This is a genomic window from Endozoicomonas sp. Z74 (genome assembly GCF_057680865.1).
Genome location: NZ_JBLYZI010000007.1, coordinates 1 through 98887, shown reverse-complemented (window position 1 = coordinate 98887; position 98887 = coordinate 1). Strand labels below are relative to the sequence as shown.

The following is a 98887-nucleotide window of genomic DNA, read 5'->3' as shown; positions in this document are numbered from 1 at the left end:
ATCATCTTCTGGATGACGGCCTCTTTCATTTCTTTGGAGTAGCGAGCCATAACTGCCTCTTTTAATCATCTCTCCATTGAAGAGAGTCATGAGTCAAAAGAGGCGACATCTATCCTGACACAGGGGGGGGTCAAAAAAACCTATAGTGGAGCCTATAGTAAATCGCGGGCACAAAAAAGCCCGAAGTGTTTACTAACGCTTCGGGCTTTGTCCTGTATGGTGCCGGCACCAAGAGTCGAACTCGGGACCCACTGATTACAAGACGACTTTTTCCGAACGTTCATACCGGTTCAGAAGAACCCATGAGAGTTTATTAACCCGTTGAATTTGATGGAAAAAATCATACTTGTTAGGTTTTTTATAGTTCAGGTTGATTCATTTTGAATCACTAAAATCCTGCACTCTGCCGAGACAATTGCCAAGACAAAATTCGACGAATAAAAAGGTGAACGCTATGGGAAACACGATCAAAGATAAGGATATGGAAGCGCTGTTTACTTCGAAAAATCCAGAGAAAAAAACGCGCAGTGAAGAGCTCGGGCACCGGGGTGCCGGTCGACTGATTGCGAAATGGTTGGCTCCCGGTTCGGTGGACTTTCGATTCAAGTATTACCGGGCTCGACAGCAGCCGGTTGAGATTGCTATCGGTCGGTTTCAGCCGAAGCGTTCGAAAACCAAGGTGGGAATCACCCTTGCTGAAGCTCGCAGACAGGCGCACGAATACAGCCAGCAACTGCAACGGGGCATTGATCCGAAAGAGTACATCGCCCGGCAAGAATCTCAGGCGAAAGAGGAGCAGCGCAAGCGGGATGTGGAAGCCCGTCAGGGCACGTTTGGGCAGCTGCTTGAGGTGTACGTCAACACCCTGAAGAAAGAAGGCAAATCCAGCTGGAAAAACACCCTGGACGATCTCAATCGGTATGTGGTCAAACCGTTCCCGATGCTGTTGGAAAAGAAAGCGCGGGAGATTGAACCGGAAGACATCACCGACATTCTCGTCGCCATGGCAAAGAAGGGGCTGACCACCAGTTTGAACCGGGTACGGGCCTACCTGCATCGGGCTTTCAAGGTGGGCTGTCAGGCGTATCTTGATCCGCTGCTTCAGGCTGAACAGACCATCAACTTCCATCTCAAGCACAATCCCGTATCGCTGGTGCCGCGTCAGACGGCCTATGAGCGAGCCCTGGACCGACATCTCTCAGAGGCGGAAGTACATCAATTCTGGATGAACATGAACCCCTACATGGCCGGACATACCGAGCGGCTGTTCAAACTGCTGTTTGCCCTGGGTGGGCAGCGACCGAAAGAGATCAGCCGTACCACTTGGGAACACTACGATTTTGACGAAAAATTGCTGATCCTTCCGAAGGCACTCACCAAAAACAAGCGGGAACACGTTGTCCCCCTCAACGACCTGGCGATTGAAATTCTTCAGGAGCAGCGGCTCTATACCGGTCACTGCGTGCACCCGTTCCCGCTGATGCGTGGCTCTGGCTATGTGGTTGACCGACACATTCGCCTGGACTCCCTGAATACGTCGATCCGGCGGTGTGTTCAGGGGGAAGGGATGACGCATTTCACGCCGAGGGATATCCGCCGCACCTGCAAAACCCTGATGGGTAAGGCCGGGCTGAGCAAAGACATTCGCGACCGGCTGCAAAACCACGCCCTGAACGATGTTTCCTCAGTCCATTACGACCGCTACGACTACGTACGGGAGAAGCGCGAAGCCCTAGACCAGTGGTGTACGGCCTTGCGGGTGATGGTGGAGCCGGGGAACAAGGTGGTGCTGATGCCGTTGCGGGCGGGCTAGTGCAGCCAAAAGCTAAAGCCCATACACCGTTCGCACTGAGCCAGCCTGTCGAAGTGCGTAGACTCAACCCTTAGAAAAGCTCAGGATGAATGGGGTGTATGCATATCAACGCTTGATGGCACTAGTCACTTTGTCCACATGAGCAGGAAGACCTTGCGAAGGTCAAACCTGCCTTATCTATAGCAGTTCAGACAAATAACTCTTTGTTTAACTGGGAAAATTCCTACCTTGGATTACCCAGTCACTTTTGCACCACTTTGGTGTAAGCCGACAATTCAGTAACAGACAACACAATCATCATACTGATTTTTGATGATTTTCCCTGTCCGCTAACCAACCATGCTAAGGTCATCAAGAAACTCAGATTCAGGATCAACACTAGTGACTAACAGATAATCCCGGGCCCGTGTGCACGCCACATAAAGCAAATGTCGTTCAGTAATATAAACCTCGTCCAGATCAGCCTCATCCTCAACACTCTCGATGCGTTCTTGCAAGGGGATGATTTCATCATCACAGGCCATGACAACCACCGCTTTAAACTCCAGTCCCTTGGCAAGATGCATGGTACTGACTGAGACCTGACCGGTAATCGTAGCGACCTTATTGTCTAACACCCGGAACGGTATGCCACCTTCATCCAGTGCAGATAAAGCCCGGTCAACTTCATTGTCTGAACGAACAAATACACCCACCTCATGGGGCTCAATGCCTTTTTTTAATGAGGCTTTAATCCAACTGGTAACCGTCTTCGCTTCCTCTTCCTCAGAGTCAAGGATACGAATATCCGGAGAGGGACCATTGAAAACAGAGATCGTACCCGTACGCTTCTCGGAATTACCATCACCATCAGAAATCTCCTCGTCAAGCAGAAGGTCCGCCTGCGCTCGAATCTGGTGGGACGTTCGGTAATTGATATTCAAGGTTTTCGATCGACCGCGAATATCAACCCCCATGGACTTCCACGAGAAAGGCTGCTGAAAAATTCGCTGTCCAAGATCACCGGCAAAGAACAGCCCATCTTTTCGAGTAGCCGTCAGGGCTGCGAGAAAGCCCAGCTGAGCCATGCTCAGATCCTGCGCCTCATCGACAACCGCGTAATCAAAAATCGGGTGCTTACGGCTTGCCAGTGCCTGAGTGAGGCGGTTATACATCATCGCTGGTGTGATTAAACCGGCCTCGTTGATTCGCTCAAGAACCTTACCAAAAACAGACCAAATCTCACGGCGCTTCTTTTCCGTCAGGCGAACCTTGCGTCCGAGCCGCTTCGCGCCAAGGTAAGCCTGTTCACTAGTGACCTGTTGCGCATCAACCACATCCCGCCACTCACTGAGCAAAAATCGTTCAGAGACACTGCGCTCAGCTGAGTCATTTGCTGCTTCTTTTACGAATTGTTTGATCTGGTCTGCCGTTGCGATAACGGGCTTGTCAATGTGGCTACGGTACAGTCGCTTACCGATCGCCTCCATAGACAAAACCTCAATTCGTTCCGCAAGCCTCGGCTGCTTATGCACCAACAGGCGAAGTTTCACCAACAGCGCATTGGCAAGGATGTCGGAGAAGGTCGTCAACAGAATACGTGCATCGGGGCAGGCATTAGCCAGATGAACCGCCCGGTGAAGGGCGACAATGGTTTTACCGGTCCCGGCGGAGCCAGAGACCCTGGCAGGCCCGTTGTATTCACGCTCGACCATTTGCCGTTGGGACGGATGCAGAAAAATCGCCCACTTTTCCCAGGGGGCTTCCAGTGCACGCTCCAACTCCTCGGCATCGGTCATCACCCGGAAGCGACGCATAGCATCAGGGTGATTAAACGGATTATCGACCTGGAAGCCAAGCACAGGTTTCGGAGTGCCGCCGGTCGCGATTTCCAACAACGCCTCTGCCGCCTCAGAGGGAAGGTGGTCAGCCAGATCAAGCAGCGTATCTTCATTGGCCTGTTTGACGTCGTTCAGCCAGTCCACCGGAACGCCGTAACTTAACAGTTGATCATCGGAATACGGTTTAAACAGGAGCGGCTTGAGCGTTTCAGAAGATGGAACGTAAACCGGAACAGCAATGGTTTTAACGGTCTCCCGAACCTCAACGAGCTGGGCCGCACCGGTCTTCGGGTGGGTCTCCAGTTTTCGTTTGGCTGCCCACTGATACGCTTTATCGTGATGATCTACATAGCAGAGCAACAGGCTGTTATTTGACTTGTGAACAATGATGCGAATATCCATATTCACGCTGACCGAAAAGAAATTCGGATCACGCATCTTTTCCAGACGATGAAAACGAAGCCCGGCTTTGGCCGGGTCCATTTGCAAGTCGAATGCCGTCTGTTTAGTGTTTTTCTGTTCCTGACCGGTCAGCCTGGCCAAACTGTCCGTAAAGGTGTCGGCAATCCGAAACTCCATGCAACGTTACTCCTTAACTGAAAATACCTTCATCACTTCATCACCCAGGTGGTTGATCACCTTCACCGCAATTCGACCGGACAGGGGCTTATCGAAAGGTCGCGACAAATCGCTGTTCAGGCTGTCCCAGGCTTCCTGATTAATTTCATTTTTCAGGGTGGTTTTCAGGGACTTGTACGGGTCGTTAGCCCCGAGAAAGTAGGCATGACGAACAAAGAAACTCTCTTCGTTGTAGTCGGTGTCCACAAACCAGCAGGCGATGTCCTTCGCTTCATCGGTACGAATTTCACCGGTGCTGGGGTCAAACACATCCACACCGTGAATCTGCACCTGAATCTGGTCGTTATCGGCGTCGAGAATTTCAATATCCGGCTCGCCGAAGATCACAAACAGGTTGCCCTTGCCGGTGTTCTTCAAATCCTTCGACATATGCAAGTCGGCGTTCATCCGAGCCTTGAGTACCTGTATACGGCCCAGTTTGGCGAACTCTGAGGCGTGCCCTTCGTAACTGAAGGCGCAGGCTATCAATACATCAAAATCCGCGTCACCGGCTTCCCTGGCCGCCGAGACCAGATCAGCACGACCGACCGTACCAAACTCAGGGCCGATAAAGATGGCGGCACGTTTCTCTTCACCGTCTTCCCCCCCTTCCTGATAACGACCTTCAGCACAGATCAAATGACCGGGCCAGGGCTTCAGTGAGGTAAAGTCAATTTTGTCGCTCTTGTTGGCCTGCTGAACACCGGCGGTTTGTAGGTTGTCCAACACCATCTGGGCAAAATCTTTACCTTCTGCTTCTTTCTGTGTCCGTTGCAACGGGTCAATCAGTTCGTCGTTCTCATCCAACCCCAGGGAGCGGTGAGGCGACAAACTCTCGACGGTAAACGGCCCCGCCACCCGCACCTTTTTCGGGTCCACATAGGGCTTGTCGTAGAGGTACTCCTGGTCGGCCTTAGCGGCGATGGAGGCATCGATATCCTTTTGTCGGGCAATCCGCTGCTCCCACCACTGCTGATGGAGCTGAATTGCTTGCTCGTCGGTCCAGAGGTCGATGGGCTGTTCCGGCAGGTTTTTAAGGGTATAGCTTCGGCCTTGCTGCCGGTTCAGTTTTAACAGGGCGGTCTGTTTGGCCTTGTTGGATTTTGCCTTGTGGACTTTTTCCAATAACTTTGCATCGACTTCCGGCCACGGTGAGCCCGGCTCACGGGGGATTTGCCACTCTTCCCAGTTCGCACCGGTGGCCTGGTTGAGTTGTTCTCTCAGGGGTTCCAAGTGTTCCTGAAATTTGTCCCAGATCACGTCGATTTCGGTATTGTTGGCGATAGATTTTAGAGTAATTCGAGGAACTCGTTCATAGACAAATCCATGGCGCACGTTATTAAATGTAGCCGCTGCTGAAGGTGAAGATCTTGTAATTTCAGACTCTTTTAACTGCCCTTCAGGACTATCTGAAAGAAAGTAAAAGGGGTACTTGGCTCCCATTATTCGGGCACGTGCAAGTGCTAACGAAACCCGCGATGTATCAGCAGTTATCCATCGTCGTCCAATTTGCTCGGCAACATAAGCAGTTGTTCCAGAACCACAGGTTGGATCTAGAACTAAATCACCAGGTGAAGTTGCCATCAGTAAGCAACGCTCAACTAAAGACTTCCCCGTTTGCACAACATATATTTTGGGGTCAGTTCTACTCTGAACGCTTCCGCCAATATCTGTCCATATGTTTGTTTTTTGAGTTACTGCCGAATCTTCGAAGTAGCGCACATAACCGAGCTTACCTTTTGAACTAACAGAGATTCGATTTGCTTTTGCTAGTCGAGGCATCCCCGTACTTGGATTTGTCTTCCAATGGCTATTACTACCACAATTAAAAACCTTATGCTGAAAACCAAATTCTCTAATGGTGTTGGCCGAACTACCCTGTGAAATGATATTATCAATCCGAAATATACGGTCCCCTGAGTCAGGGCTCTCGATTTCTCTGAGAGAACAGCGTAAACCATCTGCAAGCTCTATCTGATCGTATTTCGATTTTGGATCTGTCAAAGGCGAGTTTTTAGGGTGATAAAGGCTATTACACTTTAATAAATCAATGTTTTTTGAATACCAAAGAAGGTAGTCACCGGCTCGACTTAAAGTGCCGGAAGCAAGGCCTCCAGTAGTTACATATGTTATCTGTGAAATGAAATTTTTATCCCCAAACACTTCATCCATCACCATTCTTAGCCGGTGAATATTCTCCTCACTTATCTGGACAAAAACAGATCCTGAGTCAGCCAATAAATCGCGCGCGATAACAAGCCTGTCACGCATATACGACAAATAAGAGTGAACACCGTCCTTCCAAGTGTCCCGAAACGCTTTCACCTGCTCTGGCTCGCGGGTGATGTGCTCAGCCTTGTCTTTCACATCCCGACTGGTGGTTGACCACTGAAAGTTGGAATTAAACTTAATCCCATAGGGTGGATCAAAATAGATGCACTGCACCTTGCCTCGAAGCCCTTCCCGCTCCGCCAGAGACGCCATCACCTGTAGGCTGTCTCCCAGAATCATCCGGTTCGACCAGTGCTGATCGTGCTGATAGAACTCGGTTTTTGCGTCTTCATCGGGCAGGCCGTTAAAGTCGGAGAACAGGTCCGGGTGTTCATCGTCCGGCTCCTCCCCCACCTCGGTACGGCGCTTCAGGTCGTCGATCAGCACCTTGGGGTGCACCTTTTCCTGAATGTAGAGCGGCGGTGCATTGACCACCAGATCGGACTCATCCTGCTCATCTTTGCCACGCCAGACCAGCTGGGGGTCCAGGTCTCGGTTGCGGCGTTCGTAGGCGACCCGGACGGACGCCTGCTGCTCTTTATCCATCACTGACTGGTGTTCCGCTGTCGGTATGTTTTTGCGTGCTGCCTCTTCGTGGGTCAGCGTTTCGACAGTCAGTTTAGGCTTTTTCTGGGCCATAATGGCTGTTCCTTTATTGCAACATCGTTCAGGCTTTGCCTGAAGCGAGGGCTTCCGTAATCATGGTGTTGAAGGCTTCCCGAACTTTCTGTTCAAAGTCGGACTGCATGGTAAAGACATCGGTCAGTTCAACGAAGGCCCAGCGACCGAACTGACCGGTATGGTTAACACCGGGCACCCAGTAGGTGTCCATGGTCTCTTTTTTGATTTCGGCATCAATGCCCCGGTAGCCCTTGATCTCGACCACCAGATTTAACAGGTCATCTTCTCCACGACCATCGTCAACCCGAACAATGTAATCGGGCCGGTACATTCGGGAGGTGGAGCCCTGCTTGTAAGGCACTTCAAAGCCCAGGCTGTGGTTTTTCACATAGCTTTTGACCTTGGGGTGTTGCTCCGCGATGCGGCAGAACTCCGCCTCCCAGCTGCTGTCGAGGATCGCCCAATTGATATGGCACCGGCGGGAGTCGGTCTCCCAGCGGTCGGTCTTTGATGTGGTGAAGCTAACGTGTGTGGTGCTGCCGGCAGGGTTGTAGCTGTCGAGCACGGCCTTAACCGGGTTTGTGCCTTGGTGTTTTTTGGTGATCGCCGCCGTAATCCGCTCACAGGCCATCTCTGCCAGTTCCATATACATCAGCTGTGCTGGATAGGTGCCCCCTTCACAGATCAGGTGATTATCGACCCACTGACGTACGATGCGCTTTAGCTGGCCGAACAGGTGCAACTTGGGTTCACCGCCCTCATCCCGCCATTTGGAGTACAACAGGTGTTTGGTCAGATGCATCAGCAGCGTGGACTTACGCCGGTGTTTCATATGCTCAAGAGTCAAGTTGTTGTCTTCACCGATAATGCCCCGGTTGGTGTTCTCTGTTGGGCCAACCAGAGCCGGGGTCAGCACCAGAGTCGAGTCACTGGTAAAGATTGCCGCCAGTTTTTCATCGGGTAGCTCAACCCGGTAACCCTCAACCCGGGGAAAGGTGATTTCCAGATGACTACGCTCGGGGTTCACTGCTTTTACATGCACGGTTTCACGGGGTGGCTTGGGCTTGGAAACCACAGGCTTGGCGGTAAAGTCGAAGGGTATGCCCAGGACATCGGCGTACTCTGTGTTGAACAGCCCGTCCTCATTCAAGTCATAGGAGAGCCTGCGCAAGGCTCGACCCACCACCTGCTCACAGAGCAGCTGTGTACCGAAGGTGCGGACACCCAAAACATGGGTCACGTTGTTGGCATCCCACCCTTCAGTCAGCATCGACACGGAGACCACACAGCGAACAGAGCCACCGAGTTTCCCGGCCTTGCCGACAGTGTTCATCACCTCCCGCAACAAATCCTGTTCCGAGATTTTTTCGGCCTGCTGTCGGTCGCCGGTGCGCTGAATAATCTCACGACGGAACTGCTCAATCTCCTGGGCCGCCATCTGCCGGAAGTTTTTATCCAGGGCTTCGCCCGATTCAAGCTGTTCACTGTCGATCAACAAAGTACGGGGGCGTGCGTAGGGCTCTCCGTTCTCGTCGTAATTTCTGAACAGGTCAAACCGGCCATTGACCAGTTGAGAGGTGCCGTCTGCGTTTTCTCTATGAAAGCCGGAGATGAAGTCGTATACCAGTTTCGAAGTTGCGGTGTTATTGCAGACGAAAATGAAACAGGGCGGGACTTTTGCCCCGCTCTCCTGCCAGAGATTAAATGTTTTGGCATAATGACCGTAGAGTGCTTCCATGGCCGTATTAAGCATGGTGGGCAATGACAGAGGGTCCAGTTTTGTACTGGCGCCACGCCCCTTTTTCGGCATGCTGGCTTTGATATGTTCCCAAAGTTCCCGGTATACGGGCATTTCCCCCTCATTGATGTTGTCTGCCACGGGCACACGGGGGAGTTTAACAATACCGCACTCAATGGCGTCCATGAGCGAGAAGTCGCTCATGGTCCACGGAAACAAAGTACCCTCGGCATAACCTGATCCAGCCAGAAAAAAAGGAGTTGCGGACAGGTCAACCACACGGGAGATTCCCATCTTTCGGTTCACCATTTCCAGGCCGGAAATCCATAACCGTGCCGCTTCACTGTTTCTTTGTGCCTCTGTCTTCGCCTCACCGGTCAAGTCAGCGTCATCGGCTTCAGGGGGCTTCTCACGGTAACAATGGTGGGCCTCATCGTTGATGACCATGATGTTTTTCATGCTCATCAGGTCACCCATCACCCGTTGAATCATCTGACCTTCTGTTTCCAGAGTATCTATCCCTGTGCCGGTACGCCCTTTGATCAGAGCACGACCACCGGAGGAAATATCCATACGCTCACGGAGTTTAAATGCGTGATAGTTGGTGATGACAATTTTGGCCCGTTCAAGGTCCGCCAGCATATCCTGTGGAACTAACTCACGGGTGGAGTAGTAGTTATCCAGATCGTTGGGGAGCAACACTCTTAGCCGGTCTCGTATCGTCAGGCCGGGAGCCACAACTAGAAAACCTCGGGTGTACTTCTTGCTGCTGGGTCGTCGAACCGAGTTCACCGTCTGCCAGGCAATGATCATTGCCATGACCGTGGTTTTTCCGGCCCCGGTCGCCAGTTTTAAAGCCAACCGCATTAACCCAGGGTTGGAATCTTTATTGGCACTGTCGAGATGATCAAGAAACTGCTTGCCTTTGGCTCCCATCTTCGGGGCCACTTCGGTCAACCATATGATGGTTTCAACCGCTTCTACCTGACAGAAGAACGGTCGAATGCTACTGAACGAGTGGTTTCGCCAGTATTGAAGCAGTCGTGCTGTGTCCGGTGTGACATTCCAGTTATTTGGGTTCGGTATCTTACGCCAGTCATCAACATGCTTTCTCATCTCATTGATGATCGAGCGCAAATCATAGGTCTGATTACCGGACGATATACTGGTATTACTGAGAGCTAGAGAGCCCTGCTGCTTAGGCGATTTTCGGCGCTTTGGTTTCGGTATAGGGGTGATGAAATCTGCTTTACGACGGTGCTCGGTTATTTTTTGCGTAGGCTGGCCGCTATCATCCAACTCCCAATGTCGGGACGGATAGTCGTAGGGCGAATTGAGAATGGGTTGATCAAAAAATGGGTTAGTCATCGCGCAAGAGATTTCCGTATCCAGAGAAAGCCCACGATTCACACCCCTTTAAGGGAAGGTCTTGTGGGCTATCTCAGACCGGCATGAATCTATATGGAGATTACAGAATAAATCAGAGCTAGCTTACTCCAATTTGTTGCCGTTGTATCCATCCAGATGTTACGTACTAAGACGACGAATGACCGTTACGCAGGGAAAGGCTGGGAGGGTATATGCAGGGATCAGGTTCAGTCGCTACCCTCCAGCATCGCCGAAAAATCCTGCCTGCCCAACACCCGCACGATCAAGACACCTTGATTGGATTCAGTGAAGTAGACGGCATGGGCGCGAAGCACACTGCGACGGAAGCCTGCTTTGATGTGGTGGATGGCCGGGTAATGATTCGGGTGGGCAGCGATCTTTTCAAGGTGGCTGTTCAGGCCATCCAGATAGGCACAGGCCTGATCGATTCCGAATTGATCCAGCCCGTAATCAAACAGCCGGTCGATGTCTTTGGCCGCCTGTTCCGTAAGCCGGTAGTTAGCCACGACGTGCCCTCCGCTTGAGCACTTCCTGTTTGATGTCGTCAATGGTGCGGTCGCTGAGTCCGCTGGCCTCTCCTTCTATCAGCGCGTCAGCCAGAGCGTCAATGGCGCCCTGCCGCTTACGGGCTTGGCGGATCAGGTCGTTCACCGCCTCGCTTTTGCTGGCGTACTCCCGGCTCTCAACCTGAGCCTGCAACCATTGGTCGTTGGGTTCGCTGAGGGTGATGCTTTGACGGGTCATGGTGCCTCTCCACGGTGGTGCATAATTACACCACATTAGCATTTGTACAGACAGCGTGCGTCACTATCTGCGCTGTTATTGTCTTGACCAAAGGAGGCCGACTGGGTATGCACCTGATGGACACGCGTATTTTTCGGCTCTAATCATGGAACGGTTTAGGCCAAAGCCGATCGAAAACGTGGCGATTTGCGGCAGAATGAACTCAGAAATGAAAGGCTTATGACGCATACATGGTGTCGAGATTATCCCTACTCCAGATGCACCAGGTCTCAATTTGATAACTAACAGCTATCTAAACCAATAAAACAATAGAAAACTTTCATATCATTTAAATTCAATGAGTTAACTCTACCGCACTCTTTTTCCGAGACTTGGAAAAAAACTTATTAACAAAAAACTTACCCCCTCGCATTGATAAGATCACCACACATAATGCCCTTCATTTTTTTCTTTTTTTCAAGGACGACCACTCTTCCCCCCTTGCCTGAGTATCAAAAGTGACCCGCAAGAACGCTTGTGGGCACTTATCAACGCAAAAGGAATGCATCGATGAAGGCTATTGAAAAAAACGCCAACCACACGCTTGAACGCCTCCTTCGGCTGCCGGAAGTGGAAGTGTTGTGTGGAATCAAGCGCAGCACCATTCGCCGCCTGGAGTTGGCAGGGCGGTTTCCCCGTCGGGTGAACATTGGTCTGCGCAGCGTTGGCTGGAAGGAGTCGGAAATTAAAAGCTGGCTAGAAGCTCTGAATCAGAAGGCCTAAGCCATGACTGTAAAAAAGGACATGAAACCCCCGTCAGCGGCCACTGACGGGGGGGCATCGGAAGTCACCACCTCACACTCTAAGGAAGTCCCTATGGATCACGACACTGGACGTTTTGATGCTTCCATGATCAGTGTATCGGAAGCACAGCAATTCCTCGACCTGCTCGGCCAGGGCAGCGGGGAGTTTACTTTTCAAACCATTCCGACCCACAAAGCCGCAGGCCGCTCAGCCAGGGTGTATAACGGCTCGTTTGAAAGCCACCTTGATAATCTTATCGCCGCCAACCTTGCCGGTGATGGTGTGTTTGTTACGGTCAACCAGACCGATGGTCAGGGCCGTAAAGCGGACAACATCATTCAGGTTCGGGCGCTGTTTGTCGACCTTGACGCTACCCCTCTCGACGTTCTGCTTAAGGCTGAGGTGTTGCCGAATATGGTCGTTGAATCCAGCCCTGGCAAAGGTCATGCGTACTGGCTGGTAGCCGACTGCCTTCTGACTGATTTCAACCGCTATCAGAAAGTGCTGGCTGAACGATTCAGTGGCGACCCGGTGGTGTGCGACCTGCCCCGTGTGATGCGCCTGCCGGGGTTCCTGCATTTGAAGGGAGCGCCCTTTGTTAGCCGCATTGACCGGATTCATTGTGAATCGCCTTACACCCTTGAGTCGCTGACGCCACTGCTCGAAGAAGCACCTGTGGGTGCGGCCTCTGGCCAGTACCTTCCGGGACTTGATAAGGTTTTTGTGGCCAGCCTGAACAAGAGCTATGGCGACGGTGAACGAACTCGCGCCTTGGTCTACCTGGCAGGGAAGCTGATTGCCCAGGGGGAGTCGGACGATGAGGCAATCCAGACCCTTTTGAACTGGAATGCAAACAACACCCCCCCGCTGGCTGCCTTAAAGATTGTCGAGACGGTACACAACATTCGTAAAACCCATGAACGGAATCACCCTCAGAGTCGATCAGCTGAGGGCTCGATTATGGATAAAATGAATGAGGTCTACGCCGTCGCCCTGTTCGGATCAAAAACCGTGGTCATCTATGAAAACGACCACAAAACGCTGTTCATGCCGCCTACCGATTTTTTCATCTACGCCGGTAATATCAAGACTGAAGATGGAAAGTCTGCCGCAAAAGCCTGGATGGCGTATGAACACAGGCGCACCTATTCAGCTATCGCCTTTGACCCATCCGGTAAAAGCTCACCGGATACTTACAATCAATGGAAAGGCTTTGCCATTCAGCCAGAGAAAGGCGACTGTCGCCTTTTTCTCAACCATCTTCAGGAGGTGATTTGTAACGGGGATGACACCCTTTACGAATACTTGCTGGACTGGATGGCGGACATCATTCAGAACCCGGCGAAGTTGCTCGGCGTTGCTATTGTATTGATGGGCGGCCAGGGAACCGGTAAAGGGGTGTTTGTTGAATATTTTGGTCAGTTGTTCGGCGGTCACTTCCAGCGAGTCACCAATCCTGAGCATATTGTCGGACGCTTCAGCAGCAATCTGTCCAAGGCGCTGCTGGCCTTCGCCGACGAAGCGTTTTGCAGTCAGGACCGCTCAAAGGTCGCACTGCTCAAAACCTTGATTACCGAACCTATCCGGATGGTTGAAGCGAAATTCAAGGATGCACTCGAAGTACGCAATTATGTTCGTCTGATCATGGCTAGTAACGATGACTGGGTTGTCCCTGCTGAGTTTGACGAGCGTCGGTTCTGTGTTCTGAAAGTGAGCGAGGCAAAGAAGGGCGATACCGGCTACTTCAAAAAAATCGTCAATGAACGGGATAAGGGTGGCAAAGAGGCCTTGCTTCACTTGTTGATGAATCGAGACCTGACGGGGAAGAACCTCCGTGCGTTCCCTGCTAGCTCTGCCCTGATTGATCAAAAACTGAAAAGTCTCGCCACCCATGAACAGTGGCTGTACGACATGTTGTGCATGGCCGAGATCGACGGAAAACCGATCGAGACCAGCCTGCCGAAAACGAGGCTTCATAACCACTATGTTGAGTACTGCACCCGGATGAAAAAACGGAGCATCATCGACTCGGGTACGTTCTTCAAGTGGTTGTACCAGCTGATTCCCGGCACTCTTAGCAACCGACCCCGTGTCGCAGGATCGCAACACCGGCACGTTCAACTGCCCGCTCTGGCCGTATGCCGCTCTGCATTTGAAGACTGGATCGGAGGCAACATTGACTGGCCCGAATAGCTTGTGGGCCTGAATCTGTCTTAAAACAATGCCAGGGCTTGCCCTGGCTTTTTTTCGTCTGCTGCCTTTAATTTTTTGCCTGATCCCTGTATACACCGACATATGCCCTTAAGACCGACACCTGATCACCCTGAGCCACGGTCATTCAAGATTTTATTTATGAAGTAGGGACGGGATATTTTGCTATTTCTGGACGATTAGGGTGGATCACTTGGATCATCTGAATCACTTTTTACTTTGAATGAAAATGATGGTCAGACCTGTTTTTTGAAATTTGAAAAAATTCTCGTGAGGTCGGAAAGTGGAAATTCACGGGACTCCAACCGTCGAAGCGACCCCTGCCCCCCCCCTGGCAGGCCGCTCAACAATCGCAGACCTGAACGAAATCACTCAGGCACTTCAAAAATGGTCGGCTCAAAAAGCTTGGCACGTTCCATCAACGCCTTACGACCCCTGACCCTGAATACCCCAGATCGAAACACTGGTTTTTCGCTGAAAAAAATCACCGCCCCGGAAGGTTCAACCGTATAAAATCGAGCCCATTCAGGCCTGTTCGCCATAATGGCCGCTTTGACTTCATCGGTGAATGTCGGAGGAATCAGACCTGAAGAGCGGTCCAACGTTCGACCCTTCACCCGGTCATCCTGCTCAGACTTGGGCACAACGCACTCAGCACCCCCGACATACACATCCTGACAGCGCGGCACGGGTGTAGAACGATATCGACTCCGACCGGATCGATGTGGATTCAAGCGATGGGGATAACTGATGGAAAAGCAACGAGGGCAACCACAGGCCGGGTTGTGCACCATTCCAAAGATCTCACTGACGTATTTTTATCGATAGGGCTACACGCCAGGGTGGAAGATATCGGTACGCAGCGAGTGAAGCGTTGATTTAAGGCAGGAAGTTAGCCGGACAGGAACAGAGACAAAAACGAGGGGGCGAGGAACTTGCCGAGACAAGTGCCGAGACAATCGACAGAAAAAGAAAAGGCCCGTAGTGTATACTTACGCTACAGGCCTTGTGCAATATGGTGCCGGCACCAAGAGTCGAACTCGGGACCCACTGATTACAAGCTGAGCCAGATCAGCCGTTAAGTCATTGTATTATATAGAATCCTGATTTTCATTTTCGTCCCGTGACACCTTTGTGACACTTTTGGAGAGTTTCGCGGCAGCATCAGCCGCGTTTTTCTGTTGTACCTTTCTTCCGTCCAGGTAAAGCATGGTGGTGTTGATGCTGTCATGGTCTGCCAACTGTTGCACAGAATACGGGTCGGCACCATTAAGTAACATCTGGGTGATCATGGTAGCACGCATTCCCCAGTGGAACGGTTTCAACTTTGGCAGTCCGGCTTTTTTGCAGGCGTCGGTGGCTTTGGCGGAAACGTCACTGGTGTCAGTGTACCACTGGCGACCGTCCCCTTTATCCAGCCAGTACTTCTCATCTTCTCCCCGCTCTGCCAAATCCTTTTTCAAGAACTCATACAGCACATCGTTGATGGGCTTGTCTGGCCACTTGTCTTTCTTGTTTTCCCAGCCCAGAGCTTCATTGTCGCGGATGCGGATAATCCGCCGTTTCATATCAATACAGTCCAGGGGAAGCTGCCAGATTGCACCGAGTCTCAATAGCGACTGGGTAGCCACCATATAGGCCCGCAGCAAATTACGCATATCCCGGATCAACCTTTCATTGTCTGACTTCTCCCGTCGGGTCATCTCCTTGGATCGGTTGGCTATGCCCCGGTCGTATTCACTGATGATGAATCGCCGCAGCTTTTCCAGCTCATCCATTTCCAGGGTGACCATATCCTTCTTTTTCGCCTTGGGCGCATTGACGATGGGCTTATGTTTGAGTATCCGCTGATCGTAGAAACACCACCGAAGGAACACCCTTAGTTGCCTGGCATGCACGTTCTGACTGGTGACCGCCATTGGTCTGCCACTTTTCCCGGGGAGAGTTTTCAGGTGCTGCAGGAACTTAACTTCATGCTCTTTATCGTAATCACGGATGCGATGATTCTGATTAGCCTGGATGTAATACTTGATCGTATTCCGGTAAGACTTCACGGTCTCTTCAGACCGGTGAATCTTCACCTCTTCCAACCAAATCTTGCTAGCCAGTGAGACTGTCCAATTGTTTTTCGCCTGCTGCTTTTTCTGGCGTTCCTGCTTTTCCAGTTCATTCTTCCGCTGAATATCCCGTCCAGCGGTTTGGTATAGCTCCATCAGTTTCAACTGTTTATCCATATCGGATAAATGGCTTAAAGACTCCACAGAACATAATGTCCGACGGACTCCACGGCGGCCCTTCTGCCAACCGTCCTCCGGGGGGAACTCACCCACCCACTTATCGCCTCTAATGGTAAACAGCTTTCTACTCATCCCCTGCTTCCTACCCAGACAGGCATGCCGATGATTTCAACTTGATCTCTACCAACTTCGTACTCTGGCCAGTTAGAATTTGCAGGTTTTATATGCAGCGTATTAGAGAGCGGGGTTGATTGCGTATAACGCAGAAAGAACTGGTCATTGTTGTTAAATCGAATGACATTAACTCCATCTCTATATTTGCGAGATGTATCAATGACTAAATAAGAGTCTTTCATAACCAACACCTCCATAGCGTCACTGGTTTCGTGATACATCACTGCCTTATCCACAGGCACCCCCAGAACATTCACCAGGTAATTACGCTCAAACAAAAACGGCTGCTTTCCTTCCCAGCCAACAAAGGGCAGAGCAACATACCCGGAAGCATTCTGCAGCCCACCAGAATCCGCTTCCCCTTCACCGGTTGCCAGCCAGTTCAGAGACACCCCCGCAGCCTGGGCGATGGACATCACCTGTTGCAAGCCAGGGCTCTTGATCTCATTCCTGATCAGCCGCGACTGCTGGGACGCACTGATCCCGGTTAGCTGCTGAAGAACGGTTGATCCCCCCAACTTCCGCTGAATGAAATGTATACGCTCCCCAAGGGTTTCCATCTGCATAGCGATCAGGCTCCCGAATCGCAAATATGCACAAATGTTGCAAATAAGGGTTGACATCCCCGCTGACAACGGTATTGTCCCTATATGCAAATTTAAAACATATTTGCGAAATTTGTTGAATTTTAGCAAAAATTTAACCGACGCGAGATTTTTTAGCAGCAAAGGGATGCCAATGCAATGAATAAGAATGACCTTTCCGAACTGCTCACAACATTGCTGCAGCGGTTGACCCAGGGGGATGGAGTCGATATCCGCCATGACCGGATGCTCAGTTGCAAGGATGTGATGACTGCCCTGGGTGTCTCCAAGCCCACATTAATGAAAGCGGTACGGGCTGGTGAGTTCCCGGAACCCATCCAGATTGCCGGGCAGGACCGCTGGCCCACATCGGTCATCAACGACCACATCCGGCAGAACAACCCCCAGTTGCAAGCCCAGGAAGAGCTCCGGCAACAGGCCGCCAAAGCCCTGGAGGCCGCACAGCTATGAGTGAGTCAAACCAGCAACAGTCTTCCCGCCCCCACTTCATGGCCTGGCGGGTCACGACCTGGAAAGGGGAACTGGTGGACGAGCCCATCGCCAGCAGTCACCACATGGCCAGGCTGATGGCCTTTGATAACTACGGGCACCGGTTCCCGGACGTACAAACCCCGGTGGATCTGAAGGTCGAGCTGATCGGGGAGGAACAGTAATGGCCTACGACAGGGACGCCGAGATTCTGGACGCGCTGATCAACGACCAGAGTTTCAACTTCAACCAGAAGAACTCCAAGGTGTTGAACCAGGGCATCTGCCCCCAGTGCAAACGGAAATCCGTATGGATCAAGCGGGACAAGCCGGGCCGGGTTCGCTGTGATCACCAGACCAGCTGCGGTTACACCGAAACCACCAAAGAACTGTATTCAGAGTTGTTCGAAAACTACGCGGAAAAACACCCGGCCACCGAAGAGGACCCCAGGGCCACTGCCCGCATCTACCTGTCAGACCGGGGCTTCAACACCGGCATCATTGCCGAATGGTACGACCAGGGCTATTTCCCCCTGAAGGGAGGCACCATGGCCCCCACCGTGCGCATCGAACTGTGGGACGGGTTCTACTGGGAACGGCTGATTGATAAAAAGCACGTCCTCAAGGCCAAGCGGAAAAACAACTACAAAAAAGGCATTCAGTACGCAGGCAAACACTGGCAGCCGCCGGGCTTCATCCTGGAAGACGACGACGAATGCATCATCACTGAAGGCATCTTTAACGCCTGGGTCTTTCTGCACCTGGAACGCAAGGCGGTGGCATCCCTCAGTTCTGGCAACTTTCCGGCACAACTGCTGGAGAACAACCGCCGCCGGGGCATCACCTGGATACTGGCCTACGACAACGACACCGCAGGCCGCACCCATATGAAAGAGTACATCGAGAAGCTGGACAAGATGGGCGAGCAGTGGAAGGTCATGCTGACCCGAACCAGCAAGGCGGACTGGAACGACGAATTCCAGGACGGGAAGGTGGATGACAAATACCTGAACAGTGCCTTATGGCGGGGCTGCCTGACCATGGCCAAAAGTGCCAGGGAAAAGGCATTCTGGCTCTGGGCGAACCGGCCACAAAGTCGGCTGAAAGTAGAGTTCAAACACTCCCTCTACAGCTTCAAAGCCGATGAAAAAGCGACGGGAGAAGTCTACGAAATACTGGGCATCGATGGCTCAGCACTGGACACCCTCTGGATGGATGAAGACCAGGGTGACGTCAGCAACGCCCAGGCGGCCTTTTATGGAAAACTCACCGGAGGCCGTATCAGCAACTGCCTGCCCCGGTTCCTCTACATCGAGCGTGACCCCCTCACCGATGAGCAGGATTATTTCTTTGATGTAACCTTTCGCAACAGCAACCCCCGGCGACTGATCGCCCTGGACGGTTCCAGCCTGGAGTCTGCCAGTAGCCTGAACAAAGCCCTGCTGGGTAAAACATCCGGGGGCACCTTCGACGGTGACGCCTACGACATCAAATCCCTGAAGGAGGAGTGGTTCGACCACCGCACCACCGAAATCACCCGCCTGCGTTTTGTGGGTTACGACAAAGCCAGCCAGGCCTGGGTCTATCCCGAGTTCGGTTTCCATGGGGGCCGGTTCATTGCCCTGAACGATATGGGCTACCTGGCCACCGGATCCAGCAAGGTCAAAACCAAAGTCAGCCACAGCCAGGTGAAAATGATCCACCGGGAGCACCACGACGAAAGCTGGATCAACCTGTTTGAAAAAACCTTTGGCCCCACGGGGCTGATCGTTATGGCCTGGTGGCTCTGCACCCTGTTCGCCGAAATCATCCGGGACAAATACCAGGACTGGCCCTTTCTGGAACTCACCGGCGAACCGGGCACCGGCAAAACCACCCTGCTGAAATTCCTGTGGCGCTGTGTGGGGCGCATCGATGGCTACGAAGGGTTCGACCCGGCCAAGTCTTCCGTCGCCGGTCGATCCAGAACCCTGGAGCGTTACAGCGCCCTGCCCACCGTGGTCATCGAGGCAGACCGGGCCGACAAACCCGGTGCCAAAAAGAGCTTCGACTTCAACGAGTTTAAAGACTTTTTTAATGGCGGGATCATCCGCACCACCGGTGTAAAAAACGGTGGCAACGAAACCGTAGAGCCGCCCTACCGGGGTGGGGTTCTCATTGCCCAGAACGCCAGTGTAGACAGTGACGACGACGCAGTGATGGAGAGGATCGTCCATTGCCACTCCACCAAGGCACACCATACCGCCCATTCAAAAAAGCACGCCCGGCAGATGGCTGCCATGAAAACCGAAGACCTGGCCGGGTGGCTCCACAAGGCTTTGACCAGTGAACGGTCGTTTCTGGAGACCTTCGAACACCGGCTTCAACAAATCCAGGCCAGCTATCAGCAGCGCAAAGAAGTGGTGCGGGAGCGGATCATCGAGAACCACGCCAAGATTGCTGCCGGGGTCTGGTGCCTGAAGATTCTATTCCCAAAGCATATGACCGACGACAAATGCCGCCAGCTGGAAAACACCCTCTGGGACATGGCCGTCATCCGGGAGCGGCGCATCAAGTCCGACAGTCCACTGGTGGAGCAGTTCTGGGAATACTTCGAAGAACTCAACTGGAAGGAGTATGAAGACCCCAACACCGAAGAGACCGTCACCGCAGAGCGGCTGAACCATCACCGGGACCGGGATCTGATCGCCATCAGCCTGGTGGAGTTTGAAGAGCTGGTGAACAAGCGGGGCTTGCAGCGGTTACCCCTGCACGACCTGAAAAAGCAGCTCCCTAACTGCCAGTCCCGCCCATTTGTGAAACGAATGAACGTCAATAGTCAGATAACCAGTAAAAGCAAAAGCTGCTGGGTCTTCCGCAGGGAGGGCTCCCAATGATCCGGCAGCACTTATCTATTACGCGCACGCACGCGCACACGTTAAGGGGCGTCGCTTCCACAGACCCGACAGAGGATCGGAGAAAGCGAATAAAGCGAACCTTTACCGCAGAAGGTGTTATCAGGCCTTTAAAAACAAGGGGATACATAAAAATAGAAAAGCGAATAAAAAGCGAACCTCAAGAGAATAAGTTAGCTAACCGGAAAAATCATAAAAGCGAATATCTGGAAAACAGAAAATCTAATGAAATCAATGATGTGCCTTTTCAGGTTCGCTCAGATTCGCTTTTAACGCGAACCTCTGAAACTCAATTAAAACAACAGGTTAAGGACGATTTAACCCGGCCATTCGCAAGGTTCGCTTTCTGCGATAAACCGTCATCCATTCTGCGACCAGGGAGAGCACCGATGACTGCCCACAGCACCACATACAACATCACCAGAGAACAGCGCCCAGGGGTGGAAGAGGACCGCCGCAACAGCCTGGCCCGTTACCTGATCCACTGCACCCCGGTGCGGCAGAAGGAGTACCTGAAAAACCTGAAGAATGACGAATTGCGCCAGGACATCCTGGAGCGAATGCGTGCCGAGCTGGCCCGGGAAATCGCCCTGATGGACGACAACATGCGCAAGCTGCGACTGGCCCGGATGTTCCAGCGTTGCCAGCGCAACGCCTTTGATCGGGATTTCTTCAAAGACATCACGGCCCGGGTGAATGCCCATCTGGAAGCCCGGAAAACCGGAGCCTGCCATGGATGACAACACCCTGAACCGGCTGGCCCGACGCTACCCGACCCTGGATCTGCAAAGCCTGCGGATTCTGGCCCTGGTGGCGGACTGGCAGGGCGCCTCCATGGCCGAAATCGCCGAAGAGCTGGGCACCTGTCATCAGCATGTGCAGTTCCATGTGGCCATGATGGCCGGGGGCAAAAAAGGCAGGGAGCACAACAGCATGAATCTGTTACTGGTGGAGCCGGATCTGTTCGACCGGCGACGCAAGAACCTGAAACTCACCCTGGCGGGGGAGCGGGTAATCAAGGCCATCAGGCCATTACTTAAATGAGGGAAGAAAAATGAAAACAACAACACAACAACAATGCCAAAAACAACGCCACCCCTGGATCAATGATTTTATTACCGCCTTTGGTTGTCAGGGCATTTTGGTACTGGGCTTTTATATCGGGTCCCTGTTCGCCCGGGAGATCCGGGAGAAGGAGCAGAGCTGGCCGTTTCTGGAACTGGTGGGCGAAAGCGGATCGGGCAAAACCACCCTGCTGGCCTTTCTCTCCAAACTGCTGGGGCGAACCTCTGTCAGTACCGATCCGGTGATGACCACATTGGCAGGGCTCCGGCGGCTGGTCATAGCCAACGGTAATGCCCCTTTCAGCCTGGTGAACCAGGGGGATGAATACAACTTTGACCGGTTCAGAGACTTCTTCAACGGTCATACATTTACCCTTTCTGTACCAGGCAGCACCGAAACCCAGTCTCCGGCCTTTGAAGGTGGTTTGATTATTGAATCAGAAAAGCCTCTGGCATGCAGCGAAGCCCTGGCATCCAGAATGGTGACGGTAGAATTATCAAAAGAAAATCACACGCCGGAATCAACCGCAGCATTACGACGGTTGCAGCAACTAAGAGCCAGTGATTTAAAACCCTTTTTAGAAGAGGTAATGGCGGATAAAGCCTCCATTCTTGAAACCTATCTTTTTGGTAACCATGAGATAGAACAACACTTTAAAGAGTGCCTGACCGAAGAGAACCCGAGGCTATCAACGAATTACGCTCAGGTGTATTCCATCACAGAATTGTTTCTGACCTGGACGCTGGCTAAATCCATTCATCCAGAGTTGAAACCTGTGAAAGATAAAATTCTTCAGGCCATGAAAGGACAGGCAAGAGAAATGGCCCAATGGGCGAAAGAACAGAGCAGAACAACCCAAGAGCCAGAAGCCGACCAACCCAGCCCCGCAGCCCTGGCCGCCATTGCTGCGGAACTTCAATCCCCCGGGCGCACACGGGAAGAATACGCCGAAGCGGTCCAAGTGCTGTATCAGCTGGCGGAAAAGGACACCTCCAGCGGTCGCACCGCTGCCCAGCTGTTACTCAGTGGCTACAACGGCAGCAACTGGCAGCTGGATGTAACGGACCTCTGCCACCTGGATCGGCAGCACCTTCAACAGGCCCTGATGTATCTGGAGTGTCGGGCCAGCCTGCGGATAGAACCCCACGACGTACTGCCTAACGGCAATGATCGGTTTATGGCCATGCAGGATCGCTGGCACCGGTTGCGTGTGGATAACCGCTGGCGTCGTAACTGCGGGGAATGCCACGGAGCCGGAGAGGTTTTCAAATACCCCGAGGACGAATGGAACGAAGAAACCACCACCTGCCCGGACTGCAAGGGCAGCGGTATGGAAACGCCTGCACTGCCCAGAGAAGAGGGGTGGTTCTGATGGTCGCCCGGCACCTTAATGAAACGGCCTTCAACGAAGGCAGTCACGCCCCGGCCACCCGGACACCGGCCAGTCGGCAGGCGGAGCGGGAAGCCCTCTGGCAACAGATGAACGCCTTTGTGGAAGGTGGGGGCGTGGTTCAGTGGGTACCGGCGGGGGTGATGAAGGGAGCGCCACAGCCCGTGGCCAAACCCAAGGCGCCAGCCAGAAAAGAGACAGCCAGGGTGGCGGCCCTGGCTGAGATACCCACCATCATCTCTCAAAGGGACTAACCATGAGCGACTTTCAAGAAACGGTGTTCCTGAACAACCAGCGGAAGTATCGCCTTCAGCATAACAGAAAACGGCGGTTTCGGGTTTTGTTCGGTCAGCGCAAACCACAGGCCCAGCGGAGGACTTGCCATGACCGTTAAACAGAACACCGAGCGGATGCTGGTCGAAGTGATCCAGCTGCATCTGACCCAGTATGGCACCGAAGCCACGGTGCAAGCCCTGGCGGATCGGCTGGCGGGCATCGTTCAGGCCAGCGGCCACACCCATGTGGTACGCCACGGCCCCAACGGTCTGGTGCGGGTGATTGCCCAAACCAAACCCTCGGCCAGTGCAGAGCTGATCCGGGCCTTACTCCCCACCCGGCATTAGCGGGTGGGATGTTCAGCCTGAGTAACGTATTTCTGAATTGAAGGAACATAACAATGAAAAACAAACTGACCGATTTAAATAACCACCTGTTTGCTCAACTGGAACGCCTCAGTGATGAAACCAAAAAAGGTGACGCGTTGATTGAAGAGATTGAGCGCTCCAAAGCGGTGACCTCTATCTCCCGTGAGATCGTCAGCAGTTCCACCCTGCAACTGCGGGCCATTGAATTGAAGGCGGAGTATTTCGGCCTGGGCAAGGGAGATTTGCCGGTAACTATGGCCATCGAGGGGGATAAATGATGGCCAGAAAAGTGGTTCAGTACAGCCCGGAAGAGCTGGCTTTTATCCAGGCACATTGCCAACTGCCCCGCCGGGAATTGTTAAAACGGCTTCAGAAAGTATTCTGCCGCCCGGATGTGACTTATGAAAACCTGAAGGATCTATGCACCCGAAAGGGGTGGCGTACCGGGCGAACCGGCCGCTTTGAAAAAGGTCATATTCCCAGCCCCGATTCAGGAGCTAAAGGCCCCACGAAAACGTCCTTCAAAAAGGGAAACCGCCCCCATAACTGGATGCCTGTTGGCAGTACCCGGGTATCCACCATTGGCTATCTGGAAACCAAAATAGCCGAGCCCAATATCTGGAAACAGCAACACATCCTGTTATGGGAAGCCAACCATGGGCCTGTGCCCAACGGCCATATTCTGGTGTTTATCGACGGTGATAAAAACAATGTGGTTCTTGATAACCTGGAGTGCATCACCCGACGCGAACACGTTCGAATCAACAAGCTGCGCTGTTATTCCCATCCGAAGGAAGTTCAGCCCACGATTCGATTAATCGGGAAGTTAAAAGCCCGGATCGGTGAGCTGGAAGCGGCGGAACAAGAATCAAATGACCACCAATGAGCAGGCGCTGCTGGAATTGAACCTGGAACTGGAGGCCTTGCGCCAGCAGCGCCCCAGCACCCCGGAACAGCACCGCAGGCTGGCAGCGCGTATTCACTGGATCGGGGTATTGATTCAATTAATTCACCATGTGGAGAAAGAGTGATGGATATCAAACAAAAACTGATTGCAGAAATAGCTTCAGAACAGGGGGACGCTGTTTTTTGTAATAGCAACATCGAGCGCCCTTTCTGGAGTTATTGTTTTCTCGTGGAACTGGAGGGTTGGTGGTATCAAGTGGCCGAAGATTATGAAACTTTCGAGCGTTTACCGGCCTTTGTGAGATCCAGAGGTGAAGCCGGATCATTCATCCGGGCTGCGAATCAATGGTTTATTAAAGGACAGAAAGCCGGTATGGAGGATGCCAAAAGAGAATTTAAGAGCTGGTTTAAGTGATCAACAAGGTTCCCACGCTGGAGCGTGGGAACCATAAACGGGAGATACACATGATTAATGACTTTAAACAGCCTGCACAGTATTGGATTGCTGACATCCTTCAAAATTTTGGAAAGCAGCTTTCGCAAGGAGAAGACCCTAGCGTGACAATCCAATTTAGGGAGGCTGAATTTGAAATAAGGTTGAATAAGCTTGAAGGTTTTTTTGAGCGCAAAGAGTTCTCTATCAATATTCCATCAGAAAATGATGGATGAATATAACAACTTGAATAAAAGGAAAATCAAATGGGAAACGATTACATATTGGATACAGAAACCACCGGGTTGTCTGAATCCTCTGAAATTGTAGAAATCGCCATCATCCGCCTTGATGATGGAAAAGTGATATTCAATAGCCTGGTCAGCCCGACCACACCCATTCCCGCAGAGGTGACGGACATTCACGGTATCACCGATGCCATGGTAGAGGATGCCCCCGCCTGGATCGAGATTCACAGCGAGGTCTGTTCAATCCTTGAAAAGGCGGATCGGGTGTATATCTATAACGCCGACTTCGACCGTCGTCTACTGCACCAGACAGCACAGAGCTATGGGCTCTCTATTCCTGACTTTACTGCAACCTGTGTTATGAACTGGAATACCCGGATAAATGAACTTGATCCGTATCGTTTTCGGGAAAAGCTGGTCAAGGTTGCCAGCCGCTACGGTTTCCCCTTTGAAGAAGGCAAAGCCCACAGGGCCTTATACGACTGCCAGATGACCCGGTTTATTATTCCGCACCTGTCCGCCAGGCAGGAACACCATGACCGGTTGAAAGAGAAAGCCAGAAAAGAGCAGCTATACCGTGATCGGGTTCGTGCCAGAAAAATGGCCCTGGTGCCCACAGGGGTTCACATTGTTGCAGGAAGACCCCGCCGGGTCATTGATGCCCAGGGAAATGAATATGGTTACGGCGTGCCCTCGGGAAAAGAATACGTCACCCTTTCCAATCTGCGATTGAAAGACCTGCACCGGGCCGAGTTTGCCGGGATCTGTGTCAGCACATACGGGGATAAGGGTTACTTCTTCAGATTAAAAGAAGATCTTTCTGAATAGTGGATAGTTCCCACGTTTCGGCGTGGGAATTAATGGAGGTTATGCGTGCAAACAATCGATGATATCTTCGAAGTGGTTGAGGATCTGGCATTCAGAAGGTTTTCAGATGCTAGCCATATCGAAAACTCTGCAACTAAGTATCAGGAAAACGGTAATCACAATAAAGCCAAACACCTGAGAATGGTCTCAAGGGCCCACTCGAAGGCGGGTGATGATTTGATGCGGTTGAGGGACCAGCTTGTTAATCATGCCAGTGATCATTATCGCGAAAAGTTTATTCCTTACTGAATAAGTCGAGCCTGAAAAAACAAAACCGGCAAAATCGCCAGTATAACGGTTAAACATAATTCGGAATTTCACGGATAGAAGCGGTTAATTTTTAGTGATTAACTGGCGCGGCATACTAATAACGCGCTATGGAGTACTCCGTGAAAGCCGAAGTAAATGCTCAGTCTTTAGCCGCTCTCGCCCAACCACTGAATCAGCCCGGCACCGCTCTGGTGATGAACCGGGTTGACCAGTCCATGCACCGTGTGTGTGTTCCCTGCTTTGATCCGATTCTGGATCTGGACGCGCCACAGGCCCGAACCAATGAAGCGGTGGAATTGCTTTCCCTGCTGCTGGCACTCACCGAAACCTGTCGATCCGTAGAGGTCACCGACCCGGCCATTCAGGGGGCGGGCAGTCTGCTGCGCCGCTGCATCAACCTGATCAGTACCGATATTCAACCGGTGGATCATTCGCCAGACTCCCCGGAGGATTTCAGCGCCCGCACCTCCTGACGCAGGCTCCTCAGTTCGTTCAGCACCTCTTCCATCAGTTGATCCTTCTGGAAAGAGGCTTCCAGCCGGTGCAGGTATTCCGCATTCTGCGACCGCTTGTTTTCCCGGGCCGACCGGGAAATCCGCTCTTTCAGCTCTTCAGGCAGTCGCAGGTTAAATACTGGGAATTCTCGGCTCACGGCAGCTATAACACGCAGTAATAAAGCTCGCATTGTATGCCCCATTGGGTTCTGTTCTGTAGTTTCACCGTGACACTACGGTATACAGCACACAAAAATAGCGGGTTTGGCCAGGAGGGGAAGGGCAGGCAAAAAAAACGGCCTGCTAAGAAGTGGAGAGGGTAGAAAACAGTTCCTGTTGCTGCTGGTGATTCATGGTTGAGAGCTTCTCCCGAACGTCTTTCGGGAGCATCAGGGCAGAGGGGGACAGAATATGACTGAACTCAACCGTCAATACAAACCCCAGACCACAACTGGGGTTGTTACAGGTGCAATACAGTTTTTTCAGTTTTGAGGATTCCACAACACTGTCTTGAATAGTGGCAATCTCGTTACAGATTTCGCAGCGAACCCTGACACTCATACTCTTATTATCCTGAAAGACCAACTGACCTTGTGACACTATTTATTATGACAGTCAGGCATCCGCTCTTCCAGCTTCAGCGGATGCACGGTGTTAAGTGGCCTCAAAACGCACCTGTCCCCCCGGTGGCAGCCAGTCATTAATATCCAGCAACTGCTCCCGGATCGGCAGGATTTCATTCTTTTCATACACCGCATCCACCTTGGTGATGTCCCCGAAGTTGCTGTTACCACTGGGCAGGACACTGGCCATGGCGGCGGGAATTCGGTGGGCGGCAATGATATCGTCCCGGCTGATGTTCTTGATGTTCTCCAGTTCATCCTTGGTGCTGAAGTCGCCAACCGGCAAAATCTGGATGTCTTTCTCCCGCCCCCCGGGCAGGTGTAAAAACATATTTCGGAAATTGCCCACGCCCTTGCTGGATTTGATCGCTTTTTTAATGGCTTCCTGATCCTCTTCCCCCAGGCCGCTGGAGCTGGAGTAGAAGATGTACCCCATATGGGCACCGTTCAAATAGTATTTTCTTCTGAACAGGGTGGCGTCTTCATTGAGCAACATGGACTGGATCGCCCCCAGGTACCAGGGCACCCCGTAGATGTTCTGGACCACGTCGTAATTCTTGATATGCACCACTTCCCCCAGGCGGAATTTCACCATCCGCCCGTCGTTGGTGATCAGGCCGTAGCGCCCCGGCTCTTTTAACCGGCGCATATTAATGGCGGGCAGGTGTCGGGTGGCCACGGTCTCCCCGGCCACATCCCGAATGCGTTGTATGTAGCCGTTTTTGAACACCATATAGTCCGTGACAAAGGCATACATCACCTTGCGGGACAGCACCTGCGAAGGTTTGAAGCCTCGCATCACCATATTGATGATGAATTCGATAATGGGGCCGTGGAAGGCATTGGCCCGGAGCAACCGCGCCAGGCCATTGAGGGAGACCGGGGGCATATAGTAGTCACCGTTATCGGAAAGCTGACTGCCCACATAATCATTGATCTGCCCTGCCAGTACCGTTTCCGGGTCACCAAATGAAAACGCCATGGCGCTTTGATGCTGTTCAGCAGGCGCTGAAAATGATGGTTTTTTGCCCGGGTTTGTCCTTTGTTTCGCCATCCGTTTCGCCATCCGTTTAGCTTTCCGTGTACTCATCGTCCGTTTGCTCATCGGGCCTCTCCATTATTCGTTGCGTTTATGCTGAATCAGCCAAAATCAGCCAAAGGCCAGAACGCTGTTGTTCTGCTGACTGGTGTCCAGGGGTTCATGGATCAATGCGTGCATCGTGGCCCAGGCCACATCCGCATGACCTGTGGTGTTGGTGCGCCCGGCGCTGTAAGTCATGCCACCGCTGCTGGTGCTGGTCTGGCGAATGGTGAGAAAGGCGTGGGCAAAGTCGGTCCAGTCTTGTGGGTATTCAATGCGCCCCTCTTCAAACACGCTTTTGCCTTTTTGAACCAGCAGGTTTTTAGTGTTCGGGCTGTAATGAATGGCCTGGGCCAGGGGGAAAAATCCTTTGATAATATCGAACACACCCAGCCCAGGGCCGGTGGTATCGACGCCGATATGCTGAAAGTTGAATTGCCGGGTTAGCTGCCGTATTTGATCCGCCTGCCAGGTGAAGCTTTTATCTTTCCAGTGCAGTTTTTGCAGAGCCCGGAATTTGCCCCCGGGTTGCAGCGGGGGGGCCAGAATCACAAAGGAGGCGTCGTCCCGATGTCGGCTGGGATCGTACCCGCCGTAGACCGGAACATTCCCCAGGGGCCGGAGGGCATCGGGATTAAAGTCTTGCCAGGTGTCCGGATCGACGGCGCACGCCTGCAACGAGGCCAGCTGGAATACGCCCAGGGTGTCATCAATAAACACACACATAAAGAGCTGCTTAAACCGGTCCGGGTCGTATTCCAGTTGCAGCTCTCTCTTGTCGATCCGGTCAAAGCCCCCATTAATGGCGTCGTCCAGGGTGATGATTTTGCGCCAGTGGTTATCCGGGCAGAGCACCCCGCTTTGCAGTTGCCTGAATCCTGGAAACTCCACCCGTTTGCGCTTGAACCGTTTGTTGTAAATATCCCCGGTCCACCGTGGGTAGGCTTCATGGTTGACGGCACTGGGCGTACTGAACACCGTGCGGGTAAACTGCTTATGGGTTGCCATGGCCGTGGCGACGTTATACAGCTCATCAAAGTTCCGTATCCAGAACGCTTCATCAATGTACACATGGCCGCTTTCGGACTGGGCCGACATGGAATTGTTACTTAAAAAGTGCAGCCCGCATTTCCCCTTCTGGGAATTGATCATCAGGGGGTTGCCCTTCAGTTCAATATCAAAATCTTCCGCAACCAGCTTGGTGATGTATTTACGAAAGACTTCCGCCTGGCGGCGGGTAGCGGATAGAAAGATATGGTCCTCCCCGGTCAGTACCGCACGCATTAACGCTTCCTGGGAAAAATACCAGGTGGCTCCAATCTGGCGGCTTTTGAGAATAAACCGGTTGCGCTGGTCCCGGGCGTCGTACAACTCCTTTTGCCCTTTATACCACCGCTTGAACCACTTCTGCTTAAAATCCTTTTCCGTCAGAAAGGACAAATCATTTTTGATTTTCTGTTTTTTATTACGCACCACCGCCGGAGCGCCAGAAACCTTTTTTTGAACCGCCTGCACGGCTTCTGAGCTGGCGGGTTCTATTTGAAGTTTGGCATTGCTGATTTCCACCTGGCGAAACTTGCCTAAAGCATTCAACTGTTTAATCAGCCGATCCATTTCATTTAAATGCGTTTCGGTTTTGTCTTCTTTTTCTGCCAGCAGGGTCAGCCGCCGCTGAATGGCGTCTTCCACGGATTCATGGCGCAGGAACGCCTGCCAGTCGTACGCCCCCTGCCAGTAATAGAGGGTACGCCGGGGCACATTGAGTTCTTCCGCAATTTCTGGAATGGTGTACTTCCGGAGATAGAGCGACCGGGCTGCTATCCTGATTTCTTCCGGATAGTGTTTTTTTCCGCTTTTACTGGCATTGGCTGTCATACCCGAATAATAAAACCCATTCTCTCCCCGCTGCGTTTTTTAAAATCGAATACCGTCAAAATCCGATTTAATTGAATGGCCGCTTTGGTGTTGTCTGATTAGGATTCGGGTATCAGTTAACGAATTTATTCATTCATAACACGAGCCGGGATTATGTAATGCCAAAACTGGTCACCGATTGGGTCAAGGTTGCCGAGAGCGGCAAAACCATCGACGGGCGAACCATTGAGGCGTCCTGGTTGCTGGATGCCGCTGAACTCTATTCCAAAGAAAAATACACCGCCATTATCACCCTGGAACACTTCTCCCCGGACTGGGCCGGAAACTACGGCACAGTGGAAGCCCTGAAAGCGGAACAGGACGGAGAGACCGTCAGCCTGTTCGCCAAACTCTGCCCCTCTGATGAACTGCGCTGGATCAACAAACAGGGCCAGAAACTCTTTACATCCATTGCCCTGGTGCCCAATTTTCAGGATACCGGCCGGATGTACCTGAACCAGCTGGGGGTCACCGATGTGCCCGCTTCCGTGGGTACCCAGCAGTTGGAGTTTCGGATAAAAGACGACCGGCAGCTGGTTCAGGGTGTTGAATTACCGCCCCTGACCTTTGCCCGTGAATCGGAAGAACTCACCCCTGCGGAACACTCCCTGTTCAAGAAATTCAAGGCGCTGGTCTTCAGCGCTCCAAACCCCACTGGCTCCACATCCGAGACTGAAGACGAGGACCTCCCCATGACTCCGGAAGAGATGAAAACCGCCATCGCCACAGCGGTGGCCGAAGCCTTTGCCGCCCAGAAGCCTGAAGCACCTGCACCGGTCGTTGAAGGCGACAGCAACGTGCACGAACTGGTTTCTGCCGAAGCCTTTAACGCCCTGAAGGCCGAGTCCGAGCAGCACAAGGCGGATCTTCAGGCCGTGACAGAAAAATTCAATGCCCTGGAGGGTCGCCTGAAAGAGGTGGTGCCTCCTACCGAGATCGACAACCCCGGGGAATCCGGCGACCAGAACCCCGGCTTTTAAGGTCGGCGATTAAGGACAAACGCAGCCTTTTAGGGCCTCCAAGGAGAATTGCCGTGAAACAGAAAACCCGCAAACAATTTAACGCCTACCTGGATGGGCTCGCCAACGTCAATGGCGTGGAGGATACCACCGTCAAGTTCAATGTGGTGCCCGCTGCCGTCCAGGGCCTGCAGGACAAGATTGTGGAGCAGTCCACTTTCCTGCCCAAGATCAATGTGGTCACCGTGGCGGAACAGGATGGCGAGAACATCAAGACCAGTATTTCCGGTCCTGCCTCCGGTCGCACCAACACCCCTTCAAACCGCCGTGAGCCCAAAGACGCCCTGGCCATGGAAAAGTACGGTTACAAGCTGGTGCAGGTGAACACCGATGTGGCCCTGAGTTACAGCAAGCTGGATGCCTGGGCGCACCTGGGCAACCTCAATGACCTGATCCGCCGTTATACCAGTGCCCAGATTGCCAACGACCGGGAAATCGTCGGCTGGTACGGAGAGACCGCCGCCGCCGATTCCGATATCGGTGCCAACCCCATGCTTCAGGACGTGAACAAGGGCTGGATGCAGTACATGCGGGACAAAAAGGCCGCCAACATCCTTACCGAAGGAGGCACCAGCGGGCAGATCCGTTTCGGGGCCGGGGGCGATTTCGAGGGGCTGGATCATGCCATCTCTGACCTGGTGTCCGGTATTCCCGTTTTCCTGCGCCGCAACCTGGTGGCCCTGATCGGTGATGAACTGGTGATGATGGAGAAGCAGCGCCTTTACCAGGCCATCTCCCTGGCACCCACAGAAAAGACCCTGGCCACCCAGGCGCTGATGCAGTTCGGTGGCGTCAGCGAGTGGGAAACACCGTCCAACTTCCCGGGCCGGGGGCTGGTGATCACCACCTACCAGAACCTCTCCATCTATCTGCAGGAAGACACCTGGAGACGGAACCTGAAGGAAGAGACCGAGTACGACCGCTACGTGGACTACAACAGCCGCAACGAAGGCTGTGTGGTGGAAACCCCGGAGCAGTTCGTGGGCTTCGAATTCAAAAACGTAGTGCTTCCCGACGGTCAGGGCGGCTGGGCGTAACCGGGCAGCGTTTAAAAGACAGGCGGTTCGCCGCCTTCTTTTTAAAGGTCTCTTTGATAGGGATATTGGAGTGACCTTTAAAAAGGAATCCATTGCAAATACAGGGTGAGACCATGCAATCAATCATGCAGCAATTTCAGGCCCGGATGGCCAAACAGGAACAACAACCGTCGCAACCGGGCAGCCCGACTCCGGCCACAGCGACGGTGCCTGCGGTCAACGTCAACAGCTCCATGCAGCAGCAGCAGAACGGCCAGCTGATGGCCTCCGCCATGGAAGAAGACCTGAAGACCCTGAAGAACATCAAAAGCACCGAACGCAAGGAACAGCTGAAAAAAGAGCAGCTGGTGCCCAAATACCGCGCCTTTATCGAAGCCCTGGTACAGGCCGGTAAAACCCACCCGATTCTCACCCAGTTTCTGGTGTGGCTGTTTGATATTGGTGAGATAGCCCGGGCCGTGGCCCTGGGCAATTACTGTCTGGCCCATAACCTGGCATTGCCGGAGCGGTTCAAGCGGGAGCTGTACGTCTATCTGGCTGACGAGATTCTTAAATTCTCCCTGGGGGAATTTAAAGCAGGCCGAAGCCCGGAGCCGTTTTTCTCCGATCAGTTTGACCAAGTGCGTTCCGGGGATTGGGACATGCCTGATGCCGTCACCGCCAAATATTTCCGCCTGGCCGGTGAGATGGCCCTGGCACGGGAAGACATTGCATCCGCTGTACAACTACTGGAGCGAGCCATGGATCTGGGGGAAAAAGTGAAAACGCCTCTGGACAAGGCCCGGAATAAGTTGGCAAGGCTGGAAGAGCAGGCAGCACACAACGAAAACGGGCAGGAACCCGAATAGGCTCCTCACCCCACCCGCCCCGGGCGCTGACGGTGCGAACAGTTACCCAGGTAACCGCCAAGCCATCAGTGGGTTAGCCCGGGAACTATTTAGTAGAGAGTCAACCGGTAGTCAACGGGTAATAGAAAAGGCAGACGACAACGTGAGTTTTTCCGGCAAACAGAACACAGTAGAAAGCAAGCTGATCCAGAATCAGCCGTTCTGGCCTGCACTGGATCTGGCGGAGTTGATCAACCAGTACCGCACACCTTCTGACCTGCCATCGGATACCGTGGAAGCCACCCTGATGTTGTCCATGGCATCGGTCAACAGTCGTTTGAACAGCTATCGCCAGCAGCAACAGGACGAGGGCGTGGATGATCTGGATCAGGTACCTGCCGAAACCATCGGCGGGCAATCCATCCAGATCCTGCTCTATAAGCGGGCGGTGTTCTGCCAGGCAAAAGCCACCATTTTGCGGGACTGGCCCAGCATCGACCGACGCTCCGAAGCGGAGAATCAGGCCCGGGCCAGTGAAGAGACCGAAGACCGTTACCTGCAATTTATGGATGAAGCCATTGCCAGGTTTCTGAATCGCAGTGCCGTCAATGTGGAGGCGTTATGAGCCAGATGCTTCAGAGCCTCACCAGCCACCTGATCAACGCCCGCCAGTGTCGCCGGGAAGACATCGACAGCTGGATTGACAAATGCACTCTGCGACCGGAAGCCCGTTTTGAAGGCCAGTATCTCCAGCTGCACATTGAGCACAATGTCTGCACGGTGTTGATTGAGGATTTTTCCGGCAATGCGGATCAGCTCAAGGCCATGGTCACCAGCTGGTTGCAGGACAACGACGACATCAACCAGCGCCAGCGTGACGAGCTGCCAGACCCCACCTTTGATATTGAAATGCTGGATAAATCCGGCAAGCGGTGGGACGTGGATATCTCCATTGAGTTCCTAGAACCGTTACTGGTGACGGAAGACGAGAATGGCTCTATTCACTGGCAAGGCTCCCGCTGGTCCGTGATTGATGAACCGATCATCGACACCGCCACCGAAGAAGACGGCGTGCAGCCCCGGGAGGAGAACCCATGACCCTCTCCATCTCCGTGGATGAAAAACAGCGTCTGGGTATTCAGCACACCCTGGATCTGATGATGCTCACTTCCGCCCGGCGCAAGCGGGTACTGAGAAAAACCGGCCAGGCCGTGCGCAAAAAAAGCCGACAGAACCTGCGCCAGCAGAAAACCGTGGACGGCACCCCCATGCGCAAGCGCCAGACAGGCAAGGGCAAAATGCTGAAACACCTGGGACGGAAGATGACCACGGTCACCCGTGACAAGGGGGTGACCGTTACCTGGAAAAACCGGATGACCGGGCAGATTGCCTACCGCCATCACCACGGCGTTCCGGAAACCTTCAACAAGGCCAAGATGGACCGGCGCTATGGTCTGCCTGACTACGAAGCCCCGGCTACCCGCAAGCAGGCCAAAGCCCTGATCGCGGCCGGTTACCGGCTCTACGCTGGCAAGAAAAAGGGGAAGACCCAGACAAAACGCCCCAGCCAGCGGTGGATTATGGAGAACATGACCATCGGGCACGCCGGTTATCTGATCCGTACCCTGCGGGGGGAACGCAGCACACCAAGCTGGACGGTACAGACCCCGGCCCGGCCATTTTTAGGGGTGACAGAAGCAGAAGGCACCCGGATTCTGGCAAAAGAGATCACCGCCGAGTGGGAACGCCAGGCCAATTAATCACCGTTACTCAATGAGGGAACCGCCATGAGTTTGGGATCAGTCACCGTTAACAACCTGAATCTGATGCAGGGATCGCCCACCGCCATCGAGGGGCTCTACCTGTTTGTGGGTGAAATCGCCGACGGCCAGCAGGACAGCAACCGGGGTAAGGTCCACGCCATCAACAGCCAGACCGATCTGGATGCCCTGATCGGAACCGGCGACAGTGCCCTGAAAACCACTGTGACCGCCGCCATTCCGAACGGTGGCCAGAACTGGTTTGCCTATGTGCTGCCCCTGGACGGCAACGCCGACAAGCTGGAAGCCGTAGACGCTGCCGTGGGTGAAGTCTCCGTGGAAGGCGTGGTGATGTGTGATCCGGTCGGCCAGAAAAGCGACTTTGAGAACATGCACGCCAAGGCCATGAGCATGATCGCCAAGTACCAGCGCCGCACCCACTTTCTGGCCTGTTATCCTGCCATTGATAACACACCCGGCAGTGGCCAGAGCTGGAGCGAATACGCCGCTGCCGCCAATGCCGCCACGGACGGTGTGGCTGCAGACCGGGTCTGCGCGGTGGCGCTGCTTTATCCGGCGTTCCTGGGAGCCCTGGCAGGCCGACTGGCCAACAAGTCAGTTACTGTTGCTGACTCCCCCATGCGTACCGCCACCGGTGCCCTGGTGGGGAGTTTTGCCGAACGTCCCAGGGATAAGGACGACCAGCCCCTCACCAAGGCGGTACTGCTGCAACTCCACGACAACGGTCGTTACTGCGTGCCCACCTGGTACGAAGATTACGACGGCACCTATACCAGCGACGCCACCATGCTGGCTCCGGTCACCAGTGACTACAACGTGATCGAGAACCTGCGTCTGGCGGACAAGGCGGCCCGACGTATCTACCTCCTGCTGGTTGCCAAGGTGGCGGACCGGAAGCTGAACAGCACTCCCAAGAGCACCGCCTACCATGTGACCTATTTTGGCAAGCCCCTGCGGGAGATGAGCCACAGCACCACCATCGGCGGTATTACCTTTCCCGGTGAGATCAAGCCCCCGGTGGAGGGCGATATCGTGATCAGCTGGCCAACACGAACCAAGGTGCAGGTGTTCTTCAAGCTGCGCCCCTATGAGATCCCGAAAGAGCTGGAGGGCAATATCCTGCTGGACCTCTCCAACCCTGCGGATCAGGTATAACCGGGGACGACCCACAGGGATGTGGGAAGTCCCGTAGAGCGTCAGGAACGCGAACGGGAGCGACAAATCATGAGACTTTCCGGAAAAAGCTTTGATGTAAACATTGGCAGCAGCCTGGTCCATGTAGATGCCATGAGCGCCACCATTGAAGACAACCGCACCACGGTAAAAGACCGGGGCGTGCCCAACGGTTATGTGGATGGCGACTGCGCCTGTTCCGGTGAGATCGAGCTGGACTGGGACAACTTCCTGTTACTGCTGGAAGAGGCCCGCAGCGCAGGCAGTTGGAAGGGGCTGAAAACATTCGACATCGTCGTATATGGCAACACCGGCGAAACGGAAGCCAAAGTGGAGATGTTCGATTGCCTGGTGAAGATCTCCGACATTTTGGACATCGACCCCAGCGGCACAGAAAAGAGCAAGGTCAAGCTGCCCTTTGAAGTAACCGGCAAAGACTTTGTGCGCCTCAGTGGCGTGCCATACCTGAGCCCCGAAGAAACCGAAGACCTGCGCTGATGGATCTATTTGACCGAGCCCAGCAGCTGGAAGAACGGGAACGCCAGGCAGTCCTGGCCAATCGCCCCACTTGCAGCAACGCCCCCAGCCTCAGCCATTGTGCGGATTGTGGGGAGGCCATCCCGGAACGTCGCAGGCAACTGGGTGGTGTGCGGTTCTGTATTGAATGCCAGCGTTTTTTTGAGCAGAGGAATAGGCGATGAAGATTGGAATGCTGTTTGCCCGGTTTGTGCAGGCGATTCTGGAGAATTACCGCCTGCCCGCCAGCCCTGCAGCAGTGCAGTTACTGACCATGATTGCCGCCCATGAATCCGGTGGCTTTCGCTACGTGCAGCAAATGGGGAATGGCCCGGCCAAAGGGCTTTTGCAAATGGAACCCATCGGCTTGAAAGAGGTGCGCCGCTATATGGTGCAACGCCCGGGGAAGTTTGAGGAAGTCCCCAACCCCTACGCAGTGACGGTTTATCACCTGGTGTTCGATACCGAGCTGGCCATCTGTTACGCCCGGGTGTTCTGTATGGCTAAACCGGAACCCCTGCCCGCCGTGGATGATATTGAAGGACTGGCCCGGTACGCCAAACAGCACTGGAACACCGATGCAGGCAAGGCCACCTGGGAAGATTACGCAGAAGCGTATCGGAGGTATTGCAGATGAAGTGGTTATCTTCACTGTTTACCAAAGCCACCGCAGAACCCATCGAAGCCGTGGGCAATGTGATCGACAACCTGTTTACCAGTGATGAAGAGCGGCTGGACAAGCAGGCGGTGCTGGAACGCATCCGCCAGCAGCCCTCCCTGGTGCAAGCGGAAATCAACAAGGTAGAAGCTGGGCATCGTTCGGTCTTTGTGGCCGGGTGGCGTCCCTTTATCGGTTGGGTGTGCGGTACTGGCCTGGCCTTTGTGTTTGTTATCAACCCGGTGTTGCAGTGGTGGACGGGCAAGCCAGGCCCTGTGATGGCCATGGACTCACTGCTGGAACTGGTTCTGGCGTTGCTGGGCCTGGGAGCCTTGCGCACCGTTGAGAAGCGAATGGGTACCAGTAAATAACGCCCATAAAGGAGGGAGCCGCTGTTATGGCTGACCGCACTGCGCCTGGATGGCACTTTGACCGCACCGTTAACCTGGCGAACATTCTGGCCATCATCACCATTGTGGTGCTGGGCTTTGGCTGGAAGTCAGCCATAGAGCAAAAAGTCAGCGATAACTCCAAGGATATTCAGCAGTTGCAGGCCAAATCGGAACGGGACTGGGAGCTGAACAAAGAAGCCCGGGAAGAGATCAAGGCCGACCTGAAAGAGATCAAAACCATGCTGACCCAGCTGTTACGGGAACAGCGACGATAAGCCACCAAGGGGGGAATGATGAGCGACACAAAAAAAACCGGCAAAACCGTGGAAGTGATGATGGGTGACACCACCCTCAAATTTCAGATCGGCCTCGCTGAATACAACGACTGCATCAACAAGATGCAGCCCAAAAACAAGGTGCAGCCCGCCCATAACTTCCTGCAGCGCTGCGCTGCGGATGAGGACACCAAAGCCGCCGTGAAACAGTGCTATGAAGACGCCCTGACCATGGACCTGTTCGGGGAGGTGCTGGAAGGCTACAAGCCTGCGGTTGAATTTGCGGTAAAAAAATAGAGGAACGGGCACAGGCCATTAAGGAAAACGGGGTCGAGCAGCTTTACTGCTATGCGCAGAAATGGCTGCCTCACCAGGAACCTGATGATGAAACCCTGGCCCGTGCCCTGTTCCTGGAACTGGACGACAGAGAAAATCGGGTGCATGCCGTTACCACCGGTACGGTGAAAGCCTGGAAAGGGTGACCCCCAGGGATGGGGGAAGTCCCGGAGAGTTCCGGGAGAATGAACGGGGAAAAAGCAATGGCAAGAGGACTGGAAAAGCTGATGTTCACCATCGGCCTGATCGACAAGATCAGCGGGCCGGTGGGGAAGATCCAGAACAGTATGGAGGGTCTGGCCAACAAGGCCCGCTCCGGTTTTGCCGCCATTGCCATCGGTACCGCAGGACTGGTGGGTGCCGGGTATGCCCTGCAGGCCGGGCTGGCTCCCGCTATTGAAATGCAGCGGAGCCTGGGGGAAGTGCGCAGCCTGGATGTCCAGGCCGATGCCCTGGACCATCTGAAAACCAAAGCCCTGGAATTCTCCACCCAGTACGGAGAAAGCGCCACGGATTTTGTCTCCGCCTCCTACGACATTCAATCTGCCATTGCCGGGCTGAAAGGCTCCGAGCTGGCATCGTTTACCGAAGCCTCCGGCGTACTGGCCAAAGCCACCAAGGCCGATACCGGCACCATCACCAGTTACATGGGTACCATGTACGGCATCTTTAAAAACCAGGCCGCTGCCATGGGCAACGACAACTGGGTCAAGGTGGTGGCCGGGCAGACGGCCAGTGCCGTGCAGATGTTCAAAACCACCGGTGCGGAAATGTCCTCAGCCTTCACCAGCCTGGGAGCCAACGCCACCTCCGTGGGGGTGGCCATGAACGAACAGATGGCGATTCTGGGCACCCTGCAGGCCACCATGAGCGGGTCGGAATCCGGCACCAAATACCGGGCCTTCCTGGCCGGGATCGGCAAGGCCCAGCAAGCCCTGGGCATGTCGTTTACCGATGCCAGCGGCAATGTACTGCCCATGATGGATATCCTGGACAAACTCCGGGGCAAGTACGGCGATACCCTCTCCGTGGCGGAAGGAGACCAGCTGGCCAAAGCCTTTGGCACCCAGGAAGCGGTCAGCATGATCAAGCTGCTGATGGCCGATACCGATGGCCTGGCCGCCAATATCGACAAACTGGGCCAGGTAAAGGGTATGGAAACCGCAGCCCGGATGGCGAAAGAGATGGTGGACCCCTGGCAACGAATGGGAGCCGGGGTGAATGCCATTAAAATCGGCATCGGTTCCGCCCTGTTGCCTGTGCTGAATCCACTCATCACAAGGCTTTCCGATGGAGCCAAAGAGCTGACCCTCTGGACCCAGGAGTTCCCCAACCTTACCCGGTTTATCGGTATGGGAGCAGTCTCCATTCTGGGCATCGCCGCGGCCCTGGCTTCCCTGAATATCGTTACCGGCATTGCCACCCTGGTATCCACAGGTTTTGCTATCGCTGCCAAGGCCGCCGGATCGGCGCTGATCTTTGCTACCAGTCCGGTCACGTTAATCATAGCGGCCATTGGCTTGCTGGTCGGTGCCGTAGCCGCTCTTATCTATTACTGGGATGCCATCAAGGCCAGCCTGATGGACACCGGCTGGGGCCAGGTGGTCGTCTTTGCCCTGGAATCCATCGGCGGCCTGATTCAGAAACTCTGGGGGCTGTTTATGGCCATCGGCGGGGTAATGCTGACGGCCCTGAAACCAGTGCTCTGGATTCTGGAAATGATCGGCCATGTGGTGGGCAATGTGTTAATGGTCGGCTTTGCCGCCCTGAAAGTGCTGATTGTTGGCGTATTTACGGTGATCGCCGCTGTAGTGGGGGGCTTTGCCAGAATTCTGGAAGGGGTGGTCTGGGGCATAACCAAGCTGTTTGAAGGCATCAGCTGGGTGCAGGACAAGGTGATCGATTTCGTTAACCTGATTCCCGGCATCAATATTGGTGGCCAGAACGAAGAGGCCGCCACCGCCCCTAAAGTCAGCAGCTTGCAAGCCAGCCGCCAGGGCACAGTTCCTGCCGGTGGTGTGGGCAAAACCATCACCAATGCCATTAACAACAACAGCAGCCGGAAGGTTGAGTTCAGCGGTGACATTATCACCAGCCAACCTCTGGAAAGCCTGGAATACGGCCTTTTGATGAATGGTGGGTAAATGACTGACATCACCGATATCCTGATCACTGACCGCGACCTCACCCTGGACGTAGCGGGCATTCCAGAAAACACCCATGAGCGCAACGTGATTGCCCAGGACCTGAAACACGCCATTATGGACTCCGGCATTCTGGTAGAACTGGTCGCAGAGCGTTCACCACTGAAGTGGGCGCAGAACATGACCCGACTCTCCCTGCTGGCCGAAGAAGACCCGCGCATTATCCCCGGCACTGTGATTGTGGAGCGGGACACCGTCAACCCGGGCAGACTGTTTATTTTTGCGGATACCACCCTCGGGCAGATCACCCTGAGCGGCACCACGGACGACGATCTGGAAACGGTGAACCCATGAACCATAAAGAAGATTTTGAACAAATCGTCAAAGACGCAGGCATTCCCACCACGGAATCGGAGATGCAGCAACAGTGGGACCAGATCAACACCGAACAGGGTTCGTTGATTAAAAACGATTCCAAATGGTCGTCTTTCTGGAAGCTGATTTCTGCACTGGTGACCACACCGGCTTTGTGGATTGTGCAGTTCCTGATTAACAACCTGCTGCCCAACAGTTTTATTAAAACCGCTGGCGGTCAGTTTCTGGATATTCTCGCCTGGGCGCTGGGGCTGGAGCGTAAAGCCGCTGTGTCTGCCCGGGGGATGATTACGTTCACCCGGGATCAGGTGGGCAATGCTCTGGTGGTGCCTGCGGGTACGGTGATCAACACACCCCCCATCAATGGTGTGGTGTATTCCCTGGTCACCCTGACCGATACCCAGTTTCCTGATGGTCAACTGACCGTTGATATTGAATGCGAGGCCACCGGATCGGGAGCCGCTTATAACCTGGCGCCGGGTTATTACTCCATTTTGCCGGAGCCGATCAGTGGGGTTTTGTCCATTCGGAACAACGATGACTGGATCACCCGGGCCGGGGCCGATGCCGAGAGTGACGACGAGCTGCGCCTGCGCTGCCGAAACCAGTTCACCGCTGTTGGGCAGTTTCACCACGACGCCGCCTATAAAGCGATTATTTCCGAGTTTGCCGGGCTGCGGATTGATTACATCTGGTTTCAGCACGGAGCCCCCAGAGGCCCGGGCAGTGCCAATACCTATTTGATGATTGATAGCGGCGCACCCGATCAACCATTTGTGGACACGGTAAACGACCACATTATCAACCAGGGCTTCCATGGCCACGGGGATGATATGCAGTGTTTCCCGATGCCGGTGACGGTGCATAACCTGGCCCCTGCCGCCTACATTGATCCGAACCTCTCCCCGGAGGATCAAACCGCCCTGATGACCGGCATCGAAAATATGATTCGCTGCGCCTTCCGGGAGAACCAGTCGTTCACGGTGACCAAGACCTGGCCCCACAGCCGGTTCAGCTTCTCGAAGCTGGGGGAAGAACTGCACAGCCAGTTTCCGGATTTGATCAGTATTGAGTTCGGTATGGCGGATATCACCAGTGCCATGAATATTCCCACCATTGGTACGTTGACCATTACCAAGCACCTGGGGGTTGTGGCGTGAAGCTGAAGCTGGAACTCAAATGGTGGCTGGGCGGCCCGGAGCTGACCAAATTAAAGAACGCCGCCGAAATCTGGTTTAACCGGGTGGCAGACTGGGCCAACTGGCCATTACAGCAACTGGACCCGGAAACCTGTTCCCTGGGACTGCTGAAGCTGATCAGCTGGCAACGGGGGATTGATCAGTTTGCCGGGGAGCCTGAGCGCCAATACCGCCTGCGCACCAAATACGCCTATGCCAATGCCGCCGACGCCGGGAGCGTGATCGGGTTTGAACGGATCTTTGCCCGAATGGAGCTGGGCGCGGTGACCATCCGGGAACATTTTGACGACCCGGACCGCTGGCATGTGATCACCCTGCAAGTGACCGACACCGTGGTGGCCAACAATGCCGACTATCTGAACTGGCTGATCCAGACCTATGGCCGCACCTGCCGGATTTATGAGTGGGAGATTCAGACCCCCATACCCGTGGCGGTGCGGTCGGCATCATTCAGTTGTGATTATGGAACCTATTACTGCCAGTAGAAGGAGCGCGCAATGGCGGAACGATTAACAACAGTGGGCCGCAGTCTGCTGGCCCAGCACCAGGGGAGCGGCACCCATCTGGCCGTGGATAAGTTTGTGCTGGCCTATATTCCCGGACAAGACCCCAGCGCCACCATCGACCCGGATCGGGGGCTGCCACCGGCCAACCAGATCGTCCATGAACCCGCCGTAACCAAAAGCGGCTATATGTCACCGGATATGGTGAATTACTCCCTTTATATGGACGACACAGTAGGACCATTTACGTTCAATACGCTGTACACCGTGGCCACCGGTGAAAGCAATGCGGTGATCCAGATCATCACCGTGCCGGACACCCCGAAAATCGCCACGGATACCGGCAACAGTATTCGCGGCCAGCCCATGGTGCGTAATGCGGTGCTGGTTTATGACGATGCAGCGGCCATTACCAATATCACCGTGGAGGCTGCCGCCTGGCAGTTTGCCTATGAGAAGGCGACAACGGATGTATACGGCATCACCCGGGAGGCCACCAAAGACCAGACCCTGGCGGGATTGCTGAAAGGGTTGTTTGTATCCCCGTTTGGGCTGGAGCAGTGGTGGAAAGAAAAAAAGAAAGAGGTTGAGCCAACACCTGGGGAACTGGCGTTTTTTTCCACTGACACACCGCCACCGGGGTATTTTGCCCTGGACAATTCAACGATCCCTAACGGGGTGAATGACTATCAACGTCTGGCCAGCTCAGGGAGCAGGTTTATTACCGTTGTTGGTAACGACATTATTTTGAAAGATGCACCGGATTTTTTACGGGGGCAGGGTTCAAGTAATCGTTCTGTTGGGGATTTCCAGTCAGATGCGATCCGGAATATCACAGGCTCCACAGGACTCAAGGCTCACTCATATTTAAACGGGTTTAGCTCATCTAAAAGCAGCGGTGCCCTGGCTGCATCGGGAGGACTGGCGGGCGGAAACAGGACTATTGGAGAAACAGTCGTATCGACGACAGATTCAGAGCAATATTTGATTTTTGATGCTTCCAGCGTTGTCCCCACCATTCCTGCCGATGATCACTCTGGTTCGCGCCCCAATTCTCTAACCACACTGATCTGCATCTATCACGGAGTGATCTAATGCACGTCTTTAAATACAACACCGAAAACGGCGAATACCTGAACCCTGTGCTCTGCCAACCGAACCCGGCACGCCCTGGGGAGTACCTGTCTCCACCCCCTAACACTCTGCCCGTGGAACCACCGGAGCCTGTAGATCATCGGGCCGTTGTCGTGAATGCCACTCTGGATGGCTGGGAGCAGGTGGCGGATTACCGGGGGCATCAATACTACCTGCCCGATGGCAGCGCCCATACCATCGACCAGCTGGGGATTGAACCGCCTGAAGATGCTCTGGACGCCCCGCCACCACCCACAGAAGAAGAACTGGCAGCCCAGGAACGGGAAAAATGGAAAGCCGAACGCCAGGCGGCGGTGGATGCCATCACCGTGGAGATTGACGGTATGGTGTTTGATGGGGATGAACCCAGCCAGGTGCGCATGACCCGGGCCTGGGTGCTGGCGGATACTCCCGACGAAACCGCCACCTGGGTGTTGGCGGATAACACTGTGGCCACGGTCACTGCTGACCAGTTGCGCCGGGCCGCAAAAGTAGCCGGACGGGTTCAGGAGTCCATCTGGATTCCCGAGGACCAGCAGCCATGATGCAGTTGAATGGTCAGAACGTCCCCGGCCATCAAATGGTGGTGCGCTGCAATTTCCGCCTGGAAGACAAAGACCTCAGTGGACAAAGCAGCGCCAGCGACACCGCCGAAGCGGGTATCAAACCCCAGACGTTGTCGGTGTCTTTAACCATCAACCAGGACCGGGCCAGCGACTTGACCCGACTGATTGCCATGGCCCGGGCTCTGGATAACGCAGGCAAACGGCAGGTGTATGACATCGTCAACCCCACGGCCCAGGCGGGGAATATTCGCCAGGTACGGTTTACGGAGAATTTCACCTACACGGAAAACGACTCCCGGCGCCTGTGGCAGGTCAATTTTTCCCTCCGTGAAGTATTGAGCGTGCCGGAGAAGATCGAAGCCCGGCAGGAGCAACCCGCTGCTACAGAGCAGGCCGCAGAGGGGGAAACCGTCGCCAGTGTGACCACCCCACCCATTGAACCGGTGAAGGGCCCCATCTGGGAAATGCTGAAAAAATTCGATGAGGCTCTGGGCTGATGCGATTGATCAAACGGCTACTGGTCAACGGTGAAGAGTACCGGCTGATTGACGACGATATCAGGCTATCCATCAAAAGCCCGGGGCGCGCCACTCTGCAGGTGAAATCACACAAGCCACTTTCTGGTGTGGTGGAAGTACTGGCGGGCTGGCAAACCGCAGAAGGCGATAAACCGGTTCGCTATTTCTGGGGCTATATTGACCGTTCCCCCACCGTTGGCAGCAATGAACAGCTGCTGTTCTGCCGTGAGCTGGCCGCAGTGTTGAACCGTGACCTGCCCATGGGGCTGCGCAGGGTGAGCGCCACCGATGTATTGACCCGAATCAGCAAGGCCACCGACCTGCAGTTTGTCACCAATAATCAGGAACACTTCAACCGGATCTCGCCCTATTTCCACCATGTGGGAGGTGGGTATATGGCCATGGACGCCATTGGCGACGTGTACCAGATTCCGAACTACATCTGGCAGCAGCAGGGGGATGGCAAGGTCTATGTGGGCAGCTGGGACAATAGCCGGTGGGCAAAACGACCGATTACGATTCCTGATAACTGGTTTACGGGGCACATGGCCCACAACAGCGCCAGCCTGACCATGATTCCCACACTGCGCCCGGGTGTGAAGTTTAACCGGGGCATCATCACAGCAGTGCAACTGAAACAGGAAAAAATGGTGATCACATGGAAGAAGCCATCAAACGCATTTTATTGAGGCTCTTTCCTGAGCTGAAAAACGGTTATCACAAACCGATGCTGGGCAGGGTGGTGCGCATTGCCAATCCACCCAAAGCCGGGGGCACGTCAACCCATGATGAGCCACTGCACGCCGTGGACATTCAACCCCTGGACGAGCACTTCCGGGAAAAAGGCGAACTGCTGCGGGATGTGGCCGTGGCCGTTCCCTATGCGGGCCAGCACCGGGGCTTTTATGCCCTGCCCGACCCGGGCGCCATTATTGAATTCTGCTTTTCCTACGCACTGCCCCACCTGATTCATATTCGCGGGGTGATTCCCTGGGGGCTGGAACTGCCTGCCGTGGATGCTGGGGAGGCTAAGTGGCAACACTCCCAGGAATGTTATCAGGGCTATGACAAGGCGGGGAACTGGCAGCAGATCGGCAAGATTCACAACAGCGTGGCCGCCATCAAACAGCTAATGAAATCCCCCAAGACCTGGGTGGGTTCAGATTCGGAAAACGTGCTGAAGATACTTTCAGACTTTATGCAGGACACCGCCGACGCCCTGGATATTATCGCCAGTCATACCCATCCCGGCATCGGTGGCCCTAATGAAGGCAGCGCTATTTCCGGCAAGAGTGCGGCGATTAAAAGCAAAAAATCCGGTCGGCTTGATCCGATTACTGAGTAGTGAAAGAAGGCAGTAAAAGACGTAAAGGAGTAATGATGAAAAAGGATGTAAACGGCACCGAACTTCACCAGGGCGATAGCCTGAAGATTATGGCCAGCCTGCCCGATGATGCCTTTGACGGGATCATCACCGACCCACCCTATTCATCCGGCGGTATGTTCCGATCCGACCGGGTGCAGACTACAGAGAACAAATACACCACCAGTGGCATTCAGTCGAAGTTTCCCAGTTTTCCCGGAGACAACCGGGACCAGCGCAGCTTTGGTTTCTGGGTCTCCCTCTGGCTGGCGAAAGCCTACCGCATTCTGAAACCGGGAGCGCCTGTCTGCCTGTTTACCGACTGGCGACAGTACCCGGTGATGAGCGATGTTCTCCAGGCCGCCGGTTTTTCCTGGCGCGGGGCCTATGTGTGGGACAAGAAAAACGCCCGACCCAATAAGGGCCGGTTCCGCCAGACGGCTGAGTTTGTACTCTGGGGCAGCAAAGGCCCCATGGTCAGCCATGACCGTGGTGTAGGTTGTTTGCCGGGGATGTCCAGCTGTGCCGTGAACAAAGGGGGACGGTTTCACCAGACCGGCAAGCCCGTGGAAGTGATGAAAGAGGTGATTTCCATTGTGGAGCCCGGCGGCATCATCCTGGACCCGTTTATGGGATCAGGCAGCACCGGCGTAGCCGCCCTGGAAACCGGACGGCGGTTTGTGGGTATTGAGTACACGGAGCATTATTTCAACGTGGCTGCCGAACGATTGAACGGGCTGGATCGGGTGGCTTGAGTTTGGCAGGAGGAAAAGCCGGGCGGGGTGCCCGGCTGAGATTCATTCATTGCGGTATTTTTCAGAGACATTCGATATTTCGGCTAACTTGTTATCAATCCAGCTCAGTTTCTTCACATCGCCGCTTTTCAAAAAAGACTGCATATCAATAGAAACGGTATTAAGATCCACCATCGCATTGCTGATCCGGTAAATCTCCTGGTGGTCCTCATCCAGAGGCCTGCCGTATTGTTTTAACCCACAACTCATTTTACTGCTGTTATAGTCAAACGGTGGTAGCCAGCTGTTTACTTTTCTTTCCGCAAACTTTCTGAAGTTGTCAGGGCGTGCTTCCTCAAATATCTGTTCCAGCTTTCCTTGATGATCGGCCAGGGCCTTACCCCAGGCCTGTTCAAGCTTTGCCCGTTGCTCCGAAGTGATTGATGCTTCAGCCCTTGCACACTTATCTGTATTTGTTGTCGCAGGTTGAGAAGCGGGCTCCTGCTGGGCAGTTACAGTCGCTTCGGTTTTCTCTGGTGGGGGATCGGCAATCAAGCCACTGATGACAAAAAGTACAGCACCCACAACCATTCCCGGTTTCGCCTGTTCCGGGGTAATCCTCCAGACCTCTTTCTTCTTGCGATGGGCTAGCAATGAACAGACAAACACCACAATGGCGACCAGCCCCAGAAAACCAGCAAACATAACGCCCTCCTTCCATTTTTATTATCACCCCACAATATACGCTGGCTGATCTATAAAAAATACGCCCACTGGCGTACAGCATCACAACCCAAAAACTGAATCAAAATTCCCCGCCAGCCCAGAAAAACTCCCGCTCCCCGGAAAAATTCACTCCTTCTCCCCACCTCACCTGCGGGCTTTTTGGCAAAAAATGCAATGGCTTTTAAGGTTTGTGCAGATAGAACAATCGCTGCAGCCCAGAGAATACAGGGGATTCAAATATCAATGTCCAGGTCAGTCATATTGCACAAACTGCAGAGAAATGAAGAACAGTGCAAAGAGGTTGCACAACAGAAGAAAAAGGAAATCTTGACGGAGCCCGCACAGAATGGGCTGAAGGGATGTTTTTTCTTTGCTACTGGTCGTTATGAGTGGTGACACTTTTGTGACACAAAAGCCTGTTTTTGGCCTGTGACACCCTTGTGACACCTAGAAAAGAAAAAGCCCGAAACGCTGTAAATATAGGCATTTCGGGCTTTTGTTTGGTGCCGGCACCAAGAGTCGAACTCGGGACCCACTGATTACAAGTCAGTTGCTCTACCAACTGAGCTATACCGGCAAGGAACGCGGTGAATAATATTTATGCCGGAAGGATTTGTCAACAGCAGGGTGCCGGACACAGCAGCCTTTTGGGGAATGCCCCTGAAAGGTTACTTTATAAAACGACTGTTTTCTTTACCAGTTTTATAACCATGTCATGGTGTATTTGCTCTTGTTTATTTTCTAGATTTTCTTCTATTATCTGGGTTATTTTTCTGAAGGTGTTTGTATTTTCAGGGTTATGTAATATTTTTGCGATGCGGGGAAAACTACCCATTGCTGCTTTGGATTGGGCAGATTACATTCGCTCCTGTAAAGGTGTTTTAACCTTGGAGTTCGTCTGTCTTGTCCGGATTTCAAGGTGTGCTGTTCAGCCAGTGGGTTCTGGCGGATGGGTGCGGTGAAGAAATAACAGTGAATTCCAAGTTCACTGCGCCTTAAACAGCGGATGATCAGGTTGTGCCTCTCTGAAGAGCCTTTTTCAGAGCTTCCGGGCAGGACCGTATTCTGACTTTTTTATTGATTAAAACCTCCGTGGGCTGATTGGCAGTCCATGGCTGAGCCGCGACTGGATAGGGCCTCTCCTTTCGTCCAAGGGGTGGCTGTGTGCTCGCTGTAAGTGTGACTTTTTGGATTGGCTATTCGGGATTGTGAGATTGATGTAATGAAACAGCAGGGATTTTTTCAGGTGCTTTTTGTGCTGGTCGTGCTGACGGCCTGTGGGCAGCTTACCAACACCATTTATGTGCCCACAATGTCGCAGATGGCGGGTGATCTTGGTGTAGAGCCCATCAGTATCCAGGCGGTTATTGCCATGTATCTGATTCCCTATGGGCTTTCGCAGTTTGTTTATGGCCCTCTGTCTGACCGGTTTGGCCGCAAACCATTGATGCTGATCGGGCTGATGATTTTTGTGGCCGGATCCCTGATTTGCAGTTTGTCCGACAGCTTTGAGCTGTTGCTGCTGGGTAGCTTTATTCAGGGACTGGGTACCGGTGTCGGTGGTGTCATGGCTCGAACTGTGATGAGAGACCTGTACAGTGGCCTGCATCTGCAGCGTGCCAACAGCTATATCAGTATGGCTCTGATCTTTACTCCGTTGATGGCTCCCATGCTGGGAGGGTTTCTGGGGGCGGCGTTTGGCTGGCAGGCGAGCTTCTGGTTTCTGACCGGCTTTGGTGTGCTGGTATGGTTGCTGGTGTGTGGTGGTTTTTCTGAAACTCATTCTGGGGCGGGAAAGGCGACAATGAGTCCGCTGGCCAGCTATCGCTACGTGCTCAGCAATGGTCAGTTTAACGGTTTTATGATCTCGCTGGTGGCAACCTTTGCCGGTGTGGCTGTATTTGAAGCGGCGGCGGGAGTTCTGTTCGGTGATTTGATGGGGTTGGACCCCAGGGTGATCAGCGTGCTGTTTATTATCCCGATTCCCGGTTATCTGTTGGGCTCCTGGCTGGCGGGAAGGATGGCTCAGTCCCTGAGTATGGAAAGCATTGTTATCCGCGGAATTGTGATGCTGATTGCAGGTTCGGTCACTATGCTGGTGGCCGGGCTCATGGGTTATTTGAATGTTCTTGTGATTCTGTTGCCGGCAACGGTTTATTTTCTGGGGGCCGGGTTGCTGTTTCCCACTGCAACCACCGCTGCTCTGGAGCCTTTTCCGGAAAATGCCGGTGTGGCTGGTGCAGTGCTGGGAGGGGCTCAGAATCTGGGGGCGGGTGTGGTAACCCTGGTTTCTGCCAGTATTCCCATGGCCAGCCAGGTGCCGGTGGCGGCTATTCTCTGTGTTTTGACGCTGCTTGTGGTGATGACGGCGCGGCTTTTACTGGCGCCAGCGGCGGGTCGTGTGACTGTCCGATAGTTGGCTGGTGTTTCATGGCCATAAACAAAAACAGATCCTTCCTGGATCTGTTTTTGCTTCGCCTTCAAACGGTTTCGACGTCCTGTCGATGATGACATCCTGTCCTGTAGGCTTCCTGCCTGAATCTATCCTTTTACCCCTGCTGCTGCCTTCCCGGCGTTCAGACATCCTGTCTGTCAGCATCCTGCCTTGAGGGCTTCCTTGCCTGTCAGCCGTTTGCCTTCCTGGCTTGGTGACTTCCTGTCTCAGCTGACGGTTTCTATATTACGGTTTGTACGTACGTCTTGTAGACGGGAAAAAGCCATAAGACGTGTGAGATATTTGCCATAGATAGCGGCAGACTTTTGCTGCTTATAGGTAACCAGTGTTGTTTATCCTTTTTTCCTCTGGCGGGACTCGTTTTGCACCCGGCGATAGAGTCGGCTCAGAGATTTATCTCTTGCCCGTTTCTCGGCCAGGGTCGCTGAGTTGACTGCTTGCTCCCGCAATAGCTTCTGATAGTTGGTAAACCGGCGCACATCAAGCCGTCCCAGTTCCAGGGCGTTGGCAATGGCGCAGCCAGGCTCACCACTGTGGTGGCAGTCGCTGAACTGGCATTCCTGTGCCAGGGCATGGATATCTGCAAAGGTTTCTTTGATCCCCTGTTCGCAATCCGTCAGCTGCAGTTCGCGCATTCCCGGAGTATCCAGCAGCAGGCCACCAGAGGGCATTGGGTGAAGGGATCTGGATGTGGTTGTGTGCCGGCCTTTGCTGTCATCCTCCCGGATGCTGCCGGTTTGTTGGGGTTGGCTGCACAGCAGGGTGTTCACCAATGTGGACTTGCCTACACCGGAAGAGCCCAGCAGGGCGACTGTTTTACCGGATGAGCACCAGCTGTTCAGAATACTGGTGCTGTCTGGTTTCAGAGCGTTTATGGCTTCAACCATCAACAGTGGGTCCATTGCCTGAACCTGTTTTATATAGGCCTGTGGGTCTTCACAAAGATCGGCTTTTGTCAGCACAACTACGGGGTCTGCGCCTGCCTCATTGGCCAGGGCAAGATAGCGCTCAATACGGCTGAGGTTAAAGTCATTGTTCATGGAGCTGACCACAAATACCGTATCCACATTGGCGGCAATGTTCTGGCTGTCCACTTTGCTGCCGGAAGCTTTTCTGGCAAAAAGGGATTGCCGGTCAAGACATCGGTGAAAACGCTGTTCGTGATTTAAAAGAATCCAGTCGCCAACGGCCAGTCCATGCATACTGGCAAGCCGGGGCAGTGAAAGGCGGTTGTCTTCTGTTTGAGCAATGGCAATGGAGCGATGCAGCTCAACAATGCGTGCCGGTATGGCATCCTCCCACTCATCAAGCGTCAGCTGTTGTTGAAAGAAAGGTTTCCATCCCAGAGCTGGAAGAGACCGGGTAAAGTCAGGTTTTGAATGTGTCATAGCCACCCCTGACGCCGATAAAATACACGGCATCGAGCAAAATACAGGTAAAAAGGGGCGTGCTGATCGCCCCGGCATACGACCGGGCAATAAAAGGCTTTTTTAAGCGGTGCCTGCCCGGTGAGTGGTGACTACAATCATCAATATCCTCCAGCAGATTTTCTACTTAACTCTATTTAGCAATAGTTGGTCGGGCTTTTATTATACGCATAAAAAAAGCAGATCAAATGATCTGCTTTTTTGGGAATCTGGTGCCCAGGAGAAGACTCGAACTTCCACGCCCTTTCGGACACTAGCACCTGAAGCTAGCGCGTCTACCAATTCCGCCACCTGGGCATTATCTTCAAGTTGTATTACGCTGAACGTGCAAGGATGAATCGTAATGATTTGGTGCCCAGGAGAAGACTCGAACTTCCACGCCCTTTCGGACACTAGCACCTGAAGCTAGCGCGTCTACCAATTCCGCCACCTGGGCCTTGCCGTTGCCGTTTAACTACTCAACGATGCGGCGCATGATAGAGATCAGCGGGTAGGCTGTCAACCATTAAAATAAGCCAGGGCAAGGGGTAGGGGGTGTTACTGATCTTGAAGTGAATTGACTTCAGTTAACCGAAGTTAATCGGGCCTTTTTGTTGGGTGGGTGTGCCGTTTCAGGAAGCCATCATGAAGATAGAAAGTGTTGCGCCCGGAGATAAAAAACGGGGGCGAAAAATGCCGGTAAACAGGATTCACAACATGATTTGCAAAAGAGTGGCTGCATGAAGTTATCCAAAAGAGAGTATCAGCTGGTTCAGAGTGTTCTGAATCAATGGATCAGGAACCAGCAAATCGAAACAGAGCAGGCCGGACAGTTGGCGGACTCCCTGGAAGTCAAAACCTTTGATTGGCAGCTGCTGGCCCGTTATGCCTTTTGGGGAGCGGTGGCCTGTGTGCTGGCATCCCTTTCCGCCGTAATGGCCGATGAGCAGTTAATGGCATTAATCCAGCATTTGTTTAATGCACCGGATGGTGTGAAGAGTGCAGGGTTTATGGTGTTGGCAGCGCTTTTCGTAGGAGTTGGACTAAAGGTACAGAAGCGGACGCCTGAGCGTGTTCTGGTTTTTGACGGGATTTATTTTCTGGCAGTGGTAGGGATTGCCATTGCCGTGTTTTTTCTGGGAAAAGCTCTGGATACCGGTTCCGGTCACTTCTCCCTGCTGATTTTACTGGCCTCTCTGGTGTACCTGTTGCTGGGTGGGTGGCTGGTGTCCCGGCTGATGTGGTTTTTTGGTCTGGTTGCTCTCGGGGCCTGGTTTGGAACGGAAACCGGCTACCAATCCGGATGGGAGTCCATGTACTGGGGTATGAATTATCTGCTGCGTTATGGGGCTTTTGGTGCTCTGTTGCTGGTGTCAGCGATGATGATTCGTGGTCGTCTTTATACCTTGCGCCGGGTTACCGAGGCCTTAGGACTGTTGTGTCTGTTTGTTTCTCTCTGGGCGCTTACCCTGTTTGGCAATCAGCCTGATCTGGAGTTTCTGACCCATTGGCAGGCATTGCCATGGAGTATTCTGCTGCTTGCGGTGAGTATTCTGGCCATGACAGTGGGTCAGAAGGCCGATAATGAATGGATGAGAGTCTTCGGGCTGTCGTTTCTGTTAATCAACCTGTACACCCGGTTCTTTGAATATTTCTGGGGCGAGATGCACGAGGCGCTGTTTTTTGTTCTGCTGGCGCTGGCGCTCTGGCTGCCAGGGCGTTATGCCGAGCGATTATGGTTGCTCGGCAAACCGCCTGGTTAAAAAAGACGCTTCTATCCTTTCATGGCTGTTGTCATGGTCTGGAACCACATCATCTTGCTGAGGTCGCCGGAGGCAACAATATCTTTCTCCTGAACACCCCGCATAAACGCTTCCTGGGCATTTCTGGCAGTAAGTATTTCAAACCCTTTGGCGGCACTGGAAAAGGACAGCTCAAACGTGGGCTGTTTGGCAGGTCCGGACACCGGCTTCACGCTGTTGTCTTTCACGATATAGTGGCGGGCGACACCGTCCTGACTGCTCAGCTGGAAGGTGAGGTCCTGGTTTTCCAGGGTTTTTCTGAACGACGGTTTCTTGCGACTGGCCCGCTTCATCATAAAGCCTAGGGTCCATAACAGCAGTCTGAACTTCACAACATAATCCTTCTGATGTCTTTTGAGTAATTCTTCTTGTGAACAGGGTGAGGTCTATTCTGGTATTCAGGTCCACTTTGCAGTGTTGCCTGAGCAGTGGTTCTATTACGTGTCTGAAAGCCCTGGAAAAGCGAGATAATTGATATTCCAGTGAATGGGTACACCCGGGGGAGGTGATGCCTGGTTTGTGTGAAAGCGATTTTTCCATCATCCCCCCAATTGATAACGATGAAAAAATGCTTTCACAGCCAATGTTTAACGGGTTTGCCTGTCTGGGTTGGTCAGTTTACGGCTTCCTTAAGTGCCTTGCCGGGCTTAAAGGCGACGGTTTTGCTGGCTTTGATCTGAATGGTTTCTCCAGTCTGGGGGTTTTTCCCCTGACGGGCCGCACGACTTCGTTGCACAAATGTTCCAAAGCCCACCAGGTTCACGGTGTCTTCAGACTTAAGGGCACCGGTGATGGCATCAAGAAGGGCATTCAGAGCCAGTGAAGCCTTGTCTTTACTGATATCTGCTTCGTCGGCAATGGCATTGATCAGTTCAGGTTTGCGCATAGTGGTTACACTCCGTTTTGTTGTTCTTTTCTCTTCCATTGGGGCTCAAACAAAAACAGACTAAAACACTGCCGGGTTTTGAGCAATAGCCAGAAGGGTCTTGTGGCTTGTATTTCAGGAAAATCGATGGTTTTCCTTATTCAGCGGATTTCCACCATCTCAAAATCGTCTTTGCCGACCCCGCAATCCGGGCACTGCCAGTCTTCGGGAACATCCTCCCAGGCGGTTCCCGGAGGGATGCCGTCATCGGGCCAGCCTTCGGCTTCGTCGTAGGTGAATCCGCAGACAATGCATTGCCACTTTTTCATAGTGCGATCCTCACGGTTGCAGGCTGTGGTGGCCACTGGCACAATTTATGGGCTTTGCTGTGACAGACCACTGGGTAAATCCTATATGAATAACAACATAAAGCAGAGCAAAACAACCCTGTCTGAAGTGGCTCTTTCTACAATACCGTTTGCCACTGCCATGTAATCTCAGAGCCCGGCAGCTTGCTGTTGTCTGCCGGGCAGGAAGTACTGTTAATGCCGTTTGTTGATTTTTCCGATATGACCTGGCAGCCCGAGCCCTGTCAGAAGGGGAGTGCTGACAGAATACCCTCCGGGCTCCGGGAGATGCTGCTGGATCACACCTCTCTTACCCAGCGGCTCAAGCAGGTGCATAAGGGCGCCTTTTTTGTCCGGGTGATCCGCCACGAATGGTTGGAACCAACAGCCTCTGAGAGGGCCTTTCTGAACTGTGGAGAAGGTTCTGCCAGTGTCCGCGAAGTGTTGCTATTTGGTTCTGGCAGGCCAGTGGTGTTTGCCCGAAGTGTGCTCCCTGCATCCAGCCTGGAAGGGGACAACCGGGGGTTGCTGACACTGGGTGACCGGCCTCTGGGGGAGTATATTTTCAGTCAGCCAGGCCTGCGTCGTGGGCCCATTGAAATTGCGGAAATTCCCGCCCGGCAGTTCAACCTCCATCTGGACTTTGACTATGGGGATGAAAGCGCCTGGGGAAGGCGTTCCCTGTTTTACCTGAATGATTTGCCCATTTCAGTGTGCGAAGTCTTTCTTCCACAGAGCGGTCGTGGTTAGAATGGGGCCAATGCCTTGGCCGCCTGTTTTCAGTTCCACAGGCTGGCAGTAGCGGTATTTTCATCGAAAATAGAAAAGAGAGCGCATGAAACTGTTACCCGCCATGACAGGCTCTGAAAAATTAATCACCCTATTGGATCAGCATCTGCCCCGTTGGAAGGATTTTATTCAGCTGGCGCGCCTAGACCGCCCTATTGGGATTTATTTGTTGCTCTGGCCTACCCTGTGGGCGCTTTGGTTCGCGGCAGATGGCATACCAGGCATCCACAATCTGCTGGTTTTTATTTCAGGGGTCGTTCTGACTCGCAGTGCTGGCTGTGTGATCAACGATTATGCGGACCGTCACTTTGACGGCCACGTCACGCGTACTCGAAACCGGCCATTGATTACCGGAAGAGTGAGCCCGAATGAGGCCCTGCTTTATGCTGCGGTTATGTTCCTGCTGGCCTTTCTCCTGGTATTGACCACTAACAGCCTGACTATCGGGCTCTCGTTTGGGGGCGTACTGCTGGCCTGCGCCTATCCCTTTGCCAAACGGTATACTTATCTGCCACAGGTGGTGCTGGGAGCGGCCTTTGGATGGGCGATCCCCATGGCCTATGCCGCAGAAACCACCGCCCTGACCACTCAGACCTGGTTGCTGTTTACGGCCAATTTGCTCTGGATCGTAGCCTATGACACGCAATACGCCATGGTGGACCGGGAGGATGACCTGAAAATTGGCATCAAATCCACCGCTATTTTATTTGGTGAAATGGATAATCTGATTATCGCCACCTTTCAGGCTATGATGCTGGTTGCCATGGTGATGCTGGGTATGCAGCTGGAGCTGGCATGGCCCTACTACGTCTCTTTGCTATTGGCTGTCGGGGGCTTTGTTTTCCAGCATAAGCTAACCAGGGATCGAGATCGCGATCACTGTTTCAAGGCCTTTCTTTCCAACCATTGGGTCGGTCTGACGATTTTTCTTGGGGTGGTGTTTTCGGTATAGGCATGGGCTCCCGTGGATTTGTATTCTATACCAGACTTTATTGACAGACTGGGCTTGCGGAAAAAGGGGGGAAATAAGAGCTAGAGTCGTCATCCGGATCTTCTCTAGTATTTTGGCTCTTGGAGAGGTTAAAAGGTTGGCACCTTTCATTTTGCACTTTGGGCCAAGCTCCCCAGGGCCAGGGAATACCGTAGCGGTACTTCGTCATAAAAGCATATTTTAAGGCCTCTTTATTTGAGAGGGGTCTCTGCCTGCTTGTCAGTTCATCCATTGAAAAGTCCGTTGTTGTTGAGTTTGAATGAGCCTCTTCTTCAGGTAGAGGGAAGGAACTACCAGCTTCTTCTGAAAAAGAGCTGGTTGGTGCTGGATTTTGTTCAGAATAGAACATTGACCCCGGATTGGATATTTCTCTGCCTTGTTCTATTTCTGCAAGGGTCACGGTTGCAGTAGGCGTGGATTTTTTTTTGGGTCTACCCCGTCGAGACTGTTTTGCTGTGTGGGTAGAAAAGCCTGGAGCAGTGTACTCATGCCACGTCAGTTGCCCAGTTTCCTGATAGGGGGAGGGGCGCTCTCTGTGTCTTCGGGGAGAGCGACGTTTCTGTTTTGAGCTGAATGCAGTGTCTTGTTGTTGGTTTAGATGGTTAAGGTCTGCCTCAGTCAAAGATGGATAATAATTAGATAGCTCAGAAGGTCTTGGTATCCAGAACGGGTTTATAGCACTGGCTCCGACAAGTCCTGGTTGCTCTGAGGCAACTAAATTTTGATACTGTATCCATGCATAGACACTGTCTCTATCCAGGTTGTATGTACAGATGGCATCTTCGATTTGCGGCGGGGTAGCCAGGCCATTGGATTGATATAACGCCTCCAGTATGAGCTCAGGTTGGAGCTGATTATCCACAAACGAGGTTTCACTATTCGTACTCCTGTCAGCACCATGTAATGGATACACAGTAATAATACGTTGCTCTACAGCAGGGAGTGGGTCTATCACTCCCATGGCAGGGAGTATTAGCCAGTCTATGCCTGATCCTGTTATTGAATACTTGGAAGGTGGGTTATCTGGGGTTAAGTCGACCTTCCTTGAAACCCCGTCATGAAAATCATTGGTAACCGGATTGGCCCGGCTTTGTATAACAAAACCTTGAAGTGCTTCGGTAACATAGCTGGTTATATCATCACCACCAGTGTTTACGCGCGGTGGTAGAGTGGCAGCTTGTATTAAAGGAGAGGTGGTTTTTACCCGAAGACGGGGCTGCCCTTTACTGAACTTGCAAACCAGGCTGTCAGCAAAGAGTTTCTGGCAAAATGGAGAAGCTTGCTTGGCTTCCAGCTTATACTGAAATAGGAGAACTACTTCAGCGTTGTTGAAAGGGGGGAGTCGCTCGATAATGACTTCGTTCTGGTTTGGGGGCTCTATAGATAATGGCTCTGTTGAAAAAAAGGGTGAAGATAGAAATAGGGGCTGGACAGGACTCGAAAAAATCACCTGCGGGTTATAGGAAGGTGCTGATTCCTCTCTATTGGGGGCAGAGAAAGGGCTCATTTGAAATTCGCAGTTAACCCCTTCATTGAACTGCCAGCAATTGCCATAATTGCTGTCCAGAAGTTGTATCTCTGTTCCGGAAATCCTTATATCTAATGTATTTCTGTCTGTATGGGGAGTCCCAAATGATGCCCCAGGGGCAGAGACATGAGAGAGCAGTAATAACATAAACAGATATCTGAAACGGTCTGGGAAGTGCTGCGTCGCTATCATATGAGGATACTGAATTGTATTAGGCCAATAGTGCTGGTGTCAGGTGTACTTCATTCTTCGTCGGGCTCGAAATATAGATGTTATTTAGTGTGGGCCTCAGACGTTTTCGAAATAGAGTGGGTTATCCTGTGACGAAAAAACAGGCAGCGGTAAGAAGGCTTTCATATCAGGCCATTGCCTGTTATTTCTCAGATTGTCATTTATCTGTAACAATCGGCGGGTGTAATACCTGTCGTATGGATGAGTGAGTAGGAATAACGGGTCATACACCTTAACAGTGATCATATTATCTCGGGGTAACGGTCATGTCTGGCAAAACAATTCTAATTGTGGATGATGAAGCGCCGATTCGGGAAATGGTGGCGGTGGCCCTGGAGATGGCCGGTTACCAATGCCTTGAGGCGGCTGATGCCAGACAGGCGCACACCCTGGTGGTGGATCGCAAGCCGGACCTGATTCTGCTGGACTGGATGCTGCCGGATGTTTCCGGCATTGAGCTGGCCCGTCGGCTTAAGCGGGATGAACTGACGGCGGAGATCCCGATCATCATGCTGACCGCCAAAGGTGAAGAGGACCACAAGATTCAGGGACTGGAAACCGGGGCTGATGATTACATCACCAAACCGTTTTCTCCCAGAGAGCTGGCGGCCAGGTTGAAAGCGGTGCTGAGACGAGCCCGGGGCATGGATGATCAAACATCTATCGTCGTCAAGGGCCTGGAGCTGGATCCAGTGAGCCACCGGGTCAGTATCGATGGCAAAGCCGCTGAGATGGGGCCCACTGAGTATCGCCTGCTCCAGTTTTTTCTGACTCACCAGGAACGGGCCTATACCCGTGGTCAGTTGCTTGACCAGGTCTGGGGTGGCAATGTCTATGTGGAAGAACGTACCGTGGATGTCCATATACGTCGACTGCGCAAGGCTCTGGGCAGCGATTATGAAAATTATGTTCAAACCGTCAGGGGAACGGGGTATCGTTTTTCTACCCGTGCCTGAAGCATCACGATCCTCTTACCGATGATGCGCAGGTCATCAGCAAATCACCCGCTTGTAAAGGGAAGAGCCGGAATTGAATGTGGCAACCTCTATCAGATCGTATTTTACCGGTCGACTGTTGTTGGGGCTGGCTTTGGGTTTTTCCGCAGGTTGGCTTGCCGACCGGGTTTTCCTGGGGCTTTTTGTGGTGACGGTGCTGTATCTGGTCTGGAGCCACCGTCAGTTGTATCGGTTAATTGGCTGGCTTGACAAGGCCTCCCATAAAGACATTGAGCCCCCGGAAAGCAGCGGCGTCTGGGGTGAAATTTTCGATGGTATTTACCGGATCCAGCGCCGGCAGAAACGCTCCCGGCGACGGCTGGCCAGTGTCATTGAGCGCATTCAGGAGTCTACCGCGGCGCTGAATGATGGCATCGTGATGGCCGACCAGCAGGGTTGCCTGGAATGGTGGAATCGGGCTGCAGAAGAGCTGCTCGGCCTGCAGATGCCCGATGACCAGGGGCAGCTATTGACTAACCTGGTTCGGGATCCACGGTTTGCCGGTTACATGGAGCATAGCCAGAACCGGGAGCCGATTCAGATTGTGTCTCCGGCCCATGAAAACCGTCAGCTTCAGATTGCCATTACGGTGTATGGGCAGGGTAACCGGTTGCTGCTGGTGCGTGATGTCACTCGGCTGCAGCAGCTGGAAACCATGCGAACCGATTTTGTGGCCAATGTTTCCCATGAACTCAGAACGCCCCTGACGGTCATTGCCGGGTACCTGGAAACCCTGATTGATGGCGTTGAGCATCACCCTGATACACCTCCGGTGTGGAACAGGGCATTGAACCGCATGCAGGAACAGGCCTTGAGGATGCAGGGGTTGATTGCGGATTTACTTCTGCTGTCCCGACTGGAGGCAACAGAGCCGGAGGGGGATAAACAGAAGGTCAGCCTCAAGCCGCTGCTGGAAGGGATTGCTGAGGATGCCCGGGCGCTCAGTGGTGAAGAGCAGCACCAGGTCTCTCTGGAGTGCGATGATGACGCAGCCATGGTGGGAGACAACGTTGAACTGCGCAGTGCTTTTGCCAATCTGGTCTTCAATGCCATCCGTTATACGCCGACAGGAGGAAAAATCCAGATACGCTGGTGGCAGGATCAACAGGGTGGACATATGATGGTCCAGGACAATGGCGTTGGTATTGATCCGGTTCATATCCCCAGGCTGACCGAGCGGTTTTACCGGGTGGATAAAAGTCGAAGTCAGGCTACCGGGGGGACCGGGTTGGGACTGGCTATCGTCAAGCACGTGCTGTTAAGGCATGATGGTCGTATCAGCATTAGCAGTCATCCAGGCAAGGGCAGCCGTTTTGTCTGTCACTTCCCTTTATCCAGGCTTGCCTCGCGGACTGTGGAGGGTTGATGAGGTTCAGCTGTTTTTTGAAAGCACTAAAATAATTTTAATTAAGGCTTCCTCAAAGTCCCATTAAATGTCTTTTATTCTGAGGGTGGCCACTGTTGTGCAGCATGCAGGATACGTAAAATGCGGACAGTGGTGCTGTCTTCTTGATATACGATGATGTAGTTCGCCCAGGCAACCAGTTCCCTGGTGCCTTTCACACGGCCTGTCTTTCCCATTTTGGGAAAATCCATAAGTTTTAGTACTTTGGACTGAATATCATCTTTGAGTTGTTGAGCTGCAGCAGGGTTATCATCGGATACGTAGTCAATGATGGCTAAAAGATCATTGCGAGCAAGCTTCAACCACTCGACTTTATACACGGCGTTTTTTCCTCTCGATCAGCTCCTGAGCTTCGTCCATCACATCTTCGTGGGCTAACGTTTCTCCGGAAACGGATAGCGCTTTTTTTACATTCTCACGGAACCAGGCATCGTGCGCTTCTGGATCTGAGGTCAGTCCAATTGGCAAGCCTCCTTCTTTGGTTATTCGGGTCAATAAAATCCGGACTGCATCTGAGAGGGTTAAGCCAAAATTGGCAAGCTTTTCTGTCGCTTCAGCTTTCAATTCATGATCTACACGAACATGCAGCATTGTAGTATGAGCCATAATCATATCCTCTAAATTGACAACATATTTACTATAGTGTCTCATTTGAGATACGGTCAAGGCTGTATAGAAATAGTAGATACCATTTTCCGCTGAAATCAGAAGGGCTCTCCCGGAGCCCTCTGAAATTAAGTCACCCTAAAAGTCGTACCGAACCTGGGCCTGGAGGCTGTCTGACTTGAATCCAGAGGCCCACCGGTGCTCATAGTTGAGCAACAGGCTAAGGTCATTATCCATCCAGTAGTCAACCCCCAGGCTGGCCATGTACGATGTTTTCTCTGGCTCCACTCCAAGGGTGCGCAGAGTCAGGGACTGGTTAAACACTTCGGCAGTGATGGTGGAATCGACGGTATCCCCAATGAAATCATGGAATACCATGAGGCTGGCCTCTGGCAACAGAGTGCCGTTGTCCAGTTCCACCAGGTGACTCACACGCACTCCGGTTCCCAATTCAAGGACATTGAAATTATCGGATTCAATATAGGCCGGTGTTGAGCCGTCACTGTAATTCTGGGTATAGGACTCAGTGTTCAGATGACTGTATTCCAGGCTGACCCGGGGCTCAACCAGGGTATCATTGCTATTGAACCACAGCTCCCTGCCAAGGGTGGTATGCAGCCCGTACTGTTTACTTTTGTAGTCAGCTGTCGCTTTTACACTGCCGTTATAGCTGGTGCTGTCGGTGTTGTTGAAGCCAATGTTGAGAACAGAGTCTACAAACCAGTCTCCATGCTGCCAGTCGCTGTATAGACTGAGCTGGTAGCTGTCGATATCACTGCTGGCTGAGGCGTTTTTCACATTAATATCCGCTTTGGCGTAACTGAAAGAGCCTCCCAGCGTGTAGGTATCACTCAGGTCGGTATCACCCCCCAGGCTGAATCCTTTCAGGCGACTCTTGTAGCCATTAAAGGAAACACCCTCACGGCTTTGAGCGTCCTGGTCCGCTTCCGAAGCAATGGCCTTGAGCCAGATGCTGCCCTGGTCAAGCAGGTCGCCCGTGGCAATACCAGAGCGTCCCCCCTCACGAAGGCTGGCCAGGTGGGCCAGTACATTGCTAAACACTTCCCCTTGTATTTGCTCGACGGCGGTAATCACTGAAGTCAGCGAGTCGGTGCTGGGGTAGTGCTGTTTCAGGTAAGTAATTAATCCATTCACATCGGCGATTGCCAGCAGCTGCTCATTTTCCATAAAGTCCGCGGCGGCTTGTTGATCAAGGCCGTTGAGGTAGTTCTGAAGAGCCCCGGCCACCTGGGCTGCCGCAGTATTATTGCTGCCTTCTTCCACGGCTTTTGACAGGTCAGTGGTTGAAGTGGTCACATCCAGGTGCTGATCACCATTGTCCCCAGACCCAGTGGTGGTGAACAGGATGGAAGAAGAGGAGATCACCGGTGTACCATTGATTCCGCCTGCAGCTGTCAGCACCCGGTATTGTTCTGTACCGCCATAGGCGAAGTCTCCACGGTAGTCCGGCGTCACCAGAATTGTTGCACCATCCGTAAAGGTGGCGGTCGGGTTAGTGACGGTTACCAGCTCTGAATTCCCTTCTTCGCCGATTCTGATGCTCTGTGACTGAAGGGTTAGCCGTGCCGTGGTGCTGGCATGTTCAAAATTATTTTCTGAGCCCACAGAGACAGCCAGTGTTCCCTGTTGGTTCAGGTTTACCTCATAGGACACATTCTCGTAGGAAAAATTGTTACCTGCTGGAATCTCCAGTCGGCCAGTGCTCGTAATGGTTATGGCGCTGGCAGCAGCATTGGCGAGGAAGGCATTGTACTCTTCCTCTGAGTCAAACTGGGCGTAATTGACACCATTGATATTGCTATAACCGGGCTGAAAACCGGCAATATTGCCGGTTAACCGGGTGTTTCCGGTTACCTGTATGGACTGAACGCCTTCCACATCCCCATCCACCAAGCCTCCGGCCATCACAAAGGTGTTGTTGTTGCCTGAGAAATCGGTTTTGCCGGTAATGGTGCCGGTATTGATCAAGGTGTGGGCATCTCCTTCCACTCTAACGGCGTCGTCATTTACAGAGGTTACTGAACCGCTATTGGTTACCGTACCAATCACTCCCCCATCAAAGGTGCGAATATAGAGGCCGTGGTCATCCTGGGAAACAAGGGTTCCGGAGTTAACCACATCGCCGATGCTGCCATTTTTGGCAAACACATAAAGAGCATCTTCCAGAGCGTTTATGGTGCCTGAGTTGGTGACAGTGCCCACCTTTGCGCTGCCGTTATCATCCATGCCTATGTTTGTCTGGACAACCAGCCCCCAGTAGCCGGACTGAATGTCGCCACTGTTAGTGACTGAGCCAACAGTACTGTTTTCTCTGGCATAGACTTTCATGGCATCATCGTCTTCACCACTGATCATCGTGCCAGAGTTGACGACGCTTCCCACCGTACTGTTGCCGTAGAGGTTGATCATCATGGCGCGGGATGAATTGGATTCATCGGGCCTGATGTTGCCGTGGTTTTCGATCGCACCGGCCTGGCCGTTACCATCAAGGGTTACTTCTATGCCGTCTCGACCTACGATGATTTCCCCCCTGTTGATGATATCCCCAACAATGCCTGTTGCCCGCTGCTCATATTCGCCTACCTTGATCCCATCCTCCTGGGACTTGATGGTGCCGGTATTAAGAATATTGCCGATATTGGACTGACCGCCTTCAAACTGACCACGGGCGTCTATGTAAAGACCGGTGTTGTCACTGGGCTCATTGATGGTGCCAGTTACAGTGACATTGCCAACCCGACCATTGCCGTTTTCATCGGGTGTGGCGTTGATGCTTACTGCCCCACAGGTTTCCCCCTGATCAGTGCTGATGGTGATATCCCCGCCTTCTGAATCAGGAGTGCCAGAGCATTGGCTGGCGGAGGTGGAGGTTGCTGATAACGTTGCAGCAGCGACAACAATACTCAGCAGTGACCGTTTGAATGTGTTTATTCTGTCCATGATGCTTCTTTTTTTTGTTGTCAATGTGTCTTTTGAGTATATAGAAGACACTGGCAATATTTCAAACGATTGTTTGATGGTGGTTTGCTGGGGGCTGGTAAGGGGCGATATGTATTGGAGGGGGGAATGAAAAAGGGACCCTGAAAGGTCCCTTGATCGAAAGACTGAAAGTAGAGAATCAGTCTTCCAGTTGTTCCAGGGCACAGTCCAGGCGCTTCTTGCCAGTGCGCTCCAGATAGGCCTGGAAGTCACGGGGCAGGCGGCCAGTGGTAGCGCCTTCCCACTGAACACGTTCACCGGCTTCGGTTTCGTATTCGAAGGTGTACTTCTGGATGTTGCGGCGACGCTTGGGAGCGTCTTCCAGATCCAGGCCGCCCAGGTCATTCATGGAAACACCGCGGTCAGCCATGATTTGCTTGATGGCTTCAATGCTGTCCATCTTGGCTTTACGCTTTTCTTCATCCTTTTCACGGGCCTGCTGCTTTTCATTCAGTACATCATGGAGGCGGGAAATAATACGCTCCAGATCTTCCGCATGGACGTCTTTGAAAAGGGAACGGATGCGGGTTTTGCTGCTCAGACGGTGAAGAACTTCTTCAAAGATATTCATTAACTTGGGACTCCGTGGTCTTGATAGAACTTCCAGGCTGGAATGCGAAATTGATTCGACTGTATTTATACAGCAAGGAATTTTTACATGGAAGCCTCATTATATAAATTATTAAAAGAAAGTGAATCAATTATCGTAAAATTTGGGTAATAATTCGTCACTTGTATCCATAAGAGAGTGATATTGAAAGTAATAGGGAGATGGAAGGAGCATTAATCAACAAGAACAAGGAGCCAGTTTATCAAATTGAAAAGCTCCGCTTATCGTTTAGCCCTTCCTGTTTCATACTCCTTTCGGGGTATGAAACAGGTCTGTTACTGACTCCTGAACCGTCAAATAGGTGTTGGCAGGGTATAGGTTTTTAATAGCGCTGAAAAATCCTGCAATACTTTTATGCCACTGGATTCTGCCTGGTGGCACCAGGACTTTAAGGCATGAGTTCTTTCCTTTAGACCTTTGCGGTTCAGCCATATGGCCTGAAGTTCTTTCTTTTTCTGATAAATCGTTTTCAGGACATGGCTGGCTTCAAGAATACGGTCTATCGCTTCATGGTGCTGATGAGCAAGAAGAGACTCTTCCCGGGCCAGAAGGTGTATAGCGGATCGGAGTAATCTGCGGGTGTTTGCTTCTGCTTTCTGGCACTCATGTTTCACCAAAGGGACGATAACCTGCCTTCGGTAGTGATTCATAATCTGAAAACGATTATTGATGACTGCCATAACGGTGTCATTATCAATGTGATTTTTGGTGGTGTCCTTGCTGGCCAGGGGCTGCAGGTGTTTCACTTTTGCCAGGCCAACCCGTGAAAACAAGCGTATCCACAGCTAGCCAATATCAATTTCCCATTTTCTGACCGATAACCGGGCAGAATTAGGATAAGTGTGGTGGTTGTTGTGGAGCTCTTCCCCGCCAATCAGGATTCCCCAGGGAAGAATATTCCGGGCGGCATCCTGGCACTCAAAGTTTCGGTAGCCTCGGGAGTGGCCAATTCCGTTTATGACACCGGCAGCGAAAAAGGGAATCCACATCATCTGGACGGCCCAGACGGTAAGGCCAATAACTCCGAACAGCAACAGGTCAATCATTAACATCAGGATGACGCCCAGGGATTTGAAGGGGGTATAGAGTTTTCTTTCAAGCCAGTCCCGGGGAGTCCGGTGCCCAAAGCGCTTCAGGGTTTCTGAATTTCCGGCTTCCACTTTATACAGCTCTGCGCCCTGCCAGAGTACCCTGGCGAGTCCTTTTTTGACCGGGCTGTGTGGGTCTTCTTCGGTTTCACACAGAGCGTGGTGCTTTCTGTGAACGGCCGTCCATTCACGGGTATTCATTCCTGTGGTCAGCCAAAGCCATAAACGAAAAAAGTGTTGCAGGACCGGATGCAGTTCCAGGGATTGATGGGCACTGAATCGATGGAGGTATATCGTGACTGAGAGAATGGTGATATGGGTGAGCAAAAGGGTGGTGGCCACCAGTGACCAGGGGGAAAGGGAAAGCAAACCTTCGTACCAGGATGAGGGTAAGGCCGTTAAAGAAATCATCTTAAGGTCCTCGAATAAGCTCTCCAGCAGTAACCGCCCACCGCTTGATTGTTATAAAAGTTACAGGCTTCCCGTGTCTGGAAATTATACCGGGATTAATAAGGCGATCAAAGTAACAGCAGGCTGCTAATACAGCCGACTGATTGTTGAGTGGTGATTAACAATGATCCGTGTTCAACAGACACTGACTGGATTGTGAAACCTTGTTACTTACTGCTATTTTCACTGCACTGCCAGCTCTGGGTGACCTGGTCATTTTCGAAGGATTCGATTTCAACATCGAATTGCCAGATCCGATGGATGTGTTTCAGCAGTTCATCGGTCTCTTTTCCCAGGGGCCTTCCCTGATGTTGATAGTGACGGAGGGTAAGCTTTCTGTCTCCCCGGATATTGACGTTATAAACCTGAATATTGGGTTCGCGGTTGCCCAGGTTGTATTGGGCGGCCAGTGATTCACGGATGGACTTATAGCCGACTTCATCATGAATGCTGTCCACTTCCAGATAGGAACGGGACTCATCATCCAGAACCGTAAACAACCTTAAATCCCTCATGACCTTGGGGGAAAGGAACTGAAGAATAAAACTTTCATCCTTGAAATTTTTCATGGCGAAATGAACGGTATCCAGCCAGTCGCTGCCGGCAATATCCGGAAACCAGTGTCTGTCTTCTTCGGTAGGGTTCTCACAGATTCTACGAATATCCATGAACATGCTGAAACCCAGCGTATAGGGATTAATGCCACTGTAATGAGGGCTGTCAAAAGGCGGTTGATAAATGACACTGGAATGGGAGTGAAGAAACTCCAGCATAAAACCATCAGAAACCTTGCCTTCATTGTAGAGCTCGTGCAGCAGATGATAATGCCAGAAACAGGCCCAGCCTTCGTTCATCACCTGAGTCTGTCGCTGTGGGTAATAGTACTGGGCAATTTTACGGGCAATACGGAGGATTTCCCGTTGCCAGGTTTCCAGCAGGGGGGCATTCTTTTCAAAGAAATAGAGCAGGTTTTCTTCCGGGTCTTTGGGGAATCTCACTTCGGTCTGCTCTTGTGTTTTTTCAACTTTTGGAATGGTGCTCCAGATATCATTCAGGGTTCGCTGAATGTATTCAGCCCTTTCATCCTGTCGGGCCTTTTCCTGCTCTGCGGACAGGGGCCTTGGCCGTTTATAGCGGTTAACCCCCTGATTCATTAATGCATGACAGGCATCCAGAATCTCCTCAACCGCTTCAATACCGTACTTCTCTTCACAATCGGCAATGTATTTTTTGGCAAACAGCAGATAATCAATGATGGACTCTGCATCGGTCCATGTTTTGAACAGGTAGTTACCTTTGAAAAAAGAATTATGGCCATAGCTGGCATGGGCCAGCACCAGCGCCTGCATGGTCAGGGTGTTTTCTTCCATCAGATAGGCAATGCAGGGATTGGAGTTGATAACGATTTCGTAAGCCAGCCCCATTTGTCCCCGTTGGTAACTCTGCTGGGTATTGAGAAACTGCTTGCCAAAACTCCAGTGGTTGTACATCAAAGGCATGCCGGTGGAGGCGTAGGCATCCATCATCTGCTCGGAACTGATGACCTCGATCTGGTTGGGGTAAGTGTCCAGTCGGAAGCGGTCAGCCAACCGGGCCAGCTCTTCGTCGTATTGCTGGATCAGCTCAAAGGTCCACTCCAGATCCGTGGAGATCAGTTCGTCGCTCATGCGGTTTCCTTTTTCTCAAACAGTTTGCGGAACACGGGATAAATATCCCCCGGGGATTTGATCTGCTGCATGGCAAAGTGGTCCTTGAACTGCTCGGCAACACTCTGGTATTCCCGCCAGAGGTTCTGATGGGCCCGGTCAGTGATTTCGACGTAACAGAAATATTGCACCTTCTGCATAATCTGTTCGGTCAGAATTTTGGTGCAGACACTGGAGTCTCCTTCCCAGTTATCACCATCGGAGGCCTGGGCCACATAAATATTCCAGTCGGCCGGGCTGTAACGCTTGTTGATCACGTCCCGGGTCATTTCCAGTGCGCTTGAGACAATGGTTCCGCCGGTCTCCCTGGAGTAGAAGAAGTCCTCTTCATCCACCTCTTTGGCGGCGGTGTGATGGCGGATAAACACCACTTCAATCTGTTTGTAGTTTCGCTGCAGGAACAGGTAAAGCAGGATAAAGAACCGCTTGGCCATGTCCTTGATTTCCTGAGTCATGGAGCCGGAGACGTCCATCACACAGAACATGACGGCTTTATTGCTGGGTGAAGGTACCTTCACCATGTTGTTGTATTTCAGGTCAAAGTCATCAATAAACGGCAGTTTTTTCAGTTTGCCGTTCAGTTCCCGGATGCGCTCCCTGAGGGCATCCAGGTGTTCCTGATTGGCTTCATCCGGACTGACTTCCAGCTCCCTGAGTTCTTTTTTCAACGCCCTGATTTCACGACGATCGCCGCCGGACAAAGCGATTCTGCGGGCATGGGCGGATTTCAGGGAACGGACAATGTTCAGGCGGTCTGGAGATCCAGCGGTGGTGTAACCGGCCTGCCGGATTTTGAATTCCGTCATGTCCTCAAGCTGTTTACGGACCAGATTGGGCAGCTCCAGGTTATCAAACATGTATTCCAGAAATTCATCGTGATTGATCTGGAAACTGAACTCATCCATCCCTTCGCCGCTATTACCTGCCTTGCCACGGCCTGACCCTGAACCACTGCCACCGCTTGGCCGCTTGATCCGGTCGCCTGTGGTAAATTCTTTATTGCCTGGATGAACCTGCTTGTAACGGCCACCCTGGCCATGGTGGAAAGAGGGCTCGGAGAGATCTTTGCGCGGGATGGTGACCTCACTGCCCGACACCACGTCGGTGATGGAGCGTTTGTTCACTGCATCGGAGACCGCTTTCTTGATGTGCCGTTTGTATCGATCAAGAAACCGCTGACGATTGACGGTACTTTTGTTTTTCCCGTTGAGCCGTCGATCGATGATGATGCTCATGAATACGCTCCCTGTATTATGCGACTTTTCTGACTGGAACCGGGGCTGAAACGTCATCCGAACCTGTTCAAATAAGCCGAACGCACTGCAGCGAAGAGTCCATTTCGCTGAAAACCCACTCCCATGCCAAGCATGGGAGTGGCTAATGAGTGCTATTTATAGAGTAAAGCCGGGTTACTGCGACTTGCGAACCCGGATATACCACTCTGCCAGCAGGCGAACCTGCTTCTCTGTGTATCCCCGCTCAACCATTCGCTTGACGAACTCATTGTGCTTGCGCTGATCCTCATTGCTGCCCTTGGCATTAAAGGAGATCACCGGCAGCAGGTCTTCTGTGTTGGAAAACATCTTTTTCTCAATCACAGTGCGCATTTTCTCGTAGCTTAACCAGCTGGGGTTCTTGCCTCCGTGGTTGGCCCTGGCCCTGAGGACAAAGTTCACCACTTCGTTACGGAAATCCTTGGGGTTGGCAATGCTGGCGGCTTTCTCGATTTTTTCCAGTTCATCGTTGATGGAAGAGCGGTCGAGAATATCGCCGGTTTCCGGATCACGGTATTCCTGGTCCTGAATCCAGAAATCCGCATAGGTAATGTATCGGTCAAAAATGTTCTGGCCATACTCTGAATAAGATTCCAGGTAAGCGGTCTGGATTTCCTTACCCAGTGACTCAATGTATTTGGGCGCCAGAAACTCTTTCACGTAACGGAGGTAACGTTCATGAACCTCTTTGGGGTACTGTTGCTGTTCAATCTGCTGCTCCAGTAAATAGAGCATGTGAACCGGGTTGGCAGCAATTTCCGTTGGGTCAAAGTTGAAGACTTTGGAGAGGATTTTGAAAGCGAAACGGGTAGAAAGACCTTCCATGCCTTCATCCACTCCAGCGGCATCTTTGTACTCCTGAAGGGGTTTGGCATTGGGGTCGGTGTCTTTCAGGTTTTCACCGTCGTAAATTCGCATCTTTGAATAAATGTTGGAGTTGTCCGGTTCCTTGATGCGGGACAGAACCGTGAATTTTGCCAGCATCTTTAAAGTATCGGGAGCACAGGGCGCCTCTCTCAGCGAACTGTTGGCCAGCAGCTTCTCATAGATCTGGATCTCTTCCGTAACCCGTGTGCAGTAAGGAACCTTGACGATGTTCACCCGGTCAATAAAGGCTTCGTTGGTCTTGTTGTTTTTGAAGGACTGCCATTCGGATTCGTTGGAGTGGGCCAGAATAACACCATTAAAGGGGATGGCTCCCATGCCCTCGGTGCTGTTGTAGTTACCTTCCTGGGTGGCGGTCAGCAGGGGGTGAAGCACCTTGATGGGGGCCTTGAACATTTCCACAAATTCCATCATGCCCTGGTTGGCGCGACAAAGAGCTCCGGAGAAACTGTAGGCATCGGGATCGTCCTGGGAATATTCTTCCAGCTGGCGGATGTCCACTTTACCCACCAGGCTGGAAATATCCTGGTTGTTTTCATCGCCGGGCTCGGTTTTGGCAATCGCGACCTGGTTCAGAATGCTGGGATGCAGTTTGACCACCTTGAATTTGGTGATATCGCCGCCGAATTCGTTCAGTCGTTTTACCGCCCAGGGTGACATGATGCCCCCCAGATAACGGTTGGGAATGCCGTATTCCTGTTCAAGAATCTCAGCGTCTTCGCTCGGGTTAAACAGGTTCAGGGGGGATTCATAAACCGGTGACCCCTTGATGGCATAAAGAGGTACTTTTTCCATCAGGGCTTTCAGACGTTCGGCCAGGGAAGATTTACCGCCACCCACCGGCCCGAGCAGGTAAAGAATCTGTTTCTTTTCTTCCAATCCCTGAGCAGCGTGTTTGAAGTAAGAGACGATTTGCTCAATGGCCTCTTCCATTCCATAAAATTCGCGAAAAGCCGGGTAACGCTTGATCAGTTTGTTGGAAAAAATCCGGCTCTGGCGTGGGTCTCTGGAAGTGTCGACCATTTCCGGCTCACCAATGGCCATCAGCATGCGCTCTGCTGCATTGGCGTAAGTGGCCGGGTCACTTTTGCACAGTGACAGGTACTCCTGAAGGGTGAGTTCTTCCTGCTGCGTGGATTGAAATCTCTGCTGATAGTTATTGAAGATGTCCATGTCTTCGCCCGCCTCTGTCTGATGTGTTTGGCCGATAGCCATGCAGAACCCGTTTTTTTCATACGGCTTGCTCTCACAGGAGCTATCGGCAGAGTCAGAACTTTGACCACATCTTTTATGATTTTTACAAAACCGGCACAGGTGACAATCGTTGGGTTAGATGGTCAGGTACCTGAAAGTGTCAATAATCAACAATGGATCAACATCTGCACATTTCCGTTGCAAAAACACAAGAGACATGACCCCGGGGCCTGCCAGTCTGCTCAAGAAATTCCTGTGTGATCAGTGGTAGAGGTCATAACCAGAGAAGGTCAGTTTACGGAAATCGACAATGAACGTTCTGCCTGTTGCGATACTGACGGTGCTTCGGCGTACAGGCAGAGAAAGGTGTTCCTTATCGCGCGTAACTATCCTTGTTCCGGCTAAGCGTCCAACACCCATCAGGCACCGGTCACTTTCAGCCCTGCAGGCTCCCGGCACTGCCAATTCTGCTTGCTACTGTGGAAATGCCATCCGTTGATTCCCTCTCACTTCCATGGTTCGGGGTAGCATTTCCTGCTCAAAGCGGTAATGGCAGCGCAATTTTTTCTTGCCCCAGGATTTATAATGTGGATTTTTGACTAGTTCTGCAACAACTGAATCATCGCATGTAGAAAACGGGTGGCTTCGCCACCGGTAACAGCCCGGTGATCAAACGACAGTGATAGAGGTAAAATGCGGTGGCATTCCGGTTTTCCGGCCACGCTGACGATCTCTTCTTTAAGCTGCCCAACACCGACAATACAGACCATGGGAGGGACAACAACAGGTGTTGCATACTTTCCGGCAAAGACACCGAAGTTGCTCAGGGTAATGGTGGCTCCCTGGAGGTCTGAGTTGGGCAGGCTTCTGGCTTTGACGCTCTCTTTGAGATAATTAATGGTTTCGCGCAGTTGTTTTTGGTCCATGTTATAGGCATCACGAATAACCGGAACGAAAAGGCCTTCTTCACTGTCTACCGCCAGGCCAAGCTCAACACAGTCATGGAGCTGGCGACTCATGCTGGCACTGTCAAACCAGGCGTTGAGTGCAGGCTCCTGCTGGCAGGCGTGGGTAATGGCCTGAATCAGTCGTACGGTAATGTCTTCTTTATCCGACCAGTGATTAATATCCGCATCATCAAACAACGTGACTGGAACGACAGAGGCATGGGATTCCGCCATGGTGCGAGCCATGTGTTTACGGACCCCTTTCAGGGGTTCCGGATTTTCCAGGGAATAGCTCTTCTGATCCATTGCACTGTTACGGTGCGTTCTTTTATCTGTCCCGGTCCCCTTAGAGAACGCGTTCAGATCCATATTCAAATCCCGGGCAAGATCGAGAAGAGAGCTTTGAGCGGTGGTCGATTCTGCTCCGTTATCGGGAGCGGCGCCGATGATGAAGGCGTCATCCTGTCCTTTTGAGCGGTCATCGCTGGCCAGCTTGCCCACTACCGTACCCGAATCTTCCTGATCTGAGACAAACTCCACCAGAGGTTCTCCGGTCAGAATCGTCTCTCCCGGCTGGCCACAAAGACGGGCAACGACGCCTGTGCAAGGGGCGGGTACTTCCACAATAGCTTTGGCGGTTTCCACTGAAACCATCATCTGGTCTTCCTGGACAGTGTCTCCTTCCTTAACATGCCATTCAACGATATCGGCCTCAGGAATCCCCTCGCCCAGATCGGGCAGATTAAAAAAGCGCATGGTCTGATCCTTTATTTATTTTTTTGGTGTGAACATGCTGCAGTTTTTCTTTCACTATGGGCACTGGCTTCTGCAGACATGCTCATTGTTCGAAGGGAGCGGTGATTGTTTTATGAAACCGCTCATGTCTTTGTTTATAACAACCACTCATGGCTGTTTTTATGAAAGCCACTGACTGCTGTTCAATGGCGGGCCAGAGTTCGGATAGCGGCCCTTACAATGTCATCGGTCTGGGGAAGATAATGGTCTTCCATCCGGTAGTAAGGCATAACGGTGTCAAATCCGGTGACGCGTTCAACCGGAGCCCTCAGGGCTGAGAAGGCTTTTTCAGAGAGGGTTGCGGCAATTTCTGCCCCCACGCCAACGCTTCTGCAGGCTTCATGAACAATGACACAGCGACCGGTTTTTTTGACGGAAGCCAGAATGGTGTCCATATCCAGGGGTTTGATAGAAGCTACATCAACTACCTCAGCGGAAATGCCGTGACTCTCCAGTGTACTGGCGGCTTCCAGGGTTTCCCGGATGGAGGCCCCCCAACTGACCAGGCTGACATCCTGGCCTGCCTTCAGAGTAAAGCAGGTGTCCAGTGGCAGTGGCTGGGTGGCAGCATCAATGGTTTGTTTAGTAGCTCGATAGATGCGTTTGGGTTCCAGGAAAATAACCGGGTCCGGTTCATTGATGGCTGATCTCAGCAGCCCATAAGCGCGAACCGGAGAGGAAGGGATGACTACCCGCAGCCCTGGTATATGGGCAAACAGTGCTTCAGTGCTTTCAGAATGGTGTTCCGGGGCGTGTATCCCGCCACCAAAGGGGGCTCTGAGGACCATCGGACAGACCAGGCGACCACGGGTCCGGTTTCTCATCCGGGCAGCGTGGCAGACCAGTTGCTCCATGGCGGGAAAAATAAAGCCCATGAACTGGATTTCCGCTACGGGTTTCATTCCCTGGGTGGCCATACCAACGGTCATGCCGGTAATTAGGGTTTCGGCCAGGGGGGTGTCCATCACCCGCTTCAGGCCGTACTTCTCTCTCAGGCCCTGGGTAGCCCTGAATACTCCTCCGTTGACGCCTATGTCCTCACCCAGAAGCACCACATCCGGATCATTTTCCATGGCATGATCCAGGGCCAGGTTAACGGCTTCCACCATGGTCAGTTGGTTATCCATGGGCATGCCCTCCTGATAATTCCTGGTGCTTGTCAGTCAATTGACGGCTTTTTATCTGCTGACGGCTCTCTTCCCGGGCAAGGGCTTCCTGTTTCTGGGCCTCAAGCTGGGCAGGAATGTTGGCATAGTGGTAATCAAACAGATCCTCTATAGCGGGCAGTGGTGTGCTCTGATACGCCTGGACGGCTTCTTCCACCACCCGGTCTGCTTCGGCCTTCAGGGATCTTTCTTTCTCTTCATTCCAGAGGCCCCGATGGTGCATAAAGTTGCGCAGTCGTTTGATGGGCTCCTTCTGCCATGCCCCCTTCAATTCTTCGCTGTTGCGATAACGACTGGCATCGTCAGCAGTGGTGTGATCGCAGAGACGGTAGCTGATAGCTTCAATCACCGTTGCCCCTTTGCCCTGTCTTGCCCGCTCAATGGCCTGTCCGATCACTTCGTGAAGGGCGATGACATCATTTCCGTCCACCTGCAGGGAAGGCAACCCGGCTGCAATCCCTTTTTGAGCCAGGGTCGGGGCTCCCGACTGGATGGCGCGGGGAACCGATATTGCCCACTGATTGTTATTGATGACAAACACCACCGGCAATTGCCAGGCGCCTGCCAGATTCAGTGCTTCTCCAAAATCCCCTTTGGAAGTGGCTCCGTCACCCAGAGCGCAGAGGGCGACTCTCATGGGATCACCGGCTTCGTGTCGAATCTTTATGGCACTGGCGATGCCTGCAGCATGGCCCGCCTGGGTGGCAATGGGTACGCAGTTTGGCAGGTCCTGGCCCCAGGCCGGGCTGGCGCTGCCCCGCTCATCCCCGCCCCAGTAAAGCAGCACATCACTTAACGGTATGCCCCGAGCCATCAGCCCGGGAAGGTCCCGATAGTAAGGGATCAATACATCTTCTTTTCTTAGCAATGTACCGTATACGGCACTGATGGCCTCTTGCCCGAGACAGGAAGGATAGGTTCCCATTTTTCCGGTTCGTTGAAGGGCTACTGCCTTCTGGTCTCCCTGGCGGGCAATGACCATGGTCCGGTAATAATCGATCAGGGTTTTATTATCATCCACCCACTGGGGCAGAGCTTTCAGGACTTCACCCTCAGCGTCCAGAAACTGCTCCACCGGGGTCAGGTTTAACTCATTGGTATGCATGAACAGGCTCCCTATGCGCTCATCTGACGGGTTTGATCACCGTGCACTATGGCTTCTGCCATCTGGTCAGCAATGATGCTGCCGGGCAGGCCTGCCTGCTGCTGCTGACTGAAGATCCGCAACAATGTGTCGTGTATCCCTCGAACACGCCTTTGCATATCCCCAGGGCTGCTTTTGAGATAAGTCATGGCAACAAAAATCAGGCCGCCGGCATTGATGAGGTAATCAGGGGCAAACAGAATATTGCGTTTGAACAGGGCGAAACCGTCTTCCTCCGTCTGCAACTGGTTATTGGCAGACCCGGCTATTGCCGCGCACTGGAGCTGATCAATGGTCTCGCTGTTGAGGATGCCGCCGAGGCCACAGGGGCTGAACAGGTCGCAGGGCGTGGCATGGATTTCGTCCGGGGCTACGGCGGTGGCACCCAATTCACGAACAGCGTTTTCAACTCGCTTCTCATCTATATCCGCCACAATGAGCCTGGCGCCGTCTCTGTGCAGAAGCTGGCAGAGGGCATAACCCACATTACCGAGACCCTGGACGGCTACGGTCACCCCTTTGAGAGTTTCCGGAAGATCCGGATGGGCTCTCAGGGAGGCCAGAATGCCGTAATAAACACCTTCAGCCGTGTACGGGGCAGGGCTGCCGCAATCGGTTGTACAGGTAACATGGCGGGTTTGGGTGGCAATGGTGTCCATGTCGGCGATGGAGGTGCCGCTGTCCATTGCGGTGACGTAACGTCCACCCAGCTCATTCAGAAACTGCCCGAATGCCTGGAAAAGCAGGGTTCGGTCATAGGGCTTTTCCGGCTCCATGATAACGGCTTTGCCGCCGCCAAGATCCAGTCCGGCCAGCGCGGCTTTATAACTCATACCGCGGGCAAGTCGGATAGCATCGTTGATGGCTTCCTGGGAAGAGGAGTAGGGAATGATCCGGCAGCCTCCGAGGGCGGGGCCTCTGCGGGTGCTGTGGATGGCAATGACGGACTGGAGGCCTGACGCTTCATCAAATTTGCAGTGAAGGTCATTAATGCGCGCCTCGGTCATCTGTCTGAACATGACGGGATCCTCCGTTGGTTCAGAGCAGCAGGCTCTGTTGTTTTTTACCATGCCTGGTCTTCCCCGGGGGTGAGGGGAAAGGTACAGAAAACATGGCCGTTTATTTTTATTTTTGGTTAATAGAGCATCTATCCTTTTTTAGATCATAAAGCTCTATCGGCTGTGAGCCGGTCAGACTCAAGGGAGTGATTTTTCTGTCCCTTTTTCGATTACAGAGGAAATCCGGTTGTGTTGTCAATACCAGGAAATTTATATAAACGTTTGTTTAAAAAAAGAGATCGCCCGTTGGGATTTCACAAAATAGCTGCATTTTTGAAATAAACAATGGTAACGTGTCCGGATAAACTGCTGTGATGCACGGAGGCAATAATGTCGGAAATAATTCAGGAAAAGCGCCGATTTCCCCGTAAGTCCATGGAAAAAACTGCAGAAGTACTGGATAACGACACGGGCCTGTCTCTGGGGGTGCTGGAGGATGTGTCCAAGGGGGGATTCAGTCTGTTGACGGATCAGGGTATCCGTCCTTCGGAACTCCGGAAAGTGACTTTACTCCTTCCAGGGCCTCAGGCAGGCTCCCAGGACAGTGCCGGTCAGAGCAACACATATAAAGTGTCCATGGTGGCAGAATGTGTCTGGTGTCAGGCAGTGAGTGAAAGGGCTGATTTTGCTGCCGGATTTGTTTTGCGGGATATCGAAGATCAGGACGAAGTGGCTCTTAATTATTATATTCGTGACTATCAGGTGGCGGTTGTGCCAGAAGACTGATCTTCTGGCACAGGGCGTATTTTAATGGCCTGCTGTTTCTTTCTGGATTTTAGGCAGAAATTGTCGTAAGTCCGAGAGGCTCCTAGTCCGGAATGGGCAGGTTCAGCGTTTCTTTCAGTTCTTCCATCACGATATAGCTTTTGGACTCCCTTACTCCGGGCAGCTTGAGCAGAATATCCCCAAGCAGTTCACGGTAGGAGGCCATCTCTGAAATACGAGCTTTGACCAGATAATCAAAATGCCCGGATACCAGATGGCATTCAAGAACGTTGGGCAGTTTTGTGACCGCTTTTCGAAAATCGTCAAAAATATCCGCCGACTTGGTGTAGAGGCTGATTTCCACGAACACCAGCAAACCGGCCTGAAGGTACTTCGGGTTCAGTCGTGCTGAATAACCCTGGATAATGCCTTCACGCTCCAGACGTTTCACCCTTTCCATGCAGGGAGTAGTGCTGAGCCCGACTCTGTCGGCAAGATCCACATAGGAAATGCGCCCCTGTTCCTGCAGAGTTCGAAGTATGTTGCGGTCGATCCGATCCAGCTGGCGGACGACTTCTTTTCGGCTTCTCATGATTTCAGCTGTATTCTGACGTTTGTGCGTTCTTTTGTGAGAGCGTTCCGGTCATTGTCTGATTGATCCGACTTTGAGGGAACATTACGAACGCAATGGCATAAGAGATTATAAGGCTTGTGTTCACAGTGTATGCCACGTGCGCCGCTCGGAGCCTGTGACGTCAGTGTGAAGAGATTGGAAAGCCTCTGGCTGACGCAGGTTAGGGTACGGGGAATAAATCTGCAAGTGAGCATTACTAATATCTTTCATCAGGGTTTGTCGCAAAGCCATTTTCATTCCGGGTGTTTTTATGGAAAATGCGCGGGCTTTTGCTTGCCCCAAGGGGTTAAAAGTATCCTCAGGGACGGTTCCCTGTTCTTTCTTATCCGGGCTGGAGATAACTATTGATGATGACCGCATCTGGCTCCCCGAAATCCTCCCCTGTCCCTTCTCCTGTGAAGGGTCGTTCTGGTAATGAAGTTCTGGTCAGAATTGACCGGGTCACCAAAATGTTTGATGACATGGTGGCGGTAGACGATGTCAGCCTGAACATTCGCAAGGGGGAAATTTTTGCTCTGCTGGGTGGTTCGGGTTCGGGCAAGTCGACGCTGCTGAGAATGCTGGCGGGGTTTGAAACACCTTCTGAAGGGGCTATTTATCTGGATGGCCTGGATATTACCCGGCTGCCTCCGTATATGCGTCCTATCAATATGATGTTTCAGTCATACGCGCTGTTTCCCCATATGACGGTGGAGCAGAATGTGGCTTTTGGACTGAAACAGGACCGCCTGCCCAAAGAGGTGATTGCCCAGCGGGTGGATGAGATGCTGAAAATGGTGCATATGGAAAAATATGCACGGCGCAAACCTCACCAGTTGTCCGGTGGCCAGCGCCAGAGGGTAGCCCTGGCCAGAAGCCTGGCCAAGCGACCGAAACTGTTGCTGCTGGATGAACCCATGGGGGCGCTGGATAAGAAACTGCGCAGCCGGATGCAGCTGGAAGTGGTGGATATTATCGAGGAAGTGGGCGTCACCTGCATTATGGTGACCCATGACCAGGAAGAGGCCATGACCATGGCTGAGCGCATTGGGATTATGGATGCCGGCTGGATTGTCCAGGTGGGTACACCGGTGGATATCTATGAAAACCCCAATAGCCGGATGACTGCTGAGTTCATCGGTTCCGTCAATATGTTTGAAGGGGAAATTACCGAGGAAGAGGCGGATCATGTGGTGATTCGCTCGCCACGGATTGAGAAGCCCATTTATATTGGCCACGGTATCACTGCTCCCCTGGAGGATCGAAAGGTCTGGGTTGCAGTGCGTCCCGAGAAAACCCAGGTGACCAGAGAAAGGCCTGAGGGGGATTTCAACTGGAGCAAGGGGGTGGTTCATGATATCGCCTATCTGGGGGGACGCTCGGTGTATTACATCAAACTGCCATCGGGTATGACGGTTCAATCCAATATGGCCAATATTATCCGAACGGCCGATAACCCCACCTGGGACGATGAGGTTTACATCAGCTGGGATGACGACAGTGGCGTGGTGTTGAACAGCTGATTCGTTCTTTTCCTGGGTTGTTTTTCTGGGTTGTTTTCGGGCTCCTCCATTCTGGAGGTGCCATTTTGTGTTTTTGCGAAGTAGACCTCTTCCGGGCTTTTTCTAAGGAAGAGGAGCTCTTTAAAAGACGGTCTCTGTAAAAGAGTATGGGTTGAAATCATGTCTGTTTTTTCGCTGAAAGGTCGCTCTGCCTCTCATGGTAGTGCCAGAAGCGACCTGGAGAGTGTGAATGCCTTCAAGGAACTCTGGGGACGCCGCCTGGTGATTGGCGTCCCCTATCTCTGGCTGCTGCTGTTTTTTCTGGTGCCCTTCCTGATTGTTGTCAAAATCAGTTTTTCCATGGCGGATATCGCCATACCGCCCTATACCCCCATCGTTGAGTATTTTGATGAGGTGCTGTCGTTCAACCTGAATCTGGGCAATTACTTTTTTCTGTTTGATGATGAACTGTATTTTCAGGCCTACCTGACCTCTATCCGTCTGGCGATGGTGTCCACTTTTTTCTGTCTTCTTCTGGGATATCCCATGGCTTACGCCATGTCCAGGGCTTCGGGGAGACGACAGAGCCTGCTGTTGATGCTGGTTTTACTGCCTTCATGGACTTCCTTTCTGATACGCATCTATGCCTGGATGGGCATACTGAAAAACAACGGGTTGCTGAATAATTTACTGATGTGGAGTGGGGTCGTTGATCAGCCACTGCATATCCTCAATACAAACATTGCCGTCTACATTGGCATTGTGTACGCCTATTTGCCGTTTATGGTGTTGCCCATTTACGCCAACCTCACCCAGCTGGACCGCTCCCTGCTGGAAGCTTCCAGTGACCTTGGCTGTCGTCCCTGGCAGACGTTTGTCCGGGTGACGCTGCCTTTGTCGAAAGCCGGGATTATTGCCGGGTGCATGCTGGTCTTTATTCCGGCGGTGGGTGAATACGTTATCCCTGAGCTGCTGGGGGGGCCGGAAAGCCTGATGATCGGCAAAGTGCTGTGGCAGGAGTTCTTCAATAATCGGGACTGGCCCCTGGCGGGTTCTCTGGCCATGATCATGTTGTTGATCCTGTGTCTGCCGATTGCTTTCTTTAATCGTCAGCAGGCACGGCAGATGGAGGCTGAACTACGATGAGCCGAATCGTCGAAAAGGCAAGGTTGGCCAGGCGGATCAACAAGCCGGGTTTCTCCGGCATCATGCTGGTGGCAGGGCTGATCTTCCTCTATCTGCCCATGTTCATTCTGGTGTTTTATTCGTTCAATGCTTCCCGGTTGGTGACCGTTTGGGCGGGCTTCTCTACCCACTGGTATGTAGAGCTGTTCCGGGATCAGCAGCTGATGGGGGCGGTCTGGATGAGCCTCCGGATTGCCTTTTATAACGCTTCCATGGCGGTGGTGCTGGGCACCATGTCGGCGTTTATGCTGGCCCGTTTTGGCCAGTTTCGGGGGCGGACGGCCTTCAGCAGTATGCTGACAGCACCACTGGTTATGCCGGATGTGATCACTGGGTTGTCGTTGCTGCTGCTGTTTGTCACTCTGGCGGATCTGATTGGCTGGCCCATGGAGAGGGGCATGCTGACCATCTGGATTGCCCATGTGACCTTTTCCACGGCCTATGTTGCGGTTGTGGTAGGAGCACGGTTGAGGGAAGTGGACCGCTCCATTGAAGAGGCGGCCATGGATCTGGGGGCTACGCCTCTGAAAACCTTTTTTCTGATCACCATCCCCACCATAGCGCCTTCCCTGGCAGCCGGGTGGCTACTGGCTTTTACCCTGTCACTGGATGACCTGGTGATTGCCAGTTTTGTATCGGGACCCGGCTCTACCACGTTGCCCATGGTAGTGTTCTCCTCGGTTCGTCTAGGGGTCTCTCCGAAAATCAATGCCCTGGCAACCCTGATTATCCTGGTGGTTTCCCTGGCGGCCCTCATCGGGTGGTGGCTGATGCGACGGGCAGAAAGAGAGCGGAAAGCCAATCTGGAGCGGCTGAGTGGTGGTTGATGGATTTTCCTCAGGTTTTTTTACAGGCTTCTCAGGGTACGGAGGCCTGTGTCAGGGTTAAGTATGGCTTGATTCCTGAGGTTGATGGGTGTAGAAATACATCATGACGGTTCAGTCATCGAGCGGGTGTCGTATAATGGCTATTACCCCAGCTTCCCAAGCTGGAGACGTGGGTTCGATTCCCATCACCCGCTCCATTTAAACTATTCCATCCCTGCTACATAAACCCCTGAATCCGGTTTGATAAAGGCTGGACTACCTTCTACGCTTCCTGAATCGTTGTATCGGTTGTAAAACCCAACTCTGCTCGGATTGTCTGGCTTGAATAAAGCGCCTTTTTTAATCAGGAAAACGCAGCATTTTCAGAAACTGGGGCCAACTCCATGGTTCGCGGTGAGCTGCACTGTCCGCTTATGGCTGCTTATTGTAAAAAAGAGTGTAATAAAGAGCCTGCCTTCCCGTTTTTTGGGGGTAAATGGGGTGAACTCCCTTTTTCGTTTGTCATGCCCCTTTATGGTATGTCTGTTGTTTATTTCCGGATGTTCCGGTTTGACGCTTCCGTTGGTGGAGAAGATTGGTTTATGCGGGACGGGCCATGACAGGCACTTCTGCTCCCAGCCGGGGCAGCCTGGAGCTTATGGGTTGGAGCGCTTGAAGAGTGATATGGACAATGAGGGAGCCAAGTGTAACCGAAACGGGGTCAGCTTTTACTGCACAGACCCCTCTACGGAGAATCAGCCTTCCGCCATTGATATAGAGTCTCGCCGGAATGAAGAAAGGCGGGCTTTGCCTATTGAACTCAGAATGCCTCCAGGAAGCTGATTCAGCTTCGAGGAGCGGGCTCCGTTCCCGGCTTTAAATGAGCTGCAGTGCTATTCAGTGCATGATCAACAGTGCAATTCGTTGAGGCATTCATGGTGCCCCCAATGTGTTTTACGGGAACCCGGTTAAGGTTACAGAGCAACTGATAGGGGATGGTGTCAGAGTGCATGGCAATTTCTGAAACCGGTAATCCACCGCCCCAGAGGGTTGCCTTGTCTCCCAGCTGAACTCCGGGAGCATCGGTCAGGTCCACCGTTAACATATCCATGGAAACCCGACCAATCAAAGGCACCCTGTGTCCGTTCACCAATACGGGGGTGTCATTGCCTGCATGGCGTGGATAACCATCGGCATAACCCATGGCAATGACGCCGATACGGGTTGGGCGATTCGCTGTCCATACACTGCCATAACCGACGGAGCTGCCTGCAGGCACTTCTTTAATGCTGATCAGGGCTGAGTTCAACTCCATTACCGGCTGAATCTGCTGATCGATGGGATGGGGCTCATTGAAGGGGGATACACCGTAGAGCAGCAGACCTGGCCGGTTCCATTCCCCCCGGGCTCCAGGCAGGGTAATCAGGCCTGCAGAGTTGCAGAAGCTGCGTTCTCCAGGCAGGCCCAGAGTATATTCCTCAAACGTTTCCAGCTGCTGTTGAGCATGACGGGTATCCGGTTCATCGGCACAGGCAAAATGGCTCATCAACACCAGGTCATTAATTGAGGGCAAGTCATTCAAGGCAAGCCAGGCGTTGCGATAGTCTGAGGGTGAAAAGCCGACTCTTCCCATGCCGGAATCCATTTTCAGCCAGGCCCGGATGCCTCTTTTCAAGGAGTGCTTCTTGAGAAGGTCGATCTGCTGCTGATGATGAACCACAGTATCCAGGCGATACTCCTCGATCACCCTGAGTTCGGAAGGCTCAAAAAAACCTTCCAGCAGCAGAATGGGTTGCTGGATACCGGCTTCCCGCAGTTCAAGGGCTTCTTCAATACAGGCGACGGCAAAACCATCGGCAATGTCCGCCAGTGCGCTGGCACAAAGGGTTGCTCCGTGGCTGTAAGCGTCTGCTTTGACCACAGCCATTATTCTGCCATTGCCTGACAATGTCTTTGCCAGCTGGTAGTTATGACGCAGTGCATCAAGATTTATGGTCGCATTCGCTGGTCGGCCCATTCGGTTCGAGATTCCCCCAAAAATGCAGATTAAGGAGCGGCATCCTATCACCTCATAACCATCTGCTCTTTATGTGTTTATCGAAATATTGTTAGTGAATAAATAATACCCTTTGAAGGTATATGTACATAGTTTTCATTTCATATTGTTATCAAATTCGGTGCAAAAAAACGGCCTACACTTTCTCTCGTTTCTCAACAGGAGACGGTGATGATCTTTTGCGAAGGTCTGGAACACCCGGAGGCGCCGGTTTTGATGGCAGATGGTCAGTGGCTGGTGGCCCAGATGATGATGGGAACCGGCTGTGTCAGCCGTATCAATGGGGAGGGCAGCAAAGTCATAACGGTAAAAGAAACCGGTCGGCCTAACGGCCTTCTGGTCAGCGAAGATGGAAGTATCTGGGTGGCGGAAAGCTGGGAACCTTCGTTGATTAAAATCACGCCTGAATCGCTTTGGAGTACCCACGGTTGTGTGGCTGAACGCTGCAGTGCCAGAGTGGTGGCCAGAGGGGCCAATGGCCAATCATTCCTCTGGCCCAATGACCTGGTTTTTGGCCCTGATGGCGCGATTTATATGACCGACTCCGGCCTCAGGGTCAATGAGCTTTTGACCGCTTCGGGCCTGGACCCTCAAGCCTGGAAAGGTTTCATGTCAGGGCGTCTTTACCGGATTGATCCGGTCACTGAAACGGTTGAGTGCCTGGACAGTGGTTTTCGTTTTCTCAATGGGCTGGCGTTTGGGCCTGACCGCTGTTTGTATGTGGCTGAAACCGTGACAGGGAGGATCTATCGATACGAGTTTACCGATTCACTTCAGGTGAGCAGCAGAACGGTGTTTGCTGAAGTGACTGACCCGTCAGGCCCCAGTCGTGTAGTCGGGCCAGATGGCATGGCTTTTGACGAACAGGGCACTTTGTATATTGCCCTATTCGGTCAGGGGCATATAGCCACTGTTGACCCGTGCGGCAGGGTCCGGCGGGATCTGGTAACCCGCGGGTCATGCCCAACCAATGTCGCCTTTGGTCCAAAGGGTAGCCATAGACTGTATGTTACGGAATATCAGAGGGGCCGCATTGAAATGCTGGAGGTTCCCTGTGATGGTTTTGACAGCGCTCTCCTTCAATCCCCCTGAGTGATTTTTGTCTTACTGCATCCATTTCTCTGACTACACTGTATAGGGTTCGATAGATCATGGATTTTTTAGAATATTCCGGCGGGGACCAAACAGAATGGGTTGCAAAAGTGCCTGGAAAGGAATCTTGATTTTCCGCTGAGTGTAATCAAACCGCTGCCTGGGAGAATAATCATGATGGCGCTATTTGCCCCGCCTGCCCACCAGAGACCGGTTGATGCAAATGAGGTTGATGCTACCTACAGGCAGCTGCGCAGGCAGGTTCTGCTGGGTGTGATTGTCGGATATGCGGCCTACTACCTGATTCGGAAAAACTTTGCCCTGGTTATGCCCGAACTGATTGAACAGGGGTTCAGCAAGTCTGAGTTGGGGTTTGCTCTGTCGGCGGTTTCCTTTGCTTATGGTTTCAGCAAATTCCTGATGGGAAACCTGTCCGACCGAAGTGATGCCCGGAAGTTTATGACCATCGGGCTCTGTCTCTCTGCGGTTACCATGATCGTTATTGGCGTTGTGCCGCTGGCGACGGCTACAGTATCCGCAATGTTTGTGCTGCTCTTTCTGAATGGATGGTTTCAGGGTATGGGCTATCCTGCTGGCAGCCGTGTCATGACACACTGGTTTTCGGTCAGGGAGCGGGGGGTTAAATGGGCGTACTGGAATACCTCTCACAACCTGGGGGCAGGGCTGGTGGGGCCTCTTGCTATTTTTGCGGTGTTTCTGTTTCATGACTGGCATGCCCAGCTCTGGTTTCATGGGGTTCTGGCACTCTGTCTTGCGGGATGCACCTGGATGTTACTGAGGGATACACCTCAGTCCTGTGGCTTGCCCAGCATTGAAGACTGGACGGGTGATCAACTGAAGTCTTACGATCCCCGGCGCCATGAACAGGAAATGACCGGCCGACAGATTTTTTTCCAATATGTCCTGAACAGTCGCCTGCTCTGGTATCTCTCCCTGGCCAACGTTTTTGTCTATCTGGTTCGGTACGGTGTGCTCGATTGGGCGCCCACCTATCTGAAAGAGGCCAAAGGGTTTTCCATGACCCAGAGTGGCTGGGCTTACTTTCTGTTTGAGTTTGCCGGTATTCCAGGCATTCTTCTGGCGGGGTGGGTCAGCGATCGTTACTTCCGGGGTTGTCGTGCACCGGTCAGCATTATCATGATGCTGATGGTCTGTGTGGCCGTTGTTGTTTATTGGCAGAACCCCGCGGGCAACCCCCTGATTGATAATCTCTGTCTGATCTTTGTGGGTTTTCTGATCTACGGGCCGGTGGTGCTGGTTGGGTTGCAGGCTGCAGACTCGGTGCCCAAAAAAGCGACGGGTACAGCAACCGGGTTGACGGGATTATTTGGTTATCTGGGAGGCGCCCTGTTTGCCAATATTGCCATGGGCCTGGTTGTGGATCAGTTTGGCTGGAGCGGTGGATTTACCCTGGTTCTCACCGCCTGTGCACTGGCCGTCCTTTTTCTTTGCATGACTCTGGGGCAGGAGAGGGAGGATAAGTCAGGCTTGTATCAGTAAACAAAGTCGGGATTGACAATTAATTCAGTTGAATTAGTATTAAATCACCTGAATTAATGCCAATAAAAAGAAGAAAATAATGGATCCTGTATTATCCCTCATCAATGAGCGGCCCACTGCTGCAGAAGCTATTCATCCAGCAAGACAGTCCAGTGCCTTCCGGATAAACGACTTTATTTATATGTCTTCGGGTACGTCCAATAGCTACATGGTCGTGACGGAAGAGGGAAGGGTCATCATTAATACCGGCATGGGGTTTGAGTCTCTTGTGCACAAACGGGTTTTTGATGAAGTATGCCCCGGGCCAACCCCTTATATCCTGTTAACCCAGGGGCATGTGGATCATGTGGGTGGGGTGAAGACATTCCGAGAACCTCACACCCGGCTGGTTGCCCAGAGTTCTCTGCCGGAATGCCAGGCGGATGATGAGCGCATTCATGACCGGCGCAGTGCCCAGAGTTACATCTGGTTCAGTGACATCATTGATGATGCCATGACCTTGATGGATCAACACCCTGAGCTGTTTGAGCAGGATCGCCCGGTGGCGGATATCAGCTTTGATGATCACTATGCTTTCAGTCTGGGAGGCATTGATTTTGAACTGATATCGACGCCGGGAGGGGAAACCATCGACAGCTGTGCGGTATGGTTGCCTCAGCACCGTATTTTGTTCAGTGGTAATGTGTTTGGCCCCCTGTTCCCTCACTTTCCTAATTTCAACACCATCCGGGGTGATAAATACCGGGACGTTGGTCGTTATCTGGAATCCCTGAAAACCATCCAGAGCCTGCAGCCTTCCCTGCTGATCACCGGCCATGGAGAGCCTGTTCGTGGGGAGGGCCTGATTCAGAAATGCCTGACCCGGTTGCACGATGCCGTGGACTACGTGCATCGGGAGACATTGGCGGGCATTGCCAAAGGCAAAGGTATTCATCAGCTGATGCGTGAAATTACCCTGCCAACCGAGCTTAAAGTGGGGCAGGGCTATGGTCGTGTAGCCTGGTGTGTTCGAACCATCTGGGAGCAGTATATGGGGTGGTTCCGGGCAGAAAGGACGTCGGAGCTATACCCGACACCGGTCAGTGAACTGTACCCGGATATTGTCCGCCTGACCGGTGTTCCGGCACTGCTTGAACTGGGTAAAGCCAGGCTTCAGGCGGGAGAGCTGGAAAGCGCCCTGATTCTGGCGGAAATGTTGTTGAAAGCAGAGCCTGAAGACCCCCAGGTGCTAGTCCTATGTCTTGAAGTTCATGAAAAGCTGCTGAAGGTACCGGAAGATGCGGACAATTTCTGGCTGGGGGGGTGGCTGCGTTATCAGGTTGCTGATTTACAAAGTCGGCTGGAAGAGGTTGAAAGCAGGGAAGGCTCCATGGCTTCTGGTGATATGGGGCCAGAAACGGTGTTCAATAAGCTTCCATCGTTGTTTATTCCGGCGGCGGCAAAGAACGTCGATACCGTTCTGCTGTTCAATATCACGGGCAGCAGCCCAGAGGGTGGCAAGGGGAGCATGTGGCACCTGGGTATTCATGGTGGAGCACTTACGGTTGAGAGGGGAGGACATGAACGTCAAGACTGCACCATCACGATGGATGGGGAGGACTTTGTTCGCCTGTTCTGCGGCAAACTGAACCCCATCAAGGCCCTGATGTTGGGAAAGCTGAAAGTGGAGGGGGATCGCAAGCAGGCAAGGGTACTGGATACCTGTTTCAGAAAGCTGGACGCTCCGGTGAGCGGGCAGCCTGCAAGGGCTACAGAAAACCGTGCAGAAAAGCCCAGGCTGGATAAACCCCGGGATATTATTTTCGATGACCTTGCTGCTCCCAGAAGAACCCTGTTGCAGAAGCTGGCTTTACGGGCTTCAGGAAGCCGCTCGGGAGAGATGACTCTGGAAGGGGTGTTGGGGGCTGCCAGGGCGCAAACCGGTTTAAGCGACTTTGGGGAAGAGGGTTTTAAAGAGCGGTTGCAGCTCTTGCTGGATGAGTACAACGGCGATAGAGGGTTGACGGGCCTTGGGCGCAATCAGCTTTACAATGATACGGTCCGTTATGCCAGCAACCGTTTATTGATCCAGGATAAAATGAAATCGACTCCGGGGCTCAGTGAAGAAAAACTGGAACTCCCCCTCATTGTTGCCGGGCTGCCCCGGTCCGGGACCACTCATCTGGTGAACCTGCTGGCATCGGATCAACGGTTTGCCTCTTTGCCCCTCTGGTTGTCCCAGGAGCCTTTTCATATCAAGGGTAAGCACAGGGCTGGGTTTGCCCTGAAATCTGCCGCAAAACTGATGGCCATGCTCACCGGCTCTGAGCACCGGAGTAACAGTGACCCCCGCTATCTGCGCAGCAGTCTCCGCTGGTCTGCCATGCAGTTGATGGCTCCCGCCATTGCGGCCATGCACCCCATGAATCCCGATCATATCCATGAAGAGCTGGAATTGATGGCGCCGGATTTTGCCTCCTACCACTTTGAGTGGACATCCTGCGTTCCCCGCTATCGTGACCACTATCTGAATAACAGTCAGTTGCCCCATTACCACTACATGAAAAACGTGTTGAAACTTCTGCAGCTGGAACGTAATGAGAGCAAACCCTGGGTCCTGAAGTGCCCTCAGCATATGGAGCAGCTGCCGGTGCTAAAAGAGACGTTTCCCGATGCCTCGCTGGTGGTAACCCACCGGGACCCTGTGGCGGTCATCCAGTCCGCTGCCACCATGGTGACTTATCCACAGCGGATGATGAGGCGGGACATCAACCCGAAAGCGGTCATTGAATACTGGACAGACCGGGTTGAGACGTTACTGAGAACCTGTGTGGAGGAGCGGGCCACCTGGAACCAGCAGCAAAGCATGGATGTCCTGTTCCATGAATTCATGGCAGGCGATATGGCAACCATTGCCCGAATTTATGAGATGGCTGAGATTGAGCTGACCCCTACCGCCCGAAGGCAGATGAATGATTTCATCAAAGCTCATCCCCGGGGAAAGCATGGCAGAGTCGTCTATAACCTGAAGGAGAATTTTGGCGTTGCCAGTGAGGAGATTCGCGAACGATTTGATTTCTATTACAACGCTTACCCGGTAAAAGCTGAAGTATAAGGGGGCTGGGAAGCCAGCGGTAACAAGAACAAAAATAATAATGGAACGTTCTATGAATGAGACAACCCTTCAGTTTGGCATTCTGGGGGCGGCCCGGATCGCTCCCTTTGCACTGATCCGACAGCTGCGCCAGGTGGATGGTGCCCGGGTGCTGGCTGTGGCAGAGGAATACCAGGAGGAAGCCGCCCTGGAGAAATACGCAAAGAAACACGGTATTCCCCGGACTTACCGGAGCTTTGATGCCTTGCTGGAAGACCCGGATATTCACGCAGTCTACATACCCTTGCCAATCAGCCTCCATGCCCAGTGGGTGATCAGGGCGATTCAGGCTGGCAAACATGTATTGTGTGAAAAACCCATGTGCGCCAATGCTATAGAGGCCCAGGCGGTTCATGATGTGGCGGTGGCCAGTGACTGTGTGGTGGCTGAAGCCATGCACCTCCGTTATCACCCTCTGGTTGGCCGAGTCAAAGAGATCATTGACAGTGGTGAGCTTGGAGCTCTGAAAAAGATTGAGTCCAATTTCAGCTGCTACCTCCCGTTTGATGATTTTCGTTTTAATTATGCCCTGGGCGGTGGCGGCATGATGGACATGGGTTGTTACCCCATCAGTTTTATTCGTGCCGTGATCGGCATTGAACCGAAGGTGGTTGATGCACAGGCCGGTGTTTATAACCACCACATTGACCGGTGGATGCGCTCTCACCTTGATTTTGGGGAGGGCTGTAAAGGGGAGTTCTTTGTGGGAATGCGAACGTTTCGTTCGTTGCTCAGTGTGTCCATGGAGATTATTGGGGAAAAGGGGAGGCTTTCACTGAATAATTTCATCAAGCCGGAAATCCATCATCGGCTGGTGGTCAATACCGATCGAATGAAGCGTCGGGAAAAAGTTTATGGGGGCTCAACCTACCAGACTCAGCTGGAAGCGTTTATTGCCGCGGTTCGAGGCGAAGGGAAGATGCTTACCTCGACGGAAGAGGCACTGAACAACCAGAAGGTGATTGACGCTATTTACCAAAAGGCCGGACTGCCCCTGAGAGGTCAGATTTCCGACAGCCTCCTGGCTCAACAACAATAAAAAACCGATTGGAGGACACAATCATGGGCGATCGATCAATGAAAGATAAAGTCTGCATGATTACCGGAGCGACCAGCGGTATTGGCCGCAGCCTGGCCATAGAGCTTTCCCGGCTGGGTGCCCGGGTCGTGATCGTAGGGCGCAGCCTGGAAAAGTGCCAGGCCGTTCGACAGGAGATTATTGAACTGGGTGGGTTGGAGCCGGTTATCCTGCAGTGTGATCTTGGTTCTCTGTCCCAGGTGGAAAAGACGGCTGATGCCTTTCTGGCGATGGACCTGCCACTGCATGTCCTGATCAATAATGCCGGAGCGGTGAATCAGTCCAGACAGGAAACGGAAGATGGCCTGGAACAGACGATAGCCGTCAGTTATTTTGCCGGGTTTAAATTGACGGCGCTGTTACTGGATAAACTCAAAAGCAGTGGTCAGGCCCGTATCCTCAACATCACTTCCAACAGCTACCCCTTGGGTAAACTGGATTTTGACAATCTCAATTTTGACAGAAAATACGGTCCGATGCGGGCCTACAGTACCTCAAAGCTGGCCATGATCCAGTTCTCCCGGAGGCTGGCCAGGCATCTCGAAGGCACGGACGTGACGGTGAATGCCGTACATCCGGGCATGATCTACACCAATATTGGCATTAGCAACAACACCGGCTGGCTGGCCAGGGCTTCCAATTTTGTCTGGAAAATGATTGCAGAGCCCTTGGAAGAAGCTCACAAAACCACGCTTTATGCGGCGGTTTCAAGAGAGCTGGAGGGGGTGTCCGGACAGTACATTGCCAACTCGGCAGTCGCGAAATTACATACAAAGGCACTGTGTGACAATACTTCGGAAAAACTCTGGAAAGTCAGCCAGACCATTACCGGTACTGCTTATCCCTGATCGGGGAGTCTGTGCGATAATCCTTGCCGTGAACATGGGATAACCAATAGTAAAAAGGCTTTGTTTTGAGTGTTGTTGAATTATCGGCCAAAGATCGCCTGGTGCAATCAGCGGAACAGCTGTTTGCGGAAAAAGGTCTGGAGGGGGCTTCGTTAAGGGAGATCAGCATCCATGCCGGTCAGAAAAATACCAGTGCCGTACAGTATCACTTCAGGAATAAAGAGGGGCTGATTGCCGCTATCTGGCAGAAGCACGCCCGGCAGATTGACCAGGAAAGAACCCGGATGCTGGCACAGTCTGGCGACGCCAGGGACCTCAGATCCCTGGTGGAACTGCTGATCCTGCCGGTGGCGAACAAACTCTATGATGAGGACGGAGGCCGGTACTATATCCAGGTGATGTCCCATTTGATCAGCTATTCCGGCAAAAACATGCTGGAGCTTTATGAGCATGTCATAGAGCCCTCAACCCAGAGTGTTCTGGTTGCCCTGGAACCTTACGCAGAGCATCTGAGCGAAGCGGATAAAACGGCCCGTAAGTTGTTGGTTTCCGGCTTGTTGTTTCACTCTCTGGCTGACTACATTCGCCTCAGTGATTGCCAGGCCCGGTTGACTGAAAATCTGAGGGAATCGGACATGATTCGAAACCTGGTCAGTATGATCATCGCGGCGATTAAGGCGGACTGAAAACTGAACTACCACTGACCAATGACGCCTTCAAAGGGCTTCTGCCCTCACCCAAACCCTCTCCCAAAGGGAGAGGGATTTAAAGGTTTCTCTCTTTCCAAGTGGGAGAGGTTTTTAAGGGGTTGCACTCTAAGACCCCCTCTCCCTTTGGGAGAGGGCTGGGGTGAGGGGAAACAGTGAAGGGTTCAGGGCAGAGACATGAAGATCAACTGCCAAAGCCACGGTATAACCTATGCGGGTCTGCCAGACATAGCCGGGGGCTTACCTGATGATTAATAAAAATAACAAGGAAGACAACCATGAGTGGATGCAGTGAACAACAGATTAAAGAGGCCATGGCGGCTTATGTTGATGGTATCAGTGCCGGTGATCTGGATCAGGTGCTGACACTGTTTGCCGAAGATGCTGTGGTGGAAGACCCGGTAGGCAGTGATCCCCACAGGGGACATGAAGCGTTGCGCTGCTTCTATCAGTTTGCCATCAGCACGGTAGCCCGCATGGAACTGGATGGTGCGGTCAGAGCCCGGGAAAAGTGGGGGGCAGCAGCCATGAAGGCTTATCCCCGTGGTTCTGAGGGACGAATGGTGGTGGAAACCCTGGATGTGATGGAGTTCAACGACGAAGGAAAGATAACTCGTATGACCGCTTACTGGGGAAATGGAAATCTGAAATCACTGTAAAACGGATATTAAAAACAATAAAAAGGAAAAACGGCCATGAAGCGCTCTTCGGGGAGTTTATTATCTCTATTCATACTGATTTTTTTATCATTCAGCAGTGGCAGTTACGGGAAGAACTTGCCACCGGATAATCCATGGCTGGCGGACAGTGCTTATCCTGTATCTCATCATAATGCCGGGCAGACGGACAGCACCTGGGTGGATGGTCCCTCCATTGGCAAGAAGCTGGAACGCTCGGATGTTCAGACGGTTCCGGTACTGTGGAGCTCGGCCCCCACCTATAAAAAGATTGGCAGCGACACAGTTGTGATTGCCAGTAACCCCCTGGGGCTGATTAAAATCAAGGTGAATGACCGCGAGTTCAAACGAATCTCCGATGTTCCTTATCCCGGGAGGGAAGAGGTGCACCAGGAAGGCAGCTACGAAAAGATCAATCAGGCCATGGAATCCATTGATGCCGCCCGTAAAGCCGACTCAGACTGGAAAGTATTGCTGAACTCCTGGCTGATGTACTGGAGGCTGAACATCAATATGCGCACCATGCCTTCCGGTGCCTATTCGGTCATTGATAAAGACGGTTACCACTACACCAATTATGACCACCACTATCTGGTGAAGTCTTTTGATGGCAACCAGGCTGAACAGCCCCTGCTTCCGGTCAAATCCGCCAATATCGTGTCCCAGTTGCCCCCTGAAGATGCCGACCGGTTTGAGACGATTCTGGGGATATCCATGACCTGGGACGGTTATCTGGTGGCTGCAGCGACAGGAGGGATAATGGTGGTCGATCGCGAGCTTCAGGTAAAAGACCATGTGGTTTTGCCGGGGGAGTGGGTAGAGAACTCTGTTGCCGTGGATGAGGGCAACGGGATTTATGTGGTGACCTCACAGAAGCTGCATAAATTCGTCTGGACAGGAGAGAAAATTTCCCGAAACAAAGCCGATGGTGCCTGGAGCTCCCCTTACGATGTGAGGCCGGAAGGGGAGGCTCGCAGTATGGGAGCGGCCTCCCATGGTTCTGGAACAACACCTTCTCTGATGGGGTTCGGTGATGATGAAGACAAGCTGGTGATTATCTCCGATGGCAGTCCTGAAGGTGCCAGGGTTGTGGCCTTCTGGCGGGATAAGATTCCGGATGACTTTCAACAGAAGCCAGGGACGGCCTCTCGTCGTATTGCGGACCAGATCCCCCTGGACATCAGCAAGCTGACCATTGAGCCATCGCCTGCTATTTCGGGCTATGGGGTGCTGGTGATCAACAGCACCTACCCGGAACCTTCACCATTGTCCATGGACCTGTTATCCAATGCCTTTACTTCGGGAGCGACCAGGCCTGCACCAAGAGGGATTCAGAAATACCAGTGGTTGCCCGATGAGAATCGTTTTGTTGCCCGCTGGTCCATGGAGGATATCGACAATACGGACTGGATGCCTCCGGCAGTATCCACCAGTAATGGGCTGGTCTATATCGCCAATCGCGTGGATGATGTTTATGAATATCGGGCCGCGGATTGGGAAACTGGTGAGCTGAAGGCTGTCTGGTCTTTTCCGGATGACAGCCTGCTTTGGAATAACTGGGGCGGTATCACCGTGTTGCTTGAAAATGGTGACTTGCTTCTGGGCGGCTTTTTTGCGGTGAAACGATACCGGGTAGGTGATCTTCGATGAATCGAACATCACCTCCTGGTTTCGAGCTGTGCTTCCATTGATGTTCTGATGGCCTTTGCCAGGCTGCCTATGCCCGGTTTCCGGCTGGGTGGGAAAGGTATTGGACGACAGAGGCTCATAACCCGAAGGCCGATTCGGGCTGAGTACAGGCCCACGCCCAGCCCGCTGGCTGCCTGGCTGCTGATGACACCCAGCAGCCGATTGGAGGTGAAGTCCGCGAGCTGGTCCGATAGCAGTTCAGTGGCGCCCGCCAGGGTCATTTGCTCCAGAACCATTCTCATCAGTCGTGTTCTGGCGGCAAAGGAGGGGCGAATGCCGTATATCTGACAGATTTCGTCCACCATTTTCAGGCTTCTCCAGACTGCCAGAAGCATATCCACGGCGGCGAAAGGGCTCAGGGCCACCATCAGGGCGACTTGCTGGCTGTGCCGGGAAACCCTGGTCAATGCCTGCTGGTCCAGCTTTTCCAGCAAATGGGTGTCAATGTGGTGAAGCATCTCTGAGTCATCGTAGTAATCAGGCAGAGTGGTCAACACCTGTTCTAGCATTGTCTGCTGAGGTTTTCCCTGATAAAGCTCTCTTAAATTACCAAGCCACTGCGTGCAGTGCTCGCTACTGTGACTTTGCTGGTGTGCATCGGCCTGTTTCTGGAGCCAGACGACCTCCCGGAAATCGTGTTGGTAACGGTAAAATTCCAAAGCCGCTTTGCTGATCATTCCCGCAAGAAAAACGAGTAATGCCGTAAATACAGCAGCCAGCACCCAGTGTGTATTGAGCAGGAACCGGTAGAGCTCTATGGTTTGCCACAGTGCCAGAAGAAACACCAAAGTCGTCAATCCGGTGATGGCCTTGCCAAGGAAATGGAGAGGTTTCAGGGCCAGAGCCGGGGAATCAAGAATCTTGTCCTGGACTCCGTCGCTGATAGAGTCCGGTATGTTCAGGGTGTCCTGAGTATCCAGAGGGGTAAAGTAAGGGTCTTCTTTTGCAGCCCCTTTTTTAATCGATGACGGGTCGGTCATAGAAACTTGTCTCCCAACAGGTCATTGAGAATGCTGTCGATTCGAATATGAGGCAATCGTCGGCCATAGTCCAGCTGAAGCCCGGAAGGCGGCATGATACGACGAAGTTGCCATCGGTCCAGCCTTTCCCACTCTTCTTTCGTGGGTATTTGTTCAGGAATGGGTGGGTGGCTCAGAATGCCTGGACCGTCTTCCGTGACTCCCTGAAGGACGGCTTTTCCCTGGTGCTCGATGTAGGAGGTTGAGCGGACAGCGGCCACGGCCTCACAGCGGACATCAACATCATTGAAGGTGGCTCTGCGCTGAGCCTCCCTGACCAGTTCGGCGGTTAAATATCGGATGTTCTCATGCTGATCCGGGAGCACCTGGTCAATTTTGCTGGCAGCAAAGGTGACCCTTTCAATCCGGGGGCGGATCAGCTTTCGTATCAGGCTATTGCGGCCATATTCAAAGCTATGGAGAATCTGGGTCAGTGAATAGTGCAGATTATCCATGGCTTCCTCGCCTCTGCTCAGTCCCTGGAGCACATCAATCAGTACCAGTTGGCGGTCAACTTTCTGAAAAGTGTTCCGGTAAAAGGGTTTGACCCACTGATTCAGGTAATGGTGAAAGTGTTTCTGACAAATGTGCAGTGCTGAATTCTCGGCAGCCCGGTGGACCTGGTTTGCCGTCAGAGTATCCAGGTGAGGCAGGGGAATAAATGGGAACTGACTTTCCGCCCCCTCTTTTGAAGCATGGAGCAGTCTGCCGGGCTGGATCAGGGTAAGCCCCTGGCGCTGGCAGTGGTGAAGAAATTCCTGCTGTTGCAGCCATAAGCGGGTCAGAGAGTTCGGAGAGATGGGGGATAATGGATCCAGCTGGGCAATGTTCTGAATAAAGGGAAGGCGATGGGCAAGGTGGCTCTGGTTTTCAAAAATTTTCTGATACTGCCTGCACCACTGAAGGTAACTCATTTCCAGAAGGGGCAGATCCAGTAACCACTCTCCGGGATAGTCGCGGATTTCAAGGAATAGTCGCCCGGTTGATTTTCGGTGTTTTCGCAGTATTCCAGGCCGGGTTCGAAACTTGATCTCCAGAAGACAGCCTGATTCATCCCGGGTTGCTTCTGGCCAGTGCCCTGAACTAAGGGCTTTGTTTCCTTTCAGGTAAGGAAAAACAGGCAGCCCGGGCAAAGGAGAAACATTGACTCCCAGTAAACGGTTCTGAAGTGCAGGGGGAAATGCGGCCAGAGCGGCCTCAGGATAGTGGCGGAGTTGATGGATCAGGCTGGTGATCAGGGTTGTTTTGCCACTGCCGCTTAGGCCGGTGATTCCGAGGCAGATACGGCGGTCAGACAGACGGTCAAGGCTCTCCGACAGGCTCTGGCCTGCGGATTTTGCCAAAGACAGAGTTTGCTGGCCTTTGTGCTGGATGGATTGCTTCAGTTGTCGGCGTATGGAGGTCATGTAAAAGCCGGAACAGTGATCACTATCAACAATTCTCTATAAAGGTACGTTGTCTGCCACAGGAAAGGCAAGGTAGCATTCGGGCAGGTTTTATCTCTGCATAAAGAAGAAGTAACTCAAGGAATACAGTATGAACCGATTTGCCTTATCTCTGGTGGCTGTTTTTGCACTGATGTTAAGCGTTACCTCTGTCCAGGCCGCGCAGTGGAAAAAACTGGGTGAGCGAGTGGCCACAAAGAACCTGAACAAGGGTCAAATTGATGTAGGTATGTCCGATGGCCGTTTTGAGCAGCTTCAACTGCGAGTCAAGGGGGCTGGTGTTCACTTTAAAAAAGTAGAAGTGAACTATGCCCTTGGCCGAAGTGAAGAGCTGGATATCCGTAAGATGATCAATGACGGTGGCAAGTCCGATGCTCTCAAGCTTTCTGGCAAGGGAAGAGCCATAAAAAGCGTCGAGTTCTGGTATGAGACCCGCAGTGGCAAAGCGGCTACGGTCACTTTATGGGGTAGAAAATCCTGAGCCTTTGGAAAGGCGTTAAGCTTCCTTAACGCAACTGCCAGGTTTCAGAGGAGGCCAGGTAGCCATTGGTGTACAGCGTTGTCTCTATTGTGACAGAGCGGCGCCGTACGGTCAGCGTCCTGACCACTTCATTTAAAACACCGCCGGGACTGTATTCAACCGGCTTTTCCTGATCCCCTTTTGCCAGACGCTTTCTGGCTGAGCGATCACGATGATGGCCAGGAAGGGGCTCTGAAGGCAATGCAGTAACTTTATCTACCGGCTGGATAGATGGTAAGGGTTGTACCGGTCTTTCGGGGAGGGGTTGAACGGGCTTCAGGGGCTTCTCCGGTTCGGCTTTTCTGACAAAATACCGTTGCAGGAAAGTCAACTGATCAGACTCCACTTCAAGGAGTTCTATGTTGCCATCGGCTCCCCGGCTATCCATTCTGAGAAAACCATCCACCTGGTGAAGGCTGAACTTTTCTGAGTAGCGGGATTTTTTCTCAGGTATGTAAATGTCTGAGCGTACTGCTATGGAGCGGCGGCTGTCGCCTTCAACCGTCATATTAATTTCTGAATGGCTGAGCTTTTTCCGGGCATTGTTTTCACTGCCGGTGCACAGGGTTCTTTCTGTGGTTCCCTGCCAGTTTCCCTGAAGCCGTGACAAGAAGGTGTGCAACTTTTTTTGCTCAGACGTGGAAAGTGCTTCGGGTGGTTTGTAGTCAAAAATATCGTCGCCAGCCTGAATCGTTGGGGAAGGTTCGTAGCAGGTGATTGCAACGGCATGGCTGGACAGGGTAAGGCAACTGATGATCGCCAGAGACAGTAAATGAGTTTTGCTACGACTAAATCCAGTTTTCATACCACCTTGCTGCTCAATTCCGGATTTTCTTTGAAGACGGTTGTGATGATCAGGGGGAGTCTACTGTCGGGGGACTCAAGGGACAACACAAAAAAGGCCGGTGGTTCAAATGGATTGGGTTTCTGGGTGCCAGGTCCTGTTTTTATATTTGTCTTTCCATTGATTTTATTGGGGTTTTTGCCACTTGTGGCGGATTTTTAAAGTTTGTACATTCGGCCAGCAATTTGTACATCAACTAAACAATGAGATGTTTTATGGGGATTTGGAGTAAAACTACCATCGCTGCAGCAGCCCTGGTGACCGGCTTTTCTTCAGTAGCCAGTGCGGATTATCAGTACGGTTTTGGGAATGTCAGTATTAACCGGCTGGACTGGTCCAATGGGACTGAAGGCCGTTCTGGCAAAAAGGACTTTACTTTCCTGGAGCTTGAAGGTGGGGCAGGCTTTGACTGGGGAGAAGTCTATGGCTTTTTTGATCTGGAAAACCCCCATAAGCACAATGAAGAAGCGGATGGAGACGGTCGTCGCACGGCCATGAAAGGGACTATTCGCTACTATCTGGGTGAAACCGGTTTTAACCTGTATGGCCATATTTATGATGTCAGCTCCAAAGGGTTTGATGAGCAGAACCGGCTGGCAGGGGTGGGCTTTAACTATCAGAATGCCAACTTCTTCTGGAAACCTTTCCTTGCTATCAACAACACCAATGCCACCGGCTTCAGTGGTTTTAACGGGTATGTGGCAGGCTGGGTGCTCGGATACAACTTCAAGCTGGCAGGTCAGGACTTTATGATGACTAACTGGCATGAGTATGAGTTTGACCGTGATACTCAATACCATATGGACTTTGATGCCGCTGGTAAGCCTGTGGGCGGTACTGGGACCAAGTCTGGAACCAATGGGGCGGTAGCGTTGTGGTGGAATGCCAATGATAAAATCACTGCAGGAGTGCAGTACCGTTATGCCAATGACAAGCTGGGCTCAAACAGCTATCAGAATGCCATGGTTTATACCCTGAAATATAACTTGTAGTAGTTCAGACCTGATCTGACAGTCACCGATTTTTCAGAGGGTGTCTGTCAGGTCAAATTCAGGCTACAAATTTTTCCTTCCAGATCTCTTTGCCATCTATCAGAGTTTCCATTGGCGTTCTT

102 protein-coding genes and 4 tRNA genes are annotated in these 98887 nt (G+C 52.6%); 67 read left to right on the top strand and 39 right to left on the bottom strand.

What is annotated here, in order from left to right; genetic code table 11:
- The first annotated feature begins 454 nt into the window (after nucleotides 1-454).
- Nucleotides 455-1813: a tyrosine-type recombinase/integrase gene (locus tag ACNRUY_RS03565; RefSeq protein ID WP_488110266.1), complete on the top strand. Its 1359-nt coding sequence runs from the start codon at nucleotides 455-457 to the stop codon at nucleotides 1811-1813.
- A 329-nt stretch (nucleotides 1814-2142) separates the two neighbouring features.
- Here the strand turns inward: ACNRUY_RS03565 and ACNRUY_RS03560 are convergent, their stop codons facing one another.
- From ACNRUY_RS03560 to ACNRUY_RS03540, 5 genes are all read right to left on the bottom strand, one after another.
- A complete protein-coding gene (locus tag ACNRUY_RS03560) occupies nucleotides 2143-4212 on the bottom strand; it encodes a 3'-5' exonuclease (protein ID WP_488110265.1) in 2070 nt (689 codons plus the stop codon).
- A gap of 6 nt (nucleotides 4213-4218) precedes the next feature.
- Complete coding sequence (locus ACNRUY_RS03555; RefSeq protein WP_488110264.1) at nucleotides 4219-7161, bottom strand: site-specific DNA-methyltransferase; 2943 nt, start codon at nucleotides 7159-7161, stop codon at nucleotides 4219-4221.
- A 28-nt stretch (nucleotides 7162-7189) separates the two neighbouring features.
- Nucleotides 7190-10249, bottom strand: a complete 3060-nt coding sequence (locus tag ACNRUY_RS03550) for a BPTD_3080 family restriction endonuclease (protein WP_488110263.1) — start codon at nucleotides 10247-10249, stop codon at nucleotides 7190-7192.
- Between the two features lie 227 nt (nucleotides 10250-10476).
- On the bottom strand, nucleotides 10477-10776 hold the full coding sequence (locus ACNRUY_RS03545) for a type II toxin-antitoxin system RelE/ParE family toxin (RefSeq protein ID WP_488110262.1): 300 nt from the start codon (nucleotides 10774-10776) through the stop codon (nucleotides 10477-10479).
- On the bottom strand, nucleotides 10769-11014 hold the full coding sequence (locus ACNRUY_RS03540) for a type II toxin-antitoxin system ParD family antitoxin (protein WP_488110261.1): 246 nt from the start codon (nucleotides 11012-11014) through the stop codon (nucleotides 10769-10771). Before ACNRUY_RS03540 ends, ACNRUY_RS03545 begins: the two co-directional genes overlap by 8 nt.
- 549 nt (nucleotides 11015-11563) lie before the next feature.
- Here ACNRUY_RS03540 and ACNRUY_RS03535 point away from each other — a divergent pair.
- Both ACNRUY_RS03535 and ACNRUY_RS03530 read left to right on the top strand, forming a co-directional pair.
- Complete coding sequence (locus tag ACNRUY_RS03535) at nucleotides 11564-11776, top strand: helix-turn-helix transcriptional regulator (RefSeq protein WP_488110260.1); 213 nt, start codon at nucleotides 11564-11566, stop codon at nucleotides 11774-11776.
- A gap of 3 nt (nucleotides 11777-11779) precedes the next feature.
- Nucleotides 11780-13990 (top strand): DUF5906 domain-containing protein, encoded by a 2211-nt coding sequence (locus ACNRUY_RS03530; protein WP_488110259.1) that lies wholly within the window; start codon nucleotides 11780-11782, stop codon nucleotides 13988-13990.
- Between the two features lie 386 nt (nucleotides 13991-14376).
- Here the strand turns inward: ACNRUY_RS03530 and ACNRUY_RS03525 are convergent, their stop codons facing one another.
- The 3 genes from ACNRUY_RS03525 to ACNRUY_RS03515 all read right to left on the bottom strand — a co-directional run bounded on the left by ACNRUY_RS03525 (nucleotide 14377) and on the right by ACNRUY_RS03515 (nucleotide 16985).
- The gene (locus ACNRUY_RS03525) at nucleotides 14377-14652 is read right to left on the bottom strand and encodes a hypothetical protein (protein ID WP_488110258.1); all 276 of its coding nucleotides are present in this window, start codon (nucleotides 14650-14652) and stop codon (nucleotides 14377-14379) included.
- A 447-nt stretch (nucleotides 14653-15099) separates the two neighbouring features.
- A complete protein-coding gene (locus ACNRUY_RS03520; protein ID WP_488110257.1) occupies nucleotides 15100-16377 on the bottom strand; it encodes a tyrosine-type recombinase/integrase in 1278 nt (425 codons plus the stop codon).
- A complete protein-coding gene (locus tag ACNRUY_RS03515) occupies nucleotides 16374-16985 on the bottom strand; it encodes a S24 family peptidase (protein WP_488110256.1) in 612 nt (203 codons plus the stop codon). Before ACNRUY_RS03515 ends, ACNRUY_RS03520 begins: the two co-directional genes overlap by 4 nt.
- Nucleotides 16986-17162: 177 nt before the next feature.
- Between ACNRUY_RS03515 and ACNRUY_RS03510 the strand changes: the two genes are divergently transcribed.
- The 17 genes from ACNRUY_RS03510 (at nucleotide 17163) to ACNRUY_RS03430 (ending at nucleotide 26681) form a co-directional block, all read left to right on the top strand.
- A complete protein-coding gene (locus ACNRUY_RS03510; RefSeq protein WP_488110255.1) occupies nucleotides 17163-17474 on the top strand; it encodes a helix-turn-helix transcriptional regulator in 312 nt (103 codons plus the stop codon).
- Nucleotides 17471-17677 (top strand): hypothetical protein, encoded by a 207-nt coding sequence (locus ACNRUY_RS03505; RefSeq protein WP_488110254.1) that lies wholly within the window; start codon nucleotides 17471-17473, stop codon nucleotides 17675-17677. Before ACNRUY_RS03510 ends, ACNRUY_RS03505 begins: the two co-directional genes overlap by 4 nt.
- Nucleotides 17677-20367 (top strand): toprim domain-containing protein, encoded by a 2691-nt coding sequence (locus ACNRUY_RS03500; protein ID WP_488110253.1) that lies wholly within the window; start codon nucleotides 17677-17679, stop codon nucleotides 20365-20367. The genes ACNRUY_RS03505 and ACNRUY_RS03500 overlap by 1 nt, the downstream gene beginning before the upstream one ends.
- 407 nt (nucleotides 20368-20774) lie before the next feature.
- The gene (locus tag ACNRUY_RS03495; protein WP_488110252.1) at nucleotides 20775-21125 is read left to right on the top strand and encodes a hypothetical protein; all 351 of its coding nucleotides are present in this window, start codon (nucleotides 20775-20777) and stop codon (nucleotides 21123-21125) included.
- Nucleotides 21118-21429 (top strand): hypothetical protein, encoded by a 312-nt coding sequence (locus ACNRUY_RS03490; RefSeq protein ID WP_488110251.1) that lies wholly within the window; start codon nucleotides 21118-21120, stop codon nucleotides 21427-21429. The genes ACNRUY_RS03495 and ACNRUY_RS03490 overlap by 8 nt, the downstream gene beginning before the upstream one ends.
- Nucleotides 21430-21439: 10 nt before the next feature.
- Nucleotides 21440-22822 carry a DUF7673 family protein gene (locus tag ACNRUY_RS03485; protein ID WP_488110250.1) on the top strand — a complete coding sequence of 461 codons (1383 nt, stop codon included), beginning with the start codon at nucleotides 21440-21442 and terminating at the stop codon, nucleotides 22820-22822.
- Nucleotides 22813-23094 (top strand): hypothetical protein, encoded by a 282-nt coding sequence (locus tag ACNRUY_RS03480; RefSeq protein ID WP_488110249.1) that lies wholly within the window; start codon nucleotides 22813-22815, stop codon nucleotides 23092-23094. Before ACNRUY_RS03485 ends, ACNRUY_RS03480 begins: the two co-directional genes overlap by 10 nt.
- Before the next feature lie 2 nt (nucleotides 23095-23096).
- Nucleotides 23097-23234, top strand: a complete 138-nt coding sequence (locus ACNRUY_RS03475) for a hypothetical protein (protein WP_488110248.1) — start codon at nucleotides 23097-23099, stop codon at nucleotides 23232-23234.
- On the top strand, nucleotides 23224-23463 hold the full coding sequence (locus tag ACNRUY_RS03470; protein WP_488110247.1) for a hypothetical protein: 240 nt from the start codon (nucleotides 23224-23226) through the stop codon (nucleotides 23461-23463). The genes ACNRUY_RS03475 and ACNRUY_RS03470 overlap by 11 nt, the downstream gene beginning before the upstream one ends.
- Nucleotides 23464-23516: 53 nt before the next feature.
- A complete protein-coding gene (locus ACNRUY_RS03465; RefSeq protein WP_488110246.1) occupies nucleotides 23517-23762 on the top strand; it encodes a hypothetical protein in 246 nt (81 codons plus the stop codon).
- Nucleotides 23759-24370 carry an HNH endonuclease signature motif containing protein gene (locus ACNRUY_RS03460; RefSeq protein WP_488110245.1) on the top strand — a complete coding sequence of 204 codons (612 nt, stop codon included), beginning with the start codon at nucleotides 23759-23761 and terminating at the stop codon, nucleotides 24368-24370. Before ACNRUY_RS03465 ends, ACNRUY_RS03460 begins: the two co-directional genes overlap by 4 nt.
- Nucleotides 24357-24515: a hypothetical protein gene (locus ACNRUY_RS03455; protein WP_488110244.1), complete on the top strand. Its 159-nt coding sequence runs from the start codon at nucleotides 24357-24359 to the stop codon at nucleotides 24513-24515. The genes ACNRUY_RS03460 and ACNRUY_RS03455 overlap by 14 nt, the downstream gene beginning before the upstream one ends.
- Nucleotides 24515-24805 (top strand): hypothetical protein, encoded by a 291-nt coding sequence (locus ACNRUY_RS03450; protein ID WP_488110243.1) that lies wholly within the window; start codon nucleotides 24515-24517, stop codon nucleotides 24803-24805. The genes ACNRUY_RS03455 and ACNRUY_RS03450 overlap by 1 nt, the downstream gene beginning before the upstream one ends.
- 50 nt (nucleotides 24806-24855) lie before the next feature.
- Nucleotides 24856-25059 (top strand): hypothetical protein, encoded by a 204-nt coding sequence (locus tag ACNRUY_RS03445; RefSeq protein ID WP_488110242.1) that lies wholly within the window; start codon nucleotides 24856-24858, stop codon nucleotides 25057-25059.
- A 30-nt stretch (nucleotides 25060-25089) separates the two neighbouring features.
- Complete coding sequence (locus ACNRUY_RS03440) at nucleotides 25090-25899, top strand: 3'-5' exonuclease (RefSeq protein WP_488110241.1); 810 nt, start codon at nucleotides 25090-25092, stop codon at nucleotides 25897-25899.
- Between the two features lie 45 nt (nucleotides 25900-25944).
- A complete protein-coding gene (locus tag ACNRUY_RS03435) occupies nucleotides 25945-26187 on the top strand; it encodes a hypothetical protein (protein ID WP_488110240.1) in 243 nt (80 codons plus the stop codon).
- A 140-nt stretch (nucleotides 26188-26327) separates the two neighbouring features.
- Entirely contained in the window at nucleotides 26328-26681 is a 354-nt protein-coding gene (locus ACNRUY_RS03430; RefSeq protein ID WP_488110239.1) for a hypothetical protein, read from the top strand.
- Here ACNRUY_RS03430 and ACNRUY_RS03425 read toward each other — a convergent pair.
- The 4 genes from ACNRUY_RS03425 to ACNRUY_RS03410 form a co-directional block, all read right to left on the bottom strand.
- The gene (locus ACNRUY_RS03425) at nucleotides 26636-26893 is read right to left on the bottom strand and encodes an Arc family DNA-binding protein (RefSeq protein ID WP_488110238.1); all 258 of its coding nucleotides are present in this window, start codon (nucleotides 26891-26893) and stop codon (nucleotides 26636-26638) included. The two genes, ACNRUY_RS03430 and ACNRUY_RS03425, sit on opposite strands and share 46 nt — an antisense overlap.
- 112 nt (nucleotides 26894-27005) lie before the next feature.
- Nucleotides 27006-27263, bottom strand: coding sequence for an ogr/Delta-like zinc finger family protein (locus ACNRUY_RS03420; protein ID WP_488110237.1), 258 nt, complete (start codon nucleotides 27261-27263; stop codon nucleotides 27006-27008).
- Nucleotides 27264-27356: 93 nt separating this feature from the next.
- Nucleotides 27357-28430 (bottom strand): phage portal protein, encoded by a 1074-nt coding sequence (locus tag ACNRUY_RS03415; protein WP_488110236.1) that lies wholly within the window; start codon nucleotides 28428-28430, stop codon nucleotides 27357-27359.
- Between the two features lie 45 nt (nucleotides 28431-28475).
- A complete protein-coding gene (locus ACNRUY_RS03410) occupies nucleotides 28476-30281 on the bottom strand; it encodes a terminase large subunit domain-containing protein (RefSeq protein WP_488110235.1) in 1806 nt (601 codons plus the stop codon).
- A 158-nt stretch (nucleotides 30282-30439) separates the two neighbouring features.
- On the opposite strand from ACNRUY_RS03410, the gene ACNRUY_RS03405 reads away from it, so the two are divergent.
- The 24 genes from ACNRUY_RS03405 to ACNRUY_RS03290 all read left to right on the top strand — a co-directional run bounded on the left by ACNRUY_RS03405 (nucleotide 30440) and on the right by ACNRUY_RS03290 (nucleotide 46891).
- On the top strand, nucleotides 30440-31300 hold the full coding sequence (locus tag ACNRUY_RS03405; RefSeq protein ID WP_488110234.1) for a GPO family capsid scaffolding protein: 861 nt from the start codon (nucleotides 30440-30442) through the stop codon (nucleotides 31298-31300).
- Nucleotides 31301-31353: 53 nt separating this feature from the next.
- Nucleotides 31354-32376, top strand: a complete 1023-nt coding sequence (locus ACNRUY_RS03400; protein WP_488110233.1) for a phage major capsid protein, P2 family — start codon at nucleotides 31354-31356, stop codon at nucleotides 32374-32376.
- A gap of 113 nt (nucleotides 32377-32489) precedes the next feature.
- The gene (gpM, locus tag ACNRUY_RS03395; RefSeq protein ID WP_488110232.1) at nucleotides 32490-33224 is read left to right on the top strand and encodes a phage terminase small subunit; all 735 of its coding nucleotides are present in this window, start codon (nucleotides 32490-32492) and stop codon (nucleotides 33222-33224) included.
- A 142-nt stretch (nucleotides 33225-33366) separates the two neighbouring features.
- Complete coding sequence (locus tag ACNRUY_RS03390; protein WP_488110231.1) at nucleotides 33367-33828, top strand: head completion/stabilization protein; 462 nt, start codon at nucleotides 33367-33369, stop codon at nucleotides 33826-33828.
- On the top strand, nucleotides 33825-34301 hold the full coding sequence (locus ACNRUY_RS03385) for a phage tail protein (protein ID WP_488110230.1): 477 nt from the start codon (nucleotides 33825-33827) through the stop codon (nucleotides 34299-34301). Before ACNRUY_RS03390 ends, ACNRUY_RS03385 begins: the two co-directional genes overlap by 4 nt.
- The gene (locus ACNRUY_RS03380) at nucleotides 34298-34963 is read left to right on the top strand and encodes a phage virion morphogenesis protein (protein ID WP_488110229.1); all 666 of its coding nucleotides are present in this window, start codon (nucleotides 34298-34300) and stop codon (nucleotides 34961-34963) included. The genes ACNRUY_RS03385 and ACNRUY_RS03380 overlap by 4 nt, the downstream gene beginning before the upstream one ends.
- Nucleotides 34964-34990: 27 nt before the next feature.
- Nucleotides 34991-36139 (top strand): DUF2586 domain-containing protein, encoded by a 1149-nt coding sequence (locus ACNRUY_RS03375; RefSeq protein ID WP_488110228.1) that lies wholly within the window; start codon nucleotides 34991-34993, stop codon nucleotides 36137-36139.
- 69 nt (nucleotides 36140-36208) lie between these two features.
- Nucleotides 36209-36655, top strand: coding sequence for a phage protein (locus ACNRUY_RS03370; protein ID WP_488110227.1), 447 nt, complete (start codon nucleotides 36209-36211; stop codon nucleotides 36653-36655).
- Nucleotides 36655-36858: a TraR/DksA C4-type zinc finger protein gene (locus ACNRUY_RS03365; RefSeq protein ID WP_488110226.1), complete on the top strand. Its 204-nt coding sequence runs from the start codon at nucleotides 36655-36657 to the stop codon at nucleotides 36856-36858. The genes ACNRUY_RS03370 and ACNRUY_RS03365 overlap by 1 nt, the downstream gene beginning before the upstream one ends.
- Nucleotides 36855-37310: a VOC family protein gene (locus ACNRUY_RS03360; protein WP_488110225.1), complete on the top strand. Its 456-nt coding sequence runs from the start codon at nucleotides 36855-36857 to the stop codon at nucleotides 37308-37310. Before ACNRUY_RS03365 ends, ACNRUY_RS03360 begins: the two co-directional genes overlap by 4 nt.
- Nucleotides 37307-37702: a 3TM-type holin gene (locus ACNRUY_RS03355; RefSeq protein ID WP_488110224.1), complete on the top strand. Its 396-nt coding sequence runs from the start codon at nucleotides 37307-37309 to the stop codon at nucleotides 37700-37702. Before ACNRUY_RS03360 ends, ACNRUY_RS03355 begins: the two co-directional genes overlap by 4 nt.
- A 26-nt stretch (nucleotides 37703-37728) precedes the next feature.
- Nucleotides 37729-37998, top strand: coding sequence for a hypothetical protein (locus ACNRUY_RS03350; protein WP_488110223.1), 270 nt, complete (start codon nucleotides 37729-37731; stop codon nucleotides 37996-37998).
- Nucleotides 37999-38016: 18 nt separating this feature from the next.
- On the top strand, nucleotides 38017-38295 hold the full coding sequence (locus ACNRUY_RS03345) for a putative phage tail assembly chaperone (RefSeq protein ID WP_488110222.1): 279 nt from the start codon (nucleotides 38017-38019) through the stop codon (nucleotides 38293-38295).
- Nucleotides 38277-38480: a DUF6890 family protein gene (locus ACNRUY_RS03340; RefSeq protein ID WP_488110269.1), complete on the top strand. Its 204-nt coding sequence runs from the start codon at nucleotides 38277-38279 to the stop codon at nucleotides 38478-38480. Before ACNRUY_RS03345 ends, ACNRUY_RS03340 begins: the two co-directional genes overlap by 19 nt.
- A gap of 57 nt (nucleotides 38481-38537) precedes the next feature.
- On the top strand, nucleotides 38538-40478 hold the full coding sequence (locus ACNRUY_RS03335) for a phage tail tape measure protein (protein WP_488110221.1): 1941 nt from the start codon (nucleotides 38538-38540) through the stop codon (nucleotides 40476-40478).
- Nucleotides 40479-40832 (top strand): DUF2590 family protein, encoded by a 354-nt coding sequence (locus ACNRUY_RS03330; protein ID WP_488110220.1) that lies wholly within the window; start codon nucleotides 40479-40481, stop codon nucleotides 40830-40832. It begins immediately after the preceding gene.
- Complete coding sequence (locus ACNRUY_RS03325; protein WP_488110219.1) at nucleotides 40829-42013, top strand: baseplate J/gp47 family protein; 1185 nt, start codon at nucleotides 40829-40831, stop codon at nucleotides 42011-42013. The genes ACNRUY_RS03330 and ACNRUY_RS03325 overlap by 4 nt, the downstream gene beginning before the upstream one ends.
- Nucleotides 42010-42537, top strand: coding sequence for a phage tail protein (locus ACNRUY_RS03320; protein WP_488110218.1), 528 nt, complete (start codon nucleotides 42010-42012; stop codon nucleotides 42535-42537). Before ACNRUY_RS03325 ends, ACNRUY_RS03320 begins: the two co-directional genes overlap by 4 nt.
- A 12-nt stretch (nucleotides 42538-42549) precedes the next feature.
- Entirely contained in the window at nucleotides 42550-43650 is a 1101-nt protein-coding gene (locus ACNRUY_RS03315; protein ID WP_488110217.1) for a phage tail-collar fiber domain-containing protein, read from the top strand.
- On the top strand, nucleotides 43650-44234 hold the full coding sequence (locus tag ACNRUY_RS03310) for a DUF4376 domain-containing protein (RefSeq protein ID WP_488110216.1): 585 nt from the start codon (nucleotides 43650-43652) through the stop codon (nucleotides 44232-44234). Before ACNRUY_RS03315 ends, ACNRUY_RS03310 begins: the two co-directional genes overlap by 1 nt.
- Nucleotides 44231-44752 carry a baseplate complex protein gene (locus tag ACNRUY_RS03305; RefSeq protein WP_488110215.1) on the top strand — a complete coding sequence of 174 codons (522 nt, stop codon included), beginning with the start codon at nucleotides 44231-44233 and terminating at the stop codon, nucleotides 44750-44752. The genes ACNRUY_RS03310 and ACNRUY_RS03305 overlap by 4 nt, the downstream gene beginning before the upstream one ends.
- Nucleotides 44752-45462, top strand: a complete 711-nt coding sequence (locus ACNRUY_RS03300; RefSeq protein WP_488110214.1) for a hypothetical protein — start codon at nucleotides 44752-44754, stop codon at nucleotides 45460-45462. The genes ACNRUY_RS03305 and ACNRUY_RS03300 overlap by 1 nt, the downstream gene beginning before the upstream one ends.
- Complete coding sequence (locus tag ACNRUY_RS03295) at nucleotides 45432-46118, top strand: hypothetical protein (RefSeq protein WP_488110213.1); 687 nt, start codon at nucleotides 45432-45434, stop codon at nucleotides 46116-46118. The genes ACNRUY_RS03300 and ACNRUY_RS03295 overlap by 31 nt, the downstream gene beginning before the upstream one ends.
- A gap of 35 nt (nucleotides 46119-46153) precedes the next feature.
- Entirely contained in the window at nucleotides 46154-46891 is a 738-nt protein-coding gene (locus ACNRUY_RS03290) for a DNA-methyltransferase (protein WP_488110212.1), read from the top strand.
- 42 nt (nucleotides 46892-46933) lie between these two features.
- On the opposite strand, the gene ACNRUY_RS03285 is transcribed toward ACNRUY_RS03290, so the two are convergent.
- Nucleotides 46934-47575 carry a hypothetical protein gene (locus tag ACNRUY_RS03285; protein WP_488110211.1) on the bottom strand — a complete coding sequence of 214 codons (642 nt, stop codon included), beginning with the start codon at nucleotides 47573-47575 and terminating at the stop codon, nucleotides 46934-46936.
- Between the two features lie 522 nt (nucleotides 47576-48097).
- Nucleotides 48098-48173: transfer RNA gene (locus ACNRUY_RS03280), tRNA-Thr, on the bottom strand.
- A 10-nt stretch (nucleotides 48174-48183) separates the two neighbouring features.
- Here ACNRUY_RS03280 and ACNRUY_RS03275 point away from each other — a divergent pair.
- Complete coding sequence (locus ACNRUY_RS03275; protein ID WP_488110210.1) at nucleotides 48184-48558, top strand: hypothetical protein; 375 nt, start codon at nucleotides 48184-48186, stop codon at nucleotides 48556-48558.
- 260 nt (nucleotides 48559-48818) lie between these two features.
- Nucleotides 48819-50012: a Bcr/CflA family efflux MFS transporter gene (locus tag ACNRUY_RS03270; protein ID WP_488110209.1), complete on the top strand. Its 1194-nt coding sequence runs from the start codon at nucleotides 48819-48821 to the stop codon at nucleotides 50010-50012.
- Between the two features lie 371 nt (nucleotides 50013-50383).
- Here the strand turns inward: ACNRUY_RS03270 and rsgA are convergent, their stop codons facing one another.
- The 3 genes from rsgA to ACNRUY_RS03255 form a co-directional block, all read right to left on the bottom strand.
- The gene (rsgA, locus tag ACNRUY_RS03265; protein ID WP_488110208.1) at nucleotides 50384-51439 is read right to left on the bottom strand and encodes a ribosome small subunit-dependent GTPase A; all 1056 of its coding nucleotides are present in this window, start codon (nucleotides 51437-51439) and stop codon (nucleotides 50384-50386) included.
- Nucleotides 51440-51688: 249 nt separating this feature from the next.
- A tRNA-Leu gene (locus tag ACNRUY_RS03260) sits at nucleotides 51689-51775 on the bottom strand.
- A 52-nt stretch (nucleotides 51776-51827) separates the two neighbouring features.
- A tRNA-Leu gene (locus ACNRUY_RS03255) sits at nucleotides 51828-51914 on the bottom strand.
- A 283-nt stretch (nucleotides 51915-52197) separates the two neighbouring features.
- Between ACNRUY_RS03255 and ACNRUY_RS03250 the strand changes: the two genes are divergently transcribed.
- Nucleotides 52198-53220, top strand: a complete 1023-nt coding sequence (locus ACNRUY_RS03250; RefSeq protein WP_488110207.1) for a hypothetical protein — start codon at nucleotides 52198-52200, stop codon at nucleotides 53218-53220.
- Nucleotides 53221-53231: 11 nt separating this feature from the next.
- On the opposite strand, the gene ACNRUY_RS03245 is transcribed toward ACNRUY_RS03250, so the two are convergent.
- The 3 genes from ACNRUY_RS03245 to ACNRUY_RS03235 form a co-directional block, all read right to left on the bottom strand.
- Nucleotides 53232-53591, bottom strand: a complete 360-nt coding sequence (locus ACNRUY_RS03245) for a helicase (RefSeq protein WP_488110206.1) — start codon at nucleotides 53589-53591, stop codon at nucleotides 53232-53234.
- Between the two features lie 281 nt (nucleotides 53592-53872).
- On the bottom strand, nucleotides 53873-54145 hold the full coding sequence (locus ACNRUY_RS03240; protein WP_488110205.1) for an HU family DNA-binding protein: 273 nt from the start codon (nucleotides 54143-54145) through the stop codon (nucleotides 53873-53875).
- Between the two features lie 140 nt (nucleotides 54146-54285).
- The gene (locus ACNRUY_RS03235; RefSeq protein ID WP_488110204.1) at nucleotides 54286-54453 is read right to left on the bottom strand and encodes a rubredoxin; all 168 of its coding nucleotides are present in this window, start codon (nucleotides 54451-54453) and stop codon (nucleotides 54286-54288) included.
- A gap of 216 nt (nucleotides 54454-54669) precedes the next feature.
- Between ACNRUY_RS03235 and ACNRUY_RS03230 the strand changes: the two genes are divergently transcribed.
- Nucleotides 54670-55221 (top strand): chorismate--pyruvate lyase family protein, encoded by a 552-nt coding sequence (locus ACNRUY_RS03230; protein ID WP_488110203.1) that lies wholly within the window; start codon nucleotides 54670-54672, stop codon nucleotides 55219-55221.
- Nucleotides 55222-55306: 85 nt separating this feature from the next.
- On the top strand, nucleotides 55307-56212 hold the full coding sequence (gene ubiA / locus ACNRUY_RS03225) for a 4-hydroxybenzoate octaprenyltransferase (RefSeq protein ID WP_488110202.1): 906 nt from the start codon (nucleotides 55307-55309) through the stop codon (nucleotides 56210-56212).
- A gap of 37 nt (nucleotides 56213-56249) precedes the next feature.
- Here ubiA and ACNRUY_RS03220 read toward each other — a convergent pair whose 3' ends face one another.
- Nucleotides 56250-57926, bottom strand: coding sequence for a hypothetical protein (locus tag ACNRUY_RS03220; protein WP_488110201.1), 1677 nt, complete (start codon nucleotides 57924-57926; stop codon nucleotides 56250-56252).
- 350 nt (nucleotides 57927-58276) lie between these two features.
- Between ACNRUY_RS03220 and phoB the strand changes: the two genes are divergently transcribed.
- The gene (gene phoB, locus ACNRUY_RS03215) at nucleotides 58277-58966 is read left to right on the top strand and encodes a phosphate regulon transcriptional regulator PhoB (RefSeq protein WP_488110200.1); all 690 of its coding nucleotides are present in this window, start codon (nucleotides 58277-58279) and stop codon (nucleotides 58964-58966) included.
- A 79-nt stretch (nucleotides 58967-59045) separates the two neighbouring features.
- A complete protein-coding gene (gene phoR, locus ACNRUY_RS03210; RefSeq protein WP_488110199.1) occupies nucleotides 59046-60371 on the top strand; it encodes a phosphate regulon sensor histidine kinase PhoR in 1326 nt (441 codons plus the stop codon).
- A gap of 74 nt (nucleotides 60372-60445) precedes the next feature.
- On the opposite strand, the gene ACNRUY_RS03205 is transcribed toward phoR, so the two are convergent.
- The 13 genes from ACNRUY_RS03205 to ACNRUY_RS03145 all read right to left on the bottom strand — a co-directional run bounded on the left by ACNRUY_RS03205 (nucleotide 60446) and on the right by ACNRUY_RS03145 (nucleotide 76294).
- Entirely contained in the window at nucleotides 60446-60730 is a 285-nt protein-coding gene (locus ACNRUY_RS03205) for a type II toxin-antitoxin system RelE/ParE family toxin (protein WP_488110198.1), read from the bottom strand.
- Entirely contained in the window at nucleotides 60723-61016 is a 294-nt protein-coding gene (locus ACNRUY_RS03200; RefSeq protein ID WP_488110197.1) for a type II toxin-antitoxin system RelB/DinJ family antitoxin, read from the bottom strand. Before ACNRUY_RS03200 ends, ACNRUY_RS03205 begins: the two co-directional genes overlap by 8 nt.
- 138 nt (nucleotides 61017-61154) lie before the next feature.
- The gene (locus tag ACNRUY_RS03195) at nucleotides 61155-63977 is read right to left on the bottom strand and encodes an autotransporter family protein (protein ID WP_488110196.1); all 2823 of its coding nucleotides are present in this window, start codon (nucleotides 63975-63977) and stop codon (nucleotides 61155-61157) included.
- A gap of 178 nt (nucleotides 63978-64155) precedes the next feature.
- Complete coding sequence (locus ACNRUY_RS03190) at nucleotides 64156-64587, bottom strand: H-NS family histone-like protein (protein WP_488110195.1); 432 nt, start codon at nucleotides 64585-64587, stop codon at nucleotides 64156-64158.
- Between the two features lie 332 nt (nucleotides 64588-64919).
- The gene (locus tag ACNRUY_RS03185) at nucleotides 64920-65399 is read right to left on the bottom strand and encodes a DesA/ISL3 alpha bundle tail domain-containing protein (protein WP_488110194.1); all 480 of its coding nucleotides are present in this window, start codon (nucleotides 65397-65399) and stop codon (nucleotides 64920-64922) included.
- Nucleotides 65400-65411: 12 nt separating this feature from the next.
- The gene (locus tag ACNRUY_RS03180; RefSeq protein ID WP_488110193.1) at nucleotides 65412-66125 is read right to left on the bottom strand and encodes a DesA family fatty acid desaturase; all 714 of its coding nucleotides are present in this window, start codon (nucleotides 66123-66125) and stop codon (nucleotides 65412-65414) included.
- Between the two features lie 206 nt (nucleotides 66126-66331).
- A complete protein-coding gene (locus tag ACNRUY_RS03175) occupies nucleotides 66332-67831 on the bottom strand; it encodes a SpoVR family protein (RefSeq protein WP_488110192.1) in 1500 nt (499 codons plus the stop codon).
- Nucleotides 67828-69105: a YeaH/YhbH family protein gene (locus ACNRUY_RS03170; protein WP_488110191.1), complete on the bottom strand. Its 1278-nt coding sequence runs from the start codon at nucleotides 69103-69105 to the stop codon at nucleotides 67828-67830. The genes ACNRUY_RS03175 and ACNRUY_RS03170 overlap by 4 nt, the downstream gene beginning before the upstream one ends.
- Before the next feature lie 174 nt (nucleotides 69106-69279).
- Complete coding sequence (locus tag ACNRUY_RS03165) at nucleotides 69280-71202, bottom strand: PrkA family serine protein kinase (RefSeq protein WP_488110268.1); 1923 nt, start codon at nucleotides 71200-71202, stop codon at nucleotides 69280-69282.
- Between the two features lie 620 nt (nucleotides 71203-71822).
- On the bottom strand, nucleotides 71823-72926 hold the full coding sequence (locus ACNRUY_RS03160) for a dihydrolipoamide acetyltransferase family protein (protein WP_488110190.1): 1104 nt from the start codon (nucleotides 72924-72926) through the stop codon (nucleotides 71823-71825).
- Between the two features lie 182 nt (nucleotides 72927-73108).
- Entirely contained in the window at nucleotides 73109-74092 is a 984-nt protein-coding gene (locus ACNRUY_RS03155) for an alpha-ketoacid dehydrogenase subunit beta (RefSeq protein WP_488110189.1), read from the bottom strand.
- Complete coding sequence (pdhA, locus tag ACNRUY_RS03150; RefSeq protein ID WP_488110188.1) at nucleotides 74085-75236, bottom strand: pyruvate dehydrogenase (acetyl-transferring) E1 component subunit alpha; 1152 nt, start codon at nucleotides 75234-75236, stop codon at nucleotides 74085-74087. Before pdhA ends, ACNRUY_RS03155 begins: the two co-directional genes overlap by 8 nt.
- Before the next feature lie 11 nt (nucleotides 75237-75247).
- Nucleotides 75248-76294: a Leu/Phe/Val dehydrogenase gene (locus ACNRUY_RS03145; protein ID WP_488110187.1), complete on the bottom strand. Its 1047-nt coding sequence runs from the start codon at nucleotides 76292-76294 to the stop codon at nucleotides 75248-75250.
- Nucleotides 76295-76663: 369 nt separating this feature from the next.
- Between ACNRUY_RS03145 and ACNRUY_RS03140 the strand changes: the two genes are divergently transcribed.
- Complete coding sequence (locus tag ACNRUY_RS03140; protein ID WP_488110186.1) at nucleotides 76664-77059, top strand: PilZ domain-containing protein; 396 nt, start codon at nucleotides 76664-76666, stop codon at nucleotides 77057-77059.
- A gap of 82 nt (nucleotides 77060-77141) precedes the next feature.
- Here ACNRUY_RS03140 and lrp read toward each other — a convergent pair whose 3' ends face one another.
- Nucleotides 77142-77630 (bottom strand): leucine-responsive transcriptional regulator Lrp, encoded by a 489-nt coding sequence (lrp, locus tag ACNRUY_RS03135; protein WP_488110185.1) that lies wholly within the window; start codon nucleotides 77628-77630, stop codon nucleotides 77142-77144.
- Between the two features lie 389 nt (nucleotides 77631-78019).
- Here lrp and potA point away from each other — a divergent pair, with 389 nt between their 5' ends.
- The 5 genes from potA to ACNRUY_RS03110 all read left to right on the top strand — a co-directional run bounded on the left by potA (nucleotide 78020) and on the right by ACNRUY_RS03110 (nucleotide 81987).
- Nucleotides 78020-79174 (top strand): polyamine ABC transporter ATP-binding protein, encoded by a 1155-nt coding sequence (gene potA, locus ACNRUY_RS03130; RefSeq protein ID WP_488110184.1) that lies wholly within the window; start codon nucleotides 78020-78022, stop codon nucleotides 79172-79174.
- Between the two features lie 159 nt (nucleotides 79175-79333).
- Complete coding sequence (locus ACNRUY_RS03125; protein ID WP_488110183.1) at nucleotides 79334-80299, top strand: ABC transporter permease subunit; 966 nt, start codon at nucleotides 79334-79336, stop codon at nucleotides 80297-80299.
- A 62-nt stretch (nucleotides 80300-80361) separates the two neighbouring features.
- On the top strand, nucleotides 80362-81165 hold the full coding sequence (locus tag ACNRUY_RS03120; RefSeq protein WP_488110267.1) for an ABC transporter permease subunit: 804 nt from the start codon (nucleotides 80362-80364) through the stop codon (nucleotides 81163-81165).
- A 122-nt stretch (nucleotides 81166-81287) separates the two neighbouring features.
- Nucleotides 81288-81362 (top strand) — tRNA-Gly (locus tag ACNRUY_RS03115).
- A gap of 352 nt (nucleotides 81363-81714) precedes the next feature.
- Entirely contained in the window at nucleotides 81715-81987 is a 273-nt protein-coding gene (locus ACNRUY_RS03110) for a hypothetical protein (RefSeq protein WP_488110182.1), read from the top strand.
- Nucleotide 81988: 1 nt separating this feature from the next.
- Here ACNRUY_RS03110 and alr read toward each other — a convergent pair whose 3' ends face one another.
- Entirely contained in the window at nucleotides 81989-83161 is a 1173-nt protein-coding gene (alr, locus tag ACNRUY_RS03105) for an alanine racemase (RefSeq protein WP_488110181.1), read from the bottom strand.
- 210 nt (nucleotides 83162-83371) lie between these two features.
- Here alr and ACNRUY_RS03100 point away from each other — a divergent pair, with 210 nt between their 5' ends.
- The 8 genes from ACNRUY_RS03100 (at nucleotide 83372) to ACNRUY_RS03065 (ending at nucleotide 93906) form a co-directional block, all read left to right on the top strand.
- Nucleotides 83372-84292: an SMP-30/gluconolactonase/LRE family protein gene (locus tag ACNRUY_RS03100; protein ID WP_488110180.1), complete on the top strand. Its 921-nt coding sequence runs from the start codon at nucleotides 83372-83374 to the stop codon at nucleotides 84290-84292.
- A 174-nt stretch (nucleotides 84293-84466) separates the two neighbouring features.
- Nucleotides 84467-85813 carry a phosphoglycerate transporter protein PgtP gene (gene pgtP, locus ACNRUY_RS03095; protein WP_488110179.1) on the top strand — a complete coding sequence of 449 codons (1347 nt, stop codon included), beginning with the start codon at nucleotides 84467-84469 and terminating at the stop codon, nucleotides 85811-85813.
- A gap of 79 nt (nucleotides 85814-85892) precedes the next feature.
- Nucleotides 85893-88907, top strand: a complete 3015-nt coding sequence (locus ACNRUY_RS03090; RefSeq protein ID WP_488110178.1) for a sulfotransferase — start codon at nucleotides 85893-85895, stop codon at nucleotides 88905-88907.
- A 52-nt stretch (nucleotides 88908-88959) separates the two neighbouring features.
- Nucleotides 88960-89985, top strand: a complete 1026-nt coding sequence (locus tag ACNRUY_RS03085; protein ID WP_488110177.1) for a Gfo/Idh/MocA family protein — start codon at nucleotides 88960-88962, stop codon at nucleotides 89983-89985.
- Nucleotides 89986-90008: 23 nt separating this feature from the next.
- Nucleotides 90009-90872: an SDR family oxidoreductase gene (locus tag ACNRUY_RS03080; protein ID WP_488110176.1), complete on the top strand. Its 864-nt coding sequence runs from the start codon at nucleotides 90009-90011 to the stop codon at nucleotides 90870-90872.
- Nucleotides 90873-90937: 65 nt separating this feature from the next.
- On the top strand, nucleotides 90938-91558 hold the full coding sequence (locus ACNRUY_RS03075) for a TetR/AcrR family transcriptional regulator (RefSeq protein ID WP_488110175.1): 621 nt from the start codon (nucleotides 90938-90940) through the stop codon (nucleotides 91556-91558).
- 299 nt (nucleotides 91559-91857) lie between these two features.
- A complete protein-coding gene (locus tag ACNRUY_RS03070; RefSeq protein ID WP_488110174.1) occupies nucleotides 91858-92238 on the top strand; it encodes a nuclear transport factor 2 family protein in 381 nt (126 codons plus the stop codon).
- 36 nt (nucleotides 92239-92274) lie between these two features.
- Entirely contained in the window at nucleotides 92275-93906 is a 1632-nt protein-coding gene (locus tag ACNRUY_RS03065) for a hypothetical protein (protein ID WP_488110173.1), read from the top strand.
- A gap of 8 nt (nucleotides 93907-93914) precedes the next feature.
- Here ACNRUY_RS03065 and ACNRUY_RS03060 read toward each other — a convergent pair whose 3' ends face one another.
- Entirely contained in the window at nucleotides 93915-94925 is a 1011-nt protein-coding gene (locus ACNRUY_RS03060; RefSeq protein ID WP_488110172.1) for a TIGR01620 family protein, read from the bottom strand.
- A complete protein-coding gene (locus ACNRUY_RS03055; protein ID WP_488110171.1) occupies nucleotides 94922-96370 on the bottom strand; it encodes a YcjX family protein in 1449 nt (482 codons plus the stop codon). The genes ACNRUY_RS03060 and ACNRUY_RS03055 overlap by 4 nt, the downstream gene beginning before the upstream one ends.
- A gap of 130 nt (nucleotides 96371-96500) precedes the next feature.
- Here ACNRUY_RS03055 and ACNRUY_RS03050 point away from each other — a divergent pair, with 130 nt between their 5' ends.
- Nucleotides 96501-96890 (top strand): DUF2541 family protein, encoded by a 390-nt coding sequence (locus ACNRUY_RS03050; protein ID WP_488110170.1) that lies wholly within the window; start codon nucleotides 96501-96503, stop codon nucleotides 96888-96890.
- A 25-nt stretch (nucleotides 96891-96915) separates the two neighbouring features.
- On the opposite strand, the gene ACNRUY_RS03045 is transcribed toward ACNRUY_RS03050, so the two are convergent.
- The gene (locus ACNRUY_RS03045) at nucleotides 96916-97734 is read right to left on the bottom strand and encodes a hypothetical protein (RefSeq protein WP_488110169.1); all 819 of its coding nucleotides are present in this window, start codon (nucleotides 97732-97734) and stop codon (nucleotides 96916-96918) included.
- Nucleotides 97735-97988: 254 nt separating this feature from the next.
- On the opposite strand from ACNRUY_RS03045, the gene ACNRUY_RS03040 reads away from it, so the two are divergent.
- The gene (locus tag ACNRUY_RS03040) at nucleotides 97989-98765 is read left to right on the top strand and encodes an outer membrane protein OmpK (protein ID WP_488110168.1); all 777 of its coding nucleotides are present in this window, start codon (nucleotides 97989-97991) and stop codon (nucleotides 98763-98765) included.
- Nucleotides 98766-98887 lie beyond the last annotated feature (122 nt).

Coding starts and splice junctions, on each gene's coding strand:
- ACNRUY_RS03565 (WP_488110266.1), top strand. CDS start 455: ATGGGAAACACGATCAAAGATAAGGATATGGAAGCGCTGTTTACTTCG.
- ACNRUY_RS03560 (WP_488110265.1), bottom strand. CDS start 4,212: ATGGAGTTTCGGATTGCCGACACCTTTACGGACAGTTTGGCCAGGCTG.
- ACNRUY_RS03555 (WP_488110264.1), bottom strand. CDS start 7,161: ATGGCCCAGAAAAAGCCTAAACTGACTGTCGAAACGCTGACCCACGAA.
- ACNRUY_RS03550 (WP_488110263.1), bottom strand. CDS start 10,249: ATGACTAACCCATTTTTTGATCAACCCATTCTCAATTCGCCCTACGAC.
- ACNRUY_RS03540 (WP_488110261.1), bottom strand. CDS start 11,014: ATGACCCGTCAAAGCATCACCCTCAGCGAACCCAACGACCAATGGTTG.
- ACNRUY_RS03535 (WP_488110260.1), top strand. CDS start 11,564: ATGAAGGCTATTGAAAAAAACGCCAACCACACGCTTGAACGCCTCCTT.
- ACNRUY_RS03530 (WP_488110259.1), top strand. CDS start 11,780: ATGACTGTAAAAAAGGACATGAAACCCCCGTCAGCGGCCACTGACGGG.
- ACNRUY_RS03520 (WP_488110257.1), bottom strand. CDS start 16,377: ATGAGTAGAAAGCTGTTTACCATTAGAGGCGATAAGTGGGTGGGTGAG.
- ACNRUY_RS03515 (WP_488110256.1), bottom strand. CDS start 16,985: ATGCAGATGGAAACCCTTGGGGAGCGTATACATTTCATTCAGCGGAAG.
- ACNRUY_RS03510 (WP_488110255.1), top strand. CDS start 17,163: ATGAATAAGAATGACCTTTCCGAACTGCTCACAACATTGCTGCAGCGG.
- ACNRUY_RS03505 (WP_488110254.1), top strand. CDS start 17,471: ATGAGTGAGTCAAACCAGCAACAGTCTTCCCGCCCCCACTTCATGGCC.
- ACNRUY_RS03500 (WP_488110253.1), top strand. CDS start 17,677: ATGGCCTACGACAGGGACGCCGAGATTCTGGACGCGCTGATCAACGAC.
- ACNRUY_RS03495 (WP_488110252.1), top strand. CDS start 20,775: ATGACTGCCCACAGCACCACATACAACATCACCAGAGAACAGCGCCCA.
- ACNRUY_RS03490 (WP_488110251.1), top strand. CDS start 21,118: ATGGATGACAACACCCTGAACCGGCTGGCCCGACGCTACCCGACCCTG.
- ACNRUY_RS03485 (WP_488110250.1), top strand. CDS start 21,440: ATGAAAACAACAACACAACAACAATGCCAAAAACAACGCCACCCCTGG.
- ACNRUY_RS03475 (WP_488110248.1), top strand. CDS start 23,097: ATGAGCGACTTTCAAGAAACGGTGTTCCTGAACAACCAGCGGAAGTAT.
- ACNRUY_RS03470 (WP_488110247.1), top strand. CDS start 23,224: ATGACCGTTAAACAGAACACCGAGCGGATGCTGGTCGAAGTGATCCAG.
- ACNRUY_RS03465 (WP_488110246.1), top strand. CDS start 23,517: ATGAAAAACAAACTGACCGATTTAAATAACCACCTGTTTGCTCAACTG.
- ACNRUY_RS03460 (WP_488110245.1), top strand. CDS start 23,759: ATGATGGCCAGAAAAGTGGTTCAGTACAGCCCGGAAGAGCTGGCTTTT.
- ACNRUY_RS03455 (WP_488110244.1), top strand. CDS start 24,357: ATGACCACCAATGAGCAGGCGCTGCTGGAATTGAACCTGGAACTGGAG.
- ACNRUY_RS03450 (WP_488110243.1), top strand. CDS start 24,515: ATGGATATCAAACAAAAACTGATTGCAGAAATAGCTTCAGAACAGGGG.
- ACNRUY_RS03445 (WP_488110242.1), top strand. CDS start 24,856: ATGATTAATGACTTTAAACAGCCTGCACAGTATTGGATTGCTGACATC.
- ACNRUY_RS03440 (WP_488110241.1), top strand. CDS start 25,090: ATGGGAAACGATTACATATTGGATACAGAAACCACCGGGTTGTCTGAA.
- ACNRUY_RS03425 (WP_488110238.1), bottom strand. CDS start 26,893: ATGCGAGCTTTATTACTGCGTGTTATAGCTGCCGTGAGCCGAGAATTC.
- ACNRUY_RS03420 (WP_488110237.1), bottom strand. CDS start 27,263: ATGAGTGTCAGGGTTCGCTGCGAAATCTGTAACGAGATTGCCACTATT.
- ACNRUY_RS03415 (WP_488110236.1), bottom strand. CDS start 28,430: ATGAGCAAACGGACGATGAGTACACGGAAAGCTAAACGGATGGCGAAA.
- ACNRUY_RS03410 (WP_488110235.1), bottom strand. CDS start 30,281: ATGACAGCCAATGCCAGTAAAAGCGGAAAAAAACACTATCCGGAAGAA.
- ACNRUY_RS03405 (WP_488110234.1), top strand. CDS start 30,440: ATGCCAAAACTGGTCACCGATTGGGTCAAGGTTGCCGAGAGCGGCAAA.
- gpM (WP_488110232.1), top strand. CDS start 32,490: ATGCAATCAATCATGCAGCAATTTCAGGCCCGGATGGCCAAACAGGAA.
- ACNRUY_RS03385 (WP_488110230.1), top strand. CDS start 33,825: ATGAGCCAGATGCTTCAGAGCCTCACCAGCCACCTGATCAACGCCCGC.
- ACNRUY_RS03380 (WP_488110229.1), top strand. CDS start 34,298: ATGACCCTCTCCATCTCCGTGGATGAAAAACAGCGTCTGGGTATTCAG.
- ACNRUY_RS03375 (WP_488110228.1), top strand. CDS start 34,991: ATGAGTTTGGGATCAGTCACCGTTAACAACCTGAATCTGATGCAGGGA.
- ACNRUY_RS03370 (WP_488110227.1), top strand. CDS start 36,209: ATGAGACTTTCCGGAAAAAGCTTTGATGTAAACATTGGCAGCAGCCTG.
- ACNRUY_RS03365 (WP_488110226.1), top strand. CDS start 36,655: ATGGATCTATTTGACCGAGCCCAGCAGCTGGAAGAACGGGAACGCCAG.
- ACNRUY_RS03360 (WP_488110225.1), top strand. CDS start 36,855: ATGAAGATTGGAATGCTGTTTGCCCGGTTTGTGCAGGCGATTCTGGAG.
- ACNRUY_RS03355 (WP_488110224.1), top strand. CDS start 37,307: ATGAAGTGGTTATCTTCACTGTTTACCAAAGCCACCGCAGAACCCATC.
- ACNRUY_RS03350 (WP_488110223.1), top strand. CDS start 37,729: ATGGCTGACCGCACTGCGCCTGGATGGCACTTTGACCGCACCGTTAAC.
- ACNRUY_RS03345 (WP_488110222.1), top strand. CDS start 38,017: ATGAGCGACACAAAAAAAACCGGCAAAACCGTGGAAGTGATGATGGGT.
- ACNRUY_RS03335 (WP_488110221.1), top strand. CDS start 38,538: ATGGCAAGAGGACTGGAAAAGCTGATGTTCACCATCGGCCTGATCGAC.
- ACNRUY_RS03330 (WP_488110220.1), top strand. CDS start 40,479: ATGACTGACATCACCGATATCCTGATCACTGACCGCGACCTCACCCTG.
- ACNRUY_RS03325 (WP_488110219.1), top strand. CDS start 40,829: ATGAACCATAAAGAAGATTTTGAACAAATCGTCAAAGACGCAGGCATT.
- ACNRUY_RS03315 (WP_488110217.1), top strand. CDS start 42,550: ATGGCGGAACGATTAACAACAGTGGGCCGCAGTCTGCTGGCCCAGCAC.
- ACNRUY_RS03310 (WP_488110216.1), top strand. CDS start 43,650: ATGCACGTCTTTAAATACAACACCGAAAACGGCGAATACCTGAACCCT.
- ACNRUY_RS03305 (WP_488110215.1), top strand. CDS start 44,231: ATGATGCAGTTGAATGGTCAGAACGTCCCCGGCCATCAAATGGTGGTG.
- ACNRUY_RS03300 (WP_488110214.1), top strand. CDS start 44,752: ATGCGATTGATCAAACGGCTACTGGTCAACGGTGAAGAGTACCGGCTG.
- ACNRUY_RS03295 (WP_488110213.1), top strand. CDS start 45,432: ATGGAAGAAGCCATCAAACGCATTTTATTGAGGCTCTTTCCTGAGCTG.
- ACNRUY_RS03290 (WP_488110212.1), top strand. CDS start 46,154: ATGAAAAAGGATGTAAACGGCACCGAACTTCACCAGGGCGATAGCCTG.
- ACNRUY_RS03285 (WP_488110211.1), bottom strand. CDS start 47,575: ATGTTTGCTGGTTTTCTGGGGCTGGTCGCCATTGTGGTGTTTGTCTGT.
- ACNRUY_RS03270 (WP_488110209.1), top strand. CDS start 48,819: ATGAAACAGCAGGGATTTTTTCAGGTGCTTTTTGTGCTGGTCGTGCTG.
- rsgA (WP_488110208.1), bottom strand. CDS start 51,439: ATGACACATTCAAAACCTGACTTTACCCGGTCTCTTCCAGCTCTGGGA.
- ACNRUY_RS03250 (WP_488110207.1), top strand. CDS start 52,198: ATGAAGTTATCCAAAAGAGAGTATCAGCTGGTTCAGAGTGTTCTGAAT.
- ACNRUY_RS03240 (WP_488110205.1), bottom strand. CDS start 54,145: ATGCGCAAACCTGAACTGATCAATGCCATTGCCGACGAAGCAGATATC.
- ACNRUY_RS03235 (WP_488110204.1), bottom strand. CDS start 54,453: ATGAAAAAGTGGCAATGCATTGTCTGCGGATTCACCTACGACGAAGCC.
- ACNRUY_RS03230 (WP_488110203.1), top strand. CDS start 54,670: ATGCCGTTTGTTGATTTTTCCGATATGACCTGGCAGCCCGAGCCCTGT.
- ubiA (WP_488110202.1), top strand. CDS start 55,307: ATGAAACTGTTACCCGCCATGACAGGCTCTGAAAAATTAATCACCCTA.
- ACNRUY_RS03220 (WP_488110201.1), bottom strand. CDS start 57,926: ATGTTATTACTGCTCTCTCATGTCTCTGCCCCTGGGGCATCATTTGGG.
- phoB (WP_488110200.1), top strand. CDS start 58,277: ATGTCTGGCAAAACAATTCTAATTGTGGATGATGAAGCGCCGATTCGG.
- ACNRUY_RS03200 (WP_488110197.1), bottom strand. CDS start 61,016: ATGGCTCATACTACAATGCTGCATGTTCGTGTAGATCATGAATTGAAA.
- ACNRUY_RS03195 (WP_488110196.1), bottom strand. CDS start 63,977: ATGGACAGAATAAACACATTCAAACGGTCACTGCTGAGTATTGTTGTC.
- ACNRUY_RS03190 (WP_488110195.1), bottom strand. CDS start 64,587: ATGAATATCTTTGAAGAAGTTCTTCACCGTCTGAGCAGCAAAACCCGC.
- ACNRUY_RS03180 (WP_488110193.1), bottom strand. CDS start 66,125: ATGATTTCTTTAACGGCCTTACCCTCATCCTGGTACGAAGGTTTGCTT.
- ACNRUY_RS03175 (WP_488110192.1), bottom strand. CDS start 67,831: ATGAGCGACGAACTGATCTCCACGGATCTGGAGTGGACCTTTGAGCTG.
- ACNRUY_RS03170 (WP_488110191.1), bottom strand. CDS start 69,105: ATGAGCATCATCATCGATCGACGGCTCAACGGGAAAAACAAAAGTACC.
- ACNRUY_RS03165 (WP_488110268.1), bottom strand. CDS start 71,202: ATGGACATCTTCAATAACTATCAGCAGAGATTTCAATCCACGCAGCAG.
- ACNRUY_RS03160 (WP_488110190.1), bottom strand. CDS start 72,926: ATGCGCTTTTTTAATCTGCCCGATCTGGGCGAGGGGATTCCTGAGGCC.
- ACNRUY_RS03155 (WP_488110189.1), bottom strand. CDS start 74,092: ATGGATAACCAACTGACCATGGTGGAAGCCGTTAACCTGGCCCTGGAT.
- pdhA (WP_488110188.1), bottom strand. CDS start 75,236: ATGCATACCAATGAGTTAAACCTGACCCCGGTGGAGCAGTTTCTGGAC.
- ACNRUY_RS03145 (WP_488110187.1), bottom strand. CDS start 76,294: ATGTTCAGACAGATGACCGAGGCGCGCATTAATGACCTTCACTGCAAA.
- ACNRUY_RS03140 (WP_488110186.1), top strand. CDS start 76,664: ATGTCGGAAATAATTCAGGAAAAGCGCCGATTTCCCCGTAAGTCCATG.
- lrp (WP_488110185.1), bottom strand. CDS start 77,630: ATGAGAAGCCGAAAAGAAGTCGTCCGCCAGCTGGATCGGATCGACCGC.
- potA (WP_488110184.1), top strand. CDS start 78,020: ATGATGACCGCATCTGGCTCCCCGAAATCCTCCCCTGTCCCTTCTCCT.
- ACNRUY_RS03125 (WP_488110183.1), top strand. CDS start 79,334: ATGTCTGTTTTTTCGCTGAAAGGTCGCTCTGCCTCTCATGGTAGTGCC.
- ACNRUY_RS03120 (WP_488110267.1), top strand. CDS start 80,362: ATGCTGGTGGCAGGGCTGATCTTCCTCTATCTGCCCATGTTCATTCTG.
- alr (WP_488110181.1), bottom strand. CDS start 83,161: ATGGGCCGACCAGCGAATGCGACCATAAATCTTGATGCACTGCGTCAT.
- ACNRUY_RS03100 (WP_488110180.1), top strand. CDS start 83,372: ATGATCTTTTGCGAAGGTCTGGAACACCCGGAGGCGCCGGTTTTGATG.
- pgtP (WP_488110179.1), top strand. CDS start 84,467: ATGATGGCGCTATTTGCCCCGCCTGCCCACCAGAGACCGGTTGATGCA.
- ACNRUY_RS03090 (WP_488110178.1), top strand. CDS start 85,893: ATGGATCCTGTATTATCCCTCATCAATGAGCGGCCCACTGCTGCAGAA.
- ACNRUY_RS03085 (WP_488110177.1), top strand. CDS start 88,960: ATGAATGAGACAACCCTTCAGTTTGGCATTCTGGGGGCGGCCCGGATC.
- ACNRUY_RS03080 (WP_488110176.1), top strand. CDS start 90,009: ATGGGCGATCGATCAATGAAAGATAAAGTCTGCATGATTACCGGAGCG.
- ACNRUY_RS03070 (WP_488110174.1), top strand. CDS start 91,858: ATGAGTGGATGCAGTGAACAACAGATTAAAGAGGCCATGGCGGCTTAT.
- ACNRUY_RS03065 (WP_488110173.1), top strand. CDS start 92,275: ATGAAGCGCTCTTCGGGGAGTTTATTATCTCTATTCATACTGATTTTT.
- ACNRUY_RS03060 (WP_488110172.1), bottom strand. CDS start 94,925: ATGACCGACCCGTCATCGATTAAAAAAGGGGCTGCAAAAGAAGACCCT.
- ACNRUY_RS03055 (WP_488110171.1), bottom strand. CDS start 96,370: ATGACCTCCATACGCCGACAACTGAAGCAATCCATCCAGCACAAAGGC.
- ACNRUY_RS03050 (WP_488110170.1), top strand. CDS start 96,501: ATGAACCGATTTGCCTTATCTCTGGTGGCTGTTTTTGCACTGATGTTA.
- ACNRUY_RS03045 (WP_488110169.1), bottom strand. CDS start 97,734: ATGAAAACTGGATTTAGTCGTAGCAAAACTCATTTACTGTCTCTGGCG.
- ACNRUY_RS03040 (WP_488110168.1), top strand. CDS start 97,989: ATGGGGATTTGGAGTAAAACTACCATCGCTGCAGCAGCCCTGGTGACC.